Origin of the sequence: Sulfitobacter sp. DSM 110093 (assembly GCF_022788715.1) — a bacterium.
GTDB lineage: Bacteria > Pseudomonadota > Alphaproteobacteria > Rhodobacterales > Rhodobacteraceae > Sulfitobacter.
In genome coordinates this window covers 1,736,996-1,851,037 of record NZ_CP085167.1, presented here as the reverse complement: position 1 = coordinate 1,851,037, position 114,042 = coordinate 1,736,996, and the positions used below count along the sequence as shown (strand labels likewise).

Genomic DNA, 114,042 nt, shown 5'->3' with positions numbered 1-114,042 from the left:
TTGTGGAGATGTCGATCCGCGAAGCATACGCATGGTGTAACTCTGTTCCAGAGCATCTAACCTCGCAAAAGAATGAGATCGCCCGATCCATTTTGAAGGAAATTCGCGAGCGTCTGGGTTTCCTGAATAACGTGGGTCTTGAGTATCTTACGATGTCGCGTTCAAGTGGAACATTAAGTGGCGGGGAGAGTCAGCGTATCCGTTTGGCCAGTCAGATCGGCTCTGGTTTGACCGGCGTTCTTTATGTGCTTGATGAACCCTCCATCGGTCTGCACCAGCGAGACAATGACAGGTTGCTTGGCACGCTGAAAAACCTGCGTGATCAGGGCAATACCGTGATTGTGGTAGAGCATGACGAAGAAGCGATCCGTGAGGCGGATTACGTCTTTGACATAGGGCCGGGCGCGGGTGTGCATGGTGGGCAGGTGGTCAGCCACGGAACGCCAGAGCAGGTGGCAAACGACCCGAATTCTGTTACGGGTCAATATCTTACAGGCGTGCGTGAAATCTCTGTTCCGACAAAGCGTCGGAAAGGGAACAAGAAGAAGCTTCAGGTCGTAAAGGCGACTGGCAATAACTTGCAAAACGTGACGGTCGACTTCCCGCTAGGCAAATTCGTGTGTGTAACGGGTGTTTCAGGCGGTGGTAAATCCACGCTGACCATCGAAACTTTGTTCAAGACCGCGTCAATGAACCTGAACGGCGCGCGGCAGACCCCTGCGCCTTGTCAGACCATCAAGGGGTTGGAGCATCTCGATAAGGTTATCGACATCGACCAACGCCCTATTGGACGGACTCCGCGTTCGAATCCAGCTACTTACACCGGGGCTTTCACGCCGATCCGCGATTGGTTTGCCGGGCTGCCGGAGTCAAAAGCGCGCGGATACAAGCCGGGACGGTTCAGCTTTAATGTCAAGGGTGGGCGTTGTGAGGCGTGCCAAGGCGATGGTGTTATCAAGATCGAAATGCATTTCCTGCCGGACGTCTATGTTGAATGCGAAACCTGCAAAGGTGCGCGCTATAACAGGGAAACCTTGGAGGTGCGTTTTAAGGGTAAGAGCATTGCTGATGTCCTTGATATGACAGTGGAAGACGCGCAAACGTTCTTTGCAGCCGTGCCGTCTATCCGTGAGAAAATGGACGCGCTGATGCGGGTGGGCTTGGGCTATATCAAGGTCGGACAGCAAGCGACGACCCTTTCGGGTGGTGAAGCGCAGCGCGTGAAATTGAGTAAGGAACTAAGCAAACGCTCGACCGGTCGCACGCTATATATTCTGGATGAACCGACCACCGGGCTGCATTTCGAAGACGTGCGCAAGCTGTTGGAAGTGCTTCATGAATTGGTCGATCAGGGCAACTCTGTTGTTGTGATCGAACATAATCTGGATGTGGTGAAAACCGCTGACCACATCATTGATATCGGCCCGGAAGGTGGTGATGGTGGGGGCCGGGTTGTGGCCACAGGTACGCCAGAAAAGGTAGCCGATGTGGCAGAGAGCCATACTGGCAAATACCTTAAGCCGATGCTCCATAAACAGACGAAAGTGGCGGCGGAGTAACCCGCCGCCTGCTTGGTATTGGCCTGCACCGCGCTTTCAAAGCGCGGGGCAGGCGTTCCGGTTCACATCATTGTACCGTATTAGCTCTGCCAGCCGCGCTTTTCGAAACGGGGCAGCATGGCGGAAAAGTCCTTTCCCTTGCCGCCTTCTTCTTCGACGAAACGGGAATAGAGTTCCTTTGCCAGCGCGCCCATCGGGGTATCGGCGTCGGCCATTTCGGCTGCTTGCTGCGATAGACCGAGGTCTTTGAGCATCAGCTCTGCCGCAAAGCCTGGTTTGTAATCGTTGTCCGCGGGCGTTTGCGGGCCGACGCCGGGGGCTGGGCAATAGGCGTTCATCGACCAAGAATAGCCCGAAGAGGTGCTGACCACATCGAACATCCGTTCCCGATCAAGACCTAATTTATCTGCCAGTGCAAAGGCTTCGCAGGTAGCGATCATCGTCGCGCCAAGGATCATGTTGTTACAGATTTTCGCCGCTTGGCCTGCGCCTGCGTCACCACAATGCACGGCCTTTTGACCCATGATATCAAAAAGCGGTTTGGCCTTTTCAAAGGCGGCTTCAGCGCCGCCCGCCATGAAGGTCAGTGTACCGCCCTGCGCGCCGCCGATCCCACCAGAGACGGGTGCATCGACAAAGAGCAATCCCTCTTTCTGAGCGGCCTCCGCGACAAAGCGGGCGCTTTCCACGTCCACGGTTGAGCAATCGACCAAAAGCGCGCCGGGTGCCATATGCGCGATGGCCTCTTCCGCCACGTGGCGCAGGATCGCGCCGTTGGGTAGCATGGTGATGACGACGTCTGCCCCTGCGACCGCCTCGGCGATGGTTGCGGCCTCTGCCACGCCTTCGGCTGTGGTGCCAGCCACATCATTGCCGCGTAGGGTATGGCCAGCCGCGGCAAGGTTGGCCGCCATCGGACCGCCCATATTGCCAAGACCAATGAAGCCGATTGTAAGATTGCTCATGTATTTTCCTCCAAGTTCAATTCGTTATCGCCCAAAGGCGCAAGCATCGAGTCGACATCGGACTGCGGCACATCCCCATGGTGCTGCCACTTGGGGCTGCGGTCTTTGTCGATGATCGCCGCGCGCACGCCTTCGATGAAATCGCCATTTTCCATCGCCCGCCATGTATAGCGGTATTCCTGTTGCAAGGCTGGGATCATGCCAATACCGGGGCCGCGTAGGCGGCGCAGCATCTCGAGTGTACAGGCCATGGAAAGAGGCGATCCGCGGCACAAGATCTTGAGGGTTTCGGCAGCAAAGTCACTCTTCGCTGTCGTCACCGCGGCGATAACCGCGTTCAATGTCTCACCCGCGAAGAGGTGATCAATCTCTGTCTGTAGGTCAGCCAATTCACCCGCTGGCGGGGGTGTCGTGGCCTTGTCGAGGATGAAGGGATCACCATTCTCCTCAAGTTGCGCGATGAGGGCGGGCCATTCCGTCTCAGTGATGAAGTAATCCGCAAACCCCGCGTGCAGCACATCCGCCGGACCCATGCGCGCGCCGGTGGTGCCAAGGTATTCGCCCAGACGTCCGGGGGCTTGCGCCAAGAGGAAAGAGCCGCCCACGTCGGGCACCAAGCCAATGCCGCATTCAGGCATGGCAATCTTGCTGCTTTCGCCCACCACGCGGTGCGAGCCGTGACAGCCTAGCCCGACACCGCCGCCCATGGTGAAGCCCTGCATAAAAGAGATCACTGGTTTGGGATATCCGTGCAGTTTGTTATTAAGCCGGTATTCATCGGCCCAAAAACGCCGTGCAAAGGCGTAATCGCCACTTTGCCCAGTTTCATAAAGCTGCGCCACATCACCGCCTGCGCAGAAGGCCTTTTCGCCTTCCGCATCCAGCATGATCACCGCTACGTCTGGGTCTTCGCGCCAATCGTCCACGGCGGCCTCGATGGCGAGGCACATGTCATAGCTTAGCGCGTTAAGCGCCTTGGGGCGGGTGAGGGTGATGCGCCCGGCGCGGCCCGTTTTGCGGATATGGATGTCATTCATGGCACAGCCCTCAGCGGTTTTTCAGCATGTCACGGGCGACGATGACGCGCATGATCTCGTTCGTGCCTTCAAGGATCTGATGCACCCGCAAATCTCGGACCAGTTTCTCGATCCCATAGTCCGCAAGATAACCGTAACCGCCGTGCAATTGCAGACATTGGTCGACGACTTTGCTGCCGGTTTCGGTCACGAACTTTTTTGCCATGGCGCAGAATTTGGTGGCATCCGGCGCGCCAGTGTCGAGCTTCCATGCCGCCTGCCGCAAGAAGGTACGCGCGGCCTGCAATTCGATCTCCATGTCAGCAAGACGGAACTGAAGCCCTTGAAACTGGTCGATCGACTGGCCAAACGCCTTGCGGTCGCCCATGTACTCCAGTGTTTTTGTAAGCGCCGTCTGCGCCGCCCCCAGCGAGCATGCCGAGATGTTCAGCCGCCCGCCATCAAGCCCGGCCATCGCGTATTTGAAGCCATTGCCTTCCTGACCGACAAGGTTCTCGGCCCCGATCTTGCAGTCGTCAAACTGCACCAAGGCCGTGGGTTGGCTGCGCCAGCCCATTTTGTCTTCCAGCCCGCCAAAGCTTAGTCCCTCAGTCCCATCCTCGACATAGACGGTCGAGACGCCCTTGGCACCGTCTTCTGAGGTGCGGACCATGGTGACATAGGCATCCGAGTAGCCACCGCCTGAAATGAACGCCTTGGTACCGTTGAGCGTATAACCGTCATTGGTCCGCTCGCAGCGGGTCTTGAGGGCCGCGGCGTCAGAGCCAGATCCGGGTTCGGTCAAGCAGTAGGAGAGCACGGTATCCATGCTGAGCACACCGGGCAGCACACGCGCTTTCATTTCGTCGCTGGCAAAATTGTCCAGCATCTTGGCGCACATGTTGTGGATCGACAGAAAGGCCGCGACGGAGGGGCAGGCCATGCTGAGCGCTTCAAACACAAGCGTTGCGTCAAGGCGACTTAGACCAGAGCCACCGGACTCCTCAGAGACATAGAGGCCGCCGAAACCCAATTCACCGATCTGGGGCCAGAGGTCTTTGGGGATGGTGCCGTCTTTTTCCCATTGATGGGCGTGGGGGGCGATATTGTCTTGCCCAAAGGCATGGGCCATGTCGAAAATGGCGGTCTGTTCTTCGTTCAATGCGAAATCCATCGCGGCTCTCTCCCTGATGTCTTTGTATTCTTGTAACTGAACACTTGTTTAATTCTATCAGCCGAGCCGAGTCGCAACAAGGCTCACAGGTCGGCGTGGTATTCCTCCATCAAGTGGCGAACGACGGCTTCGCCGCCTTTGCCCTCGGGCGCACTGTCCCAGACCTTGCGTTGGCGATCTGCCGATGTGGCCCCTTTTGCGACATCGCGCAGGGTGCAAATTTCATCGAGGCAACCAAGTGCTTCGGCATCCTCAGCCACAAGACCCAAGATCTCTTCGAACAGCGTGTCAAACCCCGTCATTTGCCGGTCGCCAAAATCGATTAGTGTATTGCGGGTACCATAACGTTGGGCGCGCCAACGGTTTTCAGAGATTAGGAACCGGTCATATTTGCGCCAGCTAAGATTGCCGTCACGCAGGCGCAGCAGCATCCGGGAGAGCGCTTGGGTCAGCGCGACGAGGGCGATGGCATGGTCAAGGCGCGGTTGCACGTCACAGATACGCGCCTCAAGCGTGGGATAATGCACCGAAGGGCGCAGATCCCACCAGATTTTGGAAGCGTCAGCGATGATGCCAAGGTCGACTAAAGTGCCCGTTGTACGTTCGTATTCGGCCCAGCTGTCGAACTGTGGCGGCAACCCGGTGCGCGGCATGTTGTCCATCACGGCCATGCGGTAGGAGGCAAGACCAGTGTCCTCGCCTTGCCAGAACGGAGAAGACGCTGACAGCGCCAGCAGATGCGGCAGGAAATAGGACAGTTGCGGCATCAGGTCGAGACGCAGATCATCGCTGTCGATACCCACATGCACATGCATCCCACAGATCAGCATACGTCGGGCCACGTCCTCCAGCTCAGACTCAAGCTGGCTATATCGTCGCTTATCGGTGGTTTCCTGAGTCTTCCAGTCCGAGAACGGGTGGCAGGCCGCGGCGATAGGGGCAAGGTTATGCGCAGCCGACAGACGGGCGATCGTGCTGCGCAGGTGGCACAGATCGTCGCGGGCTTCTGCGGCAGTATCACAGGGTTTGGTGCCAATCTCGATCTGACAGGCGAGAAATTCGGGGCTAACTTGATCCTGTAGCGCTTCGCGGCAGGCGTCCATCAGCGCTTCGGGGACATCGGCCAATGCCAGAGAATCCTTATCAACCAGCAGATACTCTTCTTCGATCCCGATGGTGAATTTGGATTGCATGGGCCTGTCCTTTGGCAGGGGGCCGACCGCCCGAAGGCGGCCGGCAGGTGGATCACTCCATCACGGGGATGGAGAATTCGCCACCCTCTTTGATGCCCGACGGCCAGCGGGCCGTTACGGTTTTAGTGCGGGTGTAGAACTTGAACGCATCCGGGCCGTGCTGGTTCAAATCGCCAAAGACGGATTTCTTCCATCCGCCAAAGGTGTGATAGGCCAGCGGCACCGGGATCGGCACGTTGACGCCGACCATGCCGACATTGATCCGGTTGGCAAAGTCACGCGCCGCGTCACCGTCACGGGTGAAGATCGCGGTGCCGTTGCCGTACTCGTGGTCCATCGCAAGGCCGATTGCCTCTTCGTAGTCCTTGGCACGCACACATGTCAGCACGGGGCCAAAGATTTCCTGCTGGTAGATGTCCATGTCCTTGGTCGCGCGGTCAAACAGATGCGGGCCGACGAAATAGCCGTTCTCATAGCCTTGCAGTTTGAAGTCGCGGCCATCGACAACCAGTTCTGCACCTTGGTCAATACCGGACTGCACCAGACGTTCGATATTGGCCTTGGCGGCAGCTGTCACAACCGGGCCGTAGTCCACGTCATTGCCGGAGGTGTAGGGACCGACTTTCAGCTTTTCGATGCGCGGCACCAGCTTTTCGATCAGACGGTCGGCGGTTTCGTCGCCCACCGGCACGGCCACGGAAATCGCCATGCAGCGTTCGCCCGCAGCACCGTAGCCCGCGCCGATCAGCGCATCGGCGGCTTGGTCCATGTCTGCGTCGGGCATGATGATCATGTGGTTCTTGGCGCCACCGAAACACTGCACGCGCTTGCCGTTGGCACAGCCGGTTGCGTAGATGTATTCGGCAATCGGGGTGGAGCCCACGAAGCCCACCGACTGGATCACGTCATGGTGCAGGATCGCGTCGACCGCTTCTTTGTCGCCGTTGACGACCTGAATGATGCCCTTGGGTAGACCGGCTTCTTCCAGCAGTTCGGCCAGCATCAGCGGCACGGACGGGTCACGCTCGGACGGCTTGAGGATAAAGGCGTTGCCGCAGGCGATGGCAGGGGCGAACATCCACATCGGGATCATGGCGGGGAAGTTGAAGGGCGTGATGCCCGCGGTCACACCAAGCGCCTGACGCATGGAGTACATGTCGATGCCTGGCCCCGCGCTGTCGGTGAAATCACCTTTCAGCAGTTCCGGTGCGCCGATGCAGTATTCCACCACTTCAAGGCCACGCTGCACATCACCGGCGGCGTCGGGCAGGGTCTTGCCGTGCTCACGGCTCAGCGCCTCGGCCAGCTTGTCCATGTCGCGGTTCAGCAGGGAGACGAACTTCATCAGCACGCGGGCGCGGCGCTGCGGGTTAGTCGCGGCCCATTTAGGTTGGGCGGCGGCGGCATATTCCACGGCTTTGTTCAGCTCGTCGCCATTGGCGAGCGGCACTTTCGCCTGCACTTCGCCGGTGGCGGGGTTCATCACATCGGCAAAGCGCCCGGAGGTGCCTTTGACGTGTTCGCCGTTCAGGTAATGGGTCATCTCTTGCATGATCGGTCTCCTCTTTGGTTGGCGGCACGATAGCCTTGCAAAAAGCAATGGAACAGAGGAAGGATGGCAAAACCGTCTTGCATTTTTGCAAGATGGCGAAAGGGGGCACGGATGGAGCAGAACTGGGACGATTTGCGGCTGTTCCTCGCCGTGGCGCGGGAGGAGAGCCTTTCAGGGGCGGGAAAACTGTTGCGGCTGGATCCGGCGACGCTGGGCCGTCGTATGGCGCGGCTTGAAAAGTCGTTGCAAACGGTGCTCTTCGTTAAATCCCCGCAAGGCTATGCGCTGACTGAAGCGGGGAGCGACCTGATGCAGCGGGCCGAACGGGCGGAACAAGCCATGCGCGCGGCGACTGCCGGGGTGCCGGTACAGAGCGATCAATTGACAGGCCAGATCCGTGTGGGCGCACCCGATGGGGCGGCGAACTATTTGCTGCCGCAGGTCTGTGCGGCGATTGCTGCGGAAAACCCCGGTCTGGATGTGCAGATCATCGCGCTGCCGCGCGTGTTCAATCTGTCTCGGCGTGAGGCGGATATGGCTATTGGGGTGAGTGCGCCTACGGCGGGGCGGCTGGTGGTGCAAAAGGTGACGGATTATCACCTGCATCTCGCTGCCGCCGAAAGCTATCTGGCACAACATCCCGAAGTCACCTCTGTCACAGATCTGCAAGGGCATCGGATGGTTGGCTACATCCCTGATATGATCTTTGATCGGGAGTTGGATTACCTTGCCGATCTGGGGGTCAGCCGGGTCGCACTTGCGTCTAATTCGGTCTCTGTGCAGGTGCGGATGATCCAACAGGGTGGGGGAATTGGCGTGGCGCATGACTTTTCACTCGCTGCGACGCCGGGAGTGCGGCGTATTCTGACCGATGCGGTTAGCCTAAAACGCGCCTTCTATCTGATCCGCCACGCCGATGATCGCCGCAATGCCCGGCTGGCCGCCTTTGCCGAGGCGCTGGCGGTGGGGTTGCGGGCCGAAACCGCGCGGCTGGAGGCCGCCACCGCAGGGCAAGCTGCGCCAAAAGCTTGACAGAAAAGGATTTCGCGGTGACGCTGGACTTCTCTTTGCCGTGCAACGAAGGAGGCGCCAAGTGCTCGTATCGCAAATTCTTAAGACCAAACCGGACGATAAAGTGGTCACGACCAAACCCGGACTGGCGATTTCCGAGGCAGCAGCGATGCTTGCAGAAAAGCGGATCGGTACGCTGGTGATTTCTGCCGATGGCAAGACGCCAGACGGGATTCTCTCTGAGCGCGACATTGTGCGCGAACTGGGTCGTCAGGGTGCGGGTTGTCTGCAACAAGCGGTCGAGAGCATCATGACGACCAAATTGGTCACCTGCAGCCGCGATGACCGCTCTGACGCGATTTTGCAGAAAATGACCGATGGGCGCTTTCGCCATATGCCAGTGCTGGAGGATGGCGAACTGGTGGGCCTGATCTCTCTGGGCGATGTGGTGAAGGCCCAGTTGCAAGAGCTATCGATGGAGAAACAAGCCCTTGAGGGTATGATCATGGGTCACTGACGTTCTGTGGTTGTGACGGGCTGCCGCGGCCACCGCTACCGCTAACTGACTTGCGCTTGGGGCGGTGAAATGGTTGGCTGCGGCGCAACACAGCAGACACTCAGGACAATTTCATGCGCATAGCCCTATACCCCGGTACATTCGACCCGATCACGCTGGGGCATATCGACATTATCCGCCGTGCTGCCCGCATGGTTGACCGTTTGGTGATCGGTGTGGCGATCAACCGTGACAAAGGCCCGCTATTCAGCCTTGAGGAACGTGTCGCACTGATCGAGGCGGAATGTGTGCAATTGGCCGAAGAAACCGGTGTTGAGATCGTCGTGCATCCTTTTGAGAACCTGCTGATCGATTGTGCCCGTGATGTCGGCGCGCAGACCATCGTGCGCGGCCTGCGCGCGGTGTCGGATTTTGAATATGAGTTCCAGATGGTCGGCATGAACCGCCAGTTGGACGATTCTATTGAGACGGTCTTTCTGATGGCCGAAGCCACCCATCAGGCGATCGCCAGCAAGCTGGTAAAAGAGATCGCGCGGTTGGATGGGGATGTCAGCAAGTTTGTGACACCAGCGGTGAATGAAGTGCTGATTGAACGGTTTGCACAGATGTAGCGTCTGGAGCGGCGAGCGGGGCGGGTGAGGCTCGGTTCTGCACGGTATTTTTAAAAGGATGAAATAGTAGGGCGCAGCGCTGGAATGGGGGCCGCGCCCTATTTGGTTAGTGGGGCTGGTTGGCTATGATCCCGGCGGTGTCAAGCATGCGGTTCGAAAAGGCCCATTCGTTGTCGTACCATGCCAGCACGCGCAGCAAGTTGCCTTGTAGCGCCGTTTGATCCGTGGCGAAGATGGCGCTGTGGGGGTCGTGATTGAAATCGGTCGAGACCAGCTTGCGGTCGGTGACCGATAGGATTCTATTAAGCGCGCCTTTGGCGGCTGCGTGCATAGCGGCGTTCACGTCGGCTTCGGTTGTTTCGCGCTCTAGCTCCACCACGAGGTCAATGCAGGATACATTGGCGGTGGGCACGCGCACAGCGGTGCCGGTTATCCGGCCAGCGAGTTTTGGCAAGACAAGTCCCAAGGTTTCCGCAGCGCCGGTGCTGGTTGGGATCATCGAAAGCGCCGCGGCGCGGGCGCGGTAAAGGTCGTCATGGGAGCTGTCGTGGAGCGGTTGGTTGCCGGTGTAGCTGTGGACAGTTGTCATATGCCCGCGCGTGATGCCGAAGTGTTCGTTCAGCACATGGGCGACAGGCACGAGGCAATTGGTGGTGCAGGAGGCGTTGGAGACGATGCGGTCTTTGGGGTTGATGTCGTTGTGGTTGACCCCGTAGCAGATGGTTTTCGCGTGACCACGGGCAGGGGCGGAAAGCAGGACGCGGCCCGATCCATTGGTGTGGTGGCGCGCGGCCTGAGTGACGTCACGGAAGCGGCCTGTGCATTCCAAGACCAGATCGACATCGGCCCACGAGAGATTTTCGGGGGCTGCTTCGTGGGTGACGCGGATCGGGCCGCGACCGATTTCTAGCAGGCTATCCGAGACAGTGATTTCATGGGGGTAGCGGCCATGGATGGAATCGAACTCGAATAAATGTGCGAGTGTGTCCAGCGGCGCGAGATCGTTGATTGCAACGATTTTCAGATCACCAGGCGCCCGTTCCATCAGGGCGCGCAGGATGTTGCGGCCAATGCGGCCAAAGCCATTGATAGCGAGGTTCACAGACATTGCGGTACTTTCATTCGATCAACGCCGACGATGCGCCTCTGCGCCGTGGTGTCAACGGATCAACAGGGGTGAAAAAAGTACCGATACAATGTTTCTGAGGGCGTCGGCTGCTTACCGCCAGAAGGCGATCCACTCAATCAAGTCAAAGAGCTTTTTGCCGAGATAGATCATATGCTCTGCGCCATAGGAATAAATATCAACCAGCATCGCCCCGGCGATCACGAGGGCCAGCACGATGGCGATAGGATTGGTCATGGCGCGGCTCCGGGCGGGGTTGGCCTGATATTACAGCCACGCCCCCGCCGTGCAAGCCTTAGCCCAGTTTGCCCATGGCGACGGCGACATCGGCCATGCGGACCGAGAAGGCCCATTCGTTGTCGTACCAGCCCAGCACGCGCACGGTGCGGCCCGCCACGACGATGGTCTGGTCGGGGGCAAAGATGCAGCTTTGCTCAGTATGGTTGAAGTCGATGCTGACCTTCTGTTCGGGATCATAGGCCAGCACGCGGTTCATTGGGCCATCGGCCGCGGCGCGCGCGGCGGCGTTGATTTCTTCGACGGTGACGTCGCGGCTGGCTTGGAAGGTCAGGTCTACGGCGCTGACGTTGGGCGTGGGCACGCGCATGGCGGTGCCGTCGAGCTTGCCTTTGAGCGCGGGAAGCACTTCGCCCAGAGCTTTGGCGGCCCCCGTGGAGGTGGGGATCAGCGCCATGGCGGCGGCGCGGGCGCGGTAGAGGTCATCGTGGCGGCGGTCGAGCGTCGGCTGATCGCCGGTGTAGCTGTGGATCGTCGTCATCAGGCCGCTTTCGATGCCCACAGCGTCATGCATGACTTTGGCCAGCGGCGCGAGACAGTTGGTGGTGCAAGACCCGTTGGAAATCATCCGGTCAGAAGCGGTGAGCTGGTCGTCATTCACGCCGTAGACGATTGTCTTATCGACGTTTTTGCCGGGCGCGGAGAGGAGAACCCGTTTGGCACCGTTCTTGAGGTGAACGTTGGCTTTGTTGCCGTCGTTGAACTTGCCAGTGCATTCCAGAACCACGTCACAGCCGGACCAGTCTAGCTCTTCGAGGTTATAGCTCGACATCATCTCGATGTCGTTTTGGCCGAGGTTCATATAGCCGCCGTCGACAGAGACTTCGCCGGGGAAGCGGCCGTGGACGGAGTCGTATTTGATGAGATGCGCGGCAGTGCTGAGAGGGCCGGTGGCGTTCACCTTGATCACTTCGATATCATCGCGCCCCGAGGCCGCGATATGGCTGAGGGTGCAGCGGCCGATGCGGCCAAATCCGTTGATGCCAACTTTGATGGTCATGGTGCATTCCTTGTCATGGGCCGTGCGATCGGGGCCGTATGTCGGGGTCGCGCGTTCTATATCCGCCCAAGGCAGGCAGGGGAAAGGGGCAAAACCAAATGATTTCCATATGTTAGCGTTAAACCTGCATGTTAGCGGTAAAGGTCGCCGCGGCTTCGGGCTTGCCAGATGGGCTGCACATGCTACTTCGGTTGCAACACGCAAAAAGGGGCATGGAATGAGCGGTTTACTGGCACTTGTGGATGACGTGGCGGCCATCGCCAAAGTTGCGGCGGCGAGCGTGGATGACGTGATCGGGCAGGCGGCCAAGGCGGGTTCAAAGGCGGCGGGCGCGGTGATTGACGACGCAGCGGTGACGCCGAAGTATCTGCATGGGTTCAAGGCCGAACGTGAGCTGCCGGTGATTTGGCGGATCACAAAAGGTTCGTTGCGCAACAAGCTGGTGTATCTGCTGCCCGTCGGGTTGCTTTTGGCGAATTTCGCGCCTTGGGCGATCTCACCGCTGTTGATGCTGGGTGGCGCTTATCTGTGTTTTGAGGGGGCTGAGAAGGTTGCTCATGCGCTTGGCTGGAGCCATGGTCATGAGGATTACCCCGACAAGGAGAAGGTGATTGAAGACCCCGCGCATCTGGAAGAGCAGAAGGCCGCCGGGGCGATCAAGACCGACTTTATCCTCTCGGCAGAGATTATGACCATTGCGTTGTCGGCGATCCCGGAAAGCAATTTCTGGATGGAAGCGGCGACACTGGCGGCGGTGGCGGTGATGATCACGGTCGCGGTCTATGGTGCGGTCGCTTTGATCGTGAAGATGGACGATCTGGGGCTGGTGATGGCAAACCGTGGTCGGCTTAGCCTGACGCGGACGTTGGGGCGTGGCTTGGTGCGGGCGATGCCCGGCTTTCTGAAGTTGCTGACGATCGTCGGTACGGCCGCAATGCTTTGGGTTGGCGGGTCGATCATTATCCACGGGCTAGAGCAGATGGGCTTTGCGGCGCCTTACGACTGGATTCACGACGTGGCAGTCACCGTGGGCCATGCGGTGCCCGCAAGGTTTGAAGGGGCTGTGGAGTGGACAACGACGGCTGCCTTTGACGGGGTCTTTGGTTTGGCGCTTGGCCTGCTGCTGATCCCGGTGGGGGAGAAAATCATTACGCCGGTCTGGCGCAAGGTCTTTCACAAGGCGGCTGTCTAACCACAGCGCGCATTTTAAAGAGCAAAATAGAAAAGGGGGCGACGGTTGAACCGTCGCCCCCTTTTTTGTTGGCGTACTATGATCCGTGGATCAGAGCAACGCTTTGGCTTTCTCAGCGACATTCTCGGCGGTGAAGCCGAAACGCTCGAACAGTTCTTCCGCCGGGGCAGAGGCACCGAACCGGTCCATACCGACGAAGTCCGCCTTGCCGTATTTGCCGCGCTCGCCAAAGAGCCATTGATCCCAGCCCTGACGCACGCCTGCTTCGACGCCGACACGCACGGCACCACCGGGCAGAACGCGCTTGCGGTAGGCCTCATCCTGTGCGGCGAACAACTCCATACAGGGCATGGAAACGACGCGGGTGCCGATGCCTTCGGCTTGGAGCAGATCACGCGCGGCCAATGCCACATGCACTTCTGAACCCGAGGCTATCAGGATGACCTGTCGCTTGCCCTCGGCATCTGCCAGCACATAGGCGCCTTTTTCGGTGAGGTTGTTGTTCTTATGCTCCAGACGCACGGTCGGCAGGCCCTGACGGGTCAGCGACAGGACGGACGGCGTGGTTTTGGAGGTGAAGGCGATTTCCCAAGCTTCTGCCGTTTCCACCGCGTCGGCGGGGCGGAAGACGTAAGTGTTAGGTGTGGCACGGCTGATCGCCAGATGCTCGACCGGCTGGTGGGTCGGGCCGTCTTCGCCGAGACCGATGCTGTCGTGGGTCATGACAAAGGCGGTGGGGATCTGCATCAGCGCTGCCAGACGCATGGAAGGGCGCGCATAGTCGGTGAAACACATGAAGGTGCCGCCATAGGGACGGATGCCGCCGTGCAGCGCCATACCGTTCATCGCCGCCGCCATGCCGTGCTCGCGGATGCCCCAGTAGACATAGCGCCCGCCACGGTTGTCCACGTCGAAGACACCTAGATCAGAGGTCTTGGTGTTGTTCGAGCCGGTCAGGTCCGCCGAGCCGCCAACCGTTTCGGGCAGGATCGGGTTCAGCACTTCGAGGGCTTTCTCGCTCGCCGCGCGGGTTGCCATCTTGGGCGCGGTTTCAGAGACCTGCTTTTTGAAGGCTTTGATAGTCGCGCTCATCTTTTTGGGCGCTTCCAACGCCAGTGCGCGGTTGAAGGTCTCGCGCTTGGCGCGGGGCATCTTGTCGAAACGCTCTTCCCATTCGCGGCGTGCTTCGACTCCGCGTTTGCCGATCTCTTCCCATGCGGATTTCACGTCAGCGGGCACTTCGAAGGGGCCGGTTGTCCAGCCGTAAGCCTTCTTGGCTTCGGCCATCTGGTCGGCGTCCGTCAAAGCGCCGTGGCCTTTGGACGTGTCCTGGGCCGCGTGGCCCAAGGCGATATGGGTTTTGCAGGCGATCATCGTGGGCAGGTCAGTGGCTTTCGCCTCGGTCAGGGCCGCGTCGATCTCATCGGGGTTGTGGCCGTCGATTTCGATCACATGCCACTGGGCCGCTTTAAAGCGTGCGACCTGATCGGTGTTGTCCGACAGGGACACGGGGCCGTCGATGGTGATGTTGTTGTTGTCCCACATCACGATGAGCTTGCTCAGTTTGTGGCGACCCGCGAGGGTGATCGCCTCTTGGCTGACGCCTTCCATCAAGCAGCCGTCGCCCGCGATGACATAGGTGTGGTGATCCACGACCTTTGAGCCGTACTGAGCGCGCAGCATCTCTTCGGCCATGGCGAAACCGACCGAATTGGCGATGCCTTGGCCGAGCGGGCCGGTGGTGGTTTCAATCGCGTCGGCGAGGAAGTTTTCAGGGTGCCCGGCTGTGCGCGCGCCCATCTGGCGGAAGTTCTTCAGTTCTTCGATGGGGAACTGCTCATAGCCCGTCAGGTGCAGCAGCGAGTAGATCAGCATGGAGCCGTGGCCCGCCGACAGGATAAACCGGTCACGATCAGGCCAGAGCGGGTTGGATGCATCAAATTTCAGGTGCTTTTCAAAGAGCACGGTGGCCACATCGGCCATGCCCATCGGCATGCCAGAGTGGCCGGAATTGGCGGCGGCGACGGCATCGAGGGTCAGCGCGCGAATGGCGGTGGCCTTGGACCAGTGATCGGGGTTTGCGCGTGCGAGGGCTGTCAGATCCACGGGGCGTTCCTTTGCGGCTGTGGCAGATTGGGCCTGTGCATACCAGTGATCGGGCAAAGTTCAAGCACAACCGGGCTGCATTGCCCGCGCAGAGCACGCTCTGAGATGAACTCCGCTGCTCAAGCTGCTGAAACGAAAGGGGGGCGCAATTCGCGCGCGCTTTGGCTAGGATTGCGGAAACCGGCTTATTACCGCGATTCGCGCGCGTGACATTGTGCAAGGCGCGCGCTATCTGCCCAGAACGGCAGCCAACAATGGGCACGGCAGGCAAATAATGCGGCCCCTAGAGCAGGACGAACAAGGAGACTTCATGCGGATGAGTGAACTTGAAGAATATCAACGCCGCATCACGGCCGCGATGGACCGGATGGCGAAGGGGCTGGATCAGCTGAACGCCGCCCCGGCTGAGCCGGATGAGGATATCGTGCAGGCGCTGGAAGATGAGCGTCAGGCCAATGCCCAACTGACCGAACGGCTGAAGGGCTTGAAGGAAAGCCATCAAAGCGATCTCGCTGTCCTGCGCGAACAGATGGATTTCAACGATGACCGGATGACCCAGCTTGATATGGACGTGCAGCGTCTGCGTCAGGCGAATGAGCAGTTGTCGGCGGCCTGTGAACAGTTGCGTCTGGCCAATGCCGAAGGGCTCGCCGACCCCAAATTGATCGACACCGCCGTGATTGCCGAGTTGGAAAGCCTGCGCGCCACACGCGCGATTGAGATGGCCGAGATTGACGCCGTGCTGACTGCGCTGGCGCCTCTGGTCGAAGAGGGTGAGCCTGAGGCACTTGCGGCCGAAGACGCCCCCGAGGAGACTACTAAAAATGGTGCTGAAGATAGCACCGAGGATGAGAGCGCCGAAGAAGAACCCAAGTCAGGAGGGGCCGACTGATGCCCGAGATACGGATCACCATCGGCGGCCGCCAGTTTGAGGTCGCCTGTCAGGAAGGTGAAGAAAGCTATTTGCATGCCGCCGCCAAGATGTTGGACGACGAAGCCAATGTGCTGAGCGATCAAGTGGGCCGCATGCCCGAGGCGCGAATGCTGCTTATGGCGGGCCTGTTGTTGGCCGACAAAACAGCCAGCGTCGAAGACCGCATTGCCGAAGTGCGCGCCGAATTGGCCGAACGTGAAGCGGAGCTGACAAGCCTGCGCAACACCAAGATCGAGCCTGAACGTATTGAAGTGCCCGTTGTGCCGCAGAGCGTCAAAGACACGCTGGCCGAGATTGCCGCACGGGCCGAAGCGCTCGCTGCCGAGGTTGAGGAAAAGTCGGACAAATGAGCAGGGCGATCAGAGTGGCCCTTTGTGCGTCGCTCTGGGCCTTGCCCGCCGGCGCTGAGACCATCGCGATCACCTATCTCTGCGAGCGCGGCGCGTCGGTTCCGGTGGTCTATGTCCCCGATGCAGACCCCGCTGTGGCGGTGCTCTATGTTGAAGGGCAGCTGATCAATCTACAGACCATGCCTTCTGCCTCTGGTGCGCGGTATGGTTGGCCGTCGGATGGGGTGTCCTATCAATGGTGGGAGCATCAGGGCCGCGCGCGCTTGGGTTGGCGGGATGGCGCTAGCGACGCGGTGACACCAATCTATAACGATTGCGTGCCGCAGGATTGATCCAACCACGGGATTGCGGCGCAGGCAGCAATATGCTCTGGGGGGCGCGAAAAGCGCCCCATCCGCGCTGTCTTTCTCGCCCATAGCAATCAGGACGCCATCCCATGACCGCCAAACCCCGCATCATCATCTCTAGCGACCACGCTGACATCGCCCTACGCCAAGACATCGCCCGGCATATCGCCAATCGTGGTTTTACAGTCGAAGATATTGGTCCGGCCACGGCGGAAAGCACCGATTACCCCAAACACGGAGAAGCCGCCGCACGGCGCATTGCAGCCGGAGAGTTCGACCTTGGCATTCTGATCTGCGGCACGGGGCAGGGCATCATGATGGCGGCCAATAAGGTCAAGGGCATTCGCTGCGGCGTCTGTGCCGATACATTCTCGGCCAAGATGATCCGCGCGCATAATGACGCGAATATGCTGTCGATGGGTGCGCGTGTGATCGGTGCCGGGATTGCGCTTGAGATCGTGGATGCCTTTCTCGATACCGAGTTTGAAGGCGGGCGTCATGGCCGCCGCGTCGATATGATCACGGCGATTGAGGACTGAACCCGGAGGGTAGACCTAAGGTACCAGAGATAAAAAAGACCCCGGCGCGGCAATAGGCGTCCGGGGTCCTTAAATTGTCGACAGTCCGAAGCCGTCTCAGCCGTTGGCTTCGCGGATCTTATCCGCAGCGTCTTTATCAAAGGTCACGCCGTTCTCGGCAAAAAGCGTATCCAACTCGCCCGACAGCGTCATCTCGGTGATGATGTCACAGCCGCCGACGAATTCGCCTTTGACGTAAAGCTGGGGAATGGTCGGCCAGTCAGAGAAATCTTTGATCCCTTGACGCAGACCTTCGTCGGCCAGCACGTTCACATCGCTATATTCAACGCCCATATAGTTCAGAACCCCGGCCACGCGGCTGGAGAAACCGCACTGCGGCATTTCCTTGGTGCCTTTCATAAACAGCACAACATCGCTTTTGGAGATTTGTTCTTTGATCTGGCTTGAGGCATCGCTCATGTCATTTGTCCTTCACATCTGATTTCTTGAACGCAGCATGGTAGCGCCGCGCATAGGTTTCATCGTCGGCCCAAGGCTTTACGTCCAACTCGGCCCCGCCGAGAAAGAAACCGCCTTGTTTCTTGGTCCAATTCGTGTGCCCGCGTTCTAGGCTTTCGTTGCGCCGTGCCGCACTGGCCACGACATCAAGATCGGTCGCCTCCATCCCCAGTGGCACTTTGCCGGTCTCAGGGCGCGGAGGTTGGCGCTGCGACAAGGGCACATGCCGCCCGCGCTGCATGCGGTGCTGAACAAAAGCAATTGCGGCGATCCCGCCCAAAACAACTCCTGCGGTCCAGCCCCACATCGTTAGTCTGGCGTCCGTGTGGTCAGCGCCAGCGCATGCAGATCGCCGTTTGATCCGTCCATCTTGCCCTTCAGGGCCGCATAGACGGCGCGCTGCTGCTGTACGCGGTTCATGCCACGGAAACTCTCATCCACGACCATGGCCGCCATATGCACGCCGTCATTGCCTTCGACGGTGATTTTCGCGTCAGGAAAGGAAGCGCGGATCAAGTCTTCGATTTCGCTGGCTTGCATGGGCATGGGGTGGCTCCGATTACTGTGTTAGCTTGGCCTAGATGTAGTGCCGCATAGCGCTGCGTGCAAGGCGAAGGCTTGCGCCGATCTCGCATTGACCTTTGCCCGTGAAGCAACACACTCTGCACCCCCGATAGGTAAAGGAAACCAGATGGACCGCATCCCCGAACAGGCGTTGAATTGGGCCGAGGCCGGACAGCCCGTGGCATTGGCCACTGTGGTAGAGACGTGGGGCTCTGCGCCGCGCCGCGCAGGCGCGCAGCTGGTGGTGGCGGGCGACGGTACGATGATGGGCTCGGTCTCGGGCGGCTGCGTCGAAGGTGCGGTGGTGGTCGAAGCGCTTGAGGCGATTGGGGACGGGCGCACCCGGTTGCTGGAGTACGGCGTCAGCGATGGCGATGCCTTTGCCGTGGGGTTGGCCTGCGGGGGCACAATCAAGGTGCTGGTGGAACCGATACGATCCGATGCACTCACGCTTGAGATGCTGCGCGATCTGGTAGCGGCGCGCGCTGCACGGCAGCCCGTGGCCTATGAAGTGGCGCTTGATGGCAGCACGCGAGAGCTGTCCCGCGGGGGGCATGAAGGTCGCTTTCGCCGTGACCGCTCTGGGATCGACGAAGACACGGGACGCTTCATCGCCATTCATAACCCGCCGCTGCGGCTGGTGATCGTGGGCGCTGTGCATATCGCGCAGCATCTGGTGCGCATGGCGGGAGAGGCGGGCTTCGATCCGATCGTCGTCGACCCGCGCGAGGCCTTTGGCTCCGCCGCGCGGTTCCCTGAATGCCGCGTGATGAACGATTGGCCCGACGCCGCCCTTAAGGCAATCGGCTTGGATGCCCGTTCTGCCGTGGTGTTGTTGACCCACGACCCGAAATTGGATGACCCGGCGCTGCATGTGGCCCTGGGGACAGAGGCGTTTTACATCGGTGCGCTCGGCTCGAACCGGACGCAGGCCAGTCGCCTTGCGCGGTTGCAAGAGGCGGGCGTGGCAACGGATCAGGCTGCGCGGATCCATGGGCCGGTTGGTCTCGACATTGGCGCTGCCAGCCCGGCCGAGATTGCTGTGTCGATCCTTGCACAGATGATCCAAACGCTGCGCCGTCCATGAGGTTCGGCCCGGTCCCATTAAGCGACGCACTTGGCGCAACATTGGCCCATTCTGTCGTTGTCAGCAGCGGACGGCTGCGCAAGGGCCGTGTGTTGGCGCAAGAAGATATCGCAGCGCTTGAACAGGCTGGGATTCAAGAGATCATCGTCGCCCGCCTTGATCCCGGTGATATAGACGAAAACACAGGCGCAGCCCAACTGGCCAAAGCGCTCTGTGGTCCGGGGCTGCGGATCTCCGACCCCTTTACCGGGCGGGTGAACCTTTTGGCAGAGGGGCCGGGCGTTGTGATGATGGGCCGCGCCGCGCTTGAGGCGGTTAATGCAGTACATCCGATGATCACCTTGGCCACTGTGCCGCCCTTTCAGCAGATGACTGAGAATGGGATGGTGGCGACGATCAAGATTATCTCTTACGCCGTGCCGCAGGAAGCCGTTGACGCCGCCTGCGCCGCAGCCGGAAAGGCAGCGCTGCGTCTGGCAAAACGAAAACTTCGCGATGCGACGCTGATCATCACGGATGTGCCGGGCGGGGCAGGCGACAAGGGGCGCGTGGCGGTCGAGGGGCGGCTGGATGCGCTTGGGGTCACGTTGAATGACGTTGTTATGGTCCCACATCGATCTGCGCCGTTGACAAAGGCACTCGCCGCCGCACAGACCGATCTGACCCTTGTACTCACCGCGTCTGCCACATCTGATATTGACGACATCGCCCCCTCTGCCTTGCGACAGGCGGGCGGTGAGGTTGAGCGGTTCGGGATGCCGGTCGATCCCGGCAATCTTTTGTTCCTCGGTCATCTGGGGCAGCGCCCGGTGATTGGCCTGCCGGGCTGCGCACGTTCGCCGGCGCTTAACGGGGCGGATTGGGTGCTCTCAAGGTTGGTCTGCGGCATTCCGGTCACCAGCGCGGATATCGCGGCAATGGGCGTTGGTGGGTTGCTAAAAGAAATCCCGACCCGCCCACAGCCGCGCAATCCTGGCAAAAGCGCGCGCGGCGGCTGAGACGCAGGCCGTCGAAAATATGTGTTCTCAACTAGGGCTTGTCGTGCTTAACTGCCTCTAACAAGCGTCAGACTGGGAGGAAGAACATGACACAGGTCAAGATGACCGTGAACGGCAAACCCGCGTCAGGAGAGGTTGAGGGCCGCACGCTGCTGGTGCAATTTTTGCGCGATGATTTGGAACTCACTGGCACCCATGTGGGCTGTGACACCAGCCAATGCGGGGCCTGCGTGGTGCATGTGAATGGCAATGCGGTCAAAGCCTGCACCATGTTCGCGATCGAGGCCGACGGCGCTGAGGTTGCGACCATCGAAGGGCAGGCGGCCCCCGATGGCACGCTCAACACCATCCAGCAGGCGTTTCAGGATCACCACGGGCTGCAATGCGGATTTTGCACGCCAGGCATGGTGATGTCGGCGGCGGCCCTGCTCAAGGACAACCCCAAACCAAGCGAGGCCGAGGTGCGCCATTACCTTGACGGCAACATCTGCCGCTGTACCGGCTACCACAACATCGTCAAAGCGATCATGGCGGCCAGCGGCCAAGAGGTCAGCGCGCTGGCGGCAGAGTAACGTCGGAAGCAGCGTCATGCAGAGCAGACCGGTGATGGCGGAGGGAGGACCACCAAAACCGGGCGCCGCATGACTGATCAGGTGCATCCGCACCGCCACCAAACGGGAGGATATTATGCCAAAGGATTTTGAACCGAGCAGCGGAATTGGGGCCAGCAGCAAACGGCGGGAGGACGTGCGCTTTCTCACCGGGTCGGGGCGCTATACCGATGACATCAACCTGCGCCGCCAGACCCATGTGTTTTTCCTGCGCTCAGACGTGGCGCATGGGCGGCTGACGGGGGTTGATACCTCTGCCGCCGAAGACATGCCCGGCGTGCTAAAAATTTTCACCGGCGCTGACTTTGCCGAGATCGGCGGCATGCCCTGTGGCTGGCAAATCACCGATAGACACGGCCAACCGATGCAAGAGCCGAAACACCCGGTTCTCGCTCATGAAAAGGTCCGTCATGTGGGCGAGCCCATCGCCGCCGTGGTGGCCGAGACTTTGGCGCAGGCGCGCGACGCCGCTGAGGCAATCGTCGTCGATATCGATGAGTTGCCCGCCGTGGTGAACATGAAAGAAGCGGTCAAAGATGATGCGCCCAAGGTGCACGACGATCTGACAAGCAACCTTTGCTACGACTGGGGCTTTGTTGAAGAAAACAAAGACGCGGTGAGCAAAGCGTTCGAAGAAGCCGCGCATGTTACCACGCTTGAACTGGTCAATAACCGCCTTGTCGCCAACCCAATGGAGCCGCGCGTAGCCATCGGCGAATACGACCGTTCGGCGGGGGACCATACCCTTTATACCACCAGCCAGAACCCGCATGTGATCCGCCTGCTGATGGGTGCCTTCGTGCTGGGCATCCCTGAACACAAACTGCGCGTAGTGGCCCCGGATGTGGGCGGTGGTTTCGGCACAAAGATTTTCCATTATCAAGAAGAAGCCTTTTGCACCTTTGCCGCAAAGGCGGTGGGGCGTCCGGTGAAATGGACCTCCAGCCGGTCCGAGGCTTTCATGTCCGACGCCCATGGCCGCGACCATGTGACCAAGATCGAACTGGCGCTGGATGCCGAGAATAACTTCACCGCGCTGCGCACCGATACCTATGCCAATATGGGCGCCTATCTGTCGACCTTCGCGCCCTCGGTGCCGACATGGCTGCACGGCACGCTGATGGCGGGGAATTACAAAACGCCGCTGATTTACGTGAATGTTAAGGCGGTCTTTACCAATACCGTGCCAGTAGATGCCTATCGTGGTGCCGGGCGGCCCGAGGCGACCTATCAGCTTGAGCGTCTTGTCGATAAGGCGGCGCATGAGCTGGGGGTCGACCCGATCAAACTGAGGCGGCAAAACTTCGTGACGGAGTTTCCCTATGCCACGCCTGTCGCGGTGGAATATGACACGGGCGACTACAACGCCACGATGGACAAGCTTGAGGAGATCGCCGACCACGCTGGTTTCGAAGCCCGTCGCAAGCAAAGCGAAGCCAAAGGCAAGCTGCGCGGCTTCGGCGTGAACTGCTATATTGAGGCCTGCGGCATCGCGCCGTCGAACCTTGTTGGCCAACTGGGTGCGCGCGCGGGGCTGTATGAAAGCGCCACGGTGCGGGTCAACGCGACCGGCGGACTGGTTGTCATGACCGGCAGCCACAGCCACGGGCAGGGGCATGAAACCTCCTTTGCCCAAGTGGTGGCCGATATGATCGGCATTGATGAGAATATGGTCGAGATCGTTCATGGCGATACGGCGCGCACGCCGATGGGCATGGGCACCTATGGCTCACGCTCGCTGGCTGTGGGCGGCAGCGCCATGGTGCGCGCGACCGAAAAGATCATCGCCAAGGCCAAGAAGATCGCAAGCCACCTGCTCGAAGCCTCGGAAGGGGATATCGAGTTGAAGGATGGGGCCTTCAGCGTTGCGGGCACCGACAAATCCGTGGCTTGGGGCGATGTGACGCTGGCGGCTTATGTGCCGCATAACTATCCGTTGGAAGAGATTGAGCCGGGGTTGGAGGAAACCGCCTTCTATGATCCGTCAAACTTTACTTACCCGGCAGGGGCATATGCCTGCGAGGTCGAGCTTGATCCCGAAACCGGGCATGTCACGGTGGAGCGGTTCACCGCAGCCGATGATTTTGGCAACGTCGTGAACCCGATGATCGTCACCGGCCAAGTGCATGGCGGTTTGGCCCAAGGCATCGGTCAGGCGCTATTGGAGAACTGCGCGTACGACGAAGATGGGCAGTTGCTCAGCGCGTCTTACATGGATTACGCCATGCCCCGCGCCAGCGATCTGCCGTTCTATGACGTGGATCATTCTTGCCAGACACCCTGCACCCACAACCCCTTGGGCGTGAAAGGCTGCGGGGAGGCGGGGGCGATTGGCTCACCTCCGGCGGTGGTGAACGCGGTGCTGGATGCCATGCGTTCAGGTGGCAAAGATATCGGCCATATCGACATGCCGGTCAGCCCCGCACGGGTCTGGGAGGCGATGCATGGTTAAGGCTTTGAACCACTGTGATATCTGCAATAACGAAGAGGGGCGACGCGCCTTGCGACCTCTGGGAAGGATGAACGATGTATGAATTCGAAGTAGAGCGCCCCGGTAGCGTGGCGGACGCGGTCAAGGCTTTAGGCCAAGAAGACGCGCAACCGCTGAGCGGGGGGCAAACGCTGATCCCGACATTGAAAGCACGGCTGGCGATGCCATCGGTTCTGGTGTCCCTCACGGGTATTGAAGAACTCAAAGGGGTCGAGATGCGCGATGGCGCGCTTTGGATCGGGGGCGGCACCACTCATGCCACGGTCATGCGCGACGCGGCAGAGAACTATCCGGCCTTAGCCAAGCTAGCCGCGCGGATCGGTGATCCGGCGGTGCGCAACCGGGGCACCATCGGCGGATCGCTAGCTAATAACGATCCCTCCGCCTGCTACCCGGCGGCGGCCTTGGCCAGCGGAGCGACGATAGAGACGGACCGGCGTGAGATCGCGGCTGACGACTACTTCCAAGGCATATTCACCACAGCACTCGAAGAGGGCGAAATCGTCACCGGTGTACGCTTCCCCATTCCGCAGGCAGCGCATTACGAGAAGTTCATCCAACCTGCCTCGCGCTTTCCGCTGGTCGCGGCCTATGTTGCGCAGTTCAGTGATGGGGTGCGGGTGGCGATCACTGGCGCTTCGAACGAAGGTGTCTTCCGCTGGACGGAGGCGGAGGCGGCACTGAGCGAACGGTTCGAAGCTGGCGCGCTGGAGAGGCTGGCCCTCGATGGCAGCAATATGATCGGCGATCTGCACGGCAGCGGCGCCTACCGCGCACATCTTTGCGGTGTGATGACACGCCGGGCAGTCCAAGCCATAGCCTGATAGCCGATAACAAGCCGTAAACCTTTACTGCGCTCCCATCCGGGGGCGCGGTCTTTTATTGGGATGGGCTATTGATATTGGATAGCGGAACCTCAGCCCCCATCATGCGTTAGGAGACAAGCGCTGCCCGAACGGCGTTCCCGTAATAATGAGGACGTGAACATGAAAAACCTACTGAGATCTACGACTTCGCTGGGTCTGAGCCTTGCATTGGCTTTCCCCCACGGCGCCTTTGCACAGGATCAAAATCTAGCAGTATGTGGCCCCGTAGGCGAAGTGACGGAATTCCCCTGCGCGTTTGACGATCAGACGGTGGAGAATGCCGAAGAGCTTCGGGTGATTGCCGGGCTGAGTGCCGAAGCCGATGCGAATGCTGAGGCGGGTGACAGTGCAGAAGCACAAGTTGAAGCTGAAGGTGACGCAGAAGCAGAATCTGGTTCGCTTTTGGGTCAAGCTGCGGGTGCTGTATCCGATGCAGTTACCGGCGCTGAAGAGCAGGCCGAAGAGGCCGGTGCAGCTGCGAATGCTGAAGCCCAAGCGGCAGCGGATGAGGCTGCGAACGTAGCTGCAGAGGCTGAAGCCAGCGCCGAAGCCGAGACCGTGGAACTAGAGACTGCCGAACGAGAGATCGGAACCGAGGCGGATGCCGAAGCAGACATGTCTGCTGACGCCGAAGTTGAGGCGGAAGTTGAGCCCGCGCAAGATCCTGAGGTCGCATCTGATGTAGAGGGCGATGCAGATGCGGAGGTCGAGCAAGAGGCTGAGCAACAAGTAGAAGCTGAGACTGAGGGCATGAGCGAAGCCGAAACAGCGGTTGAGGCAGGAGCCAAAACCACTGAGGCGGTTCAAGAGGAGCCAGTTCAAGACGCTGAGGCCGCGCCCGAAGCCGATCCCGCTCAGGACGAGCAAAACGCCGAAACCGAATCCGAGACAAGCGGTGAAGCACTCGGTGCAGAAGCCGATGCCGGTTTGACCGAAGAACAGATCGAAGCGCGCGAAGAACGTCGTGAGGCTCGTCAGGCGGAGCGTCGTGAAGAACGCCGCGCCGAGCGTCAGGCAGAGCGTGAGGCTGCGGCAGCTGCTGCAACAGCCGCTGCGGAAAACGAGTCGGACGCCGAGGTCGTGACCGAAGAAGTGAGCGAAGATGATGTGCGCACTTCGGACGAAGACTTTGACACCAAGGTAACGGCCGCAGCAGAAAACGAAGCTGCCGCTTCGGATGACGACGACGGTGGTTTGTCTGACTTCGAAAAAGCTCTGCTTGTTGGCCTCGGCGCCGTTGCTGTAGGGTCGGTTTTGAACAATGGCGAAAAGGTCGTCAGCCGCTCGGGTGACCGTGTGGTAGTTCAAGACGACACAGGCGAATTGCGCGTGTTGAAGGACGATAACGCCCTGATCCGCCGCCCTGGTGACGAAGTGCAAACCCAGACCTTCGATGATGGTTCTACTCGTACGATTGTGACAAAGAACGACGGCAGCCGCATCGAAACCATCCGCTCGCGCGATGGTAGCGTTTTGCGCCGTACCAAGTTTGATGCGGAAGGCCGTGAGTATGTGCTGGTCGATGACCTCGTAGAAGAACGCGAAGTTGTCGTGACTGACCTGCCACAGGTTCAGGAAACCCAACAGACCGAGCGTAGCAGCACACAGGACGAAGCCGCTTTGCGGCAGGCTTTGCAAGCTGAGATGCGTAATGATCAAGGCCGGACATTCTCGCTCCGTCAGGTGCGCGAAATCCGTGAGGTCCGTTCGCTTGCACCCCAGTTGGAATTGGACGCCGTTCGCTTCCCGACCGGTTCTGCAGCGATCCAGCCTGAGCAAGCCCGGTCGCTGGCAAATATCGGCACCACCCTGCGCGACATGATCCAGAAGGATCCGCGGACAGTGATCCTTGTTGAAGGGCATACAGATGCGGTGGGCGACGCGAGCTATAACCTTGCGCTGTCTGACCGTCGTGCGGAAACCGTTGCTTTGGCCCTGACCGAATATTTTGATGTTCCGCCCGCAAACTTGATCACGCAAGGTTATGGTGAGAGCCAGCTGCGCGTGCCAACGACAGCGGCAGAGCCTGCCAATCGCCGCGCTGTGGTTCGCAACATCTCGGGTCTGCTGCGCTAAGCAAAGCTACCCTAGAAATCGAAAACGCCCCCAGAGCAATCTGGGGGCGTTTTGCGTTGTTTGATCGTGATCTGAGTCGGGTAGCGGGCCAGCCGTGCCGGCCCGAAACCGGTCAACCTATTTGTTGGGCAGGGGCCCGATCACCATGACCATCTGGCGGCCTTCCATCTTGGGGAAGTTCTCAACCCGGCCAATTTCCTTGGTATCCGCAGCAACGCGTTCCAAAAGCTCACGACCAAGGTTCTGGTGCGCCATTTCACGGCCACGGAACCGCAAAGTCACCTTCACCTTGTCGCCACCTTCAAGAAACTTGAAGACATTGCGCATCTTCACATCGTAGTCATTCGTATCCGTATTCGGACGGAATTTGACTTCTTTGATCTCGATGATCTTCTGTTTCTTACGGGCTTCGCTCTCGCGCTTTTGCTGTTCATATTTGAACTTGCCGAAGTCCATGATCTTGCACACGGGCGGGTTGGCGTTTGGCGAAATCTCGACAAGGTCGAGCCCGGCCTCGTCGGCCATTTCCATGGCACGCTGAGGCGTCACAACGCCGACGTTTTCGCCGTCCGCACCGATCAAGCGGATTTCATTGGAGCGGATCTTGTCGTTGACGCGCGGGCCGGTGTCACGTTGGGGCGGCGCGTTATGAGGTCTGCGAGCGATGGTGATGGTCCTTTGATTGTTACCTATTCCGAGAATGCAAGGTAAACCCGACAGGGGCCATCTTCAAGCCGCAAAATCGCGCTATAAGTGGGGTTTGCGCCGATTTCCCCTTGATCCGGGGCCGTTGTGGCGCAATTGACGGGTATGCGGCCACGGGGGTAATCTTTGACTTCGCGGGGCATTGATTAAGGGGAATGGAATGAAGAATCTGGTTTGGTTGGTCGTAGCGGTGTTGATTGCGCTGGCAGGCTATATGCTTTTCACGGGCAAAGGGCCACAAGAGGTGGCAATTGAAGCATCGGATGCGATCAATGCGCCTGCCGTGGCAGATGATGTGACGCAAGCTGCGGGAGAGGCCGCTGATGCGATCACTGATACAGTAGATGCTGCAGGTGAGGCGACCACAGAGGCTGTGGATGACGCCACTGAAAACGCCAATGACGCGGCAGAGCCAGCGGTGCAGAACTAAACAACGGCTGCAAAGCGAAAGACAAAGGCCGCGTCCGGGGGTACCGGGCGCGGCCTTCGTTTAAATTCAAATCCTAGGTTAACTTATTCTGCGGCAGGCTTCATCTGGAAACCCTCTTTGACCTGATCGGCAGGTGTCACAGGATAATCGCCAGAGAAACAGGCATCGCAGTATTGCGGGCAGTCCGCCTTGCGACCTTCGGCTTCGCCCACCGCGCGGTAAAGGCCATCGAGCGAGATGAACTTGAGGCTGTCGACCTGTAGATGGTCGCGCATCTCTTCCTCTGACATGGTCGCCGCGAGCAGTTTTTCACGCTGCGGGGTATCGACGCCGTAGAAACAGGGCCATGCGGTTGGGGGGGAGGCAATGCGGAAGTGAACTTCGGCAGCGCCCGCATCGAGGATCATCTCTTTGATCTTGCGCGAGGTCGTGCCACGCACGACCGAGTCGTCGACCAAGATTACCCGCTTACCTTTGATCAACGCACGGTTAACGTTGAGTTTCAGGCGCACACCCATGTTGCGGATTTGCTCGGTCGGCTCAATGAAGGTCCGGCCCATATATTGGTTGCGGATGATCCCCATCGCATAGGGAATGCCGGATTCAAGGCTGAATCCAATAGCCGCGGGGGTGCCGCTGTCGGGCACGGGGCAGACGAGATCGGCGTCAACGGGGCTTTCCTTGGCCAGTTCCCGACCGATGTTTTCGCGTGTTTCATAGACTGACCGACCGCCGAGGATACTGTCGGGTCGGCTGAAATAGACATGCTCAAAGATGCAGAAACGTGAGGGCACACGGCGGAATGGGAAGTGGCTTTCGACCCCTTTTTCGGTGATCACGACCATCTCGCCCGGCTCAATCTCGCGCACAAATTCGGCACCGATGATGTCGAGCGCGCAGGTCTCGGAACTCAACGCCCAGCCATCGCCGACACGGCCCAGAACCAGCGGGCGCACGCCCAGCGGGTCACGCACACCGATCAGTTTGGTGCGGGTCATCGCAACGACAGAGAAGGCACCTTCGACACGGCGCAGCGCGTCTTCCATGCGTTCGGGGATATTTTGCTGCAACGACCGCGCCATCAGGTGAATGATGCACTCACTGTCCGAGGACGACTGAAAGATCGAGCCGCGCTCGATCAACTCACGGCGCAGCGCGTTGGCGTTGGTGATATTCCCGTTATGCGCAATCGCGGCACCGCCCATGGCAAATTCGCCAAAGAACGGTTGCACATCGCGGATCGCAGTCGGGCCTTTGTTACCAGAGGTGGAATAGCGCACATGGCCGATCGACAATTCGCCGGGCAGGGTCTGCATGATATCCTGCGAGGTGAAGTTATCACGGACATAGCCAAAGCGGCGGGCAGATTGGAAACCGGCTTCGGGATCATAGCTGACGATGCCGCCTGCCTCTTGTCCGCGGTGCTGGAGGGCGTGGAGGCCGAGCGCTACGAAAGTGGCAGCATCGGCAACGCCAACCACGCCGAAAACGCCGCATTCCTCCTTCAGTTTGTCCTCATCTCCGCTGTCGCGCAGATAGGATGTGTCAAAAGGATGGGCAGGTGGCATGAGCTTGGACAACGGGGCAACTCCGAATCCGGGTGAGGTCGGTGCCTATGTAGGGGCTTCACAAGCGACTGTCACCCCGCATGTCGCACGCAGCGGGAGTCGGACCGAAATACACACGGCATATGACCTTAAGATAGGCAGCGTTAATTGAGCCAATAGCCCTTTAACACATGACTATGATACGCGTTTCGCCAAATGCAAAACAGGCGGCCACAATGTTCTGGCCGCCTGTTTAAAAGGAGATTGTTAAGAGATTGTGACGGCTTAGGCGCTACATTTCCCAACCAGCGCTTCGTAGCGGTTGGTGATCCAGCCGAGCGCCTCTTGCGGGTCTTTCTCTTCGATCTGGCCGGTGAAGCGCGAAAAGACAGCAGCCGAACGGCTGTTATCCACGCTGGCCGCACGTTCGCCGGTGATGACCGTATCATAGACAAAGAACGCGATCGCGACGAGCAACACACCACGCACCACGCCGAAGACAAAGCCAAGACCCTGATCCACGCCACCTAATATAGAGCGGTGCACGAGCGAGGAGAACAGCGGGGTAAAGAGGGAGACGATGATCAACGCCGCAGCGAAAACAAGTGCGAAGGCACCGATGACCGAAAGCTCACAGCTATCGGCGAGGAATTCACCGACATAAGGCAACTCACGTACCAGCGGCTCAACCTGTGGTGCAAATAGGAATGCCAATACAGCTGCGGCAATCCAGCCGACGATCGCCATCAACTCGCGTACCAACCCGCGGCCATAGGCCAGCAGAGCCGATAGGATGATGACCACCGCAACCACACCGTCAATAATGGTAAAACCGTCCATGCGCGTTCTTGCCCTCGTGTAAGGGGGGATCAGCCCGCCCCGAAAATTTCGCCAACAAATCCGGTCAGATCGCTCATCGTATTCAGCGCAATTCCGGTCACACCCACGGCTTTTCCGCCGCGCGGTGCAATAGCGCTCGTAAAACCAAGTTTTTGCGCCTCTTTCAACCTGTTTTCCGTCTGGCTTGCAGGTCGTAGCGCACCGGAAAGGCTGATTTCCCCGAAAACAACGGTTTCGGCGGGCAGCGCTACGTCTTCGCGGGCTGAAAGGATCGCGGCCGCGACGGCCAAATCGGCTGCGGGTTCAGAGATTTTCATGCCACCTGCAACGTTAAGATAGACATCTAATCCGGCGAAGGGGATGCCGCAGCGCGCTTCAAGCACAGCAAGGATCATCGCCAAACGGCCCGAATCCCATCCGACCACGGTGCGCCGTGCTTGGGAATGGGGGGAGGGGGCAACAAGTGCCTGAAGCTCGACCAGAACGGGCCGCGTACCTTCGATACCTGCAAAGACGACCGAACCGGGCGAGGGTTGTCCGCGTTCTGACAGGAACAGGGCCGAGGGGTTGGTAACTTCGGCCAAACCGCCGCCGGTCATCTCAAAAACGCCGATCTCATCCGCTGGACCGAAACGGTTTTTGACGGCGCGCAGGATGCGGAACTGGTGGCCGCGTTCGCCTTCGAAATAGAGTACGGTATCGACCATATGCTCCACCACGCGCGGGCCTGCGATCTGGCCTTCTTTGGTCACGTGACCCACCAGAATAACCGCCACACCGCGGCGTTTGGCAAAGCTGGTCAATTCATGCGCCGCCGCACGGACCTGACTGACAGAACCGGGGGCGCTTTCGACGTTATCGGCCCACATGGTCTGAATAGAATCAATGATCGCCAGTTGCGGGCGTTCGGCTTCTAGCGTGGTCAGAATATCGCGCAGGTTTGTTTCGGCAGCGAGTTTTACTGGCGCATCGGAAAGGTCCAGCCGTTGCGCGCGCATGCGAACCTGCGCGCTGGCTTCTTCGCCGCTGACATATATGGTCTTGAGACCCGAATTCGCGAAATGGGCAGCAGCCTGCAACAGAAGAGTCGATTTCCCGATGCCCGGATCACCACCTACAAGGATCGCCGAGGCGGGCACAAGCCCGCCACCCAAAACGCGGTCAAGTTCGGCAATGCCCGATTGTGCGCGGGGAGGCGGAGTTTCTTGGGTGGCAAGGTCAGTCAGTTCAATGGCAGATCCGCGGCGAGCACCCAAGGATTTGCTGGGCGGGCCGGATGAAATGCCTTTGTCTTCGACGATTGAGTTCCAAGCACCGCAGGCGTCGCAGCGCCCGGACCATTTGGAGTGTTTTGCACCGCATTCGGTACATGAAAAACTGGAGGAGGATTTTGCCATGCGCCCTTTTCGCCCAAGGGTTGGATGGCGTCAAAGGAAAAGCATCCGGCCCGTGGGCGATGATCCCGGGGGGGAACCCATAGGCCGGATGCTGCCGCCCAAGTTATTCGGCGGCTTTGGGAGGGAGGTCGATCACGATATTATCAATCGAAGTGGGATCGGGCCTGCGGTTGGCAGGCGCTTCGGTTGGCACCACACGTTCAAGGCCCAGCTCTGGCATGATTTCACGCATCTCATCGCGCAGACGCTCTAGCTGTGCCACGGCGACGCTTTCTTCGAGTTCGACCTCATGCAACCAATGCTTCATCTCGGTCGAGATACCCTTAGCTTGGTTAAGGCGGCTGTTGAACAGTTCGACCTCTTCCTGACGCTGCTTCAGGAAACTGCGTGCACGAGACAATTTTTCATCAGAATAGACCTCTGCCAGATCGCGGGCCACATGACTCATCTGCGCGGCCATTTCGAGAACAGCGGGCTCAAGCGTGCTGAGATCGGGGTGGTCGCGCAGATAGGCAAGACGCTCACGCACTGAATCAAACTCCGAACTCATCTGGAATGTTTCCGCGCGGTCAGCGGCATGCACGGCACCATAGGCGCGGGCCACGTCCTGCATGCCGACTTTGAACTGACGGTGCGAGGTTTCAAGCCGCATAATGCGGCGGTTGGTGGGGAGGAAAAAACACAGACCTACGGCCAGAACGGTTAGCGCAATCTGGGCGTACATCCCGGCGTCCTCAACAGGTGCCCCCGCATATTGCAGATCAAGGCTCACCCAATTCCAAAGGCCCAGGGCCGCCATGATGCTGGCGCCTGTCAGCGCAAGTGCTGCGAGTGCAAAAACCACCAAGGCAAGTCGCTGAAATGCGAATTGAACGAGGTAGGTAAAGGAACGAAGCTGGGACATACTTTCTCCCCCCTGGAAGAGCTACTAAGCAAGTTTCTGCCGACCAACGCCTCTTTATCCTTCTTTGTTCCCGTTCTGCGCGGAATTATGCTGAGGGTTTAACAAACTGTTGCCATAGTATGGCACAACCTCCGGTATTTCGGAAACTTTTTGCACGATAACGCCGAATTATCTGTCAACCGTCGTGCGCCCTGAAACGGCAGTTTGCGCAGGTGATGGCCGCGCGGACTGAGCAGAACTTATAGAATTGAGCAAGAGAGCGGTGGAAAATCGCCGATCTAGTCGGCGTATCGCTTTGCGTATCTGGCACCAAGCGATGTGAGTATTTCATAGCCTATCGTGCCCGCCCAGTCGGCAAGATCATCCACGCCCTGCGTCGACCCCAACAGTTGCAATGTCGCAGGTACTTCGGACAGAGCTGATACATCGACTGTAATCAGGTCCATCGACACGCGGCCAACAATGGGTAGCTGTATCCCATCATGCTGAAAACAGGCGTGACCCACCGCATTGCCCATGGCGCGGGTCAACCCATCGGCATAGCCCGCCGCCACGGTGGCGAGCTTTACCGTGCTTTCTGCCGTCCAAGTGTTGCCATAGCCCACAGTCTCGCCCGGCGTGACGCTGCGGGTTTGGATGACCGGCACATCAAGGGTGACCACAGGCCGCGCATCAGTGAAGGGGCGGCCGCCATAAAGACCGATGCCGGGGCGGGTGACATCGAAATGATAGTCAGGCCCCAATAAGATGCCCCCGGTGGCCGACAGCGACCGTGGCGCGTCGACCCCTTCGGTCATTTCGCGAAAGCTGCGCAATTGCGCATCGTTCATCTCGTGATCCGGCGCATCCGAGCAGGCCAGATGCGACATGATTAGCGAAGGGCCTTGGCTCAGCGCGATGTCGCGTAGGGCGGCCCATTCGGCGGGCTCCATCCCGAGCCGGTTCATCCCGCTGTCGAGCTGGATGCCAAAGCCATGACCGGGCAGGGTTTCGAACTGGCGCAGCAGTTGCTCGGTCGAGTTGATCATCGGGGTCAGCGCCGCGTCGCGGATGGCGTCGGTATCGCCTGCCATATGGCCGGAAAAGACATTGATGACCGGGCCTTCGCCCAAGGCCTGTCGCAGCGCCACACCTTCTTCGGCCAAAGCTACAAAGAACTGCCGCGCGCCCGCCTCGGCCAAGGCTGTGGCCACGCGGGCCGCGCCCAATCCATAACTGTCGGCTTTGACGACCGCGCCGGTCTCGGCCTCCGTCATGCGGTCAAGGGCGCGCCAGTTGTCGGCGATGGCTTGCAGGTCGATGGTCAGGGTCGCTTTGCTCATGCGCGGATGTGGGCCAGAATGTGGGGGGAGGTCAAGCGGCCAAGCGCACCTAACGTCATGCGCGACAGTTGCGGCGGCGTTTTGTTACAGTTTTGCCTACCGGATGCGCAGGATGGGGAGGTCAGGCGGATGACACGGATTAAGATCATGTTCGGCCATACGGCTGTGTCCCTTATGGCGCTGGCTTGTGTGGTGGCCATTGCTGCGATGGTTTGGGGGGCGCCACTGTGGTGCTGGGCGCTGATGCCGCTGGGTATCGCGGCGCAGATGCTCAATGAGTACAACCTGCACCGGCATGTCTTTCACCTTGATCCGCCGAAACGGCAGTGGGCCTTTGATCTGCTCTATCGCACGCATTACGGGCACCATGATTTCCCCACCAACCACGAACTGTTCTTTGTCCCGCTCTGGGTCGCCTTGCCGGTGCTGGCGGGGAATTTCCTTTTGGTCTGGGGGATCACAGCGCTGTTGGGCTTTGATGCCGCGCTATGGATCGCGACGGCGATTGTGCCCTTGGGCGGGGTGCTGACCTTTCTGAGCTATGAGTGGTTCCATATGACGGCACATCTGAGCCTTCCCAAAACGGCGGTAGAGCGTCATGTGACGCGGCTCCACAACCAGCACCATTTTCGCGACTTCAATAAATGGTTTCACGTCAGCCCCGGCGGGCAGATCATTGATCGCGCTATGGGGACGAATATCGACACCGAAGCGTTGAAAAAGCAACAACGCATTGCGTTTATCCGCACTTTGGGGATGAAACCAGATGATCCAAGGCTGTTGGCCGCTCGTGCCAAATTCGCTAAAAGATATGGGCTGAGCGAGGCCGAAGTTGCCCGCGCTGCGCGGGGATGAATGTGAAACTTCCGTAACGTCACGGGCAGGGCGCTTGTCACTATGGATGACGCGAGTAGGGTCGGACCTACCCAAGGGAGGATTAACCATGCATCGATATAGTACCACCACAGCCCTGCTTGCCGTCAGCTTGGCTGCCGGAACGGCGCAGGCCGAGAACCGGATTGACCGCCAATTGCCCAATGCGCCAAAGCTGGCGGCCTATGGCGATCATGGGGTGGGGGTGCGGACGATTGAAATGGTGAACCCCGGCCAGATCGACATTTTGGCGATTGACCCCGCCGCCGACAAACCCGCCGAGATGCCGCGCTATGATCGGCCACTGACAGTCGAAATGTACTACCCCGCCGCCGAGGGCGCGGGAGGTGACACAACCTTCAAAGCCTACCTGCGCGACGGCACGACTGAGGTCACGTTGTACGGCAAAGCAATGCGCGACGCTGATCCAATGGCGGGGGAGACCTTCCCGCTGGTATTGATAAGCCACGGCTATCCAGGCAACCGCTACCTGCTGTCGCATCTGGCCGAAAACCTCGCGTCCAAAGGCTATGTCGTGGCTTCGATTGATCATACGGACAGCACCTATCGCACCCAGGCGGCCTTTGGCTCGACTTTGGTGAACCGGTCGCTGGATCAGCTGTTTGTGCTGGATCAGATGGCGCAGAAGGCAGAAGAGGGTGGTGATTTTGCCGGGCTTTATAACGCTGAAAACTCAGGGTTGATCGGCTACTCGATGGGCGGCTATGGTGCGATTATCACCGCAGGCGGCGGTGTGACAGAGGCCTCGGTTGGCTACCCGTGGGGCGGGCCGCATGGCACATTGGGCATTCATCAAGACGGGTCCGAGACCCATAACGATCTGCCCGATCCGCGCATCAAGACCGCCGTGGCCTTTGGCCCTTGGGGCATGAACCGCGGTTTTTGGGATGCCGAAGGTCTGGCGGGCGTGCAGATCCCAATGCTTTATATCGCCGGGTCGCAGGATGACACATCACTTTACGAAGACGGTGTGCGCGCGATCTGGGAGAACACCACAAACGTTGATCGGGCTTTGCTGACCTATATGAACGCAGGCCACAATGCAGGCGCCCCAATGCCTGCGCCGATGGAATCCTATTACTTTAACGAAGACAAAGGTTTTGACATTTCAGAGCATTACAGCGACCCAGTTTGGGACACGGTGCGCATGAACAACATCGCACAGCACTTCGTTACAGCATGGCTCGACAGTCACCTCAAAGAGGAAGCGGAGAAGGGCAGCTACTTGAGCCTGGTCGAGAGTTCCAATGACGGGGTCTGGTCCGTCGACGAAGATGGGACCGAAAAGGAAGACCACGATTATTGGAAAGGGTTCGCCGAAGGCACCGCCAAAGGGATGATGTATGAGACCCGTGCGGCGGGCGAGTAACGCACATTCCGCCCGGGGCACAGCACTTTGCTGCCCCGGGCGATCCGGCCATCACGGCTTGATATAGGTATAGCCCATCTGCTGTAGCCGCGAGAGTTCTGCCACGCCTGAAGGCACGATGTCTTCTTCCCAAACGTCATAGAGATCGTCTTCGTAGCTGATGTCACGCCCGCGCAGGGTGTTGTTGCAGACATGAAAGCTGACATTCTGCCCTTTGAGCGATGAGACAGATGTTTGCATTTTGTCGTTGCCTTTGGCATCGGCCAGCAGGCTCAGCCCATTGCCGTGAAGCACGACCTTCACGTCGATGTTTTCGGCGCCTACAGCGTTGATATGGTTCTGGATGTTGCGCATGGCACCCAGATGCGCCTTAGAGGCTTCGCCGCCGTCGTAGTTAATGTGATAGACGACCTTCTGCTTGCCATAGCGCTCGGTTTCTTCGGCATGAAGCGCGAAGGCGAAGCTGCTGGCAAGCAATAGGCAGATTGTCCGGATGATGTTTGTCATTTGGTTCCTCCCAATATGCATGACGGTCCACGCGATGCGCAGAGCCGTCTCACCTAGCCTAGCAAGCGCGGGGAGCAATCTAAATCATTTATTCAAAAGTTTGAATTTATCGGGTTGCCGAACGGGGCGCGGCATCGGGTCAGCGCCCCGCTACCTGGGCGCTGACTGTCTTTTGGGGCAGGTTTAAAATTCCTGATCGTCGTTGCCGCCCTGCTGCCAAGGCTGCACAAGGTTGCCAAAGCGGGTAAACTTGCCCTCAAAGCTAAGATCGACCGTGCCAATCGGCCCGTGACGCTGCTTGCCGATCACCACCTCGGCGCGACCGTGCAGGCGCTCCATCTCTTCTTGCCATGCGGCCATCTTGTCCAGTTCGTGATCGCCGGGCTTTTCACGTTCTTTGTAGTATTCTTCACGGTAGACGAACATCACCACATCGGCGTCCTGTTCGATCGAGCCGGATTCACGGAGATCCGACAACTGCGGGCGTTTATCATCTCGGCTTTCCACCTGACGCGAAAGCTGGGACAGCGCGATCACCGGAATGTCGAGTTCTTTGGCAATGGCCTTTAGGCCCATGGTGATTTCCGAGATTTCGTTCACCCGGTTTTCCGATTTTCCCGTGCCGCGCACCAGTTGCAAATAGTCGATGATCAGAACGTCGAGCCCATGTGTCCGTTTGAGGCGCCGCGCACGTGCGGCCAGCTGGCTGATCGGCAGGGCGGGCGTGTCATCAATGAACAGCGGGCAGGCCTCAAGCGCCTTGGCGGCATCGACAAAACGGCGGAACTCGGTCTCGGTCATATCGCCCGAGCGGATCTGCTGACTGGGAATCTCGGCGGCTTCGGACAGAATCCGCGCGGCAAGCTGTTCGGCGCTCATCTCAAGGCTGTAGAAGCCAACAACACCGCCATCAACCGCTCCGGTAGAGCCGTCGGGCTTTTGCCCGCGCTTATAGGCTTTGGCGACGTTAAAGGCGATGTTGGTGGCGAGCGAGGTTTTACCCATCGACGGACGCCCGGCGAGGATCAAAAGGTCAGACCGGTGCAAACCGCCCAGTTTCTTGTCCATGTCGATCAACCCGGTGGAGACACCAGAAAGACCGCCATCCCGCTGGTAAGCGGCATTGGCCACATTAACCGCATCTGTGACCGCTTTGAGGAAGGACTGGAATCCGCTTTCGACCTGACCCTGTTCCGCCAGTTTGTAGAGTTCCTGTTCGGCTTCGACGATTTGCTCACGCGGTTCAGAGGCGACATCAACCTGCGCGGCCTTGGCCGAGATGTCGCGGCCCAGTTGGATCAGGTCGCGGCGCACGGCAAGGTCATAGATCATCTGCGCATAGTCGCGCACGGCAAAGGCGCTGATCGCAGCCCCGGCAAGACGTGCCAAATAGGCTGGGCCGCCGAGCTCTTTCAGCCCTTCGTCGTCTTCCATGAAAGCCTTGAGCGTCACAGGAGAGGCGAGGTTGTTTTTCGCGATCCGCTGGGCGGCGATATCAAAGATGCGCGCGTGAACGGGCTCGTAGAAATGCTTTGGCCCAATGACAGAGGCGACACGGTCATAGACGTCGTTGTTGGTCAGGATGGCGCCCAGCAACTGCTGTTCGGCCTCAATCGAATGCGGCATCGATTCAGGTGCCTGTACAGCCAATTGGTTCGCGTTCAGCGATGTAATCTCGTTCATGACCTCACCCATTTTTACCCAGATGGTCGTCTTAGCCAGCCCGACAGCTTGGCGCAAACGGTATCTTTTTGTGGATATCCTTGCATGCCTATAGCCCTACCACATCTTGCAGTGTGGTGGGGGCCTGCGTCAACATCTGGCCGGATTTGGCTTAGTTTTTGCGGGATTCTTGCCACTCGCGCGGGGCGTTGAGAAAGGCTTCGACCTCGGTCAGGGTGGCCGCGTCAAAGGCATTTTGTGCGCGTGCTTCGGCCAGTACATCCCACCATGTGCAGAGCGCATGAAGGCTAACGCCATGGTCACCAAGGGTCTTTTCGGTTTGTGGGAAAATGCCGTAGTGGAAGATCACGGCGGTATGGGCGCAGCTAGCGCCGGTTTCCCGAATCGCGTCAACAAAGCTGAGCTTTGAGCCCCCATCGGTGGTCAGGTCCTCGACCAGCAGCACGCGCTGGCCTTCGGTCATGTCTCCTTCGATCCGCGCGTTGCGGCCATAGCCTTTGGGCTTTTTACGGACATAGGTCATCGGAAGCGCCATCCGCTCCGCGACCATGGCGGCGAATGGGATGCCCGCCGTCTCGCCGCCGGCGATATTGTCAAAAGCCTCAAACCCCGCGTTGCGCATCACGGTGACGGTGAGGAAATCCATCAGTGTCGACCGGATGCGCGGGTGGGAGATCAGCTTGCGGCAGTCGATATAGGTAGGGCTTGGTAGACCCGAGGCCAGCGTGAAGGGTTCATCCGCGTTGAAATGCACCGCGCCGATCTCCAGCAACATGCGCGCGGTGAGGCGGGCCATTTCTTCGGGGCTGGGGTGGCTGGTGGGGATCATGGCAGGCGTCCTTGGCTGGGGAGAGGTCGGAGCGGTATTTAAGAAAGGATGAAGATTAGGTGGTCCAATGCAGAGCGAAGCCGGGGTCGAAGACCGTGACCGGGCCGTCGGGCGTGTCGATGCTGGCGGGGTGGGTTGGCGCTTCGCGGCGCAGGGTGATCTGCGTCTCATTTGGCGGCAGGCCGTAAAAGGCGGGGCCGTTGAGTGAGGTGAAGGCTTCGAGCTTGTCGAGCGCGCTGTCTTCCTCAAAAACCTGTGCGAGGATCGACATTGTGTTGGGCGCGGTGAAACAGCCCGCGCAGCCGCAGGGTTGGAGCTTCGCGCCATCGGTATGGGGCGCGCTGTCGGTGCCAAGAAAGAAGCGCGTGTCGCCGGAAGTGGCGGCGGCGCGCAGGGCGAGGCGGTGGGTCTCGCGTTTGGCCACGGGCAGGCAGTAGTAATGCGGGCGGATGCCGCCAGCGAGGATGTGGTTGCGGTTGATCACGAGGTGATGCGTGGTGATCGTGGCCGCAAGGCCGCTGTCGTTGCTGCGCACATAGTCGGCGGCGTCAGAGGTGGTGATATGTTCCATGATCACGCGCAGCGCGGGATGCGCGCGGCGGATCGGGTCGAGCACGCGGTCGATGAAGACGGCTTCGCGGTCGAAGATGTCGATTTCGCTGTCTGTGACTTCGCCGTGGGTGCAAAGAGGCAGGCCGATCTCGGCCATACGGTCGAGCACGGGGGCGACTTTGTCGAAGTTTGAGACACCGCTGGCGGAGTTGGTGGTGGCGCCCGCGGGGTAGAGTTTGACGGCGTGGATCAGCCCTTGGGCGTGGGCGCGGGCCACGTCGTCGGGGTCGGTATCCTCGGTCAGGTAGAGGGTCAGCAGCGGGGTGAAATCCGTGCCTTCGGGCAGGGCCGCCATGATCCGGTCGCGGTAGGCGGCGGCTTGGGCGCCGGTCACTACCGGGGGCACGAGATTTGGCATGATGATAGCGCGGGCGAAGTCGCGCGCGCTATGGGGCAGCACGGCGTGCAGCATGTCGCCGTCGCGCAGGTGCAGGTGCCAATCGTCGGGACGGCGGATCGTGAGGCTTTGTGTCATGGGCGCGGGGCTAGCACAGAGCGGGGGCGCGCGCCAGATTGAAAACCTATCCGCTGGCGGTTGCCACCTCGGCCACATCTGCCTGACGGCGGGCGCGGATGCGTTCAAGACGGCGGGCAAAGCGCGGGGCACTCATCCGCGCGCTGACATTGGCGCAGACCGCTTCAAGCAGCAGTTCGCGCCCCTGGGCATTCACCGCTTGGCTGAGGTTGCGCAGATAGGGCAGGTAGTCACGGCGCGCGCGGTAGAGTGCGGCGAACCGTGCCGCGTCCAACGAGCCTTCGGCGGCGGCTTGGAGCAGTGGGTCAAGTTGGTCGATTTCCAGCAGATCGGTTTGCAGCGCGTCGCCCATGAAGGGCATGCGCAGCTTGGTGACATTCGCGCGGGTAAATAGCGCCGCATGCATCGCATCGAGTTTCTCTTTTGGGTCGTAGAGAACAAAAACCCGCTCCGCGGCGTCGAGCATATCCGGTGCATAGCCATAGCGGGAGGTGAAATCGAGGATGCGCATGTCGGCGAAACGGTCGTCCCATTCGGTGATGCGCGGGTTGAGCGTGGCCTGTGGTTGGATCGCTACGACCGCCGCACCGGGGGACGCGACGGAATAGGCGGCGGCGGCATAGGCGCAGGGGCCAGCGCCATAAAACAGCACTCGTTCGAATTCGTCGAAGAAACCGTCATCGATCAGCCGGTCAAAATAGGCATAGACCTCTTCAGAGCGGAACCATGTGTCGCCATCGCTGGCAAGACACAGATGCGACCAATCGTGGTTGCGGACCATGTCCCAGCCCAAAGGCTGCGCCTTATCGGAAAGCGCGTGCATGCCTTGGTAGGTTTCAAAGGTGACCAGCAGTGTGGTGTCACGTTCAATGAAGGCAGAGAAATGGCTTTTGCCGAGCGATTGGAAATATCCATCTTCCTCGGCCACGGCCTCTACCGCGCGCAACCACTTGCGTTTGGGCATATCGGCCAGTGAACTGTCGATCGTGGGCGTATCGCTCGGCATCGGGCATCCTCGGGCTAGTCGCGGCAGAGCAGAACTGCCATTTCAGCTAGTGGTAGCCAGAAAATAGGGCGAAAATGCGGAAAAACAGTGAGAATTTGAAGAGAATGTGACGGTTTTCCGGGGGCAGTGCGGCGACTGGCGCGCGGTTATTGGCCCGCGTGCCTTCGGCTGCGTCTTGCGTATTCTACCATAAGCCGTGCCGCCTTGGCGGTGACCGGGCGACTTGGTGGGGTCATGAGCAGGCGTCCAAACAGAGCGCGGAAGGGTTCTTGTTCCATCAGCGTATCAAAGCGGGCACGGCGCCATGCGACTGCGCTTTCGTGAAGCGTGGCGAGTTCGGGATCAGCCTTCAGCACTGTAAACACGCGGTTGCGTGCCGGGGCTGTGGCCCTGATTGACGTGTCGGTGTCAGTGTTGAAATTCCGCTCTACCCAGTAGTCCAGCCCCAACAGATGGTCATTGTGTACTGCGCGACCGCGATCGGCCTTGAGGATATAGGTCTCCATTGCGCCTAAAGGATAGTGGTTAATCTGGGCCAGCCCGTGGTTCTGGCGCCCGTAATTGGAAAAAATTCGTTTGGTCTTGAACAGGTCCGGCAGGGCGCGGCCATGGCTGTCGAACCAACGGGCTTGGTCGATCTTTGCCGGATCGGGGCTGCGCGGGCGGTGCACGCCGGGCTGCGCATAGGTGCCATCGTTGCGGTAAAGCGTCTTGAACATCGCGGCACGCCAGGGCCAATGCATCACGGCGGGCGCACATCGAGTAAAGCCTTCGGTCACTGGATGGTCTGCATAGCGGACCTGATCGCTGTTGCCAAACAGCCGCCAAGTAAGGGTGATTGCAGTGGCGTCGGGGAGGGCTGCGTGCAGTGCAGCAAGGCTGTGATCCCCGCAATGGATGTTGACGAATTCATCAACATCAAGGGGCAAGATCCACTCTGCCTGTTGCACCACCTCCAATTTGGCAGCGGCTTTCAGGGCGGTGAACTGAATGCCACCTTTCTCATAGGGGCCGTCGTTGCGGATGTGGGTCACGCCACCAAGCGCTTGCAGCCGATCCAGCATCGCATCCGTGCCATCGTCGCAATCGTTGGAAAAGACCAGCACATGGTCGAAGCCGATGGCGCGGTGATGCGCCAGCCATTCCAGCAAGAACGCGCCCTCGTTGCGGACGCAAAGGATCGCAAGGTGAGAGATCTTACCACTCACGGCGGAAAGCCACGACTTTGTTGTGCGAACCAAGGTGGTAATAGGCCATTCCGGCCTGCATGAAGGCGCTAAATACCTTGTTAACCCCCTCAGGGCCAATCCACTGCGGATGTAGTTCTATAATGGCGGCGCGGAGATTATTGAGGGGCAAGGCCGGGATCAGGTCAACTTCGGCACCTTCGATGTCGCAAATCAGAACGGTGGGGGTGAGATCGGCGAAGACCTTTGCAGCATCCAGCACGTCAATCTGGTGAGTCTCGGGCGGTGCTTCGCCGTCAAAGCGGGTCATCGAAGACGACAGGATCTGTTCGCGCACGTGGAAGTCGACCTTGCCGGGCGCGGGGCCTAGGATGGCATTGGTGACATGGGCATTGCTCAACCCATTGGCCGCGTGGACCCGGCGGATGTAGGGGATGAGGTTGGGGTTCGCTTCAAAGGAATGTACCGAGGTGACCTTGCGTTTGCTGGCCACCAGTGTCGACATATAGCCAACCCCGCCGCCCAGTTCGATCACTCGGTCGCCCTCGCGAACCACGCGCAGGGCGGCTTCGCTCTCTTTCGCCTCATAAGCGTTTTGGCGCAGCAGTTTGCGGATCCGCCCGCGCAGGATCGTGGGATCATCGGGGAACTTCATGCCGCGGGAAAGGATATAATTAGGGTCAGGCGGGGTGTCGGTCACGGGTCAGCTTTCCATGTCGAGGGCGAGGGCATAGGCGACCCGCTCGGTCGCGCTTAACTTAGTGTTAAGCGCTTGGCGGTAGAGATCGCGGAACTCTGGTATCTGGTGCAGTTCTTCTGCCTTGGCGCGATGCCAAGCAAGGCCCGCTTGGTGATGTGTGCGCAGATGTTCGTCTGCCAATAGGCGGTCCATCTCGGCGCGGAGGCGCGGTAGGTTGCGCTGGATTGAGATATCGCGGTGGTCGTTCCAATCCATGCGGATCCAGTAGTTGATCCCGATTGAACGGTCGACATGCAACGCGCGCCCTCGCTGACGTTTGACAAGGAAGGAATCGGCTGAGCGTAGGGCGTAGTGGTTGAGTTGCAGCAGGTCATAGCCGATGTTGCTTTTCGATGATCGCCAGCCGTTGCGCAGCGCGTCGCGCGTCATGTCGCGGCCCGCGCCGTTGACCCATTTGACCCGCTCCGCCAGCCCATCGTTCAGCTTGTTGGGCCGGTGGCAGGAAAGTTTTTCATAGGCGCCGATGTTGCGGAACATCGTTTTGAACCCCCATGCGGTATGGGGTTTTGGGCAAAAGGCAGGCGCACAGTTGTCGAATTGGCCGATCACCGGAGCGTCTGAAAGGGCTGTGACCCCGTTATGGCCAAAGAGCCGCCATGTCATCGCGACGTTGCTGGCGTCCGGCGCGGCGGCAAAGAAATCTTCAAGCCGGCCATTGCCGGTACGGATGTTCACGAATTCATCCACGTCGATATGCGCGATCCAATCCGCGTCGCGGATCAGCGGCTCTTTCAGCGCTTGGTTCAAAGCGTGCTGTTGCGGAGAGTTGCCTTTCCAATCGTCGTTGTTGCGATGCTGAAGGACACCCATCTCTTGCAACCGTCCCAGCACCGCATCGGTGCCATCGGTGCAATCATTGGTGTAGATCAGGAAATTGTCGAACCCCACGGCGCGGTGATAGGCGACCCACTCAAGGATGTAGGGCGCCTCGTTCTTCATACAGCCGACGATGACATTGCCACTGCTGCCGGGCGGCAGGATGCGGGGCGGTACAGGGTTATACGCAGGCGCTGGCTGGTCTTCGCTCTCGGGGGCTATGCGGTTATGGGGGCGGAAGGGACTGCAGAGGATCATCTCATGGTTCACCTTCACCCGGTTCAACAGTCGGGCTTTGGCTTCGCGGTCGGCTTCCGAAGCCTCTGGATTGTGCAGCATTGACTTGAATTTTTCGGCCGATGCGCGGGCTATATCGGTTTCTGCGCGTTTCTGCGCCAGCGGGATCGCGGTGGTGCGGATTCGGTGAGCAAAGGCGGCAAGGTATTGCGTCGCGCGAAAGCCATAGGTGGGGTCTGCCTCGTTCCAGAGCGGTTCTGGGCTGTCCGGGGTCAGTGCCACGGCCAGTGCCGGAAACCGTGCGGCAAGTGATGCATTGCCCGCCGCGAAGTGGGCCGAGATCGGGGCGAGGCTTCCGGGTTTGATTGGCGCACCTCCTGTCTGAAACCCCTGCAACATCTGGGACCATGTCTTGCGCGGACAGGAAAGGTCATTCACTTGAAGGTAGCGGATCAACACGTCGTTAAACTGTCGCATCCGTGTGAGCCAAGACGCAGGCAAAGGAGCAGACGTACGGCCCGGATCAACCGATCCGAGGGGCGCGATGAGACCAAGGCAATCCGCAATCTCACTGGCACCATGTTTGGACAACAGATGTGATAGACGCGCCGGGCGAAAATGAATGTTATCCGCTCCAAATGCCGCTGCCCAATGGGCGTGAAGGGCTTGATAATCCAGCCAAAAAGGCGGGTCCTGCACGTCGGGAAAAATGCCGAAGTCAGGTGCAATCTCGCGAGCGTCAAGCGCGCCTTGCCACCAGTCGTCACGCGCAGCCAAGGCCAGTTCTTGGGACAATGAATGGCGGCGGCCCTCGGTCACAGCAAAGTCATAATGCGCTGTCAGAAGCCGGGCCTGCTCGTCCAAATGGGCGATGATTTGGATGTCGTCGAAATGCGTCCTCAGCAGGTTATGTAGGTGGGTCAATTCTTCGGGGCGCGACAGCAGGTTTCCCAGTTGGGCCGCACTCAGCACCACATGATCCGCGCGGGTTTCGGCCAGATCGCGGGCAATCAGCGCGTGAAATTCATCACGCAGCGTGGGGCCGATTAGTGCGCTGTCCAGCCCGCGACGATGACGCAGCAGCCCCACGGCCTCAGGCGCGGCGCAGGCGGCATAAAGTCGGACATGGTTCCAATCGGCGGCCAAAACGCCCTGATTTAACAACACATCCTTTTGCTGTTGCAGAATGTTGCGCAGCCGTGCTGCGGCTCTCTCTGTTGGGCCGATAAACAGGGTCAGGCGCATCACTCGACCTCCGTCTTGCCGGTATTGCTTTGGCCCCACCACGGCAGATCGATACCGAGGTATCCAGCGATTTTGTGGCGCGCACCGGGGTCTTCGATGTCGAACTCTAGAAAGTTGTCACATCCGGCAAAGACACGGCGGCAAAAGGTGAAATGTCCTTCGACCCATTTGGCTAGCTCGGCCTCGCTGCGCCCGAAACCGCGTGGCAGGCCCGGCACATCGGCTTGCGGTAGACGCCTTCGCCCCAAATTGTTCCAGCGCATCATGCTATTGGCCGTTCTGGCCGGATCGCGGTGCGACAAAAGGAACTTGATATCTGGATGATGTGATTGAATTGCGCTCAACAGCGCCCAATCGGTCTGGGGCCAGAGGCTGCGATCATGGCGGACGGCGCTCACTTCATTCACCACGTCGAATTCCCGGAGTCGCGCTAGCGGGTCACCGCTGTCAAAGTAATCGGCGTAGATGATCCGCCCGACATGTTCGCCGGTGATCTCAGGCAGGCTGCTTTGGCCCTTGCGGATGCGCCAATCGGCGACCTTTAGCCCCGCGTGGCGCAGCGCATCGGTGAGCGTCGTGGTGCCGGTTTTGGGCAGGCCAAGGTTGATAATGCGCGGGCCCATCATGGCAGGCAGATCTCAGCGCGGATGTCCGCTTCGGCGGTGCAATAGGGGCTGGCGCTAAGCAGTTGCTGGCGCATTTCCACATAGGCCGGATCGGCGAGCAGCGCGTCGCGTCGGGCGCGGTGCGCGGCGACGGTGTCTGAATGAAGATCTGCGATGCCGGGCAAGGCCTTGAGGCGGTCCATCTCTGCGCAAAGGGCGGGCAGGTAGCGCTGGACCGAGCGATCCTCCCATGCGGCATCATTGCGTTCGCGCCAATATGTGTCGTCAAACGCGCGATGCTCGCGGTTCACGTCACCCCGGTCATTCTTGACCAGATAGCTGTCGAGAGAGCGCAGTGCGTAGTGATTCAGCGTCGCAAAGCGCCGTGCGCCGCGCGCTGGAAAAGCGCGGATGCGGCGTTTGTTAATAGCCCCGCGAAACGGCGAAGGGACTTGCCGACCCGCGCCATCCGTCCACTGTGGCTGGTCTATTTCGTCATCATGAAAGGGTCGATGCGCACCGTAGTAGCCAAGGGGAAAATCGCGCCGGACTAACGACTTAACCTCAATCGCCATCTCAGCGCCGCAGATGTCTGGGTTGTGGCTATGGGTGAATTGTTCGATCACAGGCGCATCAACGAAATCCGCGACCCCGCTATTGGCAAAGAACTGAAAATGCACAGAGATTGCCTGCGGATTGCCACAAGCCTCAATCAGTGCGGGCAGGCGGTTGTCGCCCACATGAATGTTCATAAATTCATCCACATCCGCGACCCAGACCCAATCGGCCTCTGAGACAATAGATTGCCGCCGTGCGTCCTTGAGCGCTTGCATTTGGTAGTTTCGGTTGGTGGCTGGGTTCGGCAGGTGGGTGATGATGCCGTGCCCTTGCAAGGCATCAAGCAATCGGTCGGTCCCGTCGCTGCAATCGTTTGAATAGAACAGAAAATCCGTAACCCCGATCACCCGGTTGAAGGCAATCCACTCCAGCAGAAAGGGGCCTTCGTTTTTGACGCAGGTGACGGCGGTAATGCGCATGTCAGGCCCCGACGCGCCGGATCGCGATGATAGTGCTTTGTCCCATACCTGCCCCTGTGGCCCCGGTGGTTTTCCCCAGTGGCCGTGAATTATTGGTTAAGACTATGGCAGCGTGGGGAAAACACGTCAATCTATTGGGCCACGTCAGCCCCCTTGACGGGGCGGGGCGGGAATGCACCACTGGGCCCATGAAAAACTTTGATACCATCGACGCGGTCCAAGAGATGCTAAGCGCAGAGGGCTATGTCTGCGACCGGGCTCTTGGGGTTGTGGTTTTCCTGAGCCTGACGCTGGGGCGGCCCTTGTTTTTGGAAGGCGAAGCAGGCACCGGCAAGACCGAAATCGCCAAAGCACTTGCCGCCGGGCTAGGGCGGCGGTTGATCCGGCTGCAATGTTATGAAGGGTTGGACGCCTCCAGCGCGGTCTATGAATGGAATTTTCCCGCCCAGATGGTCGCGATCCGTACGGCTGAGGCTGGCGGCGGCGCGGACCGTCGCGCGCTGACGCAGGAGCTGTTTAGTGACGACTATCTGATTGAGCGCCCGCTTTTGCAGGCCATGCGCCCGGATGAACACGGCGCGCCGGTGTTGTTGATCGACGAGCTGGACCGGACAGATGCACCGTTTGAAGCATTTCTTCTGGAAGCGTTGAGTGATTTTCAGGTGACGATCCCTGAGCTTGGTACCATCCGCGCACCCGAGCCTCCGATTGTGATCCTGACATCGAACCGCACGCGGGAAGTGCACGACGCGTTGAAACGGCGATGCCTGTACCACTGGGTCGATTACCCCGATGTGGCGCGCGAAATGGCGATCTTGCAGGCCCGTGCACCGGAGGCTGCAAAAACGCTTAGCCGTGAAGTCGTGGCCTTTGTCCAGCAATTGCGCACCGAGGATCTGTTCAAGAAACCCGGTGTAGCCGAGACGATCGATTGGGCAAAATGCCTGCTGGCGCTGGATGTGACAACGCTTAGTCCCGAAGTCATCGCCGACACGCTAGGGGCCGTGCTGAAATACCAAGACGACATTGCCAAGCTACACGGGTCAGAGGCCGCGCGCATTCTTGAGCAAGCCCGTGCATCACTGTCGCCAGAGTGAGTAGGCGGGTAGGCAGAATTGGCTGAGCAACTCCCCCTTGATTTACCGGACGATCCAAAGCTTGCAGGCAATATCACGCATTTTGCTCGCGCTTTGCGGCGTGCAGGGCTTTTGATCGGACCGGGACGGGTTGTTGAGGCTGTGGAAGCTGTCGCCGCTGTGGGATTTACCAGCCGTCGAGATTTCTATTGGATGTTGCATGCCTGTTTCGTGAGTCGTCCTGAACAGGCGCGGGTTTTTGCGCAGATATTCCGGCTTTATTGGCGCGATCCCCGCTATCTGGAACATATGATGGCTGCGATGCTGCCTGCCATTCGCGGGGTGCAGGAGGACCGCCCCGCAACTCCGGCCGAAAAACGCGCGGCGGAGGCATTGTTGGACGGGGCGGAAGCGCCAGAGAAGGAAGAGCCGCCCGCGCCGGAGGAAACACTGGTGGAGGTTGATGCCAGTCTTACGATGTCCGCGCGCGAACGGCTGCGGTCATTGGATTTTGAACAGATGAGCCTTGCCGAGGTGGCAGAGGCAAAGCGGATGCTGGCCAAGCTCAAGTTTCCCGTACCGCCGATGCCAAGCCGCCGCAATAAGGCTGCGGCGCAGGGGCGGATCGATGTGCCGCGCACAATGAAGGCAGCGCTTCGCCGTGGCGGAGAGATGGAACGGCTTTACCGAATGAAGCCGCGAGAACGCTATCCAAACCTTGTAGTGCTTTGCGATATTTCTGGGTCGATGAGCCAGTACAGCCGGGTGATCCTGCACTTTCTTCATGCGGTCGCCAATCGCAAGGGGGCGGGTTGGGCGCAGGTGCATGGGTTCACCTTTGGCACACGTCTGACGAATATCACCCGGCATCTGGCCACGCGCGACGTAGATGCAGCGCTGGCCGCTGCTGGTGCACAGGCACAAGATTGGGAGGGCGGTACGCGCATCGGCACCGCACTGGCGGCCTTTAACCGCGACTGGTCGCGGCGCGTTATGGGGCAGGGTGCGGTTGTGTTGTTGGTTACCGATGGGCTTGATCGGGATGACCCTGTGGAACTGGCGCGGCAGATGCAACGGTTGCACCTGACCGCACGGCGGGTGATTTGGTTGAACCCGCTTCTGAGATGGGATGGTTTCGCACCCAAGGCGGCGGGCATCCGGGCGATGCTGCCCCACGTTGATAGTTTTCGCGCGGGGCATTCCATCGCGTCGCTCGAAGCGTTGGCCGAGGCGATCTCGCGCCCCGATGATCTGGGCGAAAAGGCGCGGATGTTGGCTGGGTTGAACGCGGAAGGCTAGGCGCGAGGCCCAGGGAGGCGGCTGCGGGTCTCTCCAAAACCAGAAGGTTTCGGAACCACCCTTGATTGATCCCGGCCTGTCACCCGCCTGTCGTTGCGCCAAGCGAAATAGCCGCATCCCCTAAAGGGGCCCCTCGGCGATTTAGCGTGTCCCGCCGCCCTGCGCACGACCGTTTGGTCTCAAGCAAGGGCGGCTCCGAAACCAGAGTTTCTTAGGCGAAGGTCTTCGCGAAGGTACTGCGGTAAACCTCGCGTAAATCAGTCAGCAGGGCGGAGGCCGCGCCGAAGCTGATTTTGTCGCCTCCGAAGGCGCCGATTTGGATCACGGGTACATCGGCGTCTTTCCCAGCGGCGATCAGGGCCTCGGCGGCCTCGGTGGTGCAGGCGACGAGGTAGCGGGCTTGGTCTTCACCGAAGAGCACCGCGGTGTCATCGCTTTCGATTTCGACGCCGATGCCAGCGGTCTCGGCCAGTTCAAAGGCGGCGAGGGCGAGGCCGCCATCGCCGAGGTCGGTGCAGGCGGAGATTTGGCTCGACTGAGCGCGGATGAATTCGCCGTGGCGGCGTTCGGCTGCGAGATCGACATGGGGGGCGTCGCCCTCAGTGCGGCCAAAAGCTTCGGCGAGCAGCGCGGATTGACCGAGGTGGCTGCCCGTGGTGCCAACCAGAAGGGCCACGTGGCCTTCGCGCAGCTGATTGCTGATGATGTCATCGACATTGTCGAGCAAGCCCACAGCGCCGATGGTGGGGGTGGGCAGGATGCCTTTGCCGTCAGTCTCGTTATAGAGCGATACGTTGCCCGATACGATCGGCATGTCGAGCGCGCCCACAGCTTCGCCGATCCCTTTGATGGCGCCGACGAACTGGCCCATAATCTCGGGTTTTTCGGGGTTGCCGAAGTTGAGGTTGTCGGTTGTCGCCAATGGTTTGGCACCCACGGCGCAGAGGTTGCGATAGGCTTCGGCGACGGCCTGTTTGCCGCCTTCGGTTGGGTTGGCTTTGACGTAGCGTGGGGTCACGTCGGAGGTGAAGGCCAGCGCCTTGTCGGTGCCATGCACCCGCACGATGCCCGCGCCGAGGCCCGGCAGGCGGACCGTGTCGCCCATGACCATCGTGTCGTATTGCTCATAAACCCACCCTTTGGAGGCGTGGTTCACGGAGCCTATGAGGGCGCGGAGGCCTTCGATGGGGTCGATGGTTGGCGCGTCGGACAAAGCGGCGGCGGCAGGGGTTTCGACCCAAGGACGGTCATATTCCGGCGCGGTGGAGGCGAGTTTCGACAGCGGCAGATCGGCTTTGACTTCGCCGTTGAGGCAAATGAGGAAGCGGTCTTCGGGGAGGGTTTCGCCGACGATGGCGAAGTCGAGGTCCCATTTGTCGAAGACGGCTTTGGCTTCGGCCTCAAGCTCGGGGCGCAGCACCATGAGCATACGCTCTTGGCTCTCGCTGAGCATCATCTCATAGGCGGTCATATGCGGCTCGCGCGTCGGAACTTTTTCAAGGTCAAGACGCACGCCAAGGCCGCCTTTGTCCCCCATTTCCACGGCAGAGCAGGTCAGGCCCGCAGCGCCCATGTCTTGGATCGAGATCACGGCGCCGGTTGCCATGAGCTCTAGAGTGGCTTCCATCAGGCGCTTTTCCGTAAAGGGGTCGCCGACTTGAACGGTGGGGCGTTTCTCTTCGATGGTGTCGTCGAATTCGGCGGAGGCCATGGTCGCCCCGCCAACACCGTCGCGGCCTGTTTTGGCACCGAGGTAGACCACCGGCATGCCGACACCGGAGGCGGCGGAGTAGAAAATTTTGTCGGCATCGGCGAGGCCCGCCGCGAAGGCGTTCACAAGGCAATTGCCATCATAGGCTGTGTCGAACCGCACTTCGCCGCCGACGGTGGGGACGCCGAAACAGTTGCCATAGCCACCGACACCTTCGACGACGCCATGTACAAGTTGGCGGGTCTTGGGGTGGTCAGGGCGGCCAAAGCTGAGCGCGTTCATCGCCGCGATGGGGCGGGCGCCCATGGTGAAGACATCGCGCAGAATGCCGCCGACGCCTGTGGCCGCACCTTGGTAGGGTTCGATGTAGGAGGGGTGGTTGTGGCTCTCCATCTTGAAGACCAGTGCCTGGCCGTCACCGATGTCGACCACGCCGGCGTTTTCGCCGGGGCCGCAGATGACTTGGGGGCCGTCGGTGGGCAGGGTGCGCAGCCATTTCTTGGAGGACTTGTAGGAGCAATGCTCGTTCCACATGGCCGAGAAAATGCCCATCTCGGTGTAGTTCGGCTCGCGCCCGAGGATGTTGACGACCTCGGCGTATTCCTCGGGTGTGAACCCGTGGCTGGCGATGAGGTCGGGCGTGATGGCTGGATCTTGCATGGAAATTCCCCGGCTGGCGCGTTTGCGCCCTCATACAAGGGGAAATGCCGGGGGGGAAGTGGCTTTGACCGCCTGTGGGCTGAAAGAAGGCGATGGGCCAAAAAAAAAGGCCGAGCTAAAAGCTCGGCCAAGTCCAACAGGGAGGTATGAAGCGACGCGCCCTCAGGCTGTCAATCTTCATAATGGTGAAATAGGAGGCAGGGCTGTTCAAATCAAGGCTAATTAACATGGCAAGTCATCATGGCCGATATGCGCCTATTGCATGGCTGCGGTTGTATGTGGAGTTCAGCCTTCGCCTTCGGTCCGTTCACGCCATTGTTTGCGATAGGTTATGATCTCTTCTTGGACGAAATCCTTGAAGGCGGCGACCCGTTTTGATTGGCGCAACTCTTCGGGGTAGGCGAGGTAGACTGGCACATCGGCGGATTCGATATCGGGCATGACATGCACGATATGCGGAAAATCTTGGATCAGGTAATTGGGCAGCACGCCAAGGCCAAGGTGGTGCACGACACCCTGCAACACGCCAAAGTAGTTGTTGACCGTCAAAAGCGAACGGAGGTCATACATCATCAGTTCTTTGACCAGCTGCAGCCCGGCGCCTACTTGATCGCTGTCGGTGTTTTGGCAGATCAGGCGATGGTCGGCCATATCCTCCATCCGCTTGGGGGTGCCATGTTTCTCTAGGTATTCGGGGCTGGCGTAGATCCCCATCCGGACTGTCATCAAACGTTTGCGGATCAGATCGGCTTGGCTTGGTTCTTTCATGCGGATTGCCACATCGGCCTCACGCATGGGCAGGTCCAGCACGCGCTCTTCAAGCATCAGGTCAACTTTGAGGTCGGGATATTGCTCATAAAGCTTGGGCAGGCGGGGGGCGAGCCAAAGCGTGCCGAAGCCTGTGGTTGTGGTCACACGCAGCTCACCGAACACTTCTTCTTCGCTGTCGCGGATGCGGGCGGCAGCGGCATCAAGCCGTTTGGCCATGGCTGAAGTCGCGTCAAACAGCAACTCACCTTGTTCGGTCAGGATCAACCCACGCGCGTGACGGTGGAAGAGGTTGGTATTCAGCTGTTCTTCCAGCCCGCGAATCTGCCGACTGACCGCGGATTGCGACAGGTTTAATTTGTCGCCCGCGTGGGTCAGCGACCCGGCATCGGCCACGGCGTGAAAAATTCTGAGTTTGTCCCAATCCATGGCGTGTACTTTCCTTGCCCAGCCTTTCTCCTATCTTAATAGGCGGGAGAAAACAGTACAAACCGTCCCCTGCAGGGCTGCCGTTGCAGAATAACTGCTATACAGGTCAGCAACTGTGACCTATATAGGAGGCAATCATGCAAGACTGACGTGCTAGGGAGGGCCCGCCATGACGACGCAAAAGATTTCACTGAACGACCGTTTCGACCTTGAGAAAAGCCCGGTGCTGCTGAACGGCACGCAGGCGCTGGTTCGGTTGATGATGATGCAATCCGCCCGCGACCGTGCGGCGGGGTTGAATACTGCTGGCTATGTGACCGGCTACCGGGGCAGTCCGCTGGGCGCTGTCGATCTGCAAATGCAGCGGGCTGAGAAGAAACTGGCCGAACATAACGTGCGTTTTGAGCCGGGTCTGAACGAAGATCTCGCGGCGACGATGCTTTGGGGCAGCCAACAGGCGGAACTGCGCGGTGAGGGAAAATACGACGGCGTCTATGGCCTATGGTACGGCAAAGGCCCGGGGGTGGACCGCACCGGCGATGTGATGCGCCATGCGAATATGGCGGGCACGTCGCCTCATGGTGGTGTGCTGATGGCAATGGGGGATGACCATACCGGTGAATCCTCCACCGTGTTGCACCAGTCGGAATGGGCAATGGTGGATGCCTATATGCCGGTGGTTTCGCCCGCTGGTGTGCAGGAAATCTTGGATTACGGTATCTATGGCTGGGCGCTGAGCCGGTTCTCGGGCCTTTGGGTCGGCCTGAAGACGATGAAAGACACCGTTGAGGCCACCAGTGTGGTGAACGGTGATCCGAACCGGATGAAGCTGATCACGCCGGAGTTCGACATGCCTGATGGCGGTCTAAGCATTCGTCTGGGTGATACGCCGCATCTGCAAGAAGCGCGGATGATCGATTACAAGCGTTTCGCGGCCGAGGCATTCTCTCATGCCAACAAGATGGACAAGCGCATGTGGGGCAAGCGCGGTGCCAAGATCGGTTTTGCCGCTGCGGGTAAGAACTGGCTTGATCTGGTGCATGCGCTGAGCCTTTTGAATATCGATGAGAACGAGGCCGAGCGCCTCGGTATCACGACCTATAAAATTGGCCAGACCTTCCCGCTGGACATGCAGGGGTTCCATGAGTGGGCTGATGGGCTGGACCTGATCGTGGTGGTCGAAGAAAAGCGCAAGCTGATCGAAATTCAGATCAAAGAAGCGCTGTTTAACGACACCCACCGCCGGGTTTATGGCTGGCACAAAAGCGGCGCGGGCATGGAGCATGGCGAAGAGCTGTTCCCGACCCGTGGTGCGCTTGACCCGATCCTGATCGCCGAAAAAATCGGCGGCATCCTGTTGGAAGAGGGCCGTGAGACCGACGGCATTCGAGCGGGACTCGAGGCGCTGAACGAGGCACGCCGTTCGGACAATGCCGAGGATATCGCCGCGCGCCTGCCTTACTATTGCGCAGGCTGCCCGCATAACTCTTCGACGAAAGTGCCCGAAGGCAGCCGCGCCTATGCGGGCATCGGCTGTCACTACATGGTACAGTGGATGGACCGTGAGACCACCGGCTTTACCCATATGGGCGGTGAGGGCGCGAACTGGATCGGGGAAGCACCGTTCTCTAATACCAAGCACGTGTTCCAGAACCTTGGGGATGGCACCTATAACCACTCTGGCGTTCAGGCGATCCGTGCGGCCATCGCGGCGGGGACGAACATCACCTATAAGATCCTCTACAATGATGCGGTCGCCATGACGGGCGGGCAGCATAATGAGGGCGATCTGGATTCCTACCGGATCGTGGAAGAACTGAAAGCGATGGGCGTCAAGCATATCGCCGTGGTCTATGACGAGAAAGAAGACGTGGACCTTGCGCGGTTCAAAGGCGTCGAAGTGCATGAGCGCGATGAGATGCCAAATGTGCAAAAGGCCTACCGCGAGCATGAGGGCGTCAGCGCGATAGTCTATATCCAGACCTGCGCCGCTGAAAAACGCCGCCGCCGTAAGCGGGGCTTGTTCCCCGATCCCGACAAGCGTGTCTTTATCAACGAAGACGTTTGCGAGGGCTGCGGCGATTGTGGTGTGCAGTCGAACTGCGTGGCCGTGGTGCCGAATGAGACAGAGCTGGGGCGCAAGCGCGCGATTGACCAATCGTCCTGCAACAAGGATTTCTCCTGCGTGAATGGGTTCTGCCCTTCGTTCCTCACGCTGGAAGGTGCCAAGGTCCGCAAAGACCCGACAACCGAACTGACCATTCCCGACCTGCCGATGCCTGAACTGCCCAAGATTGACGGCACTCATAACGTTGTCATCACCGGTGTCGGCGGCACCGGTGTTGTAACCATCGGTGCGCTCTTGGCACAGGCTGCGCAATTGGACGGTAAGGGTGCGGGCATGATGGAAATGGCGGGCCTCGCCCAGAAGGGCGGCGCGGTTCATATCCATTGCCGTCTGGCGGAGCGCCCTGAAGACATCAGCGCTATTCGCGTCGCGACAGGTGAAGCACATGCGCTGATTGGTGGTGATCTGGTTGTTTCGGCAGGGCACAAGACGTTGGGCCTGACCCGTCCGGGTCGCACCGGGGCGGTTGTGAACTCGCACCAGATCATCACCGGGGATTTCACCCGTGATACCGAATTCCAAATGCCTTACGACCGTCTGTCGCTGGCACTGGAAGCGCGGCTGAAGGATGATGTGGCGATGTTCGATGCGTCCGATCTGGCGAAGGCTGCTTTGGGCGATTCGATCTTTTCCAACATGATGATCTTTGGTGCGGCTTGGCAGCGTGGGCTGCTGCCGCTGACATTGGAAAGCCTGCAAGAGGCGATCCGAATGAACGGTGCTGCGGTTGAGCGCAACATGCGCGCCTTTGAGATTGGCCGCTGGGCCGTTCTTTACCCGCAGGACGCCAAGTTGGTGAGCGAGCCGAAGATCGTTGAATTGCCCAAGTCAATGAACGACAAAATCGCCTTCCGCGAAAACCACCTGACTGAGTATCAAGGCAAGGGTCTCGCCAAACGCTATGCCAAAATGCTGGATGGGATCGAAGACCGGGACGTGAAGGCGGCGGCCGCCTTGGGCTATCATAAGCTGCTGAGCTACAAGGATGAATACGAAGTCGCCCGGTTGCTCATCACCAGCCGTGACAAAGCGCGGGCCGAGTTTGATGGTGATTTCAAAATGACCTTCCACATGGCGCCGCCGCTGATCTCGAAGATGGGGCCGAACGGTCGTCCTCAGAAGCGTGAGTTTGGTCAATGGCTCGAAGGGCCGTTGCGGGTCATGGCTAAGTTCAAGGGGCTGCGCGGCACGCCGCTCGATCCCTTCGGCTATACCGCCGAGCGCAAGATGGAGCATGCATTGATCAAGCAGTATGAGGCCGATATGGCCGAGGTGCTGCCCAAGCTGACCGATCAGACCCGCGATGCCATCGTGGCGCTGGCCGAATTACCGTTGCAGATCCGCGGCTTTGGCCCAGTTAAACAGGCGGCAGAGGCCAAAGCCGCAAAACGGCGCGAAGAACTGTTGGCTGTGATCCGCGCGGGCGGCACGGTGACGGCGAAAGCGGCAGAGTAATACGGCTGTTACATTTCACCTCTAGGGTCGGGCACAACGCCCGAGCCGGAGGTCGCCGTGAGGCAAGAGATCGTAACGTCCGCCCGTGATATCAGCTATGCCCATTCCGCCCGCACAGTGGGCGGGAGGGCCCTGATCCGGTTAATGGAAAACACCACTGGCCGGGTTTCCCTGCTGAAACGCGCCGAGGGCTATCAAGACGATTTGGCAGCCGGGCATGGGTTCTTTGACGCGATGGCGCGACGCTGCGGTCTGTCACTGGATGTGATACGCGGATCGCTTGATAATATCCCGTCCAGCGGCCCAGTTATTCTGATCGCCAACCACCCCTATGGCATCCTTGATGGGTTGATGTTGGGGCATATCCTCAGCCAGACCCGTCCAGGTTTCCGCATTATGGCAAATTCCGTCTTCAGCCGCGCGCCGGATTTGTCGAAGTATTTGCTACCGATCAGCTTTGGCGAAGACCGCGACGCTTTGGCGGTCAATCTTGCCACCCGCCGCACGGCTTTGAAGTATCTTGAACAAGGCGGCGCCATTGGCATTTTCCCCGGTGGCACAGTCAGCACTGCGGCACGGCCCTTCTCGCAACCGATGGATCCGGGCTGGCGCAGTTTCACGGCGCGGATGATCGCCAAATCCAACGCCACGGTCGTGCCGATCTACTTTGACGGACACACCAGCCGACTGTTCCAAATCGCCAGCCATCTGCATGCCAATCTGCGAATGGGGCTGCTGATCAAAGAGTTCCGCGCCCGTGTCGATACGCCTGTGCGGGTGGCCATTGGTGCGCCAATCACGCGCGCGGCCCTTGACCCGCTTGCGGGGGACGCAAAAGCGATGATGGATTTCCTGCGCAAAGCCACTTATGAGTTGTCACCAAAGCCGGGCCAGTATCAGGGTCTTGGCTATGAGTTTGAGGAACGGCATAGAGCCGACAGGTGACGACAGACCATGGCAGTTGGTATTTTCGATTCGGGGCTGGGCGGGCTGACCGTCTGGAATAAGGTGCAAGAACGGCTGCCGGAGGTGGATTTTGTCTATCTCGCTGACAGCGCCCATGCGCCTTACGGTGTGCGCAACGCCGATGACATCTATGATTTGACCTGCGCTGCCGTGCAGCGGCTATTTGATGCGGGCTGCGATCTGGTGATCCTTGCTTGCAACACTGCCTCTGCCGCCGCGCTGCGGCGCATGCAGGAGGGTTGGATTCCCCGTGATAAACGGGTGCTGGGTGTATTCGTGCCCTTGATTGAGGCGATGACTGAACGCCAATGGGGGGACAATTCCCCGCCGCGTGAAGTGGCCGTGAACCATGTGGCGTTGTTTGCCACCCCCGCGACTGTGGCCAGCCGTGCGTTTCAACGCGAATTGTCATTCCGCGCCATCGGTGTGGACGTCGAGGCGCAAGCCTGCGGCGGGGTGGTCGATGCCATTGAAGAGGGCGACATGATTTTGGCCGAGGCGTTGGTGCGCAGCCATGTCGATGCGCTGAAACGCAAGATGCCCGATCCAGACGCGGCAATTTTGGGCTGTACCCACTATCCGCTGATGCAAGAGGCATTTCAGGCGGCTTTGGGGGCCAAGGTAAAGGTGTTTAGCCAAGCCGAATTGGTCGCGGATTCGCTAGCGGACTATCTTGAACGGCATCCGGCGATGATGGGCAGTGGCGAGGCGGCGTTTCTCACCACGGGCGATCCCGCCCGCGTAAGCGACCGTGCGACGCAGTTCTTGCGACGACAAATCACATTCACTGCCGCCTAAACTCCAATTACATTTCGTTCCGAACAAGGGGACACTCTATGACCCAGAACATCGCCATTCTCGGCGCCTCCGGCTATACCGGGGCAGAACTTATCCGGTTGATTGCCGGCCATTCATCCATGCAGATCAAAGCTTTGGGGGCCAACTCTAAGGCGGGTCAAAGCATGAAGGATGTCTTTCCGCATCTGCGCCATCTTGAGCTGCCAACACTCGTTACCATCGACGAAATCGACTTTTCGCAGATTGATCTATGTTTCTGCGCGTTGCCGCATAAGACCAGCCAAGAGGTGATCGCGGCCCTCCCGAAAGATTTGAAGATCGTCGATCTTTCTGCCGATTTCCGTCTGCGCGATCCTGAGATATATGCCAAATGGTACGGCAATGAACATGCCGCCATCGATCAGCAGAAAGAGGCGGTCTATGGGCTGACCGAATTCTACCGCGAAGAAATTGCAGCGGCGCGGCTTGTGGCCGGCACCGGCTGCAACGCCGCCACGGGCCAATTCGCGCTGCGTCCGCTGATCGCCGCAGGGGTGATTGATCTGGATGACATCATTTTGGACCTGAAATGCGCTGTGTCCGGGGCAGGGCGCTCGCTCAAGGAAAATCTGCTACATGCTGAGTTAAGCGAAGGCTATCACGGCTACGCGCTTGGCAGTACGCACCGCCATTTGGGTGAGTTCGACCAAGAGTTTTCAGCCGTGGCCGGGCGCCCCGTTCAGGTGCAGTTCACCCCGCATCTGGTGCCTGCGAACCGCGGTATCTTGGCGACGTGTTATGTCAAAGGTGATGCGCAGGTCATTCATGAGACGATGCAAAAAGCCTATGCCGACGAGCCTTTCATCGAGGTACTGCCCTTTGGCGAAGCGCCCAGCACGCGGCATGTGCGCGGCTCGAACTTCTGTCACGTCGGTGTCGTGGCCGACCGCCAGACGGGGCGTGCCACAGTTGTCGCCGCCCTTGATAATCTGACCAAGGGTTCCAGTGGGCAAGCGTTGCAGAATGCAAACCTGATGCTGGGCCTGCCAGAGACTGAGGGGCTGATGATGGCCCCACTTTTCCCGTGAGTTCGCGATGAAAAGCCTGAAAAAACAGCGACGCATCCAGATCATCGCCGTCGCTGCGGTGGCCTTGGTGCTGTCGACCGCGTTGATCGGCTATGCGCTGCGCGACGGCATCAACTACTTCCGCGCGCCTAGCCAAGTGATCGCCGAACCGCCCGGCCCGGCAGAGGTCTTTCGCATCGGCGGGCTGGTTGAGGAAGGCTCCCTTAAACGGGGACAGGGTGAGGCGATTCGCTTTGCCGTAACGGATGGCGGTGGGACCGTGCCGGTGGTGTTCACGGGTGTTCTGCCTGACCTGTTTGAAGAGAACCAAGGCATGGTCGGCACCGGGCGTTATGTGGATGGTGTCTTTGAAGCCTCTGAAATCCTTGCGAAACATGACGAAACCTACATGCCCAAAGAAGTGACGGACGCGCTAAAAGAACAAGGCGTTTACCGCGATCCTGAGGGTTGATCTTCACGCAACGCGCGGCCCCCTGAGCCTGCGTTAACCCATCCGGCCGAGCCTGTTTTAAAGTTGAACAGGAGCGCCTGCCATGCAGTCAGTCCAAGAAATCGCCAGTGCCATCGTGGCGCGTGAGGGCGGATTTGTGAATGATCCCGATGATCCGGGTGGGGCCACGAATTTTGGCGTGACGATCCATACAATGCGCCGATTGGGGCTGGATCTGACGGGCGACGGGCGGGTCGATACCTTGGACGTGCGCCGCCTAAGCCGGGCGCAGGCCGTCGACATTTTCGTCAGGCACTACTTCAACGCACCACGCATTGCGGAACTGCCCGTCCCGCTACAGCCGAGCGTTTTTGACATGTATGTTAATGCAGGCAGCAATGCGGTGAAGATCCTACAGCAACTGTTGCGCGAAATGGGGCAGGACATCGTGGTTGACGGTGCCATCGGGCCACAAACCATTCGCGCCTCCCATGCCGGGTTAACCGCCGCCCCCGATCATATGGTCGACGCCTACGGCATTGCGCGGCGCAACTACTACTTTCGTCTGGCCGACCGCCGCCCTGCCAGCCGCAAATACGCGCGTAGCCGCGCAGGCGGCAAAGGCGGATGGATCCGCCGGGCCGAAGAGTTCATCACGCCGCACTACCACATGACCGACGCGGCATTCGCACAAAGGGTGGCACAATGGGGTTAATCGAACGCATTTTTACAACTGTCTTTGGTGGGGAGCGAAATGTGATCCGCGACACGGTTGAGGTCTTTCGTGAGAATGCCGAGGCCGGGGCGCAGCGTGCCCATGTGGTGCAGGGCCAAGCGATGGCCCAATATGGGGCGGAGTTTGCGCATCCTCGGCAGGGTGGATTTGACCGTTTCATGGATGGGATGAACCGCCTGCCGCGCCCGATGTTGGCGCTTGGGACCTTGGGGTTGTTCGTCACCGCCATGGTCAACCCGCTGTGGTTTGCCGAACGAATGCAGGGCATCGCATTAGTGCCCGAGCCGTTGTGGTGGCTTTTGGGTGTGATCGTGTCGTTCTACTTTGGTGCGCGGCAGCAGGTGAAATCGCAAGAGTTTCAGCGCGCTATAGTCGGCAGCATCGCGCGGGTGCCGCAGGTGGTCGAGAATATTGATGCCCTGCGTGAACTGCGTGCCGACACCCCGCGTGTGGCCGATACGGGTGGCGACACGCGGCTTGCCCTTGCGGCGGCCGAACCTACGGATAATCCTGCGCTTGATGCATGGCGCCGGAGCCACGCCTGACTGCGACCGATTGACCAGATTTCACGTTTGATTTGCCATGGCTTAGGGGGCGCACGCCGCATATAGTCCGGCCCATGATTACAGAGCTTGGACATTTCGCGCTGGTGCTCGCCTTTGGCGTGGCGCTGGTACAGATGGTGGTGCCGATGTGGGGCGCTTGGCGGGGCCGTGCGGGTTGGATGGCGGTGGCCGAACCGGCGGCGGCGGCGCAATTTATCCTGATTGCGCTGTCCTTTGGCGCGTTGATGTGGGCCTTCGTCACCTCGGATTTCAGCCTGCAACTGGTGGTGGCTAACAGCCATTCCGCCAAGCCGATGCTCTACAAAATCAGCGGCACATGGGGCAACCACGAAGGGTCGATGTTGCTGTGGGTGCTGATCGTGGCGCTGTTTGGCGCGATGGCTGCATGGTTTGGCGGCAACCTGCCGCCCAGCCTGCGGGCGCGGGTGCTGTCGGTGCAGGCGGCGATTGGCGTAGCCTTTCTCGCGTTTATCCTCTTTACGTCTAATCCATTCTTGCGCATGGGAACGCCGCCCTTCGACGGGCAGGATTTGAACCCGCTGCTGCAAGATCCGGGCTTGGCCTTTCACCCTCCATTTTTGTATCTCGGCTATGTCGGCCTCAGCATGGCGTTCAGCTTTGCCGTGGCGGCGTTGATTGAGGGGCGCGTTGACGCGGCTTGGGGCCGTTGGGTGCGCCCGTGGACTTTGGCGGCTTGGGTGTTCCTGACCATCGGCATCGCGCTTGGGTCTTGGTGGGCCTATTATGAGCTTGGCTGGGGCGGTTTCTGGTTCTGGGATCCGGTCGAGAACGCCTCCTTCATGCCGTGGCTCTTGGCAGCAGCTTTGTTGCATTCTGCTATCGTTGTGGAAAAGCGCGAGAGCCTGAAGAGCTGGACTATCCTTCTGGCGATCTTGGCCTTTGGGTTTTCGCTGATTGGCACGTTTATCGTGCGTTCCGGGCTGCTGACCTCTGTTCACGCCTTTGCCAATGACCCCGAGCGTGGGGTGTTTATCCTTGCCATTCTCGGGTTTTTCACCGGCGGTGCGCTGCTGCTGTACTCATTTCGTGCGTCAGCGCTTGAGGCCAAGGGCGTCTTTGGCCTGCTCAGCCGCGAAACCGCTTTGGTGGTAAACAATCTGTTGCTGGCGGTCGCCTGTTTCGTGGTCTTTGTTGGCACAATGTGGCCGCTGGTGGCCGAGATGTTCCTTGATCGCAAACTCAGTGTCGGGCCGCCGTTCTTTAACGCCGCGTTTACCCCTTTCATGGTAGCGCTTGGGCTGATCCTTCCTATTGGCTCTGCTATGCCGTGGAAACGGGCCAAGATTATGCGTGCCATCTATCCGCTGCGCTATGTCTTTGTGCTGGCGGTGGCGCTTGGGGGGCTGGCCTTTGCAATGCAATCTGGGCGCGGGCTGTTGGGGCCTGTGGGCATGTTCCTCGGCGCTTGGCTGATCATGGGCACGGTGGTTGACGTGATGCAGCGCCTTGGCCGGGGGCCGGGCAAACTTGCACGCCTGCGCCGATTGCCGCGTGCTGATTGGGGCAAGGCCACCGCACATGGGGGGCTGGGCATTACCATGGCGGGGATCGCGGGGCTGATGGCTTGGGCTGTGGATGACATCCGTGTGGCCCAAATCGACGACCCTTTCGAAGTGGGCAGCTATACGCTGACCCTGCAAGATGTGAGTGAGGAACGCGGACCGAACTATTTGACCACTATCGCCACACTCTCGCTCGCGCAGGACGGCAAGACAATTGCGACACTTCGGCCAGAGAAACGTTTTTACCCCGTCGCCCAGATGCCCACGACCGAGGCAGCGATCGACTATAACCTCGCGCGCGATGTCTATGTGGTGATCGGCGACGCGCAGGACGGCGGCGGTTGGGCCGTGCGGACCTATATCAAACCGATGACCAATTGGATTTGGATCGGCTGTGCGCTGATGGCCCTTGGCGGGGCTTTGAGCCTAAGCGATCGACGTTTCCGTGTTGCGGCTGGCGCACGCAAGCAACCTGTGGGAGTGCCTGCGGAATGAAGCGTTTGCTGTTGATCCTGACCCTGTTGGCAAGCCCGCTTTGGGCGGTACAGCCCGACGAGGTGTTGGACGATCCCGCCCTAGAAGCCCGCGCGCGGGAGTTGAGCCAAGGGCTGAGATGCCTAGTCTGTCGAAACGAGAGCATTGATGAAAGCAACGCAAGCCTTGCCCGCGACCTGCGCATTCTTCTGCGGGAACGGCTGGTTGTGGGTGACAGCAACGAAGAGGCCGTTAATTTCATCGTTTCCCGCTATGGCGAATATGTACTTTTGAGCCCCCGCGCCACCGGAGCGAATTGGCTGCTTTGGGGGGCAGGGCCGCTGATGCTCTTGCTGGCCGGGGGACTGGGAGCCGTCTATCTGCGCGGTCGTGCGCGCGGCAAAACCGCGACCGAAGCGCCACTTTCACCTGAAGAAGAAGCCCGCCTGCGCGACATTCTCGACGGCTGACGCCCGGTTGCACTGGCAGTAGGACCTTCCTTTGATATGCTGCGGTCAAGCAATTGAGGATATCAAGATGGACTATGAAACGATCACCTATGCGCTGACCGATGGTGTTGCGCTGATCACGCTGAACCGTGCTGACAAGATGAACGCGCTGACAACGCAGATGCGGGCTGAGTTGACCCATGCGGTGACCAAGGGTGGGCGTGAAAGGCGCGTGGTGGTCCTTACAGGAGCCGGGCGGGCCTTTTGTTCTGGGCAGGATCTGGCAGATCGGGCAGGCGGCGTGGCTGACCTAGAGAAAACTCTGCGCGAAGAATATGCGCCTCTGCTGCGGGCCATCATTGATTGCCCCGTGCCGACGATCGCCGCTGTGAATGGCCCAGCCGCAGGGGCAGGCGCGAATATCGCGCTGGCGGCAGACGTCGTATTCGCCAGTGAGAGCGCTTATTTCATGCAGGCATTTACCCGTATTGGCCTGATTCCTGACGCGGGCGGCACCTATGCGCTGCCACGGCAGATGGGCATGGCCAAAGCCATGGGGGCAGCGCTTTTTGCCGATAAGATCACCGCGCAGCAGGCCGATGATTGGGGTATGATTTGGCAGGCGGTGCCGGATGCGGAATTTGATGCCCATTGGCGTGGCAAGGCAGCTCAATTGGCCGCCGGGCCAACAGCAGCCTATGCCGAGGCGAAAAAAGCGATCCGCGCTTCTTGGGACAATGGCTTGGAAGATCAGCTGTCGTTAGAGGCCGAAGCCCAGGGTCGTTGTGGTAAATCGCATGATTTCGCTGAAGGTGTCGCGGCCTTTACCCAGAAACGCAGCCCAAAGTTTGAGGGTCGGTAACGGCTAGCGCGAACGTTCGACCAAAAGGACATCATCAGCCGAGGGCGCCGGGCCACTGGCCCGCGCCACCACCGCCACGGCGACCCCATCCGCAAGCACCGTATGAACCGAGTTCGAGACCCGCGCTATGGTGATCTGTGGCGGGGTCTGACCTTTGTCATAGACCACCGCGATCTGATCACAGTCATGCAGCGTGTCGGGCACCAGCGCGCCTTGCGGGCCGGGTACATCACCGGCCTTTGTCGGCGTAAGCCCGGTGGCGCAGTCCCAGCGAAGGCCTTTGGTCCGATCTGATGCGGTCATCGCGCGTTCCTTCGTCACGGCGTGCTGTAAAGCAGCCATAAACTTTCAATAATTCCGAGTGGGATCACGCCGAGATGCGGGTGCCTAGACTGTCCGAGGCACCGACGCCATCACGCCTTTCCCACCCCGAAAAGACGTCTTGGTTTCAAGCTAACTTTGATGTGGAAATCTCGTCAAGCACTTGGGGGCTATTGTCACGCGGCGAGAAACAGTGCCGCAATTTGGCCGTATTTATCGCCCCGGTGTTTCGAAACTGGCAAAGCGCTTGGAAACATTAACTGATTTTCAGACACATTGCCCACTGACCACAAAAACACCCGGAACGGGCCGATTCGGAAAAGCCCTATCAGCGTAGAAGACTGGGCTGTGATTGTTGCCCCAAGGTCAACAACGCCGGGTCCTGCGATATATTGAAAAGCAGCTCTAAATGCGAAACGCCCCGGAGGTCCGGGGCGTCTGCTAAGTCTTGAAATGTGCAGTTCAGCGGTTTTCGATGTCGACGTAATCGCGTTTATCTTCGCCGAGATACAGCTGGCGCGGGCGGCCAATTTTAAGCTGCGGATCGCTGATCTGTTCTTTCCACTGCGAGATCCAACCAACAGTCCGCGCAAGGGCGAAGATGGGCGTGAACATCGATGTGGGGAAGCCCATAGCTTCAAGAATGATGCCCGAGTAGAAGTCGACGTTCGGGAAAAGCTTCTTCTCCGCGAAATACGGGTCTTCCAACGCGGCTTTTTCCAGTTCTTTGGCGACCTGAAGGATCGGGTTGTTCTCGACCCCCATCAGTTCCAGAACTTCGTCGGCGCTTTCCTTCATCACGGTCGCGCGCGGGTCATGGTTTTTGTAAACGCGGTGACCAAAGCCCATCAGACGGAACGGATCGTTCTTGTCTTTGGCGCGGGCGATGAACTCAGGAATGCGATCAGGCGTGCCGATTTCTTTCAGCATCTCGAGGCAGGCTTGGTTTGCACCACCATGCGCCGGCCCCCAGAGGCAGGCGATGCCAGCAGCGATACAAGCGAAGGGGTTGGCGCCCGAAGAAGACGCCAAACGCACGGTCGAGGTCGAGGCGTTCTGCTCGTGATCCGCGTGGAGGGTAAAGATCCGGTCCATGGCGCGGCTCAGGATCGGGTTTACCTCATGATCTTCTGCCGGAACGGCAAAGCACATGCGCAGGAAGTTCGACGCATAGTCCAGATCATTGCGCGGATATACGAACGGCTGACCGATAGTGTATTTATAGGCCATTGCCGCAATCGTCGGCATCTTGGCGATCAATCGGATCGTCGCGACTTCGCGCTGGTGCTCATCGTTGATGTCGGTGCTGTCGTGATAGAAAGCCGACATCGCGCCGACCACACCGACCATGATGGCCATTGGATGCGCATCGCGGCGGAAACCACGGAAGAAATTCATCATCTGTTCGTGCAGCATGGTGTGGTTGGTCACCAAGCATTCGAACTCTTCCAAGGCTTTGGGGCCGGGCAGTTCACCGTATAGGAGCAGGTAGCATACTTCGAGGTAGTGCGATTTGCTCGCCAGTTGTTCGATCGGATAGCCACGATGCAACAGCACGCCTTTGTCACCGTCGATGAAAGTAATCGTGCTGTCGCAGGCCGCCGTCGAGGTGAACCCCGGGTCATAGGTAAAGACACCCGCCTGCGCATAGAGCTTGCGAATATCGACAACATCGGGGCCGTCGGTGGGGCTGTGAATCGGTAGATCGTAGCTTTGATCGCCGATCGTCAGCGTTGCAGTTTTATTGTTATTGGTCATTAAATCCCTTCCCGAATGTAGGCTGCGGAGATGTGCTCCGCCGTCTGGGTCTAGCCCCAAATGGGGCTGTCCCGTTCAGTTATAACCAGCCGCCCAAAGAAGTGTTAAACCAAAACTTAGGCCGCGGCGTCTGTCAGTCGGGCAAGGGTTTCATCGCGCCCCAGCACCAACATCATGTCAAAAACCGATGGGGTGACTGCCCTGCCAGCCAAAGCCGCCCGAAGGGGCCCCGCCAGCTTGCCGAATTTGGTGTCATGCGCGGCAGCAAAACCGTTCAGTACCTCCTCCAGCGTTTCCTTGTTCCAGCTAGCATTTTGCAATTGCGGCGTCAATTCCGACAGTATGCCACGGGATACCGTATCGAGATTTTTTGCCGCTTTCTCATCAGGGGTGATTGGGCGCTCGGTCAAAACAAATGTTGCTTTTTCAAGTAGTTCCGGAAATGTCTTCGCGCGATCTTTGAGGCAGTACATCGCCTGCTCCAAACCCTCGGCTTGGGGTGCCGTAAGGGCAGGCAGACCAGCGGCCTCCAGATAGGCTTCGATTTCGCGCCGCAGCGCGGCATCATCGGCTTGCGCGATATGCTGCCCGCAAAGGTTTTCCAGCTTTTTCAGGTCAAACTGCGCGGGGCTTTTGCGGATACCGTCAAGGTCAAACCACTCCTGCGCCTGTGCGTCGGTAAAGAATTCGTCATCCCCATGGCTCCACCCCAGCCGCGCGAGATAATTGCGCATGCCAGCGGCCGGAAAGCCCATTACCTGATATTCCTGCGCGCCCAATGCGCCGTGACGTTTCGACAGTTTCTTGCCATCCGCGCCGTGGATCAGCGGGATATGCGCCCAAACCGGCACGTCCCAGCCCATAGCCTCATAGATCATCATCTGCCGCGCGGCGTTGTTGAGGTGATCATCACCGCGCACCACGTGGGTCACGCCCATATCGTGATCGTCCACCACCACGGCGAGCATATAAACCGGTGTACCGTCCGAGCGCAGCAGGATCATATCGTCGAGCTGGTCGTTGCGGATGGTGACATCCCCCTGAACCTGATCGCGGATCACGGTAGTACCTCCCAGCGGTGCCTTGATTCGGATCACATAGGGCGCGTCAGGGTGGCTGGCCGGATCGGCGTCGCGCCATGGCGACCGGTAAAGCGTGCTGCGCCCCTCTGCCTTGGCTGCTTCGCGGAAGGCGTTAATTTCGTCTTGTGAAGCAAAGCACTTGAATGCTTTGCCTGCCGCAAGCAGCTCGTTCGCCACTTCGGCGTGGCGCGGTGCATTTTCAAACTGGCTGACGATCTCGCCGTCGTGGTCCAAACCCAGCCATGCCATGCCTTTAAGAATCGCTTCGGTCGCTTCGGGGGTGGAGCGCGCACGGTCGGTGTCTTCGATCCGAAGCAGGAATTTGCCGCCCCGCCCGCGCGCGTAGAGCCAGTTAAACAAGGCGGTACGGGCCCCGCCGATGTGCAGGAACCCGGTGGGAGAAGGGGCGAAACGGGTTACAACGGGGGCGTTCATGACGGTAGGCCTTTCGGTCAGAGATATGGCGCTTGGGTGGTGTTTACCATTTGGTAACCACCCCGGTCCTAGGATTTGATGTCTATCTACCCAGTGCGATCCGCGGGGGCAAGCATGGGCCTTTTGAACCACTTTAGCGCCATCATGCGCCATCAGCGGGGGCATCTATTTGGCTGGGTTCCGGTCTGTCTTGCGATCGGAATTGGGTGGTTCTTTTCCTTGCCGATGGAGCCTTCTTTGCCGCTCCTTTGGGCAGTGGCGCTTGCCGTTGCAGGGCTGGGGGGGATCGCACGGGCGTTGCCCGAAAGTGTCTCGCCCTTTGCAATTGCTGTGGCTTTGATCCTTCTCGGCCTGCTTCTTGCTGCCTTTCGCGCACATTCCATGACGGCCCCGGTGCTCGGCTGGCGCTATTACGGGGCGGTTGAAGGGCGGGTCGTTGCCTTGGACCGAAGCCAATCTGATGCGCCCCGCGTTACCCTTGATCAGGTTCGGCTGGACCGTGTGCCGCCCGCACTGACCCCGACGAGGGTACGGGTGTCATTACATTCCCAAACCCCCGGCTCCATCCAACCTACCCCCGGCATGCGGGTGATGACGACGGCACACCTATCGCCCCCCGCCGGCCCGGTAGAACCGGGTGGCTTCGACTTCCAGCGTCATGCGTGGTTTGCCGGATTGGGCGCGGTCGGCTACACGCGGGTGCCACTTTTGGGCATTGCCCCGCCGATCATGGGGGAACCTGCTCTCGTGTTGTTTCGCCTTCGCATGAACGCTTCAGCCCGTGTGCGACAGCATCTGCCCGGCGACGTCGGCGGTTTCGCGGCTGCCATCACCACTGGCGATCGCAGCGCCATCTCTCAGGAAGCACTGCAAGACCTGCGCAGCAGTAATCTCGCACATTTATTGGCAATCTCTGGGTTGCATATGGGCCTGCTCAGCGCGGTTGTCTTTGGCGCGATGCGTCTGATGCTGGCCCTACATCCGATCACGGCGACCCGCTGGCCCAGCCGCAGCATTGCTGCTGGCGCGGCGCTGATTGCCGCCACCGGTTACCTTGCGCTGTCCGGCGGCAATGTCGCGACCGAGCGCGCCTATGTCATGTGCGCGGTTGCCTTATGCGCACTGATGATTGGCCGTCGTGCCATTTCGCTTCGTGCGGTAGCAGTGGCGGGGATCATCGTCTTGGCTTTGCGCTCCGAAGCCCTCACGGGGCCGGGGTTTCAGATGTCATTCGCGGCCACAACGGCGCTTGTCGCAGTCTTCGGTTGGATGCGTGATTTTGAGGGGACGGTGATCCCGCAGCGCTTGCGCCCGATCGTGGCGGTGGTGATTTCTTCGGCAGTCGCCGGGTTCGCAACGGCACCAATTTCCGCTGCCCATTTCAACACGGTTTCGCATTACGGGCTGATCGCCAATCTACTGTCGGTTCCGCTCATGGGCGTCTTGGTGATCCCAGCAGCCGTATTGGCCGCTATGTTGGCTCCTTTTGGCGTGGAGGGGCTCCCACTTTGGGCAATGGGCCTTGGCTTGCGCTGGATCCTTGCCGTTTCAGAAGCGGTATCAGGCCTAGCTGGCGCGCGTAGTTTCGTTCCGGGGCCGGGGGGCTGGGTGCTGCCGTTGTTGGCGCTCGGATTTCTATGGTTGCTGCTGTGGCAAGGGCGCTTGCGGTGGCTGGGATGCCCCGCGATGGTGCTTTCCCTCATTCTTTGGCACGGAGTGGTGCGACCTGACATACTGGTCGCCGATACCGGCACGCTTGTAGGGGTTATGACCTCAAAGGGTAGAGCGCTAAGCAAAGAAAAAGGCGCAGGGTTCATTGCGCGAAATTGGCTGGAAAACGATGGCGAAGGCGTAGACCAAACTGTCGCTGCTGAACGGTGGACAGATATTGATGCGGGCATCATTCACCTTTCGGGAAAGCGGGCCGTTGCAGCATTCAGCGGCTGTCACCCCGGTGACATCGTGATCGCCTCGGCTGAAGTGGATGCAGCCCAGCAATGGGGTTGCCTGGTCTTTGATCCCATCCGATTGCGGGTAACAGGCGCTCTCGCGCTCAGAAAAACGCCCGAGGGCTGGCAGATCACCACGGCAAGAGAATACGCCGGAGCGCGTATGTGGAACACCAAGCCAAAGCGACGGGCAGGGCGTCAGTAGGTTCGGATCAACCCAACAAGTCGACCTTGAACCTTCACTTTGTCAGAGGGCAGTACACGGGTCTCATAAGCGGCATTAGCGGCTTCCAAAGCGACCGATGAGCCTTGTCTCCGGAAGCGTTTTAGCGTTGCCTCCTGATCCTCAACCAACGCGACCACGATATCACCGTTGTCGGCGACAGAGGTTTCACGGATCACCACGACGTCACCATCGTTAATCCCGGCTTCGATCATCGAGTCGCCGCGTACTTCAAGAGCGTAATGCTCCGCCTGACCGGCGATCATACCGCCCGGCACAGTGACACTGTGAGAGACTTGCGAGATCGCCTCAATCGGAACACCAGCAGCAATCCGGCCCATAACCGGTACGTCAAAGGCATGATGCGCCGTGACCGGTTGTGCAGCGGCGGGCGGTGGGCTGTCAGGGCGGTCCCCATCAATAACGCGGGGGGCAAAACCCGGGGCACCGCCAAGGCTCTCGGGCAGCTTAACAACTTCGATTGCGCGCGCACGGTGGGCAAGTCGGCGAATAAAACCGCGTTCTTCTAACGCCGTGATCAATCGGTGGATGCCTGATTTTGACCGCAGATCGAGAGCCAGTTTCATTTCATCAAAGCTTGGCGGTACTCCGTCACGTTGCACGCGCTGATGAATAAAAGACAGCAAATCAAGTTGTTTTTTGGTCAGCATCACACGGCCCCTGAACATTCTACATTGGTTTGTTCTAGGGATGTTCTTGTTTTGTGTCAACCTTAGGTTCGCGCTAAATCAAGATGTACTGCTGCAGTTCGCCAATATCTTGCGCCGGATCGCGAGGCGGGCGGATCATCAACGCATCCGCCTGCGCAAGTACGGAAAGAAGCGAAGAATCTTGTCGTTCATCTGGGTAAAGCGCACCGTCCCGAAGGGTTGCACGCATGTAGTGAGCGCGCGGCCCATTCGTATCCATTGCGCGCCCAAGGGGTGCGCTCCGGATGGGTGCGTTGACCTCATTTAATCCTAACATACGACGCAGCATTGGTAACACGAAGACTACGCCGCAAACCATTGCAGATACAGGGTTTCCAGGGAGGCCAATCATTGCCGTGCCGTTGATACGTCCCGCCATCAAAGGTTTGCCGGGACGCATAGCGACTTTGTAAAAGGCTTGCTCCATCCCAAGTTCGGCGGCGACCGGGCCGATTAGGTCGTGGTCACCGACAGACGCGCCGCCAATGGTCACAATCAGATCCGCATCCCGAGCTAATGCAAGTGCTTGCTTTAACGAGGCCACGGTATCCCGTGCAATAGGGAGCATGCGCACTTCGGCCCCCGCATCCTCAAACATGGCGGCAAGGCCGTAGCTGTTGGAGGCGATGATTTGATCAGGGCCGGGAGCTTCGCCCGGTTGCACCAACTCGTCCCCAGTGGCGAGGATCGCGATGATCGGTTTGCGGATTACCGGCACATTCGCGACGTTCATGGCGGCGAGCAGAGCAATATCTGCGGGCCGCAGGATACGCGGGGCGGTCAGTTGCTCGCCCATGGTGAAATCGCCGCCGGCGGGACGGATGTTATCTTTGGTATCAACCCGGTGGCCGAGAGTGATAAGGTTGCCACGCCGAGTTACATCTTCTTGGATAACGACAAAATCAGCACCTTTTGGGACAGGTGCCCCGGTGAAGATGCGTACGGCCTGACCCGCGCGCAGCGTGCCCGCGTATCCATGCCCCGCCGCGGCCTCGCCAACGACTTTGAACATCGCATCGGGTTCAACCTCGGCGCGTCTTAGGGCGTAACCGTCCATCGAAGATGCGGCGAAAGGGGGCTGGCTGCGTTGTGCGGTCACGGGGTGCGCCAGAACACGCCCATTGGCGGCGCGTAGGGCAACGTTTTCGGTATCTAGCGGCTCAACGAGGTCCAGAACGGCTTCTAGCGCCTCTTCGATACTGATCATGTCGCCTCGTAACGGCCTGATTTACCGCCTTCTTTCAAAACAACGCGTGTGCCACCAATTTCCATTGCCTTATCTACGGCTTTCGCCATGTCATAGACAGTGAGTGCGGTGACAGAAGCCGCTGTCAGCGCCTCCATCTCCACACCGGTTTGGCCGGTGGTCTTGACGGTGGCAACTATGCGAACGCCGGGAAGGCTGGCGTCGGGAGTAAGCTCTACGCTGACCTTGGTGATCGGCAGCGGATGGCATAGGGGGATTAGGTCAGCGGTCCGTTTGGCCGCCATGATCCCGGCAAGTCGCGCAACGGCCAGAACATCGCCTTTTTTTGCCCTTCCTTCAGTAATGATATCAAAGGTTTCGGCGGACATCTTGATGTAGCTCTCAGCTTTGGCGACACGTGATGTGACGGCCTTATCCGACACATCGACCATATGTGCGTCGCCCTCAACATCGAAATGTGTCAGCGCCATTACATGCCTCCGGGGATAAGCGGGCTGGCCAACAGATCGCGGGTGGCCTGTTCGATATCCGCCTGCCGCATGAGGCTTTCGCCGATCAAGAAACACCGCGCGCCGTATATCGCCATATCGGCAAGATCAGCTGGGGTATAAAGGCCGGATTCGCAAACCAGCATCCGGTCGGGCGGGACGGCCTCTGACAGTTCACGCGTTACATCAAGAGATGTCTCGAAGGTATTGAGATTGCGGTTATTAATTCCGATCATCCGGCTTGTCAGTTTCTCGGCTCGCTTAAGCTCGGCGGCGTCGTGCACTTCAATCAGCGCGTCCATTCCCCAATCTTGGGCAGTCTGTTCCAGCTCTGCTGCCTGCGCGTCAGATACTGATGCCATGATGATAAGAATACAGTCTGCGCCAAGGCTCCGGGCTTCGGCGACCTGATAGGGGTCATAAAGGAAATCTTTGCGCAGCACTGGCAGGTCGCAGGCGGCGCGAGCGTCGACCAAAAACTCTTTGGCACCCTGAAAGCTTGGTGTGTCGGTCAGCACTGAAAGGCAGGTTGCCCCACCCGCGGCATAAGCGCGCGCGAGGGCGGCTGGCTCAAAATCTTCGCGGATCAACCCTTTGGAAGGGCTCGCCTTTTTGATCTCTGCGATAAGGCCATACCCTTCGCGAGAAGCTTCGTGCAGGCGCTGTGCGAATGGGCGGACGGGGGGCGCGGCCCGGGCGGCAGCCTCAACGTCAGCTTGCGATTTTTCGGCCTTTGCAGCGGCGATTTCGTCCAGCTTATAGGCTTTGATCTTTTCCAGTATTGTGGCGGTCATGGCATCCTCACGGGTTTGTCCAATGTATGGCGGGCTTGCCTTGGCGCTGCAACCAATCATTCACCCGGCTGAAGGGGCGCGAGCCGAAGAAGCCCCGTCGCGCAGATAGCGGTGAGGGGTGTGGTGTCTCAACTTTAAGGTTCTGAACGGGATCAACCTGTGCTGCAGTTTTTTGAGCCTGCGCCCCCCAAAGCAAATAGGCGCGGGGCCGATCAGAGAGCCGCGTAAGCACCTGAGCCGTCAGCGTTTGCCAGCCGAGTTTCGCGTGGCCATTCGCATCGCCTGCAGGCACGGTTAGAACATCGTTCAGCAACAAGACACCTTGGTCAGCCCAGAAACGTAAATCGGGGCTCTGAGGTGACGCACCAACATCATCCTGTAATTCTTTGAAAATATTGCCTAATGATCTCGGTATGGGGCGTACGTCTGGTTCGGCAGAGAAGGCGTAACCATGGGCATGTCCCGGTGTGGGATAGGGATCTTGGCCTAGGATGACTACTTTAACAGCATCCGGCTGAAGATGCTCTAACGCAGCGAAAATTTGTGGACGGGGAGGCAAAATCTCACGCGGATCAGCAGCGATCTTTTCTGCGATGCCGGGCCAAGCCTCTGAGAAAAAAGGTAGTTTGGCCCAGTCGCCTAGGGCGTCGCGGTCTAGATCAGTCATTTTGACTGGCTGATACGGGCCACTTGTTCGATGCGACTCCGCGCAGCGCCGCTGTCGATGCTCTCCCGTGCAATCTCAACGCCGGATTTAAGATCGGGTGCCACATCGGCAACCACTAGCGCCGCCGCTGCATTCAGCAAAACGGCGTCGCGGTAACCCGATGGAACTCCATCAAGCAGGGCATTGAAATGTTTAGTATTTTCGGCAGGTTCACCCCCAGCGATTGCCTCGAAAGGATGGACGGGCAGGCCCGCGTCTTCGGGGTGTAGTTCACGCTGGTTAACCGCGCCATTTTCCAGTGCGGCGACCCAGCTAACACCAGTGATGGTCAACTCATCAGTTCCGTCAGAGCCATGCACGAGCCAAGCTTTCTCGGAGCCGAGCTGTTTTAGCGTCAGCGCCATCGGTTCGATCAGGTCACGTGTATAGGCACCGGTCAACTGGCGCTTCACCCCTGCGGGATTGGTAAGCGGGCCAAGGATGTTAAAGATCGTGCGAGTGCCAAGCTCTGACCGGGTCGGCATGACATGGGCGACCGCGGGGTGATGCATGGGGGCCATCATGAAGCCTATGCCTGCTTCGGCCAGTTCACGCTCGACCACCGCGGGGCCGACCATGACGTTGATGCCCAACTGAGTTAGCGCGTCTGACGCGCCGGATTTCGAACTCAGATTGCGGTTGCCGTGTTTTGCCACGATTGCCCCGGCGCCCGCTGCGACAAAAGCGGCGGCAGTAGAGATGTTCAGCGTGCCCTTGCCATCACCGCCGGTGCCAACGATGTCGATCGCCCCTTCGGGCGCATGCACGGCATTGCATTTGCTGCGCATGACCTTTGCGGCGGCGGCGTATTCGGTCACTGTTTCGCCCCGCGTCCGGAGCGCCATTAAAAAGCCGCCGATTTGGCTGGGCGTCGCTTCGCCTTCAAATAGAATTTCAAAGGCTTCAACAGCTTGGTCCGAGGTCAGAGGCCCATTGGCCGCGGCGTCCAATAGGGGTTTTAGCGCAGCGCTCATGCTGTGACCTTCATCTCATTCAGGAAGTTTTGCAGCAGGGCATGGCCATGCTCGGAACGGATCGATTCCGGGTGGAACTGCACGCCGTGCAGGGGCAATTCACGGTGTTGCAGGCCCATTATCGTGCCGTCATCAAGCGACGCAGTGACTTCAAGACAGTCCGGCAGGCTTGCGCGTTCGACCACAAGCGAGTGATAGCGCGTGGCACCAAAGGGCGAGGGCAGCCCGGCAAAGACGCCGCGCCCCTCATGTTGCATCTGGCCAAGTTTGCCATGCACGATATCATCAGCGCGCACGACTTTGCCGCCAAAGGCTTGGCCAAGCGTCTGATGACCAAGACACACGCCCAAAAGCGGCACGCGCGCCTTGGCGGCGGCATGGGTGAGATCTAGGCAAATTCCCGCTTGATCGGGGTCACAGGGGCCGGGAGACAGCAAGATACCGGCGGGGTTCATAGACATCGCTTCATCCACGCTAAGCGCATCATTGCGGTGCACCTGCACATCCGCGCCGAGGCTGCCCAGGTAATGAACCAAATTATAGGTAAAGCTGTCGTAGTTATCGATGAGCAGCAGCACAGGCAGGCATTTCTTTGTATTTGGACTGGAGAAACCGCGCCGGAGCGCGGTATAGGTTTTCGCATACATGTTCAGGCTTGAACCCCATCGTCAAGAGTTTGGGGCAAGCCAATTGAGGGATCGCCGGGCTTTCTGGCCGTGGCGCAGACAGCAGGAGTAGCGCAGATGGCACGCGGAATTCTAAGCGGGCTGATTTGGGGCGGTGTGGCCAGCATCGGTGTCGCCGGTGCGGTGTCGCTGATGGCGCCTTTGCCGCTGCCGCCAGAGGTGGGCGATGCGCCCGGCGCTGGCACTGCACCGGCGCGGGTCAATGTGACAGATGCAGGCGAACAGAGGGGCAGCAGGGATACCGCGCCGGTGCTTAACGCGCCCGCGCCGCGTGCTGATCTGCCAGAGCAGGACAGTCTTGCCGCGCTTGACCCTGACACACAGACTTCGGCCAGCCTGCCCGAAACGGGCAGCGCCGAAGGGTTAAGCACGCCCGCAGCGCCTGAAGGGCAAACGCCGACATCTCCCGGCGCGGAAGAGCCGGTCCTGCCTAACCCGCAGGCGATGGCGCCCGGCGTGCCGCAGCCTGTGGACGAGCTTTCGATCAGCACCGAACCCGCGCAGCCGCCCGCACCCGAAGTGACCGATATCGAAGGGGCTTTTGATGCGCCTGAAGGGATGGAGGCGCCGGACACTGACGAGGCAGAGGCGATTACACTGCCGGCTGAAGAGTTGCCGCCAGAGGAGACTGCCCAAGCGGAGCCAGAGCAAACCCCGGAGGAATCCGAGGTCGCAGAGGTTGAGCCTGCGACAGAGCCAGAGAGCATTGCCCCTACGGAGGAGCCTGAGACAGCCGAAGTGACACCATTACCGGATGAGGCTCCTACAGAAAGCCGACCCGTGATCGGCACCCCCGTCGGCACTTTGACCGATCGGGAGACTGGCGTCGTGATTAACCGCCCCGGAGCCGAAGCAAGTGAAGAGGTTTCTGAAGCCGCAGAAACTGTCGAGGAAGACCCGCGTCCAATTGTTGCCAACAGCCTTGCCAATGAGCAGCCCGAGGGCAAACCGCTGATGAGCGTCGTACTGATCGACGATGGCACCTCGGTCACCGCAGGAAACGCCGGATTGGCCGCGCTGCGCAGTTTTCCCTATCCGTTAAGCTTTGCCGTGGATAGTAGCTTGCCTGATGCCGCCGAGCGGGTGGAAACCTATCGCGAAGCTGGATTTGAGGTGCTGGCGCTGGTTGATCTGCCTGAGGGCGCGCAGCCGAGTGATGCGGAAACCGCCTTTGCCGCCACGCTTGATCGGATCGGTCCCGTAGTGGGTGTGCTGGAAGGGACCGAAAGCGGCTTTCAAGGCAGCCGCGCCTTGGCAGATCAGGTGACGGATATCCTTGCGCAATCAGGTCACGGTCTGGTTACGCAAGATAAAGGGCTTAACACCATGCCCAAGCTCGCGCGGAAGGCGGGCGTGCCTGCGGACCCCGTGTTTCGTGATTTTGACAGCAGTGATCAAACCGCGCGGGTGATCCGGCGATTCCTTGATCAAGCGGCATTCAAAGCTGGGCAAGAGGGGGCGGTGATTATGCTGGGCCGCCTGCGGCCCGATACCGTCTCGGCGCTGCTTCTCTGGGGATTGCAGGACCGGGCAAGTGACGTGGCCTTGGTTCCGATCTCTACAGTGCTGCTGCGCGAGGAGTGATCTCGCGCAGGTTTAAATGATCTCGTCTTCGTCAAAGAGCGGGTCTTCTTCCAACTGACTGGCCAGATCATCCACAGTCGCCTCGGCCGCGCGGGGGCTGAGCTTGGCAAGGTGAAAGACCGCATCGCCTTCGTTCACGATAGGCAGGATCGCGCGGCCAATAAGAATCCCCGGCGCATCGGCCAGCAGTTCGGCCTCTTCCTTGCCGAATGGGTCTGATACGATAGCAAGCAGATCGCCCTCGGCCACTGTTTCCCCCTCGCCACGGAAGGTGCGCAAAAGTCCACCAGCGGGCGCGCGCAGCCAGTGAGACGCGGTGCAGATATATGGCGCGCTGCGGGCACGGGCGATGCCCTTGGCGGGCAGCATGTCTTGGCCGCGCATGACCCGCAGGATGCCCGCAAGCCCCGCGCGCACGGCCATCTCGTCAAAGCGTAGCCCTTCGCCCGCCTCATAAAGCAGGATCGGCGTGCCCTGTTTTGCCGCGACCGCGCGCAAAGAGCCATCGCGCAGCGGCGAGGTCAGCACCACTGGGGCGCCGAAATCCAGCGCCATCTTCTGGGTCACCTTGTCGGCGGGAGAGACGCGGACCTGCGGCAGGTTCGTGCGGTGGATCGCCGCCGAATGCAGATCGACGCCAAAATCGCAGCGCAGCACCACCTCTTGCAGGAAAATATGTGCCAATCGCGCGCCAAGGCTGCCCGAGGGCGAGCCGGGGAAACAACGGTTCAGATCACGGCGGTCTGGCAAGTAGCGTGAGCGGTTAAGAAAGCCGAAGGAGTTCACCACCGGCACCACGATCAATGTGCCGCGTAACGCGCTGAGCTGCGGCGCACGCAGAAGCCGACGGCTGATTTCAACGCCGATGACCTCATCCCCATGCACGGCGGCAGAGACGAACATCGTTGGCCCCGGACGCTTGCCATGAAATATTTCCAGCGACAAATGTACCGGCGTGTGATCCGGCAGGATCGAGACGGGCAGGTCGACCGCAAGGCTGCTGCCGGGGGCGACGGAATGCCCCGCAATCTGAAAGGGGGCGCGGGGGGCCATAATCAGTTATTACCCTTACCGACAAACCGCGAGGCATCAGCAGCCGCGCGGCGGATCGCGCCGGATTTATGCACCGTCTCCATGAACTCGGCCTCTGGATCGCTGTCATAGACAACGCCGCCACCGGCTTGGATGTAGAGCGTTTCGTCTTTCACCACTGCCGTACGCAGGGCGATGCACATGTCCATGTCGCCGCCCGCGCTGAAATAGCCCACGCCGCCGCCATAGACGCCGCGCTTTTCAGGCTCCAACTCGTCGATGATCTCCATCGCGCGGACCTTAGGCGCGCCCGAGACGGTGCCTGCGGGCATCCCGGCAAAGAAGGCATCAAGCGCATCGCAGCGCTCACGCAGTTCGCCCACCACGTTTGAGACGATGTGCATGACATGGCTGTAGCGCTCAACAATGAATTCTTCGGTGGGGCGCACGGTGCCAATTTTCGCAACCCGGCCTACATCATTGCGGCCCAGATCCAACAGCATGAGGTGCTCGGCTAGTTCCTTTGGATCGCTCAGCAGATCGGCCTCCAACGCGCGGTCTTCTTCCGGAGTGGCGCCGCGTTTGCGGGTGCCCGCAATGGGGCGGATGGTGATTTCATTACCAAAGACCCGCACAAGGATCTCGGGCGATGCACCGACCACATGGAAACCGCCAAAATTGAAATAGAACATGAACGGCGAGGGGTTAGTGCGCCGCAGGCTGCGGTAAAGTGCGAAGGGGGGCTGGGTAAACCCTTGGGCCCAACGCTGGCTTGGCACCACCTGAAAGATATCGCCCGCCTTGATGTAATCGCGCGCCTTTTCAACGGCGGCCTTGTAGCCTTCATGGGTGAAGTTGCTCACCGACTCGGGCGCGTCTTCGGCCTCTCCCAAATCGCGGGAGGTTTGCGGCATGGCGCGTTCCAGATCGCGCACCGCATCCATCACCCGCTCGGCGGCTTGGGCATATGCAGCACGGGCCGATTGCCCTTCAGACACCCAAGCGGGCGACACGATTGTTACTTCACCCTTAACACCATCCAGCACCGCCACAACCGAGGGGCGCATCATCACCGCGTCGGGCAGGCCAAGGGGGTCGGGATTCACATTGGGCAAATGTTCGACCAAGCGGATCATATCATATCCAAGATAGCCAAAGAGACCAGCGGCAGCTTGGGGCAGATCGTCGGGCAGGGTGATGCGCGATTCCGCGATGACATCGCGCAGGCGGTCCAGCGGATCGCCGGGCATGCCCTCGAACGCTTCGGCATCATAACGCGCGGAGCGGTTCAACTCGGCAGTCTTGCCCCGGCAACGCCAGATCAGATCAGGTTTCATGCCGATAATGGAATAACGACCCCGCACATCTCCGCCCGTGACGGATTCCAGCACAAAGGCATTTTCCGCAGCACCGGTCAGTTTCAGCATAAGCGACACCGGCGTGTCGAGGTCGGCGGCGAGGCGGGTATAGACGATCTGATTTTCGCCCGCATCATAGGCGCGAGCGAACGTATCGAAATCCGGGGTTAATGCCATCAAAAATGCCTATCAGGGAAAGTTCACATGCACGGCGTCGACCGCGCGTTGGTCGATCTGCGGATCGGCATCACGCATTACCGCGTCGCTGTAGATGTCGAAAAGACCTTGGGCCAGCGCCTGATCCAATTGCTGCGACAGCCGGTCCATCAGCGCTTGGGTCTGGTCGTTTTCTCCAGCTGGCGTCACCGCATCCAGACGCAGAACCACGACGTTATCGCCAGCGGGCAGCACGGCCACGCTCCCTTCGTCAAGGTCAAAGACCTGATCCATAAAATCGTCCGGCGTGCCATCAACATAGGAGCTGCGGGTCATGCCTTCGCCAAGCTGCGGCTCAAGCCCGGCGGCTGCAAATGCACCTTCCTCTGTCAGACCAGCGGTCAGGCTTTCGGCCTTGGTGGTCAGCGCGTCAACGATCTGCGCATTGCGCCATGCGGCTTCCACGTCGGCGCGGGCGGCATCAAAGGGGTTGGGCCGCTCTGGCTTGGTCTCATCAAGGCGCATGGCAAAGACACCGCCATCTTCCAACTGGTCGATTTGCGGGAAGGCGTCTGCACTAAGACCTGCGGCGGCCTCGCGGAATGCACCGTAAGCGGCAATGCCTTCGCTGCTGTCTTCGGTCCAGTCGATGGTGCCGAGCTTCATCTTCGTTTCCTCGGCCAGATTTTCAAGCGTGGCCCCCCCGGCGAGACGGTCGTCAATCTCTTGTGCGCGGGCCTCCACGGCGCGGGTCGCCCGAGAAATAGCAAGGGTTTCTTCCAGCACTTCGCGCGCTTCCTCAAACGGCACATTCTGCGCGGGCAGCACTGCGTTCACCCGGAAAAGGGCTGGGCCAAGCGAGCTGGGCAGTGGGCCGACGATTGCGCCTGTCTCGGCAGCAAAAACCGCGTCGCCTGCACCGTCAAGATCGGATTTGGCGACGTCGCCCAAATCCACATCGGCCAGTGCCAGCCCGCGTTCTTCGACCAATGCTTCGAAAGTCGTCCCATCAACTTCGAGCGCGGCCGCGGCCTGATCGGCTGCTTCCTGATTGGCAAAAACCAAACGTTCCACCAAGCGACGCTCGGGCTGATTATATTCATCGCCACGGGCGTCATATTCTGCACGCAGTTCCTCTTCGGGGACTTCGACCTCGTCCAGCAGGTCTTCGGGGGCGAGCCATGCATAGGTGATGCTTTTGCTGGCTGGCAGCATGAAATCATCGGTATTGGCGTCGTAATAGGCTTTCAGTTCTTCGTCCGAAGGGGCGGCGATTGGCGTATCTAGGTCGGCTTCGCTCAACGGGGCCCAAGTAAAGCTCCGCTCTTCGGCGACATAACCGACCAACGTGCGGGCGTAGGTGTCTGGCATGGAAACGCCGCCTAAAATCGCACGTTGCAACAGGCCACGGGCAGCTTCTTCGCGGATTGATTTCTCAAATTCTGCTTCGCTCATACCGCTTTGCTGAAGCGCAAAACGATACCCTTCGCGGTCAAAGTTGCCGTCGATGCCCTGAAAAGCCGAGATCGCGACGATCTCATCGCGCAGGGTGGCATCGCCGATGGAGATGCCCATTTCGTCGGCTTCATGATCCAGCGCGCGGTTGCGTACGATGCGTTGCAGCACCGCGCGGTCGAGGCCCATCTCTTGGGCTCGGGCGAAAGGCAGGCTTTCGCCCGTCTGCGATTCAATCGCGCGCATTTCTTGCTGCAATTGGCGGGCGTATTGATCCACCGAAATGGACTTATCGCCGACGCTGCCGATGCTGCTTAGATTGCCACTGAGATTGATCGCGCCAAAGCCGCCAAGACCCAAGATCAAAAGGGCCATCAAGGCCCAAACGGCGGTTTTCGAAAAGCTGAAGCCTTTTTTGGCCATGACACGGTCCCTCGTTAATTTCGGACCTGTCTATGCGTTGCGTGGCAGGGCTGCAAGCCTGTCGAAAAGCACGTTTAAGCCATCTGCGTCGAGGTTGGCAAAGGCAATGCGCAACTGGGCTGCACCGCTGTCGTCACCCTCAGGTTGGAACATCGTACCGGGCAGACAAAGGACGCCCGCATCGCGTACCAATTCCCGAGCAAGTTCTGCCGAAGACAGGTCAAACGGATGGCGCAAGTAGGCAAAATAACCGCCAAGACCCAAAAGCTCCCAACCCAGCGGTTCAAGCTTGGGCATCTGTGCGGTAATGGCGGCGCGGCGGGCAAGGATCTCTTCGCGTTCGGCAGCTAGCCACGGGCCAAGGTTCTGCATCCCCCAAAGCGCGCCGTGCTGGCCGATTTGCGCCGGGCAGATCGCCACGGTGTCGAGGAATTTTTCAACCTCGGCGAGCCGCGCTTTGCTGGCAATCAACGCGCCGACGCGGTGCCCTGTCAGCCGGTAGGCCTTGGAGAAGGAATAGAGGTGGATCAGTGTGTCATGCCAGTCCGGGTCGCTGAAGAGCGCGTGGGGCGGGCCGGGACGGCTGTGAAAATCGCGGTAGGTCTCATCCAAGATCAACGTAATGCCGTGACGGCGGGCCAGATCAAAGAACTCTTGCACCAAAGCAGAGGGGTATTCTACGCCGCTAGGGTTGTTCGGGGTCACCAATGCAATGGCACGGGTGCGCGGCGTGATCAGCGCCTCTGCACGTGCCGGATCGGGCAGCATGTCAGCCTCAACAGGCAGCGCCACGGCGCCTACGCCGCTCATGTCGAGCCACATTTTATGGTTGAAATACCATGGCGTTGGCAGAATTACCTCGTCCCCCTCACCACAAAGGGCGGCGATGGCCGCGGCGAAGGCTTGGTTGCAGCCCGAGGTAATGCAGACTTGTTCGTCCGTCACGACGCCCACATATTTTTCCGCGGTCTGCCGGGCCAGTTCCGCGCGCAGCTCTGGAAGACCCAATACTGGGCCGTAAAGATGCGCCTCATCATTGTTCATCGTAACGTCTGCCATCGCCCGGCGCAGCCCCGCTGGGGGCGGATCGACGGGGGCGGCTTGGCTTACGTTGATCAGCGGACGGTCGGCGGTGAACGTGACGCCATCCAGCCAGCGCCGCGCCTCCATCACCGGAGGGAAGAATGTGGTGGCGGTGCGCGAAAGCGTCATTTTTGTATCCGGCAAAAAGGGCGGGAAGGGCAGGCGGCGCTATAAAAGCGCCCCTTAATCCTTGCCGCGGTAGGGTTCGACATATTGCAACGCCATGTCCCACGGAAAGAAAATCCAAGTGTCTTGGCTGACCCCGGTAATGAAGGTGTCGACCTGCGGCTCGCCTTCGGGCTTGGCATAGACGGTGGCGAAATGGGCGTTGGGGTAAAGCTCGCGGACCAGTTCGATGGTCTTGCCGCTGTCGACCAGATCATCGACAATCAGGATGCCAGTGCCATCGCCCATCATCTCGGCGTCGGGGGATTTAAGGACTTTGGCCTCGCGCCGCTGGTCGGCAGCGCCGCCGCCTGAATGGTAGGACATGACCGAAATCGTGTCGACCGTGCGGATATCAAGTTCACGCGCGACGATCATCGCAGGCGCCATGCCGCCGCGGGTGATAGCCACCACCGCACGCCACGCGCCCTTGTCAGGGCCCAGCCCATCCAGCCGCCACGCCAGCGCGCGGCTGTCACGGTGGAGTTGATCCCAAGAGATGTGAAAACCCTTTTCGTGGGGCAGGCGCGAGGCGTCCTTTGGGGTGCTCATGATGTTCCTTTGCAGCAGTTTGCGCGGGAACCCGCGCGGAATGAGGTTTGGGGCGCGTTATTCCTTGGACATGTCCGGCGCGTCAACCGCCTTCATGCCGACAACGTGATAGCCCGCGTCGACATGCAGGTTTTCACCCGTGGTGCCACTGCCCAGATCCGACAGCAAGAAGAGTGCAGCTTTGCCCACATCTTCGGTGGTGACATTGCGGCGCAGGGGCGAATTGTACTCGTTCCACTTCATGATGTAGCGGAAGTCGCCGATGCCGGAGGCCGCCAGCGTCTTGATCGGCCCGGCAGAGATCGCGTTGACGCGGATGCCGTCCTTGCCAAGATCCTCGGCGAGGTATTTCACCGACGCCTCAAGCGCGGCCTTGGCCACACCCATCACATTATAATGCGGCATGACCTTTTCCGCACCATAGTAGGTCAGCGTCAGGGCGCTGGCGCCGGGCGACATCATCTTTTCCGCGCGCTGCATCACGGCGGTAAAGGAATAGACCGAAATATCCATCGACATGGTGAAGTTGCCACGGCTGGTATCGACATAGCGGCCCCGCAGTTCCCCCTTGTCAGAAAAACCGATGGCGTGAACAATGAAATCAAGCCCGTCCCAGCGTTCTTTCAGCCCGTCGAACATCGCATCGATCGAGGCTTCGTCGCCCACATCACAGGGCAGAACGATGTCGCTGCCAAGCTGTTCTGCCAAAGGGCCAACGCGTTTCTTAAGCGCATCGCCTTGGTAGGAAAAGGCCAGTTCGGCGCCAGCATCGGCCAGTGCCTTGGCCACGCCCCATGCGATTGATTTGTCATTCGCAAGGCCCATGATGAGCCCGCGCTTGCCCCGCATCAGTTCGTTTCCCATTCCGCCGCCTTGTCTATGTTGTGTTTTGGTTGTCTTGGTCTAGGCGATTGCGCCGTTGCCATCAAGACTGCACAGGCGGACGGCCGCCAAGGTTTTGACATAAGATCGGCGGCTAACTGTCGGAAATCCGGTGTGGTTGTCCTTTGAGTTGCCCATCCTTAACAAATGACATAGCGAATGGAACTGAACCCGGCGCAGACCGGATGCGGGCTTAAATACTCTCAAAGGGGATGCCGAATGGAGACGCGGACAGGTATCTTTGCAGGGGATGACCCCTTTGCAATTGCGCAGCGCTGGTTAAGCGAAGCGGAAGCAAGTGAGCCGAATGATCCAAATGCCATCGCCCTCAGCACCGTCGATTCGCAAGGCCTGCCCAATGCACGGATGGTCCTGCTGAAAGAGATCGAGCCGGAAGCTTTTGTCTTTTATACAAACTATGAAAGCCAAAAGGCCCATGAGCTTGATGCCGCAGGCAAAGCGGCATTCGTGATGCATTGGAAATCCCTGCGCCGTCAGGTCCGGGTGCGCGGGCTAATTAGCCGTGAAGATGGGCCTCAAGCCGACGAATATTATGCCTCCAGATCGCTCAAAAGCCGTCTGGGCGCTTGGGCGTCGCGCCAATCGCAGCCTTTGTCGGGGCGGGGTGCGCTGATGGCCGAGGTGGCGAAAGTAACGGCGCAGCAGGGGGTGAACCCAAAACGTCCGCCGTTCTGGGGGGGATACCGTATTACACCGCTTGAGATTGAGTTCTGGGCGGATGGAGAGTTTCGTTTGCATGACCGCTTTCGGTGGCGCCGGGCTGACATAGCGTCGCCTTGGGCTGTCACCCGGCTCAATCCTTAAAGGGGCACCGCCGAGACCGATGAAAGACGTGTTTGGGAATGAAGCAGAACCGGAAACTTGCGACGCCCCCCATGAGGGGGTGGTAAAGTGGTTCGATCCGCTCAAAGGCTTTGGCTTTGTGGTCGCCGACAGTGGCGGGCCTGACATCTTGCTGCACGTTAATGTGCTGCGTAGTTTTGGGCAAAGCTCGGTCGCGGATGGTGCGCGGGTCAAGATACGTGTGCAGCAAACCGATCGCGGTGCCCAGGCTGTCGAAGTGCTTACCATAGAGCCGCCCGATGAACTGCCCCCAGCGGTTGTCGACTTTGTCGGCTTTGATCCTGACCAACTTGCCGCTGCTGAGTTTGAGCCTGCGCGGGTCAAATGGTTCGACAAGGCCAAGGGATTCGGATTTGCAAATGTCTTTGGCTGCCCTGAAGATGTGTTTCTACACATGGATGTCCTGCGGCAATCGGGCCTTTGTGATTTGCAACCGGGCGAAGCTGTTGCCATGCGGGTGATTGTTGGCGATCGGGGCCAGTTGGCAGCGGAGGTAAGATCATGGGAAACAGTGATAGACGGTTGACCGTTATCAAGCGGTTAACGGGCGCGGCGGTTGCTGGCCTGCTGATGACGGGGGCGGCCGCGGCGAATGTCTGCCGCGATGATGCAGTGACCCTGCGCGGAGACTGGGGCAAGGCGCGTTTCTCAATCGAAGTGGCCGATGATACCGCCGAACGGTCCCAAGGTTTGATGCACCGGCGGTCAATGCCGCTGAGCTCGGGCATGTTGTTTATCTATGAAACCCCGCAGCCGCTAAGCTTTTGGATGCGCAACACGCTGATCCCGTTGGATTTGCTCTTTATCGATTCGCAGGGCGTAATTCAGAAAATCCACCACTCCGCAAAACCATTGGACGAGACACCGATTCCGGGCGGGGACAATCTGCTTTCCGTTTTGGAAATTAACGGCGGTCTTTCCAAGCGTCTTGGCATCACCGAAGGCAGCGAAATCCGCCATCCAGCCTTTGCGCAGAACGATCCTGCGTGGCCTTGTTAAATTCTCTGCCAAATTCCTGAACTTTCGGTCATTCAGGGCTTTTCAATCCCCAGGGTTATAGCTAAAGAAGCGTCAGTCGGAGCGTGGCGCAGCCTGGTAGCGCACCTGTTTTGGGTACAGGGGGTCGGAGGTTCGAATCCTCTCGCTCCGACCACTTCATTCCAGTCGTGATATTGATTGGCCTTGGCATTTGCTTGGGCCGTCAATGTTGCGTCTTTCCCATTTTGCACAAGAATTAGTATCGACCGCTGCGTTTGTGGTGGGTCTTTGCCGTTTGTGCTGTGAACCGTGGCGATTCTGTCGCGCTTTCGCCGAAGAGGGCGCGCGCGATGTCATCGCGGCTCATTTCATTGGCTCAGTTGGGACTTGCCGCTACGTTCCGGTCCGCTGGCACCTGTTGCTGTGGATGAATTAAACCAATCTCTCAATCCGGCCCGCTAACCCTGCCACGGGAAAAGGTAATTTCACCTCCGCCTGCGGCACGCGGCCTGCGGGTATCTCTGGGGATATCCTGAGTTTGAATCGGTTGGGCTGCTGAAAGGTAAATCCGTCCTATTTGGTCAACCTGCTGCGTCAAAATAAATCGTAAAAAAATCGTTGACCCTATAGTCATATCTACGTCAATTTGTGCGGGTTACCAAAAGCGCCACAAGATATAGTGGTTAACACGTTTAGGCGCTAAGGCAGCAGGACAGGGCAGAACAACCATCGTTAGTAAAATCGAGTTGCTTGCTATCGGGCTGGCATTGCGAAGCCGAACTGTTTCCTGCCGACGAAAGAAATGGGGTGAGGCGGTCTGCTGAGTGGCGATCGGCTTGGGATTTGAAATGCTGGATATGAGGCAGCGACAATGAAAATTGAACGTAATTTCACTAAAGCCGGGCAGGACGCCTATGCGGATTTGGACTTTGTCACCACGGTGTCGGAAATCCGCAACCCTGACGGTTCGGTGGTGTTCAAGCTTGATAATGTCGAAGTGCCCAAAGCCTGGAGCCAAGTCGCCAGCGATGTGATCGCGCAGAAGTATTTCCGCAAAGCAGGCGTGCCAAGCGCCACGCGCCGCGTCAAAGAGAAGGGCGTGCCGGAATTCCTGTGGCGCTCGGTCCCGACAGATGACGCGACCATGGGCGGCGAGACGTCTTCGAAGCAGGTGTTCGATCGTCTAGCGGGCGCTTGGGCTTATTGGGGCTGGAAGGGTGGTTATTTCACCACCGAAGAAGACGCTCAGGCCTACTACGACGAAATGCGCCATATGCTAGCTAGCCAGCGTGCGGCACCGAACTCCCCGCAGTGGTTCAATACCGGCCTGCATTGGGCATACGGCATCGATGGCCCGGCACAGGGGCACTACTATGTCGACTACAAGACTGGCAAGCTGACGCGGTCGAAATCCTCCTATGAGCACCCGCAACCGCATGCCTGCTTTATCCAATCGGTCGCCGACGATCTGGTCGGCGACGGCGGGATCATGGACCTTTGGGTCCGCGAGGCGCGGCTGTTCAAATACGGTTCAGGCACGGGCACCAACTTTTCATCGCTCCGCGGAGAGGGCGAGAAGCTGTCGGGCGGCGGCAAGTCGTCGGGTTTGATGGGGTTCCTCAAGATCGGGGACCGCGCCGCTGGCGCCATCAAATCCGGCGGCACCACCCGCCGGGCCGCCAAAATGGTGATCGTCGACGCCGACCACCCCGATATTCAAGATTTCATCAATTGGAAGGTGCTTGAAGAGCAGAAGGTCGCGAGCATCGTGGCTGGCTCCAAGATGCACGAGCAAAAGCTGAACCTGCTGTTCGACGCGATCAAAGCATGGGACGGCGTGGCCGAAGACGCCTATGACCCGGCCAAGAACGACCAGTTGAAGCAGGCGATCCGCGAAGCCAAAAAGGTCGCGATCCCCGAGACTTATGTCAAGCGGGTGCTGGATTACGCCAAGCAGGGCCACACGAGCATCGAATTTCCGACTTATGACACAGATTGGGATTCGGAAGCCTATAACTCGGTCTCCGGCCAGAACTCGAACAACTCGATCCGCGTGACCAATGCATTCCTCACAGCCGTCGAAAAAGACGCCGACTGGGAGCTTATCAGCCGCACCGAAAACCGTGTGACCAAGACGATCCGAGCGCGGGACCTCTGGGATCAGGTCGGCCACGCCGCCTGGGCCTGCGCTGATCCGGGCATTCAGTACCACGACACAGTAAACGACTGGCACACTTGCCCAGAAGATGGCGCGATCCGAGGCTCGAACCCCTGTTCGGAATACATGTTCCTCGACGATACGGCCTGCAACTTGGCCTCAATGAACCTGCTGACCTTCCTCAAGGATGGCGAGTTTCAGGTCGAGGACTACATGCACGCCAGCCGTCTTTGGACCGTGACACTGGAAATCAGTGTGATGATGGCACAGTTCCCGTCCAAGGAAATCGCGCAGCGGTCCTATGACTTCCGCACGCTTGGTCTGGGCTATGCGAACATTGGTGGCCTGCTGATGAACATGGGCTATTCCTATGACAGCGACGAGGGCCGCGCGCTTGGCGGTGCCTTGACCGCGATTATGACCGGTGTGGCCTATGCAACGTCGGCCGAGATGGCGGGCGAATTGGGCACCTTCCCGGGCTATGCCAAGAACGCCGAGCATATGCTGCGCGTCATCCGCAACCACCGCAACGCGGCCCATGGCCAGGCAGATGGCTATGAGCAGCTTTCGGTCAAACCGGTGCCACTGGATCATGCCAACTGCCCACAGGCGGGGCTGGTCGACATCGCCAAATCCTGTTGGGACGAGGCGCTGAAACTGGGCGAAGCCCACGGATACCGCAATGCGCAGACCTCTGTCATCGCGCCCACGGGCACCATCGGTCTGGTGATGGACTGCGACACCACGGGGATTGAGCCTGACTTCGCGCTGGTGAAGTTCAAGAAGCTCGCAGGGGGTGGCTATTTCAGGATCATCAACCAATCTGTGCCTGCCGCGCTGGAGAAACTCGGCTACGGTTCGGCCCAGATCGAAGAGATCGTCAGCTACGCCGTGGGCCACGGCACCATCGGCAACGCGCCTGCGATCAACCATACCACGCTGGCAGGTCACGGTTTCGGCGCGAATGAGTTGGCCAAGGTGGATGCCGCACTGAAGCAGGCCTTCGACATCCGCTTTGTGTTCAACCAGTGGACGCTGGGAGAGGCCTTCTGCACGCAGGTGCTGGGCATCCCAACCGCGAAACTGAATGATCCGACCTTTGACCTGCTGCGCTCGCTCGGCTTTAGCAAGGCGGACATCGAAGCGGCCAATGACCATGTTTGCGGCACCATGACGCTGGAAGGCGCGCCGCATCTGAAAGAAGAACATTACGGCATCTTCGACTGCGCCAACCTCTGCGGCAAGAAGGGCAAACGCTATCTCTCGGTTAACAGCCACATCTATATGATGGCCGCCGCGCAGAGCTTCATCTCGGGGGCGATCTCTAAGACGATCAACATGCCGAATGACGCGACCATCGAAGATTGCCAGAAGGCTTATGAGCTCAGCTGGTCTTTGGGCATCAAGGCAAACGCGCTTTACCGTGATGGCTCGAAACTCAGCCAGCCACTGGCCGCTGCCCTTGTCGAAGACGACGATGACGCCGCCGAGACTCTGGAGAGTGGCAGCCCACATGAGAAAGCTGCCGTGTTGGCCGAAAAGATCGTCGAGAAGGTGATCGTCAAAGAAATCATAAAATCGCACCGCGAGAAGATGCCGCAGCGCCGCAAAGGCTATACCCAAAAGGCCAATGTGGGCGGCCATAAGGTCTATCTGCGCACGGGCGAATATGAAGACGGCAAACTGGGCGAAATCTTCATCGACATGCATAAGGAAGGTGCGGGTTTCCGCGCGATGATGAACAACTTCGCCATCGCGGTTTCGGTGGGCCTGCAATACGGCGTGCCGCTGGAAGAGTTCGTCGATGCGTTTACCTTCACCAAATTTGAGCCCGCGGGTATGGTGCAGGGCAACGACAGCATCAAGCAGGCGACCTCGATCCTTGACTATGTATTCCGCGAACTCGCCGTGTCCTACCTTGACCGAACCGATCTGGCGCATGTGAAACCCGAAGGGGCGACCTTTGATGATCTGGGCCGTGGCGAAGAAGAGAACCTCGGCAATGTTAGCGAGCTTAGCGAGAAAGCGGCGAATAAGTCATTGGATGTACTGAAACAAATCAGCTCCTCAGGCTATCTGCGCAATCGTTTACCTCAAGAGCTTGTGGTGCTTCAGGGCGGTCAGACCGTGGATACCAGCGCAGCGCTTGAGACCCTCGTGCCTCAGGTCGGCGGCGGTGCTGACATGGCCGTTGCGGTGAAGTCTTCCACTTCCGCAAGCTCTGGCGCGGTGAGCTTCGATGCGCGGGCAAAGGCCAAGATGCAGGGCTACGAAGGCGAAGCTTGCGGCGAATGCGGCAACTATACTTTGGTCCGCAACGGCACCTGCATGAAGTGCAACACCTGCGGTGGCACCAGCGGCTGTAGTTAAGCGGAGACGCCCCGTGTCTGATATACCAAGTGATTATAGCCCAATCGGGCCGTTTTGACGCCCAAGGCTATTCGGACCCAAGCAGCGTGAAGTCCTTGTTTTTATGGTATTTGTGGAGCGCGTTAATTCTAATCGAATAACGCGCTCCACAAAATCATCTCGCTTCCCATAGGGTTGACGAACTCAAACATTTGGTGCTGTCTTCAGTGACGACAGACGCAAAGCTTGTCCATTTCAGACGGTTCTCTTGATCTGCTTCCCTTCGGGGCCGCAGCCGAGATCTAGTCATTCACCCATATAACTTGCCCGAGCTGGTTGGTCCCTTTTTCTCGAAGGAAATGGAACCCGCAATGAAAGCCGTATCAGTACGCGCGTGAGGAGAATTGCAGATTGGTGATTGAGCGAAACAAAGCCCGCCCATCCATTCGGTGTTTCTAACCCAGATTGTCAGGCTCCCTCGCGCCGCTGCGCATCCCGGACTAAAGCCGCCATTCGGTAGAATCCATGTGCCATTTTGGTAAAAGGTGTCAGCAGAAAGAACGCGAGCACGGCGCCAAGGTGGATGACCAGCAAGCCCGGCATCCAAAAAGAACCGCCTGCGGCATAGAGCAACAGACCAGTCAGTCCGACAAATCCCAGCAACCCGGTAAAGGCAATCTCACCGCCAAAGGCCTTGCTTGCGCCGAGTGACTTGTCAGACCGCAGCTTTAGCCAGACCATCTTGCTACAGCCCAACACCAATAGAATGCCACCCGAGAGCCCAAGAAGCTTTGGTGCCGAAAACAGCCCATATGGGGCGGGCATATCCAGCAGATAGTGCATGAGGGTTCCCACACTGGTCGAAGCGAAACACAGCAGAAAGCCATACATGATTGCTTGATGCGCATAGCGCCGGGCGTGCGTGAAGCGGTCTTCGTCTTCAAAGTTGCAGCCGTCACCATGGCCGCCCTTGAGGTTGCGCATGTTGGCAGCCGAGGCGATGGCTCCGCTGAGGTGACATAGGCGGACTGGAGCACCGCCCACCGTTTGCCAATAACGCCGCAGACCGATGGCGATGCTGAACAGCGGAAACAGAAAGGCGGGCAGAAAAATCGCCACCATCGCATTGTGAGACAGCACCGCATAAAATCCCTCGCCCCCCGCAGCAGCCAGCGCACGGGCAGCCCAGAAGAGCAGGGCAAAGCCCAAGACAGTGGCGAGCACGATGGCGAGGCCGTTTTTTTGGAAGGCTTTCCCGGCGGCACGTGGAAAGGCGAACTCCTCCCAACTGTCTTGGCGCACATCGGCCAAGGCTTGGGGCAGGTTCAGTTCAAACTCATGCGGAGCGGTGTATTGGCACGCATAATAGCAGCCCCGGCAGTTGTGGCACAGGTTCGCCAGTTGCGTCAGATCCCCGTCAGAAAAGGCGCGTTCGGCCTGAAGGGCAGGGAAGACCGAACAGTAGCCTTCGCAATAGCGGCAGGCGTTGCAGATTTCGGCCTGTCGGCGGGCCTCTTGGAGTAGATCAATTTGCATGGGCTGCGGCCTCCTTGCCTGCGATACGTCCGAAGACGGTGCCGATGGTCATGCCAAATCCGGCAAGATAGCCTTGGCCCAAGATCGAGCCCGCCATGGTTTCGCCCGCCGCCCAAAGGTTGTTGACGGGGCGATCGCCGATGGAACATTGCGCGTTCTCGTCTACTTTCAGGCCAAGGTAGGTAAAGGTGACGCCGGTCCTGAGGGAATAGCCGTAGAACGGCGGCTCGGTGATCGGTCGCGCCCAGTTTGTCTTGGGCGGGGTCAGACCCGTGGTCGCCACGGCATCAAGCTCGGTGGGGTGGAAGCCACTTTGATCGCCGCAGGCTTCGTTGAAATCGGCCACGGTGTGCTCCAGCGCATCAGCGGGCAGGCCCATCTTTCCCGCCAGTTCCGCCAGCGTATCGGCTTTGATCGGGGGGAAGACCGAAGGCATGAACAGGTTCAGCGATTTCGCGTCGATGATGACATAGCCGACCTGATCGGGCTGGGCGGCCACCAGTCGGCCCCAGATGGCGTAGCGTTTGGGCCAGACATCTTCGCCCTCGTCATAAAACCGCTGTGCGTCCTTGTTCACGACGATGGAGAAGGGCACGCAATCCAACCGCGTGACGATCCCGCCGTCGAACTTTGGCGCGCGTCCGTCGATGGCGACGGCGTGGCACTGGGTCGGATCGCCCACCTGTGCGATGCCTTGGTCCAGCAGGTCCGCCAGTACCACGCCGCGGTTATAGGGCGTGCCCCGGATCAGGAAGTTCTTCGCCGCCGGCCCCCATGCCCGCGCCAACCAATCGGTGTCGGCCTGAAATCCGCCGGAGGCCACGACGACGGATTTGGGCGAGAGGCTCTTGGCCGCCCCCTCATGCGTATAGTCCACCCGCGTCACCCGGTCGCCGTCCAACGCCAGATGGGTGACGGCAGCTTCATAGAGCACATCCACGCCCAATCCTTCGGCGGTGCGGTAATAGGCATTCACAAGGCTTTTGCCACCGCCACGGAAGAAGGCATTGGTGCGGGCAAGGGACAGGGTGCCCGAGAGCGAAGGCTGAAACCGCACGCCATGTTCTTCCATCCAAGGCAGGCATTCCTCAGAAGTGCGGATGGCAAGGCGCGCGAGGTGCTCATCCGTCTTGCCGCCCGTCACCTTCATCAGGTCGGCGAGGTATTCGTCTTCGGTGTAGCTCTCGACCAGCGGCCCCAGTGGTCCGTGGTGCATACAGCGGAAGTTGCGGGTATGGCGGGAATTGCCGCCCCGGTAGGGTTTTGGCGCGGTCTCAAGGATCAGCACGCGGGCTCCTGTTTCGGCGGCGGTGATCGCGGCACAAAGCGCCGCATTGCCGCCGCCGATCACGACGATATCGTAAACCTTGGTCACAGCAGGTCTCCATCATAGGTCTCATCACGCGCGGGTTGAGCGCGCAAGGCGCGAACCCGGACCCGTTGGGCTGCTTCGATATGCGCGCGCATCGCCGCTTCGGCGAGGGCGGCATCGCGGGCTTTGATCGCGTCGAGAACGCCAAAGTGTTCCTCAACCGCTTTCTCGGCGCGGTCGGGATCGGTCAGCGTTGTCGGGCCGAGGATCATCAGCGTCTTTTGCAGCGTGTGGATCGAGCGGGTCAGAAAACGGTTTTTTGCGGCGTCCAGAAGCGCTGCGTGGAACTGGCGGTTGAGGGTGAAGGCTTCGGGCACGTTGCCCAGGGTGGCAAGCTGCTGGTTCATGTCCTGAAGCTCTTCGATCTCGATGTCCGAGGCGGCGCGGGCGGCCAGCCGTGCGGCGGTGCCCTCCAACACGGCGCGCATCTCGTAAAGTTCCATCACCTCGGCGTAGTCGAGCGTGCGGATGCTCGCCCCTTGCCGGGGGATATGCGCCACGACGCCATCGGCCTCTAGCTGGCGGATCGCCTCGCGCACGGGGGTGCGGGAGACGCCCAGCCGTTCAGCTAGTTCGGTCTCACGCAGCCGGTCGCCGGGGTTCAGCCGTCCGGCGCGCAGCTCGTCCATCAGCTGATTGTAGGCAGAGTTGCCCTGCGGTGTGCGGTCTTCTTCGCTCATAAAACCCCCTCCGATAGATATTGCATACAGGTGGATACAATCGTATCCAAAGAGGGTCAAGCCCGGAAGAAGAAGTGAGTTGAACCCTATGCGCCTCTCCCAACCGATCCGCCGTCGTGCGCTGACCCTGATCCTCGCCACGGCTGGTACTGCTCTCTTTTGGTGGCTCGGTCTGCCGCTGCCATTCCTTTTCGGGCCGATGGCCGCCTGCCTTATCGCGGCATTGTCGAACGTGCCGATCAAAGGATTCGGCCAAGTCTCGGTCGCGGCGCGCACGATCCTTGGGGTGGCAGTGGGGGCCTCAATCACGCCTGATCTTTTCCACCAACTGCCACAGATGGCGATGTCGGTGGCACTGGTCCCGGTCTTTATTGCGCTGATCGGGATTATCGGCGTCCCGTTCTTTCGGCATGTTTGGGGCTTCGACGCGCCGACGGCCTATTACGCCGCGATGCCGGGCGGCTTGCAGGACATGGTGATCTTTGGCACCGAAGCAGGGGGCGATCCGCGGGCGCTGTCCTTGATCCATGCCACGCGGGTGTTGATTATCGTCACCCTCGCGCCTGCTTTTCTGACGCTGGCTTACGGGGCTGGGCTGACCAATCCCATCGGCGCGCCGGTGACGGAACTGCCGGTGGGCGAGATGGCCCTGATGGCCGCCGCAGCCCTGATCGGCTGGAAGGGAGGAGAGCGGATCGGCCTATTTGGCGCGTCCATCCTTGGCCCCATGATCGTGACCGCCGTTCTGTCACTCTCCGGCCTGATCCACAGCCGCCCACCAGCCGAAGCCATCCTTGCCGCGCAGTTCTTCATCGGCTGCGGGATCGGGGTACATTTTCTAGGCGTGACATGGGGCGAGCTGACGCGGGTGGTGCTGGCAGGCATCGCCTATGTGCTGGTGCTCGCCGTCTTGGCCGCAGGTTTCACCGGGCTCGTCACTTGGGCCGGGTTGGGCGATCCGGTCGAGGCGTTCCTAGCCTTCGCGCCGGGCGGGCAGGCCGAGATGACGGTGCTGGCCATCGTCACCGGGGCCGATCTGGGCTTTGTCATCACGCACCACCTGACCCGCATCGTGTTGGTGATCGTCGGCGCGCCGCTGGTGGCGGGCCTTATCACGCGTAGACGGAAGGGTTGATCATATGGATCGGTGCGCCTGCCGCAAAGGCATTCACTTGTTCGAAAATATCGGTGAATTGCTTGTCGAATTCGTCTTCGGTGACAAAGCCGATATGTGGGGTGGCGATCAATTTGGGGTGTGAGAGCAGCGGGTCATTGGCATCTGTTAACGGCTCGGTATCAAAGACATCCACCGCCGCCGCGCCGAGGTGCCCGGCGTTAAGCGCTTGCAGCAGCGCGCCTTTGGCAATCAGCCCGGAGCGTGAAGTGTTCACCAGTACCGAGCGGGGCGGCATGGCGCTGAGGTCTTCGGCGGTGACGCTACCCCGGGTCTCGGGGGTGAGCCGCAGATGCAGCGAAACTACGTCACATGTGCCGAAAAACGCCGCGCGGCTCTCGGCGACCGCCTCGCCATCCGCTTTCGCCCGCGCGCGCCCGGCCTCTGAACTCCACCAGATGACCTCCATCCCGAAGGCGCGAGCATAGTCAGCCACCACAGGTCCGATACGCCCATAGCCATAGAGCCCCAGCCGCCGTCCGCGCAGGCTGCGCCCGACGCCCATTTGCCAGTTACCCGCCTTGGCGCTTGCCATCTGCTGCGGCAACTGCCGCATGGCAGATAAGATCAATGCAAAAGTCAGTTCCGCCGCCGCATGGTTCGCCCCGTCTGCCCCTTTGTTGGAACACAGCAACACGCCATGGTCAGTGCAGGCCGGGACATCCACATGCGGATAGGCACCGCGTTGCGAGATCAATCGCAGGTTTGGCAGGCGCTCCAGCAGCCCCCGCGTCACCGTCGTCCGCTCGCGAAAGAGCACCACGCAGTCTGCATCCTGCAAACGGTCGGCCAAGATGGCCTCATCGGGCTGATGGTCCGTCCAGACAGTGACATCATGCCCCGCCAGCAGGTCAAAGCAGGGCAGCCCGCGCAGCGTGTCGAACCAGTCGTCGAGGATATGGATTTTCATCCCGGGCTCCTATGCTGATAGCGCATTGATCGCTTTGCTTACCCGTTCATGTAGGATCAGCAAATCAGGGTCGCGGTCCTTCTGCGTGCCGAGGCTGGCGATCAGCTCGGCGCGCAGTTTTTCCAGATCACGGCGGGCGACGTGGATTTTCTCGTAATTGGTCATCATTTGCTTCTCAATGGGACAACAAAACGGGGATTTTGATCTTTTCCAGCACCTCGGCGGTCACGCCACCAAGGAAATCTTCGCGGAATTTGGAGTGCTCATAGGCACCCAGCACCAGCAGCGAGGGATCGTGTCGCTCGCAGTAGGACAGCAGGGTTTGCGCCACCGGATGAGTGGTGGGGAAGTTCTCATGTACCCCTTCGACGCCGTGGCGGTCGAGATGGGTCATCAGATCGGCGATCGGCCAAGCGGTGCGCTTTCCGACCGTCAAGACACTCACCCGACCATCGGCCTCAAGCAGACGCAGGCTGTCTGACAGCGCTCGAGCGGCGGCGCGCCCGCCGTCCCATGCCAGCGCCGCGTGGCTGTGCTGCGCGCCTGCGTCATAGCCTGCAGGCACCACGATGACCGGACGCCCGGATTGCAACGCAATGCGATCGGGATGGTGGGTCACATGGGCGTCGTCACTCTCGGTACGGGCCCCGACGATCAGCATGTCATAGTACCGCGCGCCCTCTGAAAGCAGCGTGTCGACGCGGCCCGTCTCTTCGCGGAAATCCAGCGCGTCGCCCAGACCGAGGGCGGGGCGAAGTTCCTCGAACCGGCGGATGACCTCGGCCAAGATTTCGCTGTTGGCAGCCTCCAACAGAGCGCGGGCCTCTTCAGGGATCCAGCGCGAGCGGCGGTCGATCACCTCATGCGCGGTATGGGCAAGGATCGCCGTGACATGCGCGCCGCGCTGTTTGGCGAGGGAAGCGGCATAGCGCAGCGCGGCGACGGAAGCGTCGGAGCCGTTAAAGGCAACAAGCAAATTCATCACGGGCATATCAGCGACCCTCCCAAATGCGCGACGGGACAAAGACACAGCCATCCGCCAGCTTGCGCGCCGTCCGCAGCAGCCCGGCGGAGTTCAGCGCGAAGCCGTCCGACGTGTCGTAATCCACCAGCACGTCAATCGTGCCAGAGGCATGTTCGAGCACAACGTCAGTTGGGCTTTGGTTGTGGCGGTCGAGCAGCCCATCCGCCACACTGGAGGGGGTGAGCGCGCAGGACGCGAGGCATTGCGCCCCGGTCACCGCCATGGAGGGGTGCGTGTTCCACGGCATGAAATAGCGCGTCGCGATGGTGCCGCCGTCGCGGGCAGGGGCGAGCAGGCCGAACTTGGGCGTGACGGATTTTGCCACATCCCCCATGCCCATGGCGGCCCCGGCCTGAAGGCGGATTGCCTCCATCCGCGCGAAGAAATCTCTGTTTGCGTCGAGTTCGGCGACGCTTTCATAGCCCGTCAGGCCAAAGTCCGCCGCGCGGGCAATGACCATCGGCATGGCCACATCCATGCAGGTAACTTCGATTCCATCAAAGGTATCGCGGATGTTGCCCGTGGGCAAAAACGCCCCGGTCGAAGAGCCGACGACACCCATGAAGTTCAGTGCCACAGCCGCTCCGGCCCCGGGCACGCCCGCGATCTCGGTGTCGCCGTCATAGGTGAGCACGCCGCCGGGGGTCAGGACTTTGGAGAGCACCTTGGCCCCGGTGTTGACGGCGTTGATTTTGACATCCGTTACATCGCCGGTGGGCTGGACGAGGCCCATTTCCACTGCTGCCGGACCAACACCCGACAGGATGTTTCCGCAGGTCGGTTTGAAATCGACCAGCCGATCCTTGACCGAGACTTGGGCAAAGAAATAGTCCACATCGGCCCAACCGTCGTCCGAAGGCGAAAGCATCGCGACCTTGGTGGTGACCGCCGCGCCGCCGCCGATGCCGTCGATATTGAGTGGATGGCCGGAGCCCACCACGGCGAGCAGCACTTCGGCCAACGTTTCGCGGTCTTCCGGCAAATCCGCGCGGTTGAAGTATGGCCCCCGCGAGGTGCCGCCGCGCATGAAGAGATAGGGGATAGCTGTCTGTGTCATCTCTAAACTCCTCAGTTCAGCGGCCAGGGCAGATCGACTGCGCCTTGCAGCAGACCGGGTGGGAAATCACGGTTGAGTGCCCCGGCCATGACGCACATCAGCGCGATGCCGCAGGCCGTCAGGATCAGGGTTTTCGGCCAATGCGCCTGTGCACGAACCCGCAGGAAGCTGACCAAAAAGCCCAAGAGCGCGAGGATGAAGCCGACGAAATATGTGGCGACGATCAGCCCCACAAACCACGCGAGCGTGCTCCAGAGGCCATACGGCGCATCAGCGTCCTCGCCCGAGACTTCCTTGTCGGCAAAGATCGCATCGCTTTCGGGACGCAGGATCATCTGCACCAGCAAGATCAGCAGCGCCGCCAAGGAGATGCCGCCCACAACAAGCGGTACGATCTTGTCGGTCATGTTGTAGTCGGGGATCAGCGACGCATTGATCAGCGCGGCCACGACGTAGCCCATGATGATCAGCAAAAAGACCAATGGCGCGCGTTTGGAGCCGGACTGAACATCGCCCTCGGCCATGATCGACTTGGCCTGACGCAGACCCAGCACAACAGAGACCACGGTGATGATCAGCAGCACGATGACGATGGGGGAGAAGACATACTCCATGCCTTCCTCAAAAGATTTGCGGAACCGGAACGATGCGATCTGGAAGGCTTGGTTCGAGAATTTCTCGACCGGGTTGGACAGAACGAAGCCGATCAGGAAGGCCGGGCGCGACCAGTCGAAACGACGCAGGAAGATGCCGATCAAGCCGATCACGAAGAGCGCGAGGATGTCTTCAAAGTTCTGCCCCGACTGGAACGCCGCGAAGGAGATCAGCATGAACAGAAACGGCGCGAGGTAGGTGAAGCGGATCGTTGTCAGCTTGGCGATGCCGCCCGAAGCTGCGATGCACAGCAGCGTGCCAACGACGTTGGCCAGTGCCAGCAGCCAGACGATGGAATAGGTGATGTCGAGGTTGTCGCGCAGCATTGAGGGGCCGACTTCGATCTCGCCGGAGCCCAAGAGCGCGATGGCACCGATGAAAATCGCCATGGAGCCGGAACCGGGAATGCCGAAGAGCAGGGTAGGGACCAATCCACCGCCCTCTTTCGCGTTGTTCGAGCTTTCCGGCCCGATCACGCCACGCACTTCGCCTTTGCCGAAGTTCGATTTGTCCTTCGTCGTTTGAACCGCGTGCCCGTAGGCGATCCAGTCAACGACTGACCCACCAAGGCCGGGGATGACGCCAACGACCACGCCGATCAGCGAGCAGCGCACCGACAGCCATTTGTTGGCAACCCAGTCGCGCACGCCGTCGCCCCAGCCCGCGCCGAGTTTGGCTTCTTTGGAAATCGCCCGGTCTTGGCGCAGGAGCGATACGATCTCGGGCACGGCAAAAATGCCAAGGCCGACGATCACCAGTTTCAAGCCGTCTGTTAGATAGGGGATGTCATAGGTTGCCATGCGCAGGGAGCCGCCCGCGTCGGCCTCACCGATGGTGCCGATCAGCAGGCCGAGGCCGGCGGCTGCCAGACCTTTGAGTGCCACGCGACCCGCCAGCACCGCGACCATCGACAGGCCGAGGATCGAGATCATCAGCATTTCGGGCAGGCCGAAGGACAGGACGATGGGCCGCGCGATGACGATGAACATCGTCAAGAAAGCCGCTCCAACCAGACCGCCGAAAAGCGATGACGTGAAAGCTGCCGAAAGCGCCCGCGCGGCTTGGCCTTTCTTGGCCATCGGGAATCCGTCAAGCACCGTGGCTTGGCTGGCCGAAGACCCTGGAATGCCCATGAGGACCGAGGCGAAAGTGTCAGAGGTTGGTACCACCGCGACCATGCCGATCATCAGCGCCAGACCGAGCACCGGGTCCATGCCGAACATGAAGGGCAAGAGCAGAGATAGCCCCGCGATCCCACCAAGGCCGGGAAAGACCCCCACAGCGAGGCCCATGACCACGCCCAGCACCAGATATCCCAGAACCATAGGTTGCAGAATTAGAGCCCATGCCTGGCCAAGCGCAGGCAGAGCGGTTGCGAACAGATCCATCGCACCGACCTCGAAATGTTAGAATATAGGGGGGTGGCCCCGGAATTGACCCGGGGCCGTGGGGGTCTCGCTTACTTCAGCGAAACGCCATAGGCTTCTTGGAGCCAGTTGGTGACAAAGGCTTTCGCCTCTGCTGAGACGGTCGTGCCGCGCTGCGTCGCTTTGGCCGCACCTTCGCCTACGAAAACACGGTACTTCCCGACACGCTTTTCAGCGATATTGGCAAAGTCTTCGCGGTTGCGCACAGCGTCGAAGGCAGCTGTGTAGGTCTCGGTCACGTCGTCCGGAGTGCCGGCCGGCAAAAAGGCAATTTTCTGGACCGGGAAACCTGCGATAAAGAAAGCTTTCCAAGCGTCCCAGGCCTCACCCTCGGTCGCGCATCCCTCGGTCGCTTCGCAGACTTCCTTAAAAGTTGGGATGTCGGGGAAGGTGGGGTCACGAACGATGTTGCCATCGTCGTCAAGTGCGCCCCATGTCATCATCGGCACGGCCTGACCCTTTTCGACCAGATCGGCAGAGGCACCGAGGTAGCTTGACGAGGTCTGATAGTCGATCGTGGCCTCGCCGCGTTCAAACATCAGACGGCCATCGCCACGGCCCTTGATGCCAAAAACCGGCTCAACATTCATGCCCAGCATTTCCCATGCCAGCAGCGGCACGAGGTCAAGGCGCGTGGCCCCCTGCGAGCCGTAGATGAAGCTGATGTCTTTGAGGTTATTGGCGGTGCCGTCGAATTTCTCACCGTCTGTGGGGTTCAGATAGGCAACCCCGCCGGTGCCCGATGCCATGACCGGGTTCCAGTCGCTGTACTCATACCGCACGCGCGGATCATCCAGCAGATAGGGGAACTGGGTCGAGCCAGAGGTGCCGAAAAGGACTGTGCCCTCGTCATGCTCTTGCTCTTGGAACCAGTTCGCGCCTTTGGTCGAACCCGCGCCCGGCATGAACTTGACGACAACCGTGGGGTTGCCGGGCAGCTCTTCGGACAAAAGCGGCGCAAAGAAGTTGGCCCATTTGGCCGAGCCGCCGGTTTCCGAGAAGGGGATGACCCACTCGATGGTTTTGCCTGCAAAATCGACCTCGGCCAGCGCCGGGGCGGCGAGGCAGGCGGCAGATGCAGCGGTGGCGGCGAAATACTTGATAGTCATAGGTGTCCTCCCGTAGACATTCTGTACCGGTCAGACTTTCACGTCTGCCGTAATTCGGATTTGTTTAGGGAACGAATCCCTCCTCCAACACGGGCACTCTGCCTTTCCAACCTTGCGCGAAACTTGCGCATTAGGATTAAGTTTTAATCATGCGCATTGCAGTCATCGAAGACAATGAGGCCCTTGCCCAAGGAATTGCCCATCGCCTGCGGGATCGGGGCCATGCGGTAGACCTGCTGCATGACGGTGAAGAGGCGGATGCCTTTCTGAGGCACGAAGGGGCCGACCTGATCGTGCTCGATTGCAACTTGCCCGGCTGTGATGGGCTGGAGGTTCTGAGCCGCCTGCGCCGCCGGGGCGATGGAACGCCGGTGATCCTGCTGACCGCGCGGGCAGAGACGTCAGAGCGGGTGGCGGGGCTGGATGCCGGGGCCGATGATTACCTAACCAAGCCGTTCGAGATGGATGAGTTGGAGGCGCGGCTGCGGGCCATGGCGCGGCGCAAGAACCTTGAGTTCGCCGCCCGCGACGCGATTGGCCCCTTGGTCTTTGACCGTACCAACCGTCAGTTGTTGAAGGACGAACAGCCACTGGCCTTTCCTCGTAAAGAACTGGCGACGCTGGAATGCCTGCTGGAACGGCGCGGGCGGATCGTCTCGAAATCACAACTGATCACACATGTCTATGGCACCGGGGCCGCGCAGGAAGACAGCGCAATCGAGCCGCATGTGTCCCGTTTGCGCAAACGGTTGGAGCCTTTCGGCATCCGCATCAAAGCGGCGCGCGGGCTGGGCTATATGCTGGAGGTCGATAGCGCATGACCTCGATGTCGCTGCGCTCTAGGCTGTTCATGCTGATCCTGCCGCCGCTGCTGTTGCTTTCGATCGTTCTGGGGTTTTGGCGCTTTGAAGTGGCGCAGCGCACCTCTGAAACCCTGTTCGACCGCAGCCTGCTGGCCGCAGCTTTGGCGATCTCCCGCGATGTGGCGATTTCTGGCGGGGACGCGCTGTCCCCCAGCACGCGGGATTTCGTCTCGGACGCCGGGGGCGGTGAGCTTTTTTACCATGTCACGGGCCCCGGTGGCATCTACATCACCGGCTATGCCTATCCACCCGTCTCTGGTGGCCGGGCGGGCGAGGATCGGCTGAACTACTCGATGGCTGAATATCGGGGCGAGCCTGTGCGCGTTTTGCGGATGCGGGAGAGTACGACCATCGGCAACCTGACGGGCGATACGATTGTCACAGTCTGGCAAAGGGACAGTGATCGCAATGCCTTTGCCGCTGCCTTGGCGCGGCGTGCTGCTGCTTTGATCGCCAGCCTGATGGCAGCACTTGCCTTTGTGGTCTGGTTCGGGGTGAAGATCGGCCTGCGCCCCTTGAACGACCTGCAAGATGCGATCCAGCATCGATCTCCAGACGATCTGGGCGATATCCGCCGCCCGGTACCGGCAGAGGTCTTTGGCATTGTCGCCACGTTGAACCGGCTTTTCGGGCAGGTGCGGCAAAGCATTGAAGATCATCAGGTCTTCATCTCTAACGCGGCGCACCAGTTACGTAATCCCGCCTCAGCACTGCTGTCACTGGCCGAAGTTTTGCCGGATGTCAGCGACCCGCAAGAACGTCGTTTGCGAGAACGCGAATTGATAGCCGCGGCCCGTAAATCGGCGCGGCTCGCCAATCAGTTGTTGTCTCTTGAACGGTTGCGTTACGACGAGGCGCCAACATTCGATGCGCTTGAGCTTAACGCTGTCGCTGCCGAAGTATGCAGTGACTTTGCCCCGACGGTCCTGTCGCAGGACATCGGCTTTGGCTTTGAGCCATATCCTGCCCCTTTGCCGGTGAATGGCGATAGCGTGCTGCTGGGTGAGGCAATCACCAATCTACTTGAAAATGCGCTTTCGCATGGTGGTCTAGGCCTTTCTGCGATCCGCGTGAGCACCATGGCCCAGGGGGGATATGCGGTGCTGACTGTCGAAGATGACGGGCGTGGAATCCCTGAAGGCAGTGAGCAGGCGGCGTTTCAAAGGTTCGGTCAATTGAGCGAAGGCGAGGGCAGCGGTCTTGGCCTTGCCATCGTTCAAGATGTTCTGCGTCGTCATGGCGGGGAAGTCGAGCTGTTGCTGCAGGAAAGGGGGCTGACCGTAGTGCTACGGCTTCCCTTGGTCCACCAGCGATCATAAGCCCTCGGCGGCTCCCTCACGATTATCCAGACTACCCCTTGAATTGCAGAGCAATGGCATCTCAATTCATCGGAGCTCTTTCCCAAGGTGATCAAGCAGCAGCCGCACCTTTGGTGAAAGATGACGGTTCTGCGGATAGATCGCCCATATGCCATCGTCAGATGCGCGATACTCATCTAACACAGAGATCAAACGTCCAGCCTGAAGTTCAGCCTCGACATAATAATCAGGTAACTGGATGATCCCCAAGTTCTTTAGCGCTGCATCAACCAGTGCCGCGCCACTGTTGCAGCGCAAATTACCCTTCACCCGGATATGCCGTGTCGTCGCACTCTCCTGAAACCGCCAATAGCCCAAAGTGCCTTGGAGACAGTTGTGCGCATCAAGATCGGACAGGCTTTGGGGGGTTCCATGAGCGGCAAGGTATTCGGGCGCTGCGCAGGTATAATGCCTGCGAGAGGCCAGCCGCTTTGCCATCATAGAGCTGTCTTCCAACTCTCCCAGCCGGATCGCGAGATCGTAGCTTTCGGCCACAAGGTCGAGCAGCTGATTGGTGAGCCTGAGGTTGACCTCAAGGTCAGGATAGCGCTGCACGAAGTCATTCACCAAGGGTGCGATGCGGTTCTCGCCAAAAGTCACTGGTGCCGTAAGGTTTAATCGTCCTTTAGGGCTCTGGTGCAGATCAGTAATCGCGCGCTCGGCTTCGGCCAGCCCGTCAAGCACTTGGCGGCAATGATTGTAATACACCTGACCAGTGTCGGTGATCGTGACCTTGCGTGTGGTGCGGTAGAACAGCCTGGTATCCAGTCGCGCCTCAAGCGCACCGACTTGGCGGCTGACCTGAGCAGTGGAAATCCCCAAGCTATTGGCTGCACCGGTAAAGCTTTGGGCTTCGGCAACGGCCACAAATTCTGATACCCCCTCCCATCTCAGCATGATGATCCTTCCATGTTTATTGCGGCACCACTATTACTAATGTGTAATAGTGTTTTTCAGAAAGTCGTGATTATCGCCAATAGGAAACAGTGTAAACGGCAGCGCTATACACTGTCACCTGTCAGATGAGCCACAAACGCAAAGTGAGACCCATGACCGATATCATCAAATGCAAAGCGGCCGTCGCCTGGGCCGTCAACGAACCACTCTCGATCGAAGAAATCGACGTGATGCCGCCTCAGGCTGGCGAAGTGCGCATCAAAATTATTGCCTCGGGCGTTTGCCATACCGATGCTTTTACCCTGTCCGGTGATGATCCCGAGGGAATGTTCCCGGTCATTCTCGGCCATGAGGGTGGTGGGGTTGTCGAATCCGTGGGCGAGGGAGTCACCAGCGTTGCGGTGGGTGACCATGTCATTCCGCTCTACACGCCCGAATGCGGCGAGTGTAAATTCTGCAAATCCGGCAAGACCAACCTGTGCCAGAAAATCCGCGGAACACAAGGGCGCGGTCTGATGCCCGACGGCACCAGCCGCTTTTACAAAGATGGCCAGCCAATCCTGCACTACATGGGCTGTTCTACCTTCTCCGAATACACAGTGCTTCCAGAAATTTCGCTTGCCAAAGTGAACCCCGAGGCCCCGCTGGAAGAGGTTTGCCTACTCGGCTGCGGCGTTACCACCGGCATGGGTGCGGTGATGAACACCGCGAAGGTTGAAGAGGGATCGACCGTTGCGATCTTCGGCATGGGCGGTATTGGTTTGTCCGCGGTTATCGGCGCGACGATGGCCAAGGCCAGTCGGATCATCGTGATCGACATTAACGAAAGCAAATTCGATCTGGCCCGTAAGTTGGGCGCGACCGACTTCATCAACCCCAAGGACCACGACAAGCCGATCCAAGAGGTGATTGTCGAGATGACCGACGGCGGCGTGGATTACTCGTTCGAGTGTATCGGCAACGTCAATGTCATGCGGTCGGCGCTGGAATGCTGCCATAAGGGCTGGGGTGAATCCGTGGTGATCGGTGTCGCGGGTGCGGGACAAGAAATCTCGACCCGTCCGTTCCAGCTGGTCACAGGGCGCGTCTGGCGCGGGTCGGCATTCGGTGGGGTCAAGGGCCGGTCCGAACTGCCAGAATACGTCGAGCGTTACATGAACGGCGAATTCAAACTGAACGATTTCATTACCCATACCATGGGGTTGGAAAAGATCAACGCGGCCTTTGATCTGATGCATCAAGGCAAAAGCATCCGCTCGGTTATCCATATGGGCGCGTAACTGTCGACCCGGCCGTGTTACGCCTTGTGTAGCGTGGCCAGGATCCCACAGGCGGGCGCGCACCTCTTCGCATAGGGGCATATCGGAAGCGAGGTTTTTAGACCGTTCACATGCTTGTTTGCTGTGTCATCTGCTTTGCTTCCCACTCCGCAACGAAGCGTACAAAAAGTAAGGTCAGGCTCTCGCGGCGCGACGTGTCCGGCCATACCGCGAAAGTGCCAAGCGGGCGCAAGTGCCAGTCAGGGAGCAGGCGCACCAACATGCCATCGGCCTCACCCCGGGCGGCAAGATGCTCGGGCAGGACCGTGGCACCGAGGTTCTGCAAGGTGAGGTGGTTCAAGGCATCGATGCTGTCCACTTCCATCCGGGACTGGCCAGTCACCTTCGCCGTGACACCCCCCGGGCCGTGCAGCGTCGTCACGTCAGAGCGGTGCTTGTAGCGCAGCCAGTCCCAGTCCTCCATCTCGGACGGATGCGACGGGCGGGGGCGGGTCGCAGCATAGCCCGTTCCGGCCACAAGCGCGCGTGCGCTTTCGCCCAATTTGCGCGACATCATCGAACTGTCATCCAGCCAGCCCGCGCGAAAGTTGACGTCAAACCCGTCCTCCAACAAGTCCATGCGCGCATCGGTAAAGCTAACTGAGAGCGCAACAAGCGGATGGCGCCGGACAAATTCGGCGAGCGCCGTGGCGAGCGTGGAGGTAGACATATAGGCAGGCATCGATACGCGCAGCGCACCCACCGGTTCCAGCGAGAGCGCGTTGAGTTCATTCAGGCCGTTTTCGGCGCTGCGCAGCATCTCCGCAACGCGGGCATAGAACATGCGTCCTTCGTTGGTGAGCGCAATCTTGCGCGTCGTCCGGTAAAGAAGCGTCGCACCAAGAAAGCGCTCGAGCTCTGACACGGTCTCGCTGACGCGCGACGGCGCAAGCCCGATCGCCTTGGCGGCAGCCCGAAACGACCCTTCGTCGACGACCCGTGCAAAGATCGCCATATGGCGCAGATGCTCGATCATTGTTCTGCCAGCCCGAATTAGGATTTCTGATTTCCGTGAATACCCCGATCAGTGTCGCGAGGGTAGATGTTCCATGCAAGACAAGGAGCGACAATATGAACGCGAGCACATTTTTCATCACACCGAACGCGGAACGCTATCTGGGTACACTGTGCAAACATTTCGGCCACAAAGTCCCGGTCACACATAAGCCCGGCTCCGGGCGGATCAAATTGCCCTTCGGGCAATGTGACCTTCGTGCTGATGAGACCGGTTTGCACCTGAGCGTCGCAGCACCGGATCAGCAGAAACTGGATAAAGCTGCTGAAGTTATCACCAGCCATTTGGACCGCTTCGCTTTTCGCGAAAATCCGAAACTGGATTGGCAAGTCGCAGCGGCGTGACCGCCGCGCCTAAGCGTCGGCCACCTCAGGACCCGTAAGGAAATCTTATGATCTACGCACGCATCGCCGCCGTCACCTATGTGGCTTGGGGCATTCTACACCTTGGCGCGGCATATGGCGTCTACCAGCTTGGTACAACTTTGGACGATGGCGTCCTTCAGGGACGTATATTTCAGGGTGCCTGGGATCTGACCTCCTTTGCACTTTTCGGTGCTGTTGTCGGCATCGTCTACATTTGGCGCAATAGCCGCCTTGGGTACTGGCTGAACGCGGTTGTCGTCAGCGCAGGGGATATCGGATTCATTGTGACCTTGCTTGCCCCCGGCACTGTTCCGCTGGTGCCCGGTGCCCTTGGCCCGGTGCTTTGGATCATCGCCCTTGCGCTCTCGACCAACGCATTGAGAAGCGCACCGCTTTCGCAACATCAACCAAAATAGAGGCCATTCAATGAACCGCAGAACACTACTGAAAACCTCGCTGGGTGCATCGCTCGCGATCATCCTTGGGCAACATGCAGGAGCACAGACAATGGACGAACAGACACAAGCCAGCTTTGATACCGTGATGGCCTTTATGGGCGCTATGGGATCGGGCGATATGGAGGCAATGGGCAAGTTGATGGCCGACGACATGGTTTGGCACAACGAGGGCGATGCTAGCCTGCCTTGGATCGGCGGCGCGGAGGGCAAACAGAACGTCTTTGCGTTCCTCAGTGTGTTCTCCGAGAACTTCCAGACCACCGAATGGGAAAACACCGATGCTTTTGCTTCGGGCGACACCGTTGCCGTCTTTGGTAAGATGAACGGTATCACCACCCATTCGGGCAAAGAGATCGGCGATTTCACCTTTGCCCTACGCGCCAAGGTGAAAGACGGGCAGGTCGCGCTCTGGCATTGGTTCGAGGACAGCTTTGCCGTGAGCCGTGCTTATCACGGCTAAACGAAGACCTATGGCAGAGCTGTCGAAGGCTCTGGCTTCGTTTCCAGAATTGAGGACTGATCATGACGACATATGCTGTAACCGCAGTTTCTGGCCAGCTTGGCCGAGAGATCGTGCGCAAGCTGATTGACCTGCCACAGGATGCATCGGTTATCGGGTTGGCGCGCTCCCCCGAACAAGTCACCGACCTGCCGATCGAAGTCCGCGCGGGTGATTATGACCAGCCTGAACAGCTGGAAACTTCGCTCAAGGGGGTAGATGCACTGGTGATCGTATCGGGCATGGCCCCGCCCGAAGGTCGCATCGGACAGCACCGCAACGTGATACAAGCCGCCCGCGCTGCAGGTGTGAAAAAAACTAGTCTATACCAGCATCATCGGCCCCGAGAAGGACACGCGCTTTTCGCCAGTGGTCCAAAGCAACCGTCAGACCGAGGCGGACATCAAAGCCAGCGGTCTGGCGTGGGCCATCGGGCGCAACGGAATTTATATCGAGCCGGACGTTGAATATATCGACGGCTACAAGGCGCGCGGCGAAATCGCCAACAGCGCAGGCGACGGCAAATGCGGCTACACAACGCGGTCGGAACTGGCCTATGCCTATGCCGCATTGCTGACAAAAGATGACCTGAACGGCGGCACATTCGACCTCAATGGCACGCCGATCACACAAGACGCGCTGGCAGGCTATCTGAACAGCGCATTCGGCACCAATCTTAGCTACCGCGAGGTGACGGCCGAAGAATTCGTCGCCGACCGCAGCGCTGAATTGGGCGACTTTATCGGCCCGATCATCGGCGGCATCTACGAAGGCATCCGTAAAGGCGTCTACGACCGCCCCGGCGATTATGCCGCTGTTACCGGACGCCCGCATCAATCGTGGGATGACTATTTCACCGCGCTCAGCGTCTGAACGCGGCGGCAATTGCGCATTGCGGTGCCCGTAGTTTCCTAGGCACCTGGCTCGTTCATTTTCTGTTGTTTTATTTCATAGTTAACCGGTGACAGCATGCCGTTGTTTGTGTGCTTGCCTGTTGGATTGTAGAACATTTCAATGTAGCCGAACACGTACTGCCTTGCTGCGTCGCGTATGAGGTAGGTCTGTCGCCTGATTGGTTCGCGCTTCCAAAGATGAAAAAAGCTTTCCGCAACCACATTATCATGGCAATTCCCACGCCTGCTACCATAGACTTTGTCGCTATCAGCCCATGCTTGATGGATCAGAACTGTCTGCCGCGCATCTTCAAGCACACGCTGCCTTAACGGTTCTTTAAACTATGCGTAGAAGCCACTGAAATACACAGCCAGAACACGGCACATCGACCACACAGAAAACTCAGCAAGGTGAGCCATATGAACGCGTAGTTCACTGAGACTCGCGCGCGAACTACGCGGTCGCCTTTTTGAGGTTCGTGCGTTCCTCGGTCACCCTCCTTGGTTCCAAAATTTCCAAGCAAAGCGTCTATAAATCTAGGGGCACCTCAGACAATATGCTTGGGGTGGTTGTCGCTATTCTTAAACTTTCGCTCGCAAACGAGGTGAGCGAGCTCTTTGAAAGCTATGGACCTACCTTCATCCTCGCGTGTCTTCACCTTTGAGTTGCCGCCGCTTCTGGTGATCCGGCGGAGCTCGGTTACCTTTTCCCGCGCTTCCGCCAAGGAAACCAAGTTTGCAGAACCAGGCCGTAGTCTCGCCGACGTCCCCGAACGACCGTCCGCAATATCCACCGCGTGCCGCAGAGGGATCGACTTTCAAATATAGGCCGCCGCCGTCCGAGTGCCGTCCGGGAACTGCTTTTCGAACAAACGCCGCGCTAGGTTATTTTCAAGGTGCGGCCCGGACTAAGTGCGCCGCACACTTCCTCGATAGGATAAACCGTCCGTATCATGCCCTTCATATCATCCCACATTATTTGCGGAAAGTCTGAGGCCAGATGTTGATGCAAACTTGTCAATATCCAGTGAATGCGGGGCTTTTCTGAGCCCCTCCGGCTTAAACCGGAAAAACTGGCGGAGAGACAGGGATACGATCCCGAGGATAAATAGTTGTGCATATGCAATATCTTAGCTCCAATTCGTGGTACATCTTGCGGATGCAGTCTTCATGTACCACACCTATCTGGCATTAATTCGTCTTCTCCACGCCAACCATCGCTTCCTGTTTCCCTTTGGCTACCCGACTAGGAAGTGTGAACAGGATATGACCAAGCATCTTTGCGAAATGAACAGCCTGTGCCGCTTCTTTCCGCGTGACATGAGGATCGTTCAAGTCAGCATGGCGTGGTTTGTTCGAGCCAAGACGAACTTCATGCGCCCAATCGGCCATATCCTGAGTGAGAATGCCCGCTTGGACAGCATCCTTGATGCGGCTATATACCGATCCTTCCTCTAGGTTCTTATGCTTCAGCATCGCATCTATAGCCGCACCTGCCAGCATCATAGCGCCGTCAGGTGCATGAAGAGACTTTGAGGCTTGAGACAAATATTGCTTCGCACGTTCCGGCAGTTCGTCTTCTATGCGTTCTGCAGCGGGATAGATTGCGTCAACATCGACCCCAAGCCATTTATCTTTACTTGCACCTATTCGCGATTTCACAAGGACAAATTGCTCACAGCTTGCACACTTGTAGGTAGCCCAGTGGATCCCGTTCTCGTAAGCCTTAAACGCAAGTGTCATGTTGGGACGCGCAACGCCACAGTGTACACAGTTCTCTAATCCAGTGAGACCGGAGTCCAACTTAATGCTGTACGCCAAAAGAACACCCACCTTCTCATTGCCAAAGAACAACCACGCCGAGAATTTCTATCTCCGTGAAGTTGTGAAAGCAAGAAAGGCTGGCACCTCGAAGGAGGTTTGGCAATCGCATATCATTCTCCCCAGCGCTTGAGTGCCTCATCGGCTAAAGAAGGATCTTTCCTAATGCGGAGGACAGCTTGTCTTGAGATGCCCGTTAGTTTTGCTATCGCTGACGCGCCTTGGCCGATATCCAACTGTTCCTTCACAACTTGAAAAGTGTTTCGGCTAAAGCTGGGCTTTTTACCCCGGTATTTGCCACCAGCATGCTTTGCGGCTTTTATCCCGGCCCTCTGAGCCTCTTTCGTTGCTTCCGCTTGAGCCTGCGCCGTCGCGGCCATGAAAGCTATCAGCGCGTCTCTCACGGCCTCCCGCATAGGGTCCTGTGTTGCGCCGTCGAAGGTCATGCCGTTGACCACAGTCTTTATCACGACGCCCTGTCTCATGAAGTGGCGGATGGTGTCCGTGACGTCTTGGTAGTTCCTCCCCAGCCGATCCACCCAGCGAACCACGAGCGTGTCCCCGTGGCGTAGCTTGTCGTATAGTCGCTTCCCTTCAAGGCGCTCGCGTAAAGTCGTGCTGACGCCTGAGACCCCGTGATCGGCCACCACCTCGTCAATCACGAAGCCTGAAGCCTCTGCCTGAGCCTTCTGGTGGTCAAGGGTTTGGTCGGCGGTCGATACCCGTGCGTACAGGATGGTCTTGCTCATGATGCTCGTGTCCGTTGTGGTCATGTACGTTGAGTATAGTGTACGAAGACTCGGATCAACCCTAGCGGACATTCTTGTGGACAGAGCAAGGAGTGTACGCAGAGGTATACCCTTGCGGACATGTGGGTGTGCGCTCCTAGTCCTGTTTGACTTGACGCCGCTGATCCGCATTGTCAGTCACGGCGAGGAAGAGTTTGGCCAGTGCTAAGGTGTGCGTCAGGTATCTCTCATCAAGGGTAGTGTTTCAGCACCGTCAAGGCATCCAGTCCAACACGATAAACATGGGACAGGCCCCCTTACCCCTCATGACGCGAGGGGGAAGAACGCTCTCGCGACCGTTATGATAAGCCATTGAGATTTTTGCAGCGTAAATACTTGTGGACCTCAGAAGGGGAAATCGAAGTCTTCCTCCTCCTCGTCGGCCCGCAGGTCATCCAGTACGTAATGCAGCGTCTGCCTGTTAAGGCGGCGCTCAATGACACGCGCAACAGCTTCCCATTGCTTCGCGCCCATTCGCCCAAGCTCGACACCTATGGCGTCATCTAGTTGCTTTGCCCGTGCTTCGATCATTTGTTCTTTCATGTCTTCATCCCATTCAGGTTGCTCGGTTCCCTTCAATGACCGCATAGCCAGCCACCATGTGGAGGGCAGGGGGATGCCTTGGTCATCAAGGGAGCGACGGGTTCTACGCATCTTCGCGACTGTGCCATCACTAACGCTCGTCGCCTTTACTGTTGCCGCTTTCGATAGTTCATGATCGGAAGAGACCAGCCGCCAAGCAGCGTTGTCACGTTCCGTCTTCGTCATTGGCAGTTTTGTCTTGGTATTCTCGCTCAGGGCTAAGAGTATGGCTTCCCGTTCGCTGCACTCATGCACGATTACAGGGACAGGCTTTGCGTGTGCTATGGCCTCGTATGCCGCGTGTCTGTGGTGACCGTCTACCACGACATAGTCAGCTTCACCGCGCTTCCATACTGTCATTGGTTCGAGTGCCGCCCCGGCCTTCGCCGCGTCTGCCAAAGTTCGCACGTGATCTTCTGACACTTCAAACTCGCGGAACTGGAAGTCATCCGGTTCGGTCTTCAACGCTTTCAGAGGCAACCGCATACGCTTCGGGCGCGTAAGGCCTTGTATTTGCTTGTTCATTTCTTGGTTCTCTTTGGATATGTGGGTCTAGGTCGCTAGTCGCAGCCTATGCAGATTGCACAGTCAGTGGTTGCATACCCATGTGAACGCCTCAGCAAGCCCTCAGGCCCGCAGAAGGTGTCGTCTCCTCGTTGCAAGAAGCTAAGGGAAGGAACCATGAGACCAGCGGAAGAGACCACGGCGCCAGAGATTAGGTGTTGTCAGAGGCAGTCGCCTCACCACAGACGCCGTGGTTACCTTCAATGGTGGCCCCTAGAAGACCTCAAGGTACCCAGCGCTCTTCAGGGCTTGCCACACCTTGAGCTGCTCTTCACGCAGTAGATCATCGCCCAGCCCGTGGTCATAGTCCTTGGAGGTGTTCTTCTGCTCATCACTCCACCCACCAAGCTCATGGATACGATCCTCAGCGACGCCAGCCCGACGTGCAATAGTCCGCCAAGTGTGCCTGAAGGAGTGCATGGCCAATTTGCCATCTGTCTCAACGCCCAACGTCTGACGCCGATACCGGGTAAACCATTGGGAAGCCGAGTTCACTTTCTGAGTAGAAGGCTTCAGAGGCCATTCAGGGAATAAGCGTAACTCATCCTCTTGATGGTTCTCCTGCATATTCCTGACCATCTCTACCCTCTGGGCTAAGAGCCGCTGCGCCTTGTCCACGACTGGGATGAAGCGTGTTGAGTTCGCTGTTTTACCCTTCACGACGTCGAAGCCGGAGCCATCGCTCAATACGTGTTCGAGCTTTAGCGCCCCGATCTCATCCACTCTACACCCTGTGGCTAAGGCGAGCCTCAATAGGTCACCCTCCCGGTTACCCCACTCTGGGAAGCCCTCGAACAGCTTGGTTACCTGTGGGGATGTGA

The 114,042-nt window shown here is 59.3% G+C and carries 106 protein-coding genes, 1 tRNA gene and 1 pseudogene (2 of these 108 only partly in view); 46 read left to right on the top strand and 62 right to left on the bottom strand.

The features are described 5' to 3' along the window. A protein-coding gene (gene uvrA / locus DSM110093_RS09040; protein WP_243264743.1) for an excinuclease ABC subunit UvrA crosses the window boundary here: on the top strand, window positions 1–1,559 show its 3' portion. 1,327 nt of this gene lie to the left of the window's left edge; the window shows 1,559 of its 2,886 coding nt (coding positions 1,328–2,886); the start codon falls outside the window, past its left edge; its stop codon occupies window positions 1,557–1,559. An 80-nt stretch (window positions 1,560–1,639) separates the two neighbouring features. On the opposite strand, the gene mmsB is transcribed toward uvrA, so the two are convergent. The 5 genes from mmsB to DSM110093_RS09015 all read right to left on the bottom strand — a co-directional run bounded on the left by mmsB (window position 1,640) and on the right by DSM110093_RS09015 (window position 7,459). Further along, the gene (gene mmsB, locus DSM110093_RS09035; protein ID WP_243264742.1) at window positions 1,640–2,524 is read right to left on the bottom strand and encodes a 3-hydroxyisobutyrate dehydrogenase; all 885 of its coding nucleotides are present in this window, start codon (window positions 2,522–2,524) and stop codon (window positions 1,640–1,642) included. Further along, a complete protein-coding gene (locus DSM110093_RS09030) occupies window positions 2,521–3,561 on the bottom strand; it encodes an enoyl-CoA hydratase/isomerase family protein (protein WP_243264741.1) in 1,041 nt (346 codons plus the stop codon). The genes mmsB and DSM110093_RS09030 overlap by 4 nt, the downstream gene beginning before the upstream one ends. 10 nt (window positions 3,562–3,571) lie before the next feature. Continuing rightward, the gene (locus tag DSM110093_RS09025) at window positions 3,572–4,714 is read right to left on the bottom strand and encodes an acyl-CoA dehydrogenase family protein (RefSeq protein WP_243264740.1); all 1,143 of its coding nucleotides are present in this window, start codon (window positions 4,712–4,714) and stop codon (window positions 3,572–3,574) included. An 83-nt stretch (window positions 4,715–4,797) separates the two neighbouring features. After that, window positions 4,798–5,907 carry a carboxylate-amine ligase gene (locus tag DSM110093_RS09020; protein ID WP_243264739.1) on the bottom strand — a complete coding sequence of 370 codons (1,110 nt, stop codon included), beginning with the start codon at window positions 5,905–5,907 and terminating at the stop codon, window positions 4,798–4,800. A 52-nt stretch (window positions 5,908–5,959) separates the two neighbouring features. Then, on the bottom strand, window positions 5,960–7,459 hold the full coding sequence (locus DSM110093_RS09015) for a CoA-acylating methylmalonate-semialdehyde dehydrogenase (protein ID WP_243264738.1): 1,500 nt from the start codon (window positions 7,457–7,459) through the stop codon (window positions 5,960–5,962). A 111-nt stretch (window positions 7,460–7,570) separates the two neighbouring features. Here DSM110093_RS09015 and DSM110093_RS09010 point away from each other — a divergent pair, with 111 nt between their 5' ends. The 3 genes from DSM110093_RS09010 (at window position 7,571) to coaD (ending at window position 9,598) form a co-directional block, all read left to right on the top strand. Further along, window positions 7,571–8,491, top strand: a complete 921-nt coding sequence (locus DSM110093_RS09010) for a LysR family transcriptional regulator (RefSeq protein WP_243264737.1) — start codon at window positions 7,571–7,573, stop codon at window positions 8,489–8,491. Between the two features lie 61 nt (window positions 8,492–8,552). After that, window positions 8,553–8,987 (top strand): CBS domain-containing protein, encoded by a 435-nt coding sequence (locus DSM110093_RS09005; protein ID WP_243264736.1) that lies wholly within the window; start codon window positions 8,553–8,555, stop codon window positions 8,985–8,987. Window positions 8,988–9,100: 113 nt separating this feature from the next. Continuing rightward, the gene (coaD, locus tag DSM110093_RS09000) at window positions 9,101–9,598 is read left to right on the top strand and encodes a pantetheine-phosphate adenylyltransferase (protein WP_243264735.1); all 498 of its coding nucleotides are present in this window, start codon (window positions 9,101–9,103) and stop codon (window positions 9,596–9,598) included. 106 nt (window positions 9,599–9,704) lie between these two features. On the opposite strand, the gene gap (DSM110093_RS08995) is transcribed toward coaD, so the two are convergent. From gap (DSM110093_RS08995) to gap (DSM110093_RS08985), 3 genes are all read right to left on the bottom strand, one after another. After that, on the bottom strand, window positions 9,705–10,706 hold the full coding sequence (gap, locus tag DSM110093_RS08995; RefSeq protein ID WP_243264734.1) for a type I glyceraldehyde-3-phosphate dehydrogenase: 1,002 nt from the start codon (window positions 10,704–10,706) through the stop codon (window positions 9,705–9,707). A gap of 111 nt (window positions 10,707–10,817) precedes the next feature. Further along, the gene (locus DSM110093_RS08990; RefSeq protein ID WP_167360176.1) at window positions 10,818–10,961 is read right to left on the bottom strand and encodes a hypothetical protein; all 144 of its coding nucleotides are present in this window, start codon (window positions 10,959–10,961) and stop codon (window positions 10,818–10,820) included. A 58-nt stretch (window positions 10,962–11,019) separates the two neighbouring features. After that, a complete protein-coding gene (gap, locus tag DSM110093_RS08985; protein WP_243264733.1) occupies window positions 11,020–12,021 on the bottom strand; it encodes a type I glyceraldehyde-3-phosphate dehydrogenase in 1,002 nt (333 codons plus the stop codon). A 217-nt stretch (window positions 12,022–12,238) separates the two neighbouring features. Here gap (DSM110093_RS08985) and DSM110093_RS08980 point away from each other — a divergent pair, with 217 nt between their 5' ends. Continuing rightward, a complete protein-coding gene (locus DSM110093_RS08980) occupies window positions 12,239–13,213 on the top strand; it encodes a DUF808 domain-containing protein (protein ID WP_243264732.1) in 975 nt (324 codons plus the stop codon). Between the two features lie 90 nt (window positions 13,214–13,303). On the opposite strand, the gene tkt is transcribed toward DSM110093_RS08980, so the two are convergent. After that, window positions 13,304–15,319, bottom strand: coding sequence for a transketolase (gene tkt / locus DSM110093_RS08975; RefSeq protein WP_243264731.1), 2,016 nt, complete (start codon window positions 15,317–15,319; stop codon window positions 13,304–13,306). 316 nt (window positions 15,320–15,635) lie between these two features. Here tkt and DSM110093_RS08970 point away from each other — a divergent pair, with 316 nt between their 5' ends. The 4 genes from DSM110093_RS08970 to rpiB all read left to right on the top strand — a co-directional run bounded on the left by DSM110093_RS08970 (window position 15,636) and on the right by rpiB (window position 17,489). Further along, window positions 15,636–16,211, top strand: coding sequence for a hypothetical protein (locus DSM110093_RS08970; protein ID WP_243264730.1), 576 nt, complete (start codon window positions 15,636–15,638; stop codon window positions 16,209–16,211). Then, window positions 16,211–16,603: a cell division protein ZapA gene (locus tag DSM110093_RS08965; protein ID WP_093926004.1), complete on the top strand. Its 393-nt coding sequence runs from the start codon at window positions 16,211–16,213 to the stop codon at window positions 16,601–16,603. The genes DSM110093_RS08970 and DSM110093_RS08965 overlap by 1 nt, the downstream gene beginning before the upstream one ends. After that, complete coding sequence (locus DSM110093_RS08960) at window positions 16,600–16,935, top strand: MliC family protein (RefSeq protein WP_243264729.1); 336 nt, start codon at window positions 16,600–16,602, stop codon at window positions 16,933–16,935. The genes DSM110093_RS08965 and DSM110093_RS08960 overlap by 4 nt, the downstream gene beginning before the upstream one ends. A gap of 104 nt (window positions 16,936–17,039) precedes the next feature. Continuing rightward, window positions 17,040–17,489 (top strand): ribose 5-phosphate isomerase B, encoded by a 450-nt coding sequence (gene rpiB, locus DSM110093_RS08955; RefSeq protein WP_243264728.1) that lies wholly within the window; start codon window positions 17,040–17,042, stop codon window positions 17,487–17,489. A gap of 96 nt (window positions 17,490–17,585) precedes the next feature. Here the strand turns inward: rpiB and grxD are convergent, their stop codons facing one another. From grxD to DSM110093_RS08940, 3 genes are read right to left on the bottom strand one after another with little or no spacing between them, the layout of a single operon-like run. Continuing rightward, on the bottom strand, window positions 17,586–17,948 hold the full coding sequence (gene grxD, locus DSM110093_RS08950) for a Grx4 family monothiol glutaredoxin (RefSeq protein WP_093926007.1): 363 nt from the start codon (window positions 17,946–17,948) through the stop codon (window positions 17,586–17,588). 1 nt (window position 17,949) lies between these two features. Continuing rightward, window positions 17,950–18,267 carry a hypothetical protein gene (locus tag DSM110093_RS08945; RefSeq protein ID WP_243264727.1) on the bottom strand — a complete coding sequence of 106 codons (318 nt, stop codon included), beginning with the start codon at window positions 18,265–18,267 and terminating at the stop codon, window positions 17,950–17,952. Between the two features lie 29 nt (window positions 18,268–18,296). After that, window positions 18,297–18,533, bottom strand: coding sequence for a BolA/IbaG family iron-sulfur metabolism protein (locus DSM110093_RS08940; RefSeq protein ID WP_067629149.1), 237 nt, complete (start codon window positions 18,531–18,533; stop codon window positions 18,297–18,299). Between the two features lie 145 nt (window positions 18,534–18,678). On the opposite strand from DSM110093_RS08940, the gene DSM110093_RS08935 reads away from it, so the two are divergent. From DSM110093_RS08935 to DSM110093_RS08910, 6 genes are all read left to right on the top strand, one after another. Next, the gene (locus DSM110093_RS08935) at window positions 18,679–19,638 is read left to right on the top strand and encodes an XdhC family protein (protein WP_243264726.1); all 960 of its coding nucleotides are present in this window, start codon (window positions 18,679–18,681) and stop codon (window positions 19,636–19,638) included. Beyond that, complete coding sequence (locus DSM110093_RS08930; RefSeq protein WP_243264725.1) at window positions 19,635–20,636, top strand: molybdopterin-binding protein; 1,002 nt, start codon at window positions 19,635–19,637, stop codon at window positions 20,634–20,636. The genes DSM110093_RS08935 and DSM110093_RS08930 overlap by 4 nt, the downstream gene beginning before the upstream one ends. A gap of 86 nt (window positions 20,637–20,722) precedes the next feature. Next, window positions 20,723–21,208 (top strand): (2Fe-2S)-binding protein, encoded by a 486-nt coding sequence (locus DSM110093_RS08925; RefSeq protein WP_243264724.1) that lies wholly within the window; start codon window positions 20,723–20,725, stop codon window positions 21,206–21,208. Window positions 21,209–21,323: 115 nt separating this feature from the next. Then, the gene (locus DSM110093_RS08920) at window positions 21,324–23,699 is read left to right on the top strand and encodes a xanthine dehydrogenase family protein molybdopterin-binding subunit (protein ID WP_243264723.1); all 2,376 of its coding nucleotides are present in this window, start codon (window positions 21,324–21,326) and stop codon (window positions 23,697–23,699) included. 74 nt (window positions 23,700–23,773) lie between these two features. Further along, window positions 23,774–24,562, top strand: a complete 789-nt coding sequence (locus tag DSM110093_RS08915; RefSeq protein WP_243264722.1) for a xanthine dehydrogenase family protein subunit M — start codon at window positions 23,774–23,776, stop codon at window positions 24,560–24,562. A 162-nt stretch (window positions 24,563–24,724) separates the two neighbouring features. Further along, a complete protein-coding gene (locus tag DSM110093_RS08910; protein ID WP_243264721.1) occupies window positions 24,725–26,680 on the top strand; it encodes an OmpA family protein in 1,956 nt (651 codons plus the stop codon). 117 nt (window positions 26,681–26,797) lie between these two features. Here DSM110093_RS08910 and infC read toward each other — a convergent pair whose 3' ends face one another. After that, a complete protein-coding gene (gene infC / locus DSM110093_RS08905; protein ID WP_093926015.1) occupies window positions 26,798–27,346 on the bottom strand; it encodes a translation initiation factor IF-3 in 549 nt (182 codons plus the stop codon). A gap of 199 nt (window positions 27,347–27,545) precedes the next feature. Between infC and DSM110093_RS08900 the strand changes: the two genes are divergently transcribed. Beyond that, window positions 27,546–27,815, top strand: a complete 270-nt coding sequence (locus DSM110093_RS08900) for a hypothetical protein (RefSeq protein WP_243264719.1) — start codon at window positions 27,546–27,548, stop codon at window positions 27,813–27,815. 83 nt (window positions 27,816–27,898) lie between these two features. Here the strand turns inward: DSM110093_RS08900 and purF are convergent, their stop codons facing one another. From purF to alr, 5 genes are all read right to left on the bottom strand, one after another. Further along, window positions 27,899–29,383 (bottom strand): amidophosphoribosyltransferase, encoded by a 1,485-nt coding sequence (purF, locus tag DSM110093_RS08895; protein ID WP_093926017.1) that lies wholly within the window; start codon window positions 29,381–29,383, stop codon window positions 27,899–27,901. Between the two features lie 264 nt (window positions 29,384–29,647). Further along, window positions 29,648–30,202 (bottom strand): CvpA family protein, encoded by a 555-nt coding sequence (locus DSM110093_RS08890; protein ID WP_093926018.1) that lies wholly within the window; start codon window positions 30,200–30,202, stop codon window positions 29,648–29,650. A 29-nt stretch (window positions 30,203–30,231) separates the two neighbouring features. Then, window positions 30,232–31,599 carry a DNA repair protein RadA gene (gene radA, locus DSM110093_RS08885; protein ID WP_243264718.1) on the bottom strand — a complete coding sequence of 456 codons (1,368 nt, stop codon included), beginning with the start codon at window positions 31,597–31,599 and terminating at the stop codon, window positions 30,232–30,234. Between the two features lie 103 nt (window positions 31,600–31,702). Then, window positions 31,703–32,503 (bottom strand): DNA repair protein, encoded by an 801-nt coding sequence (locus tag DSM110093_RS08880; RefSeq protein ID WP_243264717.1) that lies wholly within the window; start codon window positions 32,501–32,503, stop codon window positions 31,703–31,705. A gap of 278 nt (window positions 32,504–32,781) precedes the next feature. Continuing rightward, the gene (alr, locus tag DSM110093_RS08875) at window positions 32,782–33,825 is read right to left on the bottom strand and encodes an alanine racemase (protein ID WP_243264716.1); all 1,044 of its coding nucleotides are present in this window, start codon (window positions 33,823–33,825) and stop codon (window positions 32,782–32,784) included. Between the two features lie 129 nt (window positions 33,826–33,954). On the opposite strand from alr, the gene DSM110093_RS08870 reads away from it, so the two are divergent. Next, window positions 33,955–34,680: a sterol desaturase family protein gene (locus tag DSM110093_RS08870; protein ID WP_243264715.1), complete on the top strand. Its 726-nt coding sequence runs from the start codon at window positions 33,955–33,957 to the stop codon at window positions 34,678–34,680. A gap of 88 nt (window positions 34,681–34,768) precedes the next feature. Next, entirely contained in the window at window positions 34,769–36,088 is a 1,320-nt protein-coding gene (locus DSM110093_RS08865) for a dienelactone hydrolase (RefSeq protein ID WP_243264714.1), read from the top strand. Between the two features lie 51 nt (window positions 36,089–36,139). Here DSM110093_RS08865 and DSM110093_RS08860 read toward each other — a convergent pair whose 3' ends face one another. The 10 genes from DSM110093_RS08860 to DSM110093_RS08815 form a co-directional block, all read right to left on the bottom strand. Beyond that, window positions 36,140–36,595 carry a DsrE family protein gene (locus DSM110093_RS08860; RefSeq protein WP_243264713.1) on the bottom strand — a complete coding sequence of 152 codons (456 nt, stop codon included), beginning with the start codon at window positions 36,593–36,595 and terminating at the stop codon, window positions 36,140–36,142. A 183-nt stretch (window positions 36,596–36,778) separates the two neighbouring features. Further along, window positions 36,779–38,278 (bottom strand): replicative DNA helicase, encoded by a 1,500-nt coding sequence (locus tag DSM110093_RS08855; RefSeq protein WP_243264712.1) that lies wholly within the window; start codon window positions 38,276–38,278, stop codon window positions 36,779–36,781. A gap of 151 nt (window positions 38,279–38,429) precedes the next feature. Continuing rightward, complete coding sequence (locus DSM110093_RS08850) at window positions 38,430–39,107, bottom strand: orotate phosphoribosyltransferase (RefSeq protein ID WP_243264711.1); 678 nt, start codon at window positions 39,105–39,107, stop codon at window positions 38,430–38,432. A 55-nt stretch (window positions 39,108–39,162) separates the two neighbouring features. Then, window positions 39,163–40,194, bottom strand: a complete 1,032-nt coding sequence (pyrC, locus tag DSM110093_RS08845; protein ID WP_243264710.1) for a dihydroorotase — start codon at window positions 40,192–40,194, stop codon at window positions 39,163–39,165. Between the two features lie 46 nt (window positions 40,195–40,240). Further along, window positions 40,241–41,200 (bottom strand): phosphoadenosine phosphosulfate reductase, encoded by a 960-nt coding sequence (locus DSM110093_RS08840; protein WP_243264709.1) that lies wholly within the window; start codon window positions 41,198–41,200, stop codon window positions 40,241–40,243. A 146-nt stretch (window positions 41,201–41,346) separates the two neighbouring features. Then, window positions 41,347–42,396, bottom strand: coding sequence for a glycosyltransferase family 2 protein (locus DSM110093_RS08835; protein WP_243267701.1), 1,050 nt, complete (start codon window positions 42,394–42,396; stop codon window positions 41,347–41,349). Between the two features lies 1 nt (window position 42,397). Next, entirely contained in the window at window positions 42,398–43,087 is a 690-nt protein-coding gene (locus DSM110093_RS08830) for an FkbM family methyltransferase (protein ID WP_243264708.1), read from the bottom strand. Between the two features lie 3 nt (window positions 43,088–43,090). Next, window positions 43,091–45,445: a glycosyltransferase family 2 protein gene (locus DSM110093_RS08825; RefSeq protein ID WP_243264707.1), complete on the bottom strand. Its 2,355-nt coding sequence runs from the start codon at window positions 45,443–45,445 to the stop codon at window positions 43,091–43,093. After that, entirely contained in the window at window positions 45,445–46,071 is a 627-nt protein-coding gene (locus DSM110093_RS08820; RefSeq protein ID WP_243264706.1) for a sulfotransferase, read from the bottom strand. Before DSM110093_RS08820 ends, DSM110093_RS08825 begins: the two co-directional genes overlap by 1 nt. Beyond that, complete coding sequence (locus DSM110093_RS08815; RefSeq protein WP_243264705.1) at window positions 46,068–47,087, bottom strand: glycosyltransferase family 2 protein; 1,020 nt, start codon at window positions 47,085–47,087, stop codon at window positions 46,068–46,070. The genes DSM110093_RS08820 and DSM110093_RS08815 overlap by 4 nt, the downstream gene beginning before the upstream one ends. A 188-nt stretch (window positions 47,088–47,275) precedes the next feature. On the opposite strand from DSM110093_RS08815, the gene DSM110093_RS08810 reads away from it, so the two are divergent. After that, a complete protein-coding gene (locus DSM110093_RS08810; RefSeq protein WP_243264704.1) occupies window positions 47,276–48,184 on the top strand; it encodes a MoxR family ATPase in 909 nt (302 codons plus the stop codon). 18 nt (window positions 48,185–48,202) lie between these two features. Beyond that, window positions 48,203–49,462 (top strand): VWA domain-containing protein, encoded by a 1,260-nt coding sequence (locus DSM110093_RS08805; protein WP_243264703.1) that lies wholly within the window; start codon window positions 48,203–48,205, stop codon window positions 49,460–49,462. 211 nt (window positions 49,463–49,673) lie between these two features. Here DSM110093_RS08805 and purL read toward each other — a convergent pair whose 3' ends face one another. Continuing rightward, complete coding sequence (gene purL, locus DSM110093_RS08800) at window positions 49,674–51,833, bottom strand: phosphoribosylformylglycinamidine synthase subunit PurL (protein ID WP_243264702.1); 2,160 nt, start codon at window positions 51,831–51,833, stop codon at window positions 49,674–49,676. Between the two features lie 285 nt (window positions 51,834–52,118). Then, window positions 52,119–53,030, bottom strand: a complete 912-nt coding sequence (locus DSM110093_RS08795; RefSeq protein ID WP_093926035.1) for a LysR family transcriptional regulator — start codon at window positions 53,028–53,030, stop codon at window positions 52,119–52,121. A gap of 169 nt (window positions 53,031–53,199) precedes the next feature. Between DSM110093_RS08795 and DSM110093_RS08790 the strand changes: the two genes are divergently transcribed. The 10 genes from DSM110093_RS08790 (at window position 53,200) to DSM110093_RS08745 (ending at window position 64,484) form a co-directional block, all read left to right on the top strand. Next, entirely contained in the window at window positions 53,200–56,613 is a 3,414-nt protein-coding gene (locus tag DSM110093_RS08790; protein WP_243264701.1) for an indolepyruvate ferredoxin oxidoreductase family protein, read from the top strand. Window positions 56,614–56,670: 57 nt separating this feature from the next. Then, window positions 56,671–57,558, top strand: a complete 888-nt coding sequence (locus DSM110093_RS08785) for a lysophospholipid acyltransferase family protein (RefSeq protein WP_243264700.1) — start codon at window positions 56,671–56,673, stop codon at window positions 57,556–57,558. Between the two features lie 9 nt (window positions 57,559–57,567). Continuing rightward, complete coding sequence (locus tag DSM110093_RS08780) at window positions 57,568–58,377, top strand: aspartate/glutamate racemase family protein (RefSeq protein ID WP_243264699.1); 810 nt, start codon at window positions 57,568–57,570, stop codon at window positions 58,375–58,377. 38 nt (window positions 58,378–58,415) lie between these two features. Next, window positions 58,416–59,444 (top strand): N-acetyl-gamma-glutamyl-phosphate reductase, encoded by a 1,029-nt coding sequence (gene argC / locus DSM110093_RS08775; protein WP_243264698.1) that lies wholly within the window; start codon window positions 58,416–58,418, stop codon window positions 59,442–59,444. A 7-nt stretch (window positions 59,445–59,451) separates the two neighbouring features. Further along, the gene (gene ccmE, locus DSM110093_RS08770) at window positions 59,452–59,895 is read left to right on the top strand and encodes a cytochrome c maturation protein CcmE (RefSeq protein ID WP_243264697.1); all 444 of its coding nucleotides are present in this window, start codon (window positions 59,452–59,454) and stop codon (window positions 59,893–59,895) included. A gap of 82 nt (window positions 59,896–59,977) precedes the next feature. Further along, complete coding sequence (locus DSM110093_RS08765; protein WP_243264696.1) at window positions 59,978–60,589, top strand: holin-associated N-acetylmuramidase; 612 nt, start codon at window positions 59,978–59,980, stop codon at window positions 60,587–60,589. Beyond that, entirely contained in the window at window positions 60,580–61,155 is a 576-nt protein-coding gene (locus DSM110093_RS08760; protein WP_243264695.1) for a holin family protein, read from the top strand. The genes DSM110093_RS08765 and DSM110093_RS08760 overlap by 10 nt, the downstream gene beginning before the upstream one ends. 74 nt (window positions 61,156–61,229) lie before the next feature. Continuing rightward, window positions 61,230–63,194, top strand: coding sequence for a heme lyase CcmF/NrfE family subunit (locus DSM110093_RS08755; protein WP_243264694.1), 1,965 nt, complete (start codon window positions 61,230–61,232; stop codon window positions 63,192–63,194). Then, entirely contained in the window at window positions 63,191–63,643 is a 453-nt protein-coding gene (locus DSM110093_RS08750) for a cytochrome c-type biogenesis protein (RefSeq protein WP_243264693.1), read from the top strand. The genes DSM110093_RS08755 and DSM110093_RS08750 overlap by 4 nt, the downstream gene beginning before the upstream one ends. Before the next feature lie 67 nt (window positions 63,644–63,710). Further along, on the top strand, window positions 63,711–64,484 hold the full coding sequence (locus tag DSM110093_RS08745) for an enoyl-CoA hydratase-related protein (protein WP_243264692.1): 774 nt from the start codon (window positions 63,711–63,713) through the stop codon (window positions 64,482–64,484). 3 nt (window positions 64,485–64,487) lie between these two features. Here DSM110093_RS08745 and DSM110093_RS08740 read toward each other — a convergent pair whose 3' ends face one another. The 3 genes from DSM110093_RS08740 to gltX form a co-directional block, all read right to left on the bottom strand. Continuing rightward, the gene (locus DSM110093_RS08740; RefSeq protein WP_243264691.1) at window positions 64,488–64,787 is read right to left on the bottom strand and encodes a hypothetical protein; all 300 of its coding nucleotides are present in this window, start codon (window positions 64,785–64,787) and stop codon (window positions 64,488–64,490) included. A 480-nt stretch (window positions 64,788–65,267) separates the two neighbouring features. Further along, a complete protein-coding gene (locus tag DSM110093_RS08735; RefSeq protein ID WP_093926047.1) occupies window positions 65,268–66,563 on the bottom strand; it encodes a citrate synthase in 1,296 nt (431 codons plus the stop codon). Between the two features lie 116 nt (window positions 66,564–66,679). Beyond that, window positions 66,680–68,080, bottom strand: a complete 1,401-nt coding sequence (gltX, locus tag DSM110093_RS08730) for a glutamate--tRNA ligase (protein WP_243264690.1) — start codon at window positions 68,078–68,080, stop codon at window positions 66,680–66,682. Window positions 68,081–68,194: 114 nt separating this feature from the next. Between gltX and DSM110093_RS08725 the strand changes: the two genes are divergently transcribed. Beyond that, a complete protein-coding gene (locus DSM110093_RS08725; protein ID WP_243264689.1) occupies window positions 68,195–70,234 on the top strand; it encodes a ComEC/Rec2 family competence protein in 2,040 nt (679 codons plus the stop codon). Here the strand turns inward: DSM110093_RS08725 and lexA are convergent. From lexA to DSM110093_RS08690, 7 genes are all read right to left on the bottom strand, one after another. Continuing rightward, complete coding sequence (gene lexA / locus DSM110093_RS08720) at window positions 70,228–70,923, bottom strand: transcriptional repressor LexA (protein ID WP_243264688.1); 696 nt, start codon at window positions 70,921–70,923, stop codon at window positions 70,228–70,230. The two genes, DSM110093_RS08725 and lexA, sit on opposite strands and share 7 nt — an antisense overlap. A 73-nt stretch (window positions 70,924–70,996) precedes the next feature. Next, a complete protein-coding gene (gene glp / locus DSM110093_RS08715) occupies window positions 70,997–72,169 on the bottom strand; it encodes a gephyrin-like molybdotransferase Glp (RefSeq protein WP_243264687.1) in 1,173 nt (390 codons plus the stop codon). Further along, window positions 72,166–72,639, bottom strand: a complete 474-nt coding sequence (gene moaC, locus DSM110093_RS08710) for a cyclic pyranopterin monophosphate synthase MoaC (protein ID WP_243264686.1) — start codon at window positions 72,637–72,639, stop codon at window positions 72,166–72,168. Before moaC ends, glp begins: the two co-directional genes overlap by 4 nt. Then, entirely contained in the window at window positions 72,639–73,451 is an 813-nt protein-coding gene (trpC, locus tag DSM110093_RS08705; RefSeq protein ID WP_243264685.1) for an indole-3-glycerol phosphate synthase TrpC, read from the bottom strand. The genes moaC and trpC overlap by 1 nt, the downstream gene beginning before the upstream one ends. Before the next feature lie 7 nt (window positions 73,452–73,458). Further along, entirely contained in the window at window positions 73,459–74,118 is a 660-nt protein-coding gene (locus DSM110093_RS08700) for a uracil-DNA glycosylase (RefSeq protein ID WP_243264684.1), read from the bottom strand. Then, a complete protein-coding gene (gene trpD / locus DSM110093_RS08695) occupies window positions 74,115–75,131 on the bottom strand; it encodes an anthranilate phosphoribosyltransferase (RefSeq protein ID WP_243264683.1) in 1,017 nt (338 codons plus the stop codon). The genes DSM110093_RS08700 and trpD overlap by 4 nt, the downstream gene beginning before the upstream one ends. Next, the gene (locus DSM110093_RS08690; RefSeq protein WP_243264682.1) at window positions 75,128–75,709 is read right to left on the bottom strand and encodes an aminodeoxychorismate/anthranilate synthase component II; all 582 of its coding nucleotides are present in this window, start codon (window positions 75,707–75,709) and stop codon (window positions 75,128–75,130) included. The genes trpD and DSM110093_RS08690 overlap by 4 nt, the downstream gene beginning before the upstream one ends. Before the next feature lie 165 nt (window positions 75,710–75,874). On the opposite strand from DSM110093_RS08690, the gene DSM110093_RS08685 reads away from it, so the two are divergent. Continuing rightward, window positions 75,875–77,401 (top strand): divergent polysaccharide deacetylase family protein, encoded by a 1,527-nt coding sequence (locus DSM110093_RS08685; RefSeq protein WP_243264681.1) that lies wholly within the window; start codon window positions 75,875–75,877, stop codon window positions 77,399–77,401. 12 nt (window positions 77,402–77,413) lie between these two features. On the opposite strand, the gene DSM110093_RS08680 is transcribed toward DSM110093_RS08685, so the two are convergent. From DSM110093_RS08680 to fabI, 6 genes are read right to left on the bottom strand one after another with little or no spacing between them, the layout of a single operon-like run. Continuing rightward, on the bottom strand, window positions 77,414–78,454 hold the full coding sequence (locus DSM110093_RS08680; protein WP_243264680.1) for a succinylglutamate desuccinylase/aspartoacylase family protein: 1,041 nt from the start codon (window positions 78,452–78,454) through the stop codon (window positions 77,414–77,416). 2 nt (window positions 78,455–78,456) lie between these two features. After that, entirely contained in the window at window positions 78,457–79,968 is a 1,512-nt protein-coding gene (gene trpE / locus DSM110093_RS08675; protein WP_243264679.1) for an anthranilate synthase component I, read from the bottom strand. A gap of 12 nt (window positions 79,969–79,980) precedes the next feature. Further along, complete coding sequence (locus DSM110093_RS08670) at window positions 79,981–81,825, bottom strand: peptidyl-prolyl cis-trans isomerase (protein WP_243264678.1); 1,845 nt, start codon at window positions 81,823–81,825, stop codon at window positions 79,981–79,983. Between the two features lie 30 nt (window positions 81,826–81,855). Continuing rightward, the gene (locus DSM110093_RS08665; RefSeq protein ID WP_243264677.1) at window positions 81,856–83,037 is read right to left on the bottom strand and encodes an aminotransferase; all 1,182 of its coding nucleotides are present in this window, start codon (window positions 83,035–83,037) and stop codon (window positions 81,856–81,858) included. A 54-nt stretch (window positions 83,038–83,091) separates the two neighbouring features. Continuing rightward, a complete protein-coding gene (gpt, locus tag DSM110093_RS08660; RefSeq protein ID WP_243264676.1) occupies window positions 83,092–83,625 on the bottom strand; it encodes a xanthine phosphoribosyltransferase in 534 nt (177 codons plus the stop codon). A 57-nt stretch (window positions 83,626–83,682) separates the two neighbouring features. Next, complete coding sequence (fabI, locus tag DSM110093_RS08655) at window positions 83,683–84,489, bottom strand: enoyl-ACP reductase FabI (RefSeq protein WP_067935589.1); 807 nt, start codon at window positions 84,487–84,489, stop codon at window positions 83,683–83,685. A gap of 237 nt (window positions 84,490–84,726) precedes the next feature. Between fabI and pdxH the strand changes: the two genes are divergently transcribed. The 5 genes from pdxH to DSM110093_RS08630 all read left to right on the top strand — a co-directional run bounded on the left by pdxH (window position 84,727) and on the right by DSM110093_RS08630 (window position 90,877). Further along, window positions 84,727–85,332, top strand: coding sequence for a pyridoxamine 5'-phosphate oxidase (pdxH, locus tag DSM110093_RS08650; RefSeq protein ID WP_243264675.1), 606 nt, complete (start codon window positions 84,727–84,729; stop codon window positions 85,330–85,332). Window positions 85,333–85,351: 19 nt separating this feature from the next. Further along, window positions 85,352–85,897, top strand: coding sequence for a cold shock domain-containing protein (locus tag DSM110093_RS08645; RefSeq protein ID WP_243264674.1), 546 nt, complete (start codon window positions 85,352–85,354; stop codon window positions 85,895–85,897). Window positions 85,898–85,941: 44 nt separating this feature from the next. Continuing rightward, window positions 85,942–86,370: a DUF192 domain-containing protein gene (locus DSM110093_RS08640; RefSeq protein ID WP_243267700.1), complete on the top strand. Its 429-nt coding sequence runs from the start codon at window positions 85,942–85,944 to the stop codon at window positions 86,368–86,370. Between the two features lie 77 nt (window positions 86,371–86,447). Then, window positions 86,448–86,524 (top strand) — tRNA-Pro (locus DSM110093_RS08635). A gap of 696 nt (window positions 86,525–87,220) precedes the next feature. Next, window positions 87,221–90,877 (top strand): vitamin B12-dependent ribonucleotide reductase, encoded by a 3,657-nt coding sequence (locus tag DSM110093_RS08630; protein WP_243264673.1) that lies wholly within the window; start codon window positions 87,221–87,223, stop codon window positions 90,875–90,877. A 447-nt stretch (window positions 90,878–91,324) separates the two neighbouring features. Here the strand turns inward: DSM110093_RS08630 and tcuB are convergent, their stop codons facing one another. The 3 genes from tcuB to DSM110093_RS08615 are packed head-to-tail and all read right to left on the bottom strand — an operon-like array spanning window position 91,325 to window position 94,444. Beyond that, window positions 91,325–92,392, bottom strand: coding sequence for a tricarballylate utilization 4Fe-4S protein TcuB (gene tcuB / locus DSM110093_RS08625; RefSeq protein ID WP_243264672.1), 1,068 nt, complete (start codon window positions 92,390–92,392; stop codon window positions 91,325–91,327). After that, window positions 92,382–93,767, bottom strand: coding sequence for an FAD-dependent tricarballylate dehydrogenase TcuA (gene tcuA / locus DSM110093_RS08620; protein WP_243264671.1), 1,386 nt, complete (start codon window positions 93,765–93,767; stop codon window positions 92,382–92,384). Before tcuA ends, tcuB begins: the two co-directional genes overlap by 11 nt. Continuing rightward, window positions 93,764–94,444, bottom strand: a complete 681-nt coding sequence (locus tag DSM110093_RS08615) for a GntR family transcriptional regulator (protein ID WP_243264670.1) — start codon at window positions 94,442–94,444, stop codon at window positions 93,764–93,766. Before DSM110093_RS08615 ends, tcuA begins: the two co-directional genes overlap by 4 nt. An 88-nt stretch (window positions 94,445–94,532) precedes the next feature. Between DSM110093_RS08615 and DSM110093_RS08610 the strand changes: the two genes are divergently transcribed. Further along, window positions 94,533–95,579, top strand: a complete 1,047-nt coding sequence (locus tag DSM110093_RS08610; RefSeq protein WP_243264669.1) for an AbrB family transcriptional regulator — start codon at window positions 94,533–94,535, stop codon at window positions 95,577–95,579. On the opposite strand, the gene DSM110093_RS08605 is transcribed toward DSM110093_RS08610, so the two are convergent. The 6 genes from DSM110093_RS08605 to DSM110093_RS08580 form a co-directional block, all read right to left on the bottom strand. After that, the gene (locus DSM110093_RS08605) at window positions 95,557–96,528 is read right to left on the bottom strand and encodes a D-2-hydroxyacid dehydrogenase family protein (RefSeq protein ID WP_243264668.1); all 972 of its coding nucleotides are present in this window, start codon (window positions 96,526–96,528) and stop codon (window positions 95,557–95,559) included. The two genes, DSM110093_RS08610 and DSM110093_RS08605, sit on opposite strands and share 23 nt — an antisense overlap. Window positions 96,529–96,537: 9 nt before the next feature. Further along, the gene (locus tag DSM110093_RS08600; RefSeq protein ID WP_243264667.1) at window positions 96,538–96,696 is read right to left on the bottom strand and encodes a hypothetical protein; all 159 of its coding nucleotides are present in this window, start codon (window positions 96,694–96,696) and stop codon (window positions 96,538–96,540) included. 7 nt (window positions 96,697–96,703) lie between these two features. Beyond that, window positions 96,704–97,519: a universal stress protein gene (locus DSM110093_RS08595; protein ID WP_243264666.1), complete on the bottom strand. Its 816-nt coding sequence runs from the start codon at window positions 97,517–97,519 to the stop codon at window positions 96,704–96,706. Window position 97,520: 1 nt separating this feature from the next. After that, window positions 97,521–98,609: a 4-oxalomesaconate tautomerase gene (locus DSM110093_RS08590; protein ID WP_243264665.1), complete on the bottom strand. Its 1,089-nt coding sequence runs from the start codon at window positions 98,607–98,609 to the stop codon at window positions 97,521–97,523. A gap of 11 nt (window positions 98,610–98,620) precedes the next feature. Beyond that, a complete protein-coding gene (locus DSM110093_RS08585; RefSeq protein WP_243264664.1) occupies window positions 98,621–100,651 on the bottom strand; it encodes a tripartite tricarboxylate transporter permease in 2,031 nt (676 codons plus the stop codon). 71 nt (window positions 100,652–100,722) lie between these two features. Continuing rightward, entirely contained in the window at window positions 100,723–101,799 is a 1,077-nt protein-coding gene (locus tag DSM110093_RS08580; protein WP_243264663.1) for a tricarboxylate transporter, read from the bottom strand. A gap of 149 nt (window positions 101,800–101,948) precedes the next feature. On the opposite strand from DSM110093_RS08580, the gene DSM110093_RS08575 reads away from it, so the two are divergent. Both DSM110093_RS08575 and DSM110093_RS08570 read left to right on the top strand, forming a co-directional pair. Beyond that, entirely contained in the window at window positions 101,949–102,620 is a 672-nt protein-coding gene (locus DSM110093_RS08575) for a response regulator transcription factor (RefSeq protein WP_243264662.1), read from the top strand. Beyond that, on the top strand, window positions 102,617–103,981 hold the full coding sequence (locus DSM110093_RS08570) for a sensor histidine kinase (protein WP_243264661.1): 1,365 nt from the start codon (window positions 102,617–102,619) through the stop codon (window positions 103,979–103,981). Before DSM110093_RS08575 ends, DSM110093_RS08570 begins: the two co-directional genes overlap by 4 nt. Before the next feature lie 66 nt (window positions 103,982–104,047). Here DSM110093_RS08570 and DSM110093_RS08565 read toward each other — a convergent pair whose 3' ends face one another. Then, window positions 104,048–104,917: a LysR family transcriptional regulator gene (locus DSM110093_RS08565; protein WP_243264660.1), complete on the bottom strand. Its 870-nt coding sequence runs from the start codon at window positions 104,915–104,917 to the stop codon at window positions 104,048–104,050. Between the two features lie 161 nt (window positions 104,918–105,078). Between DSM110093_RS08565 and DSM110093_RS08560 the strand changes: the two genes are divergently transcribed. Next, the gene (locus tag DSM110093_RS08560; RefSeq protein WP_347568640.1) at window positions 105,079–106,197 is read left to right on the top strand and encodes an S-(hydroxymethyl)glutathione dehydrogenase/class III alcohol dehydrogenase; all 1,119 of its coding nucleotides are present in this window, start codon (window positions 105,079–105,081) and stop codon (window positions 106,195–106,197) included. A 106-nt stretch (window positions 106,198–106,303) separates the two neighbouring features. Here DSM110093_RS08560 and DSM110093_RS08555 read toward each other — a convergent pair whose 3' ends face one another. Continuing rightward, window positions 106,304–107,212 (bottom strand): LysR family transcriptional regulator, encoded by a 909-nt coding sequence (locus DSM110093_RS08555; protein ID WP_243264659.1) that lies wholly within the window; start codon window positions 107,210–107,212, stop codon window positions 106,304–106,306. A 95-nt stretch (window positions 107,213–107,307) separates the two neighbouring features. Between DSM110093_RS08555 and DSM110093_RS08550 the strand changes: the two genes are divergently transcribed. From DSM110093_RS08550 to DSM110093_RS08530, 5 genes are all read left to right on the top strand, one after another. Further along, window positions 107,308–107,595 (top strand): DUF2218 domain-containing protein, encoded by a 288-nt coding sequence (locus DSM110093_RS08550; RefSeq protein ID WP_243264658.1) that lies wholly within the window; start codon window positions 107,308–107,310, stop codon window positions 107,593–107,595. A gap of 47 nt (window positions 107,596–107,642) precedes the next feature. After that, the gene (locus DSM110093_RS08545; protein ID WP_243264657.1) at window positions 107,643–108,032 is read left to right on the top strand and encodes a hypothetical protein; all 390 of its coding nucleotides are present in this window, start codon (window positions 107,643–107,645) and stop codon (window positions 108,030–108,032) included. Window positions 108,033–108,042: 10 nt separating this feature from the next. Then, on the top strand, window positions 108,043–108,534 hold the full coding sequence (locus DSM110093_RS08540; RefSeq protein WP_243264656.1) for a nuclear transport factor 2 family protein: 492 nt from the start codon (window positions 108,043–108,045) through the stop codon (window positions 108,532–108,534). A 62-nt stretch (window positions 108,535–108,596) separates the two neighbouring features. Continuing rightward, window positions 108,597–109,040 (top strand): NAD(P)H-binding protein, encoded by a 444-nt coding sequence (locus DSM110093_RS08535; RefSeq protein WP_243264655.1) that lies wholly within the window; start codon window positions 108,597–108,599, stop codon window positions 109,038–109,040. Then, window positions 108,943–109,446, top strand: coding sequence for a hypothetical protein (locus tag DSM110093_RS08530; protein ID WP_243264654.1), 504 nt, complete (start codon window positions 108,943–108,945; stop codon window positions 109,444–109,446). The genes DSM110093_RS08535 and DSM110093_RS08530 overlap by 98 nt, the downstream gene beginning before the upstream one ends. Before the next feature lie 38 nt (window positions 109,447–109,484). Here the strand turns inward: DSM110093_RS08530 and DSM110093_RS08525 are convergent. From DSM110093_RS08525 to DSM110093_RS08505, 5 genes and pseudogenes are all read right to left on the bottom strand, one after another. Continuing rightward, a pseudogene (locus tag DSM110093_RS08525) lies at window positions 109,485–109,715 on the bottom strand (IS3 family transposase); the annotation flags it as partial. A gap of 942 nt (window positions 109,716–110,657) precedes the next feature. Then, entirely contained in the window at window positions 110,658–111,209 is a 552-nt protein-coding gene (locus tag DSM110093_RS08520) for a DUF4145 domain-containing protein (protein ID WP_243264653.1), read from the bottom strand. 191 nt (window positions 111,210–111,400) lie between these two features. Next, the gene (locus DSM110093_RS08515) at window positions 111,401–112,036 is read right to left on the bottom strand and encodes a recombinase family protein (RefSeq protein ID WP_243264652.1); all 636 of its coding nucleotides are present in this window, start codon (window positions 112,034–112,036) and stop codon (window positions 111,401–111,403) included. A gap of 384 nt (window positions 112,037–112,420) precedes the next feature. Then, window positions 112,421–113,182 (bottom strand): ParB/RepB/Spo0J family partition protein, encoded by a 762-nt coding sequence (locus DSM110093_RS08510; protein WP_243264651.1) that lies wholly within the window; start codon window positions 113,180–113,182, stop codon window positions 112,421–112,423. A gap of 252 nt (window positions 113,183–113,434) precedes the next feature. Continuing rightward, window positions 113,435–114,042, bottom strand: partial view of a tyrosine-type recombinase/integrase gene (locus DSM110093_RS08505; protein ID WP_243264650.1) — the end only. Its footprint extends 808 nt past the window's final position; the window shows 608 of its 1,416 coding nt (coding positions 809–1,416); its start codon lies off the right edge, out of view — the gene reads right to left on this strand; it ends in the stop codon at window positions 113,435–113,437.

Bases quoted from the DNA above. Each gene is read 5' to 3' on its own strand.
- gltX (WP_243264690.1), bottom strand. From the start codon at position 68,080: ATGAACGCCCCCGTTGTAACCCGTTTCGCCCCTTCTCCCACCGGGTTC.
- DSM110093_RS08925 (WP_243264724.1), top strand. From the start codon at position 20,723: ATGACACAGGTCAAGATGACCGTGAACGGCAAACCCGCGTCAGGAGAG.
- DSM110093_RS08790 (WP_243264701.1), top strand. From the start codon at position 53,200: ATGACGACGCAAAAGATTTCACTGAACGACCGTTTCGACCTTGAGAAA.
- rpiB (WP_243264728.1), top strand. From the start codon at position 17,040: ATGACCGCCAAACCCCGCATCATCATCTCTAGCGACCACGCTGACATC.
- DSM110093_RS08760 (WP_243264695.1), top strand. From the start codon at position 60,580: ATGGGGTTAATCGAACGCATTTTTACAACTGTCTTTGGTGGGGAGCGA.
- DSM110093_RS08630 (WP_243264673.1), top strand. From the start codon at position 87,221: ATGAAAATTGAACGTAATTTCACTAAAGCCGGGCAGGACGCCTATGCG.
- DSM110093_RS08900 (WP_243264719.1), top strand. From the start codon at position 27,546: ATGAAGAATCTGGTTTGGTTGGTCGTAGCGGTGTTGATTGCGCTGGCA.
- trpD (WP_243264683.1), bottom strand. From the start codon at position 75,131: ATGAGCGCTGCGCTAAAACCCCTATTGGACGCCGCGGCCAATGGGCCT.
- DSM110093_RS08980 (WP_243264732.1), top strand. From the start codon at position 12,239: ATGAGCGGTTTACTGGCACTTGTGGATGACGTGGCGGCCATCGCCAAA.
- DSM110093_RS08600 (WP_243264667.1), bottom strand. From the start codon at position 96,696: ATGATGACCAATTACGAGAAAATCCACGTCGCCCGCCGTGATCTGGAA.
- DSM110093_RS08740 (WP_243264691.1), bottom strand. From the start codon at position 64,787: ATGACCGCATCAGATCGGACCAAAGGCCTTCGCTGGGACTGCGCCACC.
- purF (WP_093926017.1), bottom strand. From the start codon at position 29,383: ATGCCACCTGCCCATCCTTTTGACACATCCTATCTGCGCGACAGCGGA.
- DSM110093_RS08535 (WP_243264655.1), top strand. From the start codon at position 108,597: ATGACGACATATGCTGTAACCGCAGTTTCTGGCCAGCTTGGCCGAGAG.
- DSM110093_RS08940 (WP_067629149.1), bottom strand. From the start codon at position 18,533: ATGCCCATGCAAGCCAGCGAAATCGAAGACTTGATCCGCGCTTCCTTT.
- DSM110093_RS08735 (WP_093926047.1), bottom strand. From the start codon at position 66,563: ATGACCAATAACAATAAAACTGCAACGCTGACGATCGGCGATCAAAGC.
- DSM110093_RS08570 (WP_243264661.1), top strand. From the start codon at position 102,617: ATGACCTCGATGTCGCTGCGCTCTAGGCTGTTCATGCTGATCCTGCCG.
- DSM110093_RS08550 (WP_243264658.1), top strand. From the start codon at position 107,308: ATGAACGCGAGCACATTTTTCATCACACCGAACGCGGAACGCTATCTG.
- DSM110093_RS09020 (WP_243264739.1), bottom strand. From the start codon at position 5,907: ATGCAATCCAAATTCACCATCGGGATCGAAGAAGAGTATCTGCTGGTT.
- DSM110093_RS08605 (WP_243264668.1), bottom strand. From the start codon at position 96,528: ATGAAAATCCATATCCTCGACGACTGGTTCGACACGCTGCGCGGGCTG.
- DSM110093_RS08990 (WP_167360176.1), bottom strand. From the start codon at position 10,961: ATGACCAATCCTATCGCCATCGTGCTGGCCCTCGTGATCGCCGGGGCG.
- DSM110093_RS08890 (WP_093926018.1), bottom strand. From the start codon at position 30,202: ATGGACGGTTTTACCATTATTGACGGTGTGGTTGCGGTGGTCATCATC.
- DSM110093_RS08910 (WP_243264721.1), top strand. From the start codon at position 24,725: ATGAAAAACCTACTGAGATCTACGACTTCGCTGGGTCTGAGCCTTGCA.
- DSM110093_RS08640 (WP_243267700.1), top strand. From the start codon at position 85,942: ATGACGGGGGCGGCCGCGGCGAATGTCTGCCGCGATGATGCAGTGACC.
- DSM110093_RS08840 (WP_243264709.1), bottom strand. From the start codon at position 41,200: ATGCCGAGCGATACGCCCACGATCGACAGTTCACTGGCCGATATGCCC.
- DSM110093_RS08595 (WP_243264666.1), bottom strand. From the start codon at position 97,519: ATGCCCGTGATGAATTTGCTTGTTGCCTTTAACGGCTCCGACGCTTCC.
- purL (WP_243264702.1), bottom strand. From the start codon at position 51,833: ATGCAAGATCCAGCCATCACGCCCGACCTCATCGCCAGCCACGGGTTC.
- gpt (WP_243264676.1), bottom strand. From the start codon at position 83,625: ATGAGCACCCCAAAGGACGCCTCGCGCCTGCCCCACGAAAAGGGTTTT.
- DSM110093_RS08670 (WP_243264678.1), bottom strand. From the start codon at position 81,825: ATGGCCAAAAAAGGCTTCAGCTTTTCGAAAACCGCCGTTTGGGCCTTG.
- DSM110093_RS08725 (WP_243264689.1), top strand. From the start codon at position 68,195: ATGGGCCTTTTGAACCACTTTAGCGCCATCATGCGCCATCAGCGGGGG.
- DSM110093_RS08700 (WP_243264684.1), bottom strand. From the start codon at position 74,118: ATGACTGATCTAGACCGCGACGCCCTAGGCGACTGGGCCAAACTACCT.
- trpC (WP_243264685.1), bottom strand. From the start codon at position 73,451: ATGACCGCCACAATACTGGAAAAGATCAAAGCCTATAAGCTGGACGAA.
- DSM110093_RS08965 (WP_093926004.1), top strand. From the start codon at position 16,211: ATGCCCGAGATACGGATCACCATCGGCGGCCGCCAGTTTGAGGTCGCC.
- gap (WP_243264733.1), bottom strand. From the start codon at position 12,021: ATGACCATCAAAGTTGGCATCAACGGATTTGGCCGCATCGGCCGCTGC.
- argC (WP_243264698.1), top strand. From the start codon at position 58,416: ATGACCCAGAACATCGCCATTCTCGGCGCCTCCGGCTATACCGGGGCA.
- DSM110093_RS08915 (WP_243264722.1), top strand. From the start codon at position 23,774: ATGTATGAATTCGAAGTAGAGCGCCCCGGTAGCGTGGCGGACGCGGTC.
- DSM110093_RS08865 (WP_243264714.1), top strand. From the start codon at position 34,769: ATGCATCGATATAGTACCACCACAGCCCTGCTTGCCGTCAGCTTGGCT.
- glp (WP_243264687.1), bottom strand. From the start codon at position 72,169: ATGATCAGTATCGAAGAGGCGCTAGAAGCCGTTCTGGACCTCGTTGAG.
- lexA (WP_243264688.1), bottom strand. From the start codon at position 70,923: ATGCTGACCAAAAAACAACTTGATTTGCTGTCTTTTATTCATCAGCGC.
- tcuB (WP_243264672.1), bottom strand. From the start codon at position 92,392: ATGCAAATTGATCTACTCCAAGAGGCCCGCCGACAGGCCGAAATCTGC.
- moaC (WP_243264686.1), bottom strand. From the start codon at position 72,639: ATGGCGCTGACACATTTCGATGTTGAGGGCGACGCACATATGGTCGAT.
- DSM110093_RS09015 (WP_243264738.1), bottom strand. From the start codon at position 7,459: ATGCAAGAGATGACCCATTACCTGAACGGCGAACACGTCAAAGGCACC.
- DSM110093_RS08930 (WP_243264725.1), top strand. From the start codon at position 19,635: ATGAGGTTCGGCCCGGTCCCATTAAGCGACGCACTTGGCGCAACATTG.
- grxD (WP_093926007.1), bottom strand. From the start codon at position 17,948: ATGAGCGATGCCTCAAGCCAGATCAAAGAACAAATCTCCAAAAGCGAT.
- DSM110093_RS08870 (WP_243264715.1), top strand. From the start codon at position 33,955: ATGACACGGATTAAGATCATGTTCGGCCATACGGCTGTGTCCCTTATG.
- DSM110093_RS08960 (WP_243264729.1), top strand. From the start codon at position 16,600: ATGAGCAGGGCGATCAGAGTGGCCCTTTGTGCGTCGCTCTGGGCCTTG.
- DSM110093_RS08540 (WP_243264656.1), top strand. From the start codon at position 108,043: ATGAACCGCAGAACACTACTGAAAACCTCGCTGGGTGCATCGCTCGCG.
- DSM110093_RS08970 (WP_243264730.1), top strand. From the start codon at position 15,636: ATGAGTGAACTTGAAGAATATCAACGCCGCATCACGGCCGCGATGGAC.
- DSM110093_RS08820 (WP_243264706.1), bottom strand. From the start codon at position 46,071: ATGATGGGCCCGCGCATTATCAACCTTGGCCTGCCCAAAACCGGCACC.
- pdxH (WP_243264675.1), top strand. From the start codon at position 84,727: ATGGAGACGCGGACAGGTATCTTTGCAGGGGATGACCCCTTTGCAATT.
- radA (WP_243264718.1), bottom strand. From the start codon at position 31,599: ATGGCAAAATCCTCCTCCAGTTTTTCATGTACCGAATGCGGTGCAAAA.
- DSM110093_RS08795 (WP_093926035.1), bottom strand. From the start codon at position 53,030: ATGGATTGGGACAAACTCAGAATTTTTCACGCCGTGGCCGATGCCGGG.
- alr (WP_243264716.1), bottom strand. From the start codon at position 33,825: ATGAGCAAAGCGACCCTGACCATCGACCTGCAAGCCATCGCCGACAAC.
- DSM110093_RS08755 (WP_243264694.1), top strand. From the start codon at position 61,230: ATGATTACAGAGCTTGGACATTTCGCGCTGGTGCTCGCCTTTGGCGTG.
- DSM110093_RS08825 (WP_243264707.1), bottom strand. From the start codon at position 45,445: ATGCGCCTGACCCTGTTTATCGGCCCAACAGAGAGAGCCGCAGCACGG.
- pyrC (WP_243264710.1), bottom strand. From the start codon at position 40,194: ATGACACAAAGCCTCACGATCCGCCGTCCCGACGATTGGCACCTGCAC.
- mmsB (WP_243264742.1), bottom strand. From the start codon at position 2,524: ATGAGCAATCTTACAATCGGCTTCATTGGTCTTGGCAATATGGGCGGT.
- DSM110093_RS08565 (WP_243264660.1), bottom strand. From the start codon at position 104,917: ATGCTGAGATGGGAGGGGGTATCAGAATTTGTGGCCGTTGCCGAAGCC.
- DSM110093_RS08850 (WP_243264711.1), bottom strand. From the start codon at position 39,107: ATGATCCCCACCAGCCACCCCAGCCCCGAAGAAATGGCCCGCCTCACC.
- DSM110093_RS08610 (WP_243264669.1), top strand. From the start codon at position 94,533: ATGCGCCTCTCCCAACCGATCCGCCGTCGTGCGCTGACCCTGATCCTC.
- DSM110093_RS08515 (WP_243264652.1), bottom strand. From the start codon at position 112,036: ATGAGCAAGACCATCCTGTACGCACGGGTATCGACCGCCGACCAAACC.
- DSM110093_RS08745 (WP_243264692.1), top strand. From the start codon at position 63,711: ATGGACTATGAAACGATCACCTATGCGCTGACCGATGGTGTTGCGCTG.
- DSM110093_RS08520 (WP_243264653.1), bottom strand. From the start codon at position 111,209: ATGACACTTGCGTTTAAGGCTTACGAGAACGGGATCCACTGGGCTACC.
- ccmE (WP_243264697.1), top strand. From the start codon at position 59,452: ATGAAAAGCCTGAAAAAACAGCGACGCATCCAGATCATCGCCGTCGCT.
- DSM110093_RS08685 (WP_243264681.1), top strand. From the start codon at position 75,875: ATGGCACGCGGAATTCTAAGCGGGCTGATTTGGGGCGGTGTGGCCAGC.
- DSM110093_RS08935 (WP_243264726.1), top strand. From the start codon at position 18,679: ATGGACCGCATCCCCGAACAGGCGTTGAATTGGGCCGAGGCCGGACAG.
- coaD (WP_243264735.1), top strand. From the start codon at position 9,101: ATGCGCATAGCCCTATACCCCGGTACATTCGACCCGATCACGCTGGGG.
- DSM110093_RS08615 (WP_243264670.1), bottom strand. From the start codon at position 94,444: ATGAGCGAAGAAGACCGCACACCGCAGGGCAACTCTGCCTACAATCAG.
- DSM110093_RS08860 (WP_243264713.1), bottom strand. From the start codon at position 36,595: ATGACAAACATCATCCGGACAATCTGCCTATTGCTTGCCAGCAGCTTC.
- gap (WP_243264734.1), bottom strand. From the start codon at position 10,706: ATGTCTGTGAACCTCGCTATCAATGGCTTTGGCCGCATTGGCCGCAAC.
- trpE (WP_243264679.1), bottom strand. From the start codon at position 79,968: ATGGCATTAACCCCGGATTTCGATACGTTCGCTCGCGCCTATGATGCG.
- DSM110093_RS08645 (WP_243264674.1), top strand. From the start codon at position 85,352: ATGAAAGACGTGTTTGGGAATGAAGCAGAACCGGAAACTTGCGACGCC.
- DSM110093_RS08575 (WP_243264662.1), top strand. From the start codon at position 101,949: ATGCGCATTGCAGTCATCGAAGACAATGAGGCCCTTGCCCAAGGAATT.
- DSM110093_RS08585 (WP_243264664.1), bottom strand. From the start codon at position 100,651: ATGGATCTGTTCGCAACCGCTCTGCCTGCGCTTGGCCAGGCATGGGCT.
- DSM110093_RS08765 (WP_243264696.1), top strand. From the start codon at position 59,978: ATGCAGTCAGTCCAAGAAATCGCCAGTGCCATCGTGGCGCGTGAGGGC.
- DSM110093_RS08510 (WP_243264651.1), bottom strand. From the start codon at position 113,182: ATGAACAAGCAAATACAAGGCCTTACGCGCCCGAAGCGTATGCGGTTG.
- DSM110093_RS08590 (WP_243264665.1), bottom strand. From the start codon at position 98,609: ATGACACAGACAGCTATCCCCTATCTCTTCATGCGCGGCGGCACCTCG.
- DSM110093_RS09025 (WP_243264740.1), bottom strand. From the start codon at position 4,714: ATGGATTTCGCATTGAACGAAGAACAGACCGCCATTTTCGACATGGCC.
- DSM110093_RS08780 (WP_243264699.1), top strand. From the start codon at position 57,568: ATGGCAGTTGGTATTTTCGATTCGGGGCTGGGCGGGCTGACCGTCTGG.
- DSM110093_RS09010 (WP_243264737.1), top strand. From the start codon at position 7,571: ATGGAGCAGAACTGGGACGATTTGCGGCTGTTCCTCGCCGTGGCGCGG.
- DSM110093_RS08750 (WP_243264693.1), top strand. From the start codon at position 63,191: ATGAAGCGTTTGCTGTTGATCCTGACCCTGTTGGCAAGCCCGCTTTGG.
- DSM110093_RS08920 (WP_243264723.1), top strand. From the start codon at position 21,324: ATGCCAAAGGATTTTGAACCGAGCAGCGGAATTGGGGCCAGCAGCAAA.
- DSM110093_RS08555 (WP_243264659.1), bottom strand. From the start codon at position 107,212: ATGATCGAGCATCTGCGCCATATGGCGATCTTTGCACGGGTCGTCGAC.
- DSM110093_RS08665 (WP_243264677.1), bottom strand. From the start codon at position 83,037: ATGACGCTTTCGCGCACCGCCACCACATTCTTCCCTCCGGTGATGGAG.
- DSM110093_RS08855 (WP_243264712.1), bottom strand. From the start codon at position 38,278: ATGAACGAGATTACATCGCTGAACGCGAACCAATTGGCTGTACAGGCA.
- DSM110093_RS08815 (WP_243264705.1), bottom strand. From the start codon at position 47,087: ATGCGCATTACCGCCGTCACCTGCGTCAAAAACGAAGGCCCCTTTCTG.
- fabI (WP_067935589.1), bottom strand. From the start codon at position 84,489: ATGGGAAACGAACTGATGCGGGGCAAGCGCGGGCTCATCATGGGCCTT.
- DSM110093_RS08580 (WP_243264663.1), bottom strand. From the start codon at position 101,799: ATGACTATCAAGTATTTCGCCGCCACCGCTGCATCTGCCGCCTGCCTC.
- DSM110093_RS08880 (WP_243264717.1), bottom strand. From the start codon at position 32,503: ATGTCCCAGCTTCGTTCCTTTACCTACCTCGTTCAATTCGCATTTCAG.
- DSM110093_RS08680 (WP_243264680.1), bottom strand. From the start codon at position 78,454: ATGGCCCCCCGCGCCCCCTTTCAGATTGCGGGGCATTCCGTCGCCCCC.
- DSM110093_RS08545 (WP_243264657.1), top strand. From the start codon at position 107,643: ATGATCTACGCACGCATCGCCGCCGTCACCTATGTGGCTTGGGGCATT.
- DSM110093_RS08810 (WP_243264704.1), top strand. From the start codon at position 47,276: ATGAAAAACTTTGATACCATCGACGCGGTCCAAGAGATGCTAAGCGCA.
- DSM110093_RS09030 (WP_243264741.1), bottom strand. From the start codon at position 3,561: ATGAATGACATCCATATCCGCAAAACGGGCCGCGCCGGGCGCATCACC.